This is a genomic window from Pseudomonas sp. KH_024_B2 (genome assembly GCF_057839965.1).
Genome location: NZ_JBYQPS010000002.1, coordinates 228,475 through 343,817, shown reverse-complemented (window position 1 = coordinate 343,817; position 115,343 = coordinate 228,475). Strand labels below are relative to the sequence as shown.

Annotated in this window: 89 protein-coding genes, 3 tRNA genes, 3 rRNA genes and 9 pseudogenes (2 of these 104 only partly in view); 45 read left to right on the top strand and 59 right to left on the bottom strand. The window is 54.8% G+C overall.

Annotated elements, in window-relative coordinates; translation table 11 throughout:
- The 6 genes from ltrA to AC3I0A_RS28810 all read right to left on the bottom strand — a co-directional run.
- Positions 1 to 502 carry the beginning of a group II intron reverse transcriptase/maturase gene (gene ltrA / locus AC3I0A_RS28835; RefSeq protein ID WP_489378664.1) on the bottom strand. 920 nt of this gene lie to the left of the window's left edge, so only the first 502 of its 1,422 coding nucleotides appear in the window; its start codon is at positions 500 to 502; its stop codon lies off the left edge, out of view.
- 499 nt (positions 503 to 1,001) lie between these two features.
- Complete coding sequence (locus AC3I0A_RS28830) at positions 1,002 to 2,174, bottom strand: hypothetical protein (RefSeq protein WP_489378824.1); 1,173 nt, start codon at positions 2,172 to 2,174, stop codon at positions 1,002 to 1,004.
- 153 nt (positions 2,175 to 2,327) lie between these two features.
- Positions 2,328 to 3,689 carry a purine-cytosine permease family protein gene (locus tag AC3I0A_RS28825; protein WP_286977709.1) on the bottom strand — a complete coding sequence of 454 codons (1,362 nt, stop codon included), beginning with the start codon at positions 3,687 to 3,689 and terminating at the stop codon, positions 2,328 to 2,330.
- A gap of 632 nt (positions 3,690 to 4,321) precedes the next feature.
- Positions 4,322 to 4,555, bottom strand: coding sequence for a hypothetical protein (locus tag AC3I0A_RS28820; RefSeq protein WP_102615261.1), 234 nt, complete (start codon positions 4,553 to 4,555; stop codon positions 4,322 to 4,324).
- Positions 4,556 to 4,559: 4 nt separating this feature from the next.
- A complete protein-coding gene (locus tag AC3I0A_RS28815) occupies positions 4,560 to 4,739 on the bottom strand; it encodes a hypothetical protein (RefSeq protein ID WP_074880266.1) in 180 nt (59 codons plus the stop codon).
- Between the two features lie 80 nt (positions 4,740 to 4,819).
- The gene (locus AC3I0A_RS28810; protein WP_074880269.1) at positions 4,820 to 6,037 is read right to left on the bottom strand and encodes an MFS transporter; all 1,218 of its coding nucleotides are present in this window, start codon (positions 6,035 to 6,037) and stop codon (positions 4,820 to 4,822) included.
- Between the two features lie 331 nt (positions 6,038 to 6,368).
- On the opposite strand from AC3I0A_RS28810, the gene AC3I0A_RS28805 reads away from it, so the two are divergent.
- The 3 genes and pseudogenes from AC3I0A_RS28805 to AC3I0A_RS28795 form a co-directional block, all read left to right on the top strand.
- Positions 6,369 to 8,426 (top strand): methyl-accepting chemotaxis protein, encoded by a 2,058-nt coding sequence (locus AC3I0A_RS28805; protein ID WP_074880273.1) that lies wholly within the window; start codon positions 6,369 to 6,371, stop codon positions 8,424 to 8,426.
- 116 nt (positions 8,427 to 8,542) lie between these two features.
- Positions 8,543 to 8,619: transfer RNA gene (locus AC3I0A_RS28800), tRNA-Met, on the top strand.
- Between the two features lie 143 nt (positions 8,620 to 8,762).
- A pseudogene (locus AC3I0A_RS28795) lies at positions 8,763 to 9,491 on the top strand (bestrophin-like domain); the annotation flags it as partial.
- Between the two features lie 83 nt (positions 9,492 to 9,574).
- Here the strand turns inward: AC3I0A_RS28795 and AC3I0A_RS28790 are convergent.
- Positions 9,575 to 9,697: pseudogene (locus tag AC3I0A_RS28790) on the bottom strand (DUF2817 domain-containing protein); the annotation flags it as partial.
- Positions 9,698 to 9,817: 120 nt separating this feature from the next.
- Here AC3I0A_RS28790 and ggt point away from each other — a divergent pair.
- Positions 9,818 to 11,650, top strand: coding sequence for a gamma-glutamyltransferase (ggt, locus tag AC3I0A_RS28785; protein ID WP_489378663.1), 1,833 nt, complete (start codon positions 9,818 to 9,820; stop codon positions 11,648 to 11,650).
- Between the two features lie 72 nt (positions 11,651 to 11,722).
- On the opposite strand, the gene ddlA is transcribed toward ggt, so the two are convergent.
- On the bottom strand, positions 11,723 to 12,817 hold the full coding sequence (gene ddlA, locus AC3I0A_RS28780; protein ID WP_489378661.1) for a D-alanine--D-alanine ligase: 1,095 nt from the start codon (positions 12,815 to 12,817) through the stop codon (positions 11,723 to 11,725).
- A 10-nt stretch (positions 12,818 to 12,827) separates the two neighbouring features.
- Positions 12,828 to 13,469, bottom strand: a complete 642-nt coding sequence (locus AC3I0A_RS28775; RefSeq protein ID WP_076029765.1) for a LysE family translocator — start codon at positions 13,467 to 13,469, stop codon at positions 12,828 to 12,830.
- 149 nt (positions 13,470 to 13,618) lie between these two features.
- On the opposite strand from AC3I0A_RS28775, the gene AC3I0A_RS28770 reads away from it, so the two are divergent.
- Positions 13,619 to 14,428, top strand: coding sequence for an AraC family transcriptional regulator (locus AC3I0A_RS28770; RefSeq protein WP_074880285.1), 810 nt, complete (start codon positions 13,619 to 13,621; stop codon positions 14,426 to 14,428).
- 77 nt (positions 14,429 to 14,505) lie between these two features.
- Positions 14,506 to 14,874 carry a cupin domain-containing protein gene (locus AC3I0A_RS28765; protein ID WP_074880288.1) on the top strand — a complete coding sequence of 123 codons (369 nt, stop codon included), beginning with the start codon at positions 14,506 to 14,508 and terminating at the stop codon, positions 14,872 to 14,874.
- 12 nt (positions 14,875 to 14,886) lie between these two features.
- On the opposite strand, the pseudogene AC3I0A_RS28760 reads toward AC3I0A_RS28765, so the two are convergent.
- The 3 pseudogenes from AC3I0A_RS28760 to AC3I0A_RS28750 all read right to left on the bottom strand — a co-directional run.
- Positions 14,887 to 15,076, bottom strand: a pseudogene (locus AC3I0A_RS28760) (flavin reductase); the annotation flags it as partial.
- Positions 15,077 to 15,097: 21 nt separating this feature from the next.
- Positions 15,098 to 15,535, bottom strand: a pseudogene (locus AC3I0A_RS28755) (methyl-accepting chemotaxis protein); the annotation flags it as partial.
- Between the two features lie 150 nt (positions 15,536 to 15,685).
- A pseudogene (locus AC3I0A_RS28750) lies at positions 15,686 to 16,324 on the bottom strand (PAS domain-containing protein); the annotation flags it as partial.
- 627 nt (positions 16,325 to 16,951) lie between these two features.
- On the opposite strand from AC3I0A_RS28750, the gene AC3I0A_RS28745 reads away from it, so the two are divergent.
- Positions 16,952 to 17,347 (top strand): DUF6124 family protein, encoded by a 396-nt coding sequence (locus AC3I0A_RS28745; protein WP_489378660.1) that lies wholly within the window; start codon positions 16,952 to 16,954, stop codon positions 17,345 to 17,347.
- 90 nt (positions 17,348 to 17,437) lie between these two features.
- On the opposite strand, the gene AC3I0A_RS28740 is transcribed toward AC3I0A_RS28745, so the two are convergent.
- Positions 17,438 to 18,754 carry an MFS transporter gene (locus AC3I0A_RS28740; protein WP_430955021.1) on the bottom strand — a complete coding sequence of 439 codons (1,317 nt, stop codon included), beginning with the start codon at positions 18,752 to 18,754 and terminating at the stop codon, positions 17,438 to 17,440.
- 255 nt (positions 18,755 to 19,009) lie between these two features.
- On the opposite strand from AC3I0A_RS28740, the gene AC3I0A_RS28735 reads away from it, so the two are divergent.
- The 3 genes from AC3I0A_RS28735 to AC3I0A_RS28725 all read left to right on the top strand — a co-directional run bounded on the left by AC3I0A_RS28735 (position 19,010) and on the right by AC3I0A_RS28725 (position 21,358).
- A complete protein-coding gene (locus tag AC3I0A_RS28735; protein ID WP_074880302.1) occupies positions 19,010 to 19,330 on the top strand; it encodes a hypothetical protein in 321 nt (106 codons plus the stop codon).
- A 184-nt stretch (positions 19,331 to 19,514) separates the two neighbouring features.
- A complete protein-coding gene (locus tag AC3I0A_RS28730; RefSeq protein WP_489378658.1) occupies positions 19,515 to 20,687 on the top strand; it encodes a hypothetical protein in 1,173 nt (390 codons plus the stop codon).
- A 146-nt stretch (positions 20,688 to 20,833) separates the two neighbouring features.
- Positions 20,834 to 21,358 (top strand): SET domain-containing protein-lysine N-methyltransferase, encoded by a 525-nt coding sequence (locus AC3I0A_RS28725; protein WP_074880308.1) that lies wholly within the window; start codon positions 20,834 to 20,836, stop codon positions 21,356 to 21,358.
- A 7-nt stretch (positions 21,359 to 21,365) separates the two neighbouring features.
- On the opposite strand, the gene can is transcribed toward AC3I0A_RS28725, so the two are convergent.
- A complete protein-coding gene (gene can / locus AC3I0A_RS28720) occupies positions 21,366 to 22,010 on the bottom strand; it encodes a carbonate dehydratase (RefSeq protein ID WP_074880312.1) in 645 nt (214 codons plus the stop codon).
- Between the two features lie 152 nt (positions 22,011 to 22,162).
- Between can and AC3I0A_RS28715 the strand changes: the two genes are divergently transcribed.
- Positions 22,163 to 22,567 (top strand): serine kinase/phosphatase, encoded by a 405-nt coding sequence (locus tag AC3I0A_RS28715; RefSeq protein WP_102615255.1) that lies wholly within the window; start codon positions 22,163 to 22,165, stop codon positions 22,565 to 22,567.
- A 107-nt stretch (positions 22,568 to 22,674) separates the two neighbouring features.
- Here the strand turns inward: AC3I0A_RS28715 and rimI are convergent, their stop codons facing one another.
- Both rimI and AC3I0A_RS28705 read right to left on the bottom strand, forming a co-directional pair.
- Positions 22,675 to 23,127, bottom strand: coding sequence for a ribosomal protein S18-alanine N-acetyltransferase (gene rimI / locus AC3I0A_RS28710; protein ID WP_074880319.1), 453 nt, complete (start codon positions 23,125 to 23,127; stop codon positions 22,675 to 22,677).
- Positions 23,120 to 23,887 carry an energy transducer TonB gene (locus AC3I0A_RS28705; protein WP_489378823.1) on the bottom strand — a complete coding sequence of 256 codons (768 nt, stop codon included), beginning with the start codon at positions 23,885 to 23,887 and terminating at the stop codon, positions 23,120 to 23,122. Before AC3I0A_RS28705 ends, rimI begins: the two co-directional genes overlap by 8 nt.
- Positions 23,888 to 24,093: 206 nt before the next feature.
- On the opposite strand from AC3I0A_RS28705, the gene mksB reads away from it, so the two are divergent.
- From mksB to mksF, 3 genes are read left to right on the top strand one after another with little or no spacing between them, the layout of a single operon-like run.
- Complete coding sequence (mksB, locus tag AC3I0A_RS28700) at positions 24,094 to 25,371, top strand: Mks condensin complex protein MksB (RefSeq protein WP_162556247.1); 1,278 nt, start codon at positions 24,094 to 24,096, stop codon at positions 25,369 to 25,371.
- Entirely contained in the window at positions 25,361 to 26,062 is a 702-nt protein-coding gene (mksE, locus tag AC3I0A_RS28695) for an Mks condensin complex protein MksE (protein ID WP_038981553.1), read from the top strand. The genes mksB and mksE overlap by 11 nt, the downstream gene beginning before the upstream one ends.
- A complete protein-coding gene (gene mksF / locus AC3I0A_RS28690) occupies positions 26,059 to 28,899 on the top strand; it encodes an Mks condensin complex protein MksF (protein WP_430955023.1) in 2,841 nt (946 codons plus the stop codon). The genes mksE and mksF overlap by 4 nt, the downstream gene beginning before the upstream one ends.
- A gap of 212 nt (positions 28,900 to 29,111) precedes the next feature.
- Here mksF and AC3I0A_RS28685 read toward each other — a convergent pair whose 3' ends face one another.
- From AC3I0A_RS28685 to AC3I0A_RS28645, 9 genes and pseudogenes are all read right to left on the bottom strand, one after another.
- Positions 29,112 to 31,415, bottom strand: coding sequence for a PqiB family protein (locus AC3I0A_RS28685; RefSeq protein ID WP_489378655.1), 2,304 nt, complete (start codon positions 31,413 to 31,415; stop codon positions 29,112 to 29,114).
- Complete coding sequence (locus AC3I0A_RS28680) at positions 31,408 to 32,031, bottom strand: paraquat-inducible protein A (RefSeq protein WP_076029751.1); 624 nt, start codon at positions 32,029 to 32,031, stop codon at positions 31,408 to 31,410. The genes AC3I0A_RS28685 and AC3I0A_RS28680 overlap by 8 nt, the downstream gene beginning before the upstream one ends.
- Entirely contained in the window at positions 32,018 to 32,677 is a 660-nt protein-coding gene (locus tag AC3I0A_RS28675; RefSeq protein ID WP_076029750.1) for a paraquat-inducible protein A, read from the bottom strand. Before AC3I0A_RS28675 ends, AC3I0A_RS28680 begins: the two co-directional genes overlap by 14 nt.
- A 148-nt stretch (positions 32,678 to 32,825) precedes the next feature.
- Positions 32,826 to 32,941 (bottom strand): 5S ribosomal RNA (rrf, locus tag AC3I0A_RS28670).
- Positions 32,942 to 33,113: 172 nt separating this feature from the next.
- Positions 33,114 to 36,005 (bottom strand): 23S ribosomal RNA (locus AC3I0A_RS28665).
- A 248-nt stretch (positions 36,006 to 36,253) separates the two neighbouring features.
- Positions 36,254 to 36,329 (bottom strand) — tRNA-Ala (locus AC3I0A_RS28660).
- Positions 36,330 to 36,359: 30 nt separating this feature from the next.
- Positions 36,360 to 36,436: transfer RNA gene (locus tag AC3I0A_RS28655), tRNA-Ile, on the bottom strand.
- A gap of 82 nt (positions 36,437 to 36,518) precedes the next feature.
- A 16S ribosomal RNA gene (locus AC3I0A_RS28650) occupies positions 36,519 to 38,057 on the bottom strand.
- The 16S, 23S and 5S rRNA genes sit together here with 2 tRNA genes alongside, the layout of an rRNA operon.
- A gap of 544 nt (positions 38,058 to 38,601) precedes the next feature.
- Positions 38,602 to 38,682 (bottom strand): annotated as a pseudogene (locus AC3I0A_RS28645) (protein-methionine-sulfoxide reductase heme-binding subunit MsrQ); the annotation flags it as partial.
- 180 nt (positions 38,683 to 38,862) lie between these two features.
- On the opposite strand from AC3I0A_RS28645, the gene istA (AC3I0A_RS28640) reads away from it, so the two are divergent.
- Together istA (AC3I0A_RS28640) and istB (AC3I0A_RS28635) are read left to right on the top strand one after the other, a co-directional pair.
- Positions 38,863 to 40,377, top strand: coding sequence for an IS21-like element ISPre4 family transposase (istA, locus tag AC3I0A_RS28640; protein WP_041771204.1), 1,515 nt, complete (start codon positions 38,863 to 38,865; stop codon positions 40,375 to 40,377).
- Between the two features lie 20 nt (positions 40,378 to 40,397).
- Positions 40,398 to 41,153: an IS21-like element ISPre4 family helper ATPase IstB gene (istB, locus tag AC3I0A_RS28635; protein ID WP_011077977.1), complete on the top strand. Its 756-nt coding sequence runs from the start codon at positions 40,398 to 40,400 to the stop codon at positions 41,151 to 41,153.
- Here istB (AC3I0A_RS28635) and AC3I0A_RS28630 read toward each other — a convergent pair.
- Both AC3I0A_RS28630 and mobI read right to left on the bottom strand, forming a co-directional pair.
- Positions 41,145 to 41,330, bottom strand: coding sequence for a hypothetical protein (locus AC3I0A_RS28630; RefSeq protein WP_489378654.1), 186 nt, complete (start codon positions 41,328 to 41,330; stop codon positions 41,145 to 41,147). The genes istB (AC3I0A_RS28635) and AC3I0A_RS28630 overlap by 9 nt on opposite strands.
- Positions 41,331 to 41,391: 61 nt before the next feature.
- Complete coding sequence (gene mobI, locus AC3I0A_RS28625) at positions 41,392 to 41,859, bottom strand: conjugative transfer protein MobI(A/C) (RefSeq protein WP_050682272.1); 468 nt, start codon at positions 41,857 to 41,859, stop codon at positions 41,392 to 41,394.
- Between the two features lie 607 nt (positions 41,860 to 42,466).
- On the opposite strand from mobI, the gene AC3I0A_RS28620 reads away from it, so the two are divergent.
- The 4 genes from AC3I0A_RS28620 (at position 42,467) to istB (AC3I0A_RS28605) (ending at position 46,406) form a co-directional block, all read left to right on the top strand.
- Positions 42,467 to 43,477, top strand: coding sequence for a ParM/StbA family protein (locus AC3I0A_RS28620; RefSeq protein WP_050682273.1), 1,011 nt, complete (start codon positions 42,467 to 42,469; stop codon positions 43,475 to 43,477).
- Positions 43,478 to 43,487: 10 nt separating this feature from the next.
- Positions 43,488 to 44,018 carry a hypothetical protein gene (locus tag AC3I0A_RS28615; RefSeq protein WP_489378653.1) on the top strand — a complete coding sequence of 177 codons (531 nt, stop codon included), beginning with the start codon at positions 43,488 to 43,490 and terminating at the stop codon, positions 44,016 to 44,018.
- 92 nt (positions 44,019 to 44,110) lie between these two features.
- The gene (gene istA, locus AC3I0A_RS28610; protein WP_191637083.1) at positions 44,111 to 45,610 is read left to right on the top strand and encodes an IS21 family transposase; all 1,500 of its coding nucleotides are present in this window, start codon (positions 44,111 to 44,113) and stop codon (positions 45,608 to 45,610) included.
- Positions 45,603 to 46,406 (top strand): IS21-like element helper ATPase IstB, encoded by an 804-nt coding sequence (gene istB / locus AC3I0A_RS28605; protein ID WP_150747169.1) that lies wholly within the window; start codon positions 45,603 to 45,605, stop codon positions 46,404 to 46,406. Before istA (AC3I0A_RS28610) ends, istB (AC3I0A_RS28605) begins: the two co-directional genes overlap by 8 nt.
- A gap of 216 nt (positions 46,407 to 46,622) precedes the next feature.
- Here the strand turns inward: istB (AC3I0A_RS28605) and AC3I0A_RS28600 are convergent, their stop codons facing one another.
- The gene (locus tag AC3I0A_RS28600) at positions 46,623 to 47,318 is read right to left on the bottom strand and encodes a LexA family transcriptional regulator (protein WP_050682275.1); all 696 of its coding nucleotides are present in this window, start codon (positions 47,316 to 47,318) and stop codon (positions 46,623 to 46,625) included.
- Positions 47,319 to 47,765: 447 nt separating this feature from the next.
- On the opposite strand from AC3I0A_RS28600, the gene AC3I0A_RS28595 reads away from it, so the two are divergent.
- The 8 genes from AC3I0A_RS28595 to trfA all read left to right on the top strand — a co-directional run bounded on the left by AC3I0A_RS28595 (position 47,766) and on the right by trfA (position 56,575).
- Positions 47,766 to 48,323 carry a transglycosylase SLT domain-containing protein gene (locus AC3I0A_RS28595; RefSeq protein WP_050682412.1) on the top strand — a complete coding sequence of 186 codons (558 nt, stop codon included), beginning with the start codon at positions 47,766 to 47,768 and terminating at the stop codon, positions 48,321 to 48,323.
- Between the two features lie 2 nt (positions 48,324 to 48,325).
- On the top strand, positions 48,326 to 48,835 hold the full coding sequence (locus AC3I0A_RS28590; RefSeq protein WP_050682276.1) for a hypothetical protein: 510 nt from the start codon (positions 48,326 to 48,328) through the stop codon (positions 48,833 to 48,835).
- Positions 48,828 to 49,259 carry a hypothetical protein gene (locus tag AC3I0A_RS28585; RefSeq protein WP_156320487.1) on the top strand — a complete coding sequence of 144 codons (432 nt, stop codon included), beginning with the start codon at positions 48,828 to 48,830 and terminating at the stop codon, positions 49,257 to 49,259. The genes AC3I0A_RS28590 and AC3I0A_RS28585 overlap by 8 nt, the downstream gene beginning before the upstream one ends.
- Position 49,260: 1 nt before the next feature.
- Positions 49,261 to 50,034, top strand: coding sequence for a FlhC family transcriptional regulator (locus AC3I0A_RS28580; RefSeq protein WP_050682278.1), 774 nt, complete (start codon positions 49,261 to 49,263; stop codon positions 50,032 to 50,034).
- Position 50,035: 1 nt separating this feature from the next.
- Positions 50,036 to 51,472 carry a 3'-5' exonuclease gene (locus AC3I0A_RS28575; protein ID WP_050682279.1) on the top strand — a complete coding sequence of 479 codons (1,437 nt, stop codon included), beginning with the start codon at positions 50,036 to 50,038 and terminating at the stop codon, positions 51,470 to 51,472.
- Between the two features lie 2,198 nt (positions 51,473 to 53,670).
- Complete coding sequence (locus AC3I0A_RS28570; protein ID WP_050682280.1) at positions 53,671 to 54,477, top strand: ParA family protein; 807 nt, start codon at positions 53,671 to 53,673, stop codon at positions 54,475 to 54,477.
- On the top strand, positions 54,477 to 55,448 hold the full coding sequence (locus AC3I0A_RS28565) for a ParB/RepB/Spo0J family partition protein (protein WP_050682281.1): 972 nt from the start codon (positions 54,477 to 54,479) through the stop codon (positions 55,446 to 55,448). The genes AC3I0A_RS28570 and AC3I0A_RS28565 overlap by 1 nt, the downstream gene beginning before the upstream one ends.
- 11 nt (positions 55,449 to 55,459) lie before the next feature.
- On the top strand, positions 55,460 to 56,575 hold the full coding sequence (trfA, locus tag AC3I0A_RS28560; RefSeq protein WP_050682282.1) for a plasmid replication initiator TrfA: 1,116 nt from the start codon (positions 55,460 to 55,462) through the stop codon (positions 56,573 to 56,575).
- Positions 56,576 to 57,567: 992 nt separating this feature from the next.
- On the opposite strand, the gene AC3I0A_RS28555 is transcribed toward trfA, so the two are convergent.
- Together AC3I0A_RS28555 and AC3I0A_RS28550 are read right to left on the bottom strand one after the other, a co-directional pair.
- Entirely contained in the window at positions 57,568 to 57,972 is a 405-nt protein-coding gene (locus AC3I0A_RS28555; protein ID WP_489378651.1) for a hypothetical protein, read from the bottom strand.
- On the bottom strand, positions 57,965 to 58,891 hold the full coding sequence (locus AC3I0A_RS28550) for a coiled-coil domain-containing protein (RefSeq protein ID WP_273878466.1): 927 nt from the start codon (positions 58,889 to 58,891) through the stop codon (positions 57,965 to 57,967). The genes AC3I0A_RS28555 and AC3I0A_RS28550 overlap by 8 nt, the downstream gene beginning before the upstream one ends.
- Before the next feature lie 841 nt (positions 58,892 to 59,732).
- On the opposite strand from AC3I0A_RS28550, the gene AC3I0A_RS28545 reads away from it, so the two are divergent.
- Together AC3I0A_RS28545 and AC3I0A_RS28540 are read left to right on the top strand one after the other, a co-directional pair.
- Complete coding sequence (locus AC3I0A_RS28545) at positions 59,733 to 60,710, top strand: DNA replication terminus site-binding protein (RefSeq protein ID WP_273878465.1); 978 nt, start codon at positions 59,733 to 59,735, stop codon at positions 60,708 to 60,710.
- A 59-nt stretch (positions 60,711 to 60,769) separates the two neighbouring features.
- The gene (locus AC3I0A_RS28540; RefSeq protein ID WP_050682285.1) at positions 60,770 to 61,522 is read left to right on the top strand and encodes a hypothetical protein; all 753 of its coding nucleotides are present in this window, start codon (positions 60,770 to 60,772) and stop codon (positions 61,520 to 61,522) included.
- A 75-nt stretch (positions 61,523 to 61,597) separates the two neighbouring features.
- On the opposite strand, the gene AC3I0A_RS28535 is transcribed toward AC3I0A_RS28540, so the two are convergent.
- The 5 genes from AC3I0A_RS28535 to AC3I0A_RS28515 form a co-directional block, all read right to left on the bottom strand.
- Positions 61,598 to 64,618: a conjugal transfer protein TraG N-terminal domain-containing protein gene (locus AC3I0A_RS28535; protein WP_489378650.1), complete on the bottom strand. Its 3,021-nt coding sequence runs from the start codon at positions 64,616 to 64,618 to the stop codon at positions 61,598 to 61,600.
- The gene (locus AC3I0A_RS28530; RefSeq protein ID WP_050682287.1) at positions 64,618 to 66,045 is read right to left on the bottom strand and encodes a conjugal transfer protein TraH; all 1,428 of its coding nucleotides are present in this window, start codon (positions 66,043 to 66,045) and stop codon (positions 64,618 to 64,620) included. The genes AC3I0A_RS28535 and AC3I0A_RS28530 overlap by 1 nt, the downstream gene beginning before the upstream one ends.
- On the bottom strand, positions 66,029 to 67,069 hold the full coding sequence (traF, locus tag AC3I0A_RS28525) for a conjugal transfer protein TraF (RefSeq protein WP_231669715.1): 1,041 nt from the start codon (positions 67,067 to 67,069) through the stop codon (positions 66,029 to 66,031). Before traF ends, AC3I0A_RS28530 begins: the two co-directional genes overlap by 17 nt.
- A gap of 1 nt (position 67,070) precedes the next feature.
- Positions 67,071 to 67,364 carry a hypothetical protein gene (locus AC3I0A_RS28520; protein ID WP_050682288.1) on the bottom strand — a complete coding sequence of 98 codons (294 nt, stop codon included), beginning with the start codon at positions 67,362 to 67,364 and terminating at the stop codon, positions 67,071 to 67,073.
- Positions 67,365 to 67,841: 477 nt separating this feature from the next.
- Positions 67,842 to 69,197: a site-specific integrase gene (locus AC3I0A_RS28515; RefSeq protein WP_156320488.1), complete on the bottom strand. Its 1,356-nt coding sequence runs from the start codon at positions 69,195 to 69,197 to the stop codon at positions 67,842 to 67,844.
- 1,473 nt (positions 69,198 to 70,670) lie between these two features.
- Between AC3I0A_RS28515 and AC3I0A_RS28510 the strand changes: the two genes are divergently transcribed.
- The 3 genes from AC3I0A_RS28510 (at position 70,671) to AC3I0A_RS28500 (ending at position 76,720) form a co-directional block, all read left to right on the top strand.
- On the top strand, positions 70,671 to 71,984 hold the full coding sequence (locus tag AC3I0A_RS28510; RefSeq protein ID WP_082344496.1) for a site-specific integrase: 1,314 nt from the start codon (positions 70,671 to 70,673) through the stop codon (positions 71,982 to 71,984).
- Positions 71,985 to 72,013: 29 nt separating this feature from the next.
- A complete protein-coding gene (locus AC3I0A_RS28505) occupies positions 72,014 to 73,216 on the top strand; it encodes a hypothetical protein (protein WP_489378822.1) in 1,203 nt (400 codons plus the stop codon).
- 564 nt (positions 73,217 to 73,780) lie between these two features.
- The gene (locus tag AC3I0A_RS28500) at positions 73,781 to 76,720 is read left to right on the top strand and encodes a DEAD/DEAH box helicase (RefSeq protein ID WP_489378821.1); all 2,940 of its coding nucleotides are present in this window, start codon (positions 73,781 to 73,783) and stop codon (positions 76,718 to 76,720) included.
- 713 nt (positions 76,721 to 77,433) lie between these two features.
- Here AC3I0A_RS28500 and AC3I0A_RS28495 read toward each other — a convergent pair.
- Together AC3I0A_RS28495 and AC3I0A_RS28490 are read right to left on the bottom strand one after the other, a co-directional pair.
- Positions 77,434 to 78,294: an HNH endonuclease gene (locus AC3I0A_RS28495; RefSeq protein ID WP_256220691.1), complete on the bottom strand. Its 861-nt coding sequence runs from the start codon at positions 78,292 to 78,294 to the stop codon at positions 77,434 to 77,436.
- Positions 78,291 to 79,832 carry an AAA family ATPase gene (locus AC3I0A_RS28490; protein WP_053160624.1) on the bottom strand — a complete coding sequence of 514 codons (1,542 nt, stop codon included), beginning with the start codon at positions 79,830 to 79,832 and terminating at the stop codon, positions 78,291 to 78,293. Before AC3I0A_RS28490 ends, AC3I0A_RS28495 begins: the two co-directional genes overlap by 4 nt.
- A gap of 673 nt (positions 79,833 to 80,505) precedes the next feature.
- Here AC3I0A_RS28490 and AC3I0A_RS28485 point away from each other — a divergent pair.
- The gene (locus AC3I0A_RS28485; protein WP_177330208.1) at positions 80,506 to 81,306 is read left to right on the top strand and encodes a hypothetical protein; all 801 of its coding nucleotides are present in this window, start codon (positions 80,506 to 80,508) and stop codon (positions 81,304 to 81,306) included.
- Between the two features lie 1,281 nt (positions 81,307 to 82,587).
- On the opposite strand, the gene AC3I0A_RS28480 is transcribed toward AC3I0A_RS28485, so the two are convergent.
- The 5 genes from AC3I0A_RS28480 to AC3I0A_RS28460 all read right to left on the bottom strand — a co-directional run bounded on the left by AC3I0A_RS28480 (position 82,588) and on the right by AC3I0A_RS28460 (position 87,909).
- Entirely contained in the window at positions 82,588 to 83,061 is a 474-nt protein-coding gene (locus AC3I0A_RS28480; protein WP_489378820.1) for a hypothetical protein, read from the bottom strand.
- A 63-nt stretch (positions 83,062 to 83,124) separates the two neighbouring features.
- The gene (gene qatD / locus AC3I0A_RS28475; RefSeq protein ID WP_053160622.1) at positions 83,125 to 83,859 is read right to left on the bottom strand and encodes a Qat anti-phage system TatD family nuclease QatD; all 735 of its coding nucleotides are present in this window, start codon (positions 83,857 to 83,859) and stop codon (positions 83,125 to 83,127) included.
- Positions 83,859 to 85,124, bottom strand: coding sequence for a Qat anti-phage system QueC-like protein QatC (gene qatC, locus AC3I0A_RS28470; RefSeq protein WP_053160621.1), 1,266 nt, complete (start codon positions 85,122 to 85,124; stop codon positions 83,859 to 83,861). The genes qatD and qatC overlap by 1 nt, the downstream gene beginning before the upstream one ends.
- Positions 85,121 to 85,960, bottom strand: coding sequence for a hypothetical protein (locus AC3I0A_RS28465; RefSeq protein ID WP_053160620.1), 840 nt, complete (start codon positions 85,958 to 85,960; stop codon positions 85,121 to 85,123). The genes qatC and AC3I0A_RS28465 overlap by 4 nt, the downstream gene beginning before the upstream one ends.
- Positions 85,960 to 87,909: a KAP family P-loop NTPase fold protein gene (locus AC3I0A_RS28460; RefSeq protein WP_053160619.1), complete on the bottom strand. Its 1,950-nt coding sequence runs from the start codon at positions 87,907 to 87,909 to the stop codon at positions 85,960 to 85,962. Before AC3I0A_RS28460 ends, AC3I0A_RS28465 begins: the two co-directional genes overlap by 1 nt.
- Positions 87,910 to 88,257: 348 nt before the next feature.
- On the opposite strand from AC3I0A_RS28460, the gene AC3I0A_RS28455 reads away from it, so the two are divergent.
- Positions 88,258 to 88,551, top strand: coding sequence for a hypothetical protein (locus tag AC3I0A_RS28455; RefSeq protein WP_053160618.1), 294 nt, complete (start codon positions 88,258 to 88,260; stop codon positions 88,549 to 88,551).
- Between the two features lie 137 nt (positions 88,552 to 88,688).
- Here the strand turns inward: AC3I0A_RS28455 and AC3I0A_RS28450 are convergent, their stop codons facing one another.
- On the bottom strand, positions 88,689 to 90,677 hold the full coding sequence (locus AC3I0A_RS28450; protein WP_489378819.1) for a UvrD-helicase domain-containing protein: 1,989 nt from the start codon (positions 90,675 to 90,677) through the stop codon (positions 88,689 to 88,691).
- The gene (locus AC3I0A_RS28445; RefSeq protein ID WP_053160616.1) at positions 90,677 to 92,770 is read right to left on the bottom strand and encodes an ATP-dependent nuclease; all 2,094 of its coding nucleotides are present in this window, start codon (positions 92,768 to 92,770) and stop codon (positions 90,677 to 90,679) included. The genes AC3I0A_RS28450 and AC3I0A_RS28445 overlap by 1 nt, the downstream gene beginning before the upstream one ends.
- Positions 92,771 to 92,931: 161 nt before the next feature.
- Between AC3I0A_RS28445 and AC3I0A_RS28440 the strand changes: the two genes are divergently transcribed.
- Entirely contained in the window at positions 92,932 to 93,000 is a 69-nt protein-coding gene (locus tag AC3I0A_RS28440) for a hypothetical protein (protein WP_371259809.1), read from the top strand.
- A gap of 472 nt (positions 93,001 to 93,472) precedes the next feature.
- Here AC3I0A_RS28440 and AC3I0A_RS28435 read toward each other — a convergent pair whose 3' ends face one another.
- Positions 93,473 to 94,108 carry a hypothetical protein gene (locus AC3I0A_RS28435; protein ID WP_489378818.1) on the bottom strand — a complete coding sequence of 212 codons (636 nt, stop codon included), beginning with the start codon at positions 94,106 to 94,108 and terminating at the stop codon, positions 93,473 to 93,475.
- Positions 94,109 to 94,211: 103 nt separating this feature from the next.
- On the opposite strand from AC3I0A_RS28435, the gene AC3I0A_RS28430 reads away from it, so the two are divergent.
- The 4 genes from AC3I0A_RS28430 to AC3I0A_RS28415 all read left to right on the top strand — a co-directional run bounded on the left by AC3I0A_RS28430 (position 94,212) and on the right by AC3I0A_RS28415 (position 95,961).
- Positions 94,212 to 94,484, top strand: a complete 273-nt coding sequence (locus AC3I0A_RS28430) for a hypothetical protein (protein WP_489378817.1) — start codon at positions 94,212 to 94,214, stop codon at positions 94,482 to 94,484.
- Positions 94,485 to 94,631: 147 nt separating this feature from the next.
- On the top strand, positions 94,632 to 94,952 hold the full coding sequence (locus tag AC3I0A_RS28425; RefSeq protein ID WP_053160614.1) for a hypothetical protein: 321 nt from the start codon (positions 94,632 to 94,634) through the stop codon (positions 94,950 to 94,952).
- Positions 94,949 to 95,548 (top strand): hypothetical protein, encoded by a 600-nt coding sequence (locus AC3I0A_RS28420; protein ID WP_489378816.1) that lies wholly within the window; start codon positions 94,949 to 94,951, stop codon positions 95,546 to 95,548. The genes AC3I0A_RS28425 and AC3I0A_RS28420 overlap by 4 nt, the downstream gene beginning before the upstream one ends.
- A 221-nt stretch (positions 95,549 to 95,769) precedes the next feature.
- On the top strand, positions 95,770 to 95,961 hold the full coding sequence (locus tag AC3I0A_RS28415; protein WP_489378815.1) for a hypothetical protein: 192 nt from the start codon (positions 95,770 to 95,772) through the stop codon (positions 95,959 to 95,961).
- A gap of 87 nt (positions 95,962 to 96,048) precedes the next feature.
- On the opposite strand, the gene AC3I0A_RS28410 is transcribed toward AC3I0A_RS28415, so the two are convergent.
- Both AC3I0A_RS28410 and AC3I0A_RS28405 read right to left on the bottom strand, forming a co-directional pair.
- Positions 96,049 to 96,258, bottom strand: a complete 210-nt coding sequence (locus AC3I0A_RS28410; protein WP_053160611.1) for a hypothetical protein — start codon at positions 96,256 to 96,258, stop codon at positions 96,049 to 96,051.
- Between the two features lie 194 nt (positions 96,259 to 96,452).
- Positions 96,453 to 96,857, bottom strand: a complete 405-nt coding sequence (locus tag AC3I0A_RS28405; RefSeq protein WP_489378814.1) for a hypothetical protein — start codon at positions 96,855 to 96,857, stop codon at positions 96,453 to 96,455.
- A 510-nt stretch (positions 96,858 to 97,367) separates the two neighbouring features.
- On the opposite strand from AC3I0A_RS28405, the pseudogene AC3I0A_RS28400 reads away from it, so the two are divergent.
- Positions 97,368 to 97,976 (top strand): annotated as a pseudogene (locus AC3I0A_RS28400) (histidine phosphatase family protein); the annotation flags it as partial.
- 27 nt (positions 97,977 to 98,003) lie between these two features.
- Positions 98,004 to 98,519: a DUF7693 family protein gene (locus tag AC3I0A_RS28395; RefSeq protein WP_489378832.1), complete on the top strand. Its 516-nt coding sequence runs from the start codon at positions 98,004 to 98,006 to the stop codon at positions 98,517 to 98,519.
- A 1,126-nt stretch (positions 98,520 to 99,645) separates the two neighbouring features.
- On the opposite strand, the gene AC3I0A_RS28390 is transcribed toward AC3I0A_RS28395, so the two are convergent.
- The 6 genes and pseudogenes from AC3I0A_RS28390 to AC3I0A_RS28365 all read right to left on the bottom strand — a co-directional run.
- A complete protein-coding gene (locus AC3I0A_RS28390; protein ID WP_053160591.1) occupies positions 99,646 to 100,167 on the bottom strand; it encodes a hypothetical protein in 522 nt (173 codons plus the stop codon).
- Positions 100,168 to 100,347: 180 nt separating this feature from the next.
- Positions 100,348 to 100,509 carry a DUF1652 domain-containing protein gene (locus AC3I0A_RS28385; RefSeq protein WP_082344494.1) on the bottom strand — a complete coding sequence of 54 codons (162 nt, stop codon included), beginning with the start codon at positions 100,507 to 100,509 and terminating at the stop codon, positions 100,348 to 100,350.
- A 1,374-nt stretch (positions 100,510 to 101,883) separates the two neighbouring features.
- Positions 101,884 to 102,369, bottom strand: coding sequence for a substrate binding domain-containing protein (locus AC3I0A_RS28380; RefSeq protein WP_489378813.1), 486 nt, complete (start codon positions 102,367 to 102,369; stop codon positions 101,884 to 101,886).
- A 41-nt stretch (positions 102,370 to 102,410) separates the two neighbouring features.
- Complete coding sequence (gene istB / locus AC3I0A_RS28375) at positions 102,411 to 103,166, bottom strand: IS21-like element ISPre4 family helper ATPase IstB (protein WP_011077977.1); 756 nt, start codon at positions 103,164 to 103,166, stop codon at positions 102,411 to 102,413.
- Between the two features lie 20 nt (positions 103,167 to 103,186).
- On the bottom strand, positions 103,187 to 104,701 hold the full coding sequence (istA, locus tag AC3I0A_RS28370; protein WP_041771204.1) for an IS21-like element ISPre4 family transposase: 1,515 nt from the start codon (positions 104,699 to 104,701) through the stop codon (positions 103,187 to 103,189).
- Between the two features lie 163 nt (positions 104,702 to 104,864).
- Positions 104,865 to 105,398 (bottom strand): annotated as a pseudogene (locus AC3I0A_RS28365) (LysR family transcriptional regulator); the annotation flags it as partial.
- 109 nt (positions 105,399 to 105,507) lie between these two features.
- On the opposite strand from AC3I0A_RS28365, the gene AC3I0A_RS28360 reads away from it, so the two are divergent.
- A complete protein-coding gene (locus AC3I0A_RS28360) occupies positions 105,508 to 105,759 on the top strand; it encodes a DUF2790 domain-containing protein (protein WP_053160587.1) in 252 nt (83 codons plus the stop codon).
- A 12-nt stretch (positions 105,760 to 105,771) separates the two neighbouring features.
- On the opposite strand, the gene AC3I0A_RS28355 is transcribed toward AC3I0A_RS28360, so the two are convergent.
- Both AC3I0A_RS28355 and AC3I0A_RS28350 read right to left on the bottom strand, forming a co-directional pair.
- Positions 105,772 to 107,028: an OprD family porin gene (locus tag AC3I0A_RS28355; RefSeq protein ID WP_489378812.1), complete on the bottom strand. Its 1,257-nt coding sequence runs from the start codon at positions 107,026 to 107,028 to the stop codon at positions 105,772 to 105,774.
- Positions 107,029 to 107,297: 269 nt separating this feature from the next.
- A complete protein-coding gene (locus AC3I0A_RS28350) occupies positions 107,298 to 108,638 on the bottom strand; it encodes an MFS transporter (RefSeq protein WP_489378811.1) in 1,341 nt (446 codons plus the stop codon).
- A 618-nt stretch (positions 108,639 to 109,256) separates the two neighbouring features.
- Here AC3I0A_RS28350 and AC3I0A_RS28345 point away from each other — a divergent pair.
- Positions 109,257 to 109,964: pseudogene (locus AC3I0A_RS28345) on the top strand (thiamine pyrophosphate-dependent enzyme); the annotation flags it as partial.
- A 209-nt stretch (positions 109,965 to 110,173) separates the two neighbouring features.
- On the opposite strand, the gene AC3I0A_RS28340 reads toward AC3I0A_RS28345, so the two are convergent.
- Entirely contained in the window at positions 110,174 to 110,686 is a 513-nt protein-coding gene (locus tag AC3I0A_RS28340; RefSeq protein ID WP_489378831.1) for a methyl-accepting chemotaxis protein, read from the bottom strand.
- 1,055 nt (positions 110,687 to 111,741) lie between these two features.
- Here AC3I0A_RS28340 and AC3I0A_RS28335 point away from each other — a divergent pair.
- Positions 111,742 to 112,533 (top strand): IclR family transcriptional regulator, encoded by a 792-nt coding sequence (locus AC3I0A_RS28335; protein WP_053160581.1) that lies wholly within the window; start codon positions 111,742 to 111,744, stop codon positions 112,531 to 112,533.
- Positions 112,534 to 112,577: 44 nt separating this feature from the next.
- On the opposite strand, the gene AC3I0A_RS28330 is transcribed toward AC3I0A_RS28335, so the two are convergent.
- From AC3I0A_RS28330 to AC3I0A_RS28320, 3 genes are all read right to left on the bottom strand, one after another.
- On the bottom strand, positions 112,578 to 113,924 hold the full coding sequence (locus AC3I0A_RS28330; protein WP_489378830.1) for an OprD family outer membrane porin: 1,347 nt from the start codon (positions 113,922 to 113,924) through the stop codon (positions 112,578 to 112,580).
- A gap of 132 nt (positions 113,925 to 114,056) precedes the next feature.
- Positions 114,057 to 114,827, bottom strand: coding sequence for an SDR family NAD(P)-dependent oxidoreductase (locus AC3I0A_RS28325; protein ID WP_489378810.1), 771 nt, complete (start codon positions 114,825 to 114,827; stop codon positions 114,057 to 114,059).
- Between the two features lie 33 nt (positions 114,828 to 114,860).
- Positions 114,861 to 115,343 carry the end of an MFS transporter gene (locus AC3I0A_RS28320; RefSeq protein ID WP_489378809.1) on the bottom strand. It continues 831 nt past the right edge of the window, so only the last 483 of its 1,314 coding nucleotides appear in the window; the start codon falls outside the window, past its right edge — the gene reads right to left on this strand; it ends in the stop codon at positions 114,861 to 114,863.

The window sequence follows — 115,343 nt, the reverse complement described above, 5'->3', positions numbered from 1 at the left end:
CGCTTCTGCCCGGACGGAAGCCGTAGCTATAGTCCGAGAACAGCGGATCGAAGATCGGCGTGAGCTGTTGCAGCAGGGCTTGCTGGATCAGGCGATCCACGACACTGGGAATGCCCAGTTGCCGCATACCGCCCTGCGGTTTGGGAATTTCGACCGCCCGCACTGCCTGGGGATGGTATTCACCTGCCAGCAGCCTGACCTTCAGGATGGGCCAATACTGTTTCACGTAGCCTGCCAAGTCGGCGACCGTCATGCCATCGGCACCCGGCGCCCCCTTGTTGCTGACCACGCGCTGATACGCACGCTTGAGATTCGCCGGTGCAAGCACCCGCTCCATCAGCGTGTCCGGCTCCGCGTTCATCCACGTCACCGACGCCGCCGATACCTCTGCGCTGTCAGGCGTCATCCTCGGCCTCTGGCCGGGACTCGGGGTGACAGTCTTCTCTTGGAGAAATTTCTGCATTTCGGTTATCGACGAGACGCTGACGCCTACTGGCGGCATGACCTGTTCGGCCCTTGATGGCGTGGTTGACCGCCACTTACTACGGCCTCGGCTGACTTCTGCACGCCCATCCCGTCGCCTCTCGACAATCGGTAGCACAATGGCAAGCGTACAGATCTCCCAGGGTAATTCGCGCGACCTTCCTGCTTATGCCTGTCGGATCTACGTCGCAGCGTTCCGTGCAAGTATCGGGCTTTGGCGATTATGGCCACCTCACCCCGCTGCGCCGCCTCATCCGCTTCCTGTTCGTCAGGCCAGCATTTTGCCTCGGGCGTCCTTCAGATTCGCAGTCACCCGCGACACCCTTGCCTTCAGCTAACACTTCCCCTTGCCGGGTGTGTAGAGGACTTTCACCTCCAAGTCGCCAGGCTCACCACCACAGTGAACCCGACAGCGCCAGTCACGGCGCTACGCGCCATGCCTGGCGCACCATAAAAAAACGCCAGCACATGGCTGGCGAAAATAGGAGCGTGAGTGGTTGCTAGGGGCGCTTATTGCCTCAGAAGTAGTAACCGATATTGGTATACAACTGGTTTTCCCAGCGTTCGCTACCGCCGGCGCCCAGGCTCTGGGTGTAGCTACCGCCACCGATGTAGGGATCGTGCTTGCCGTGCAACCACTCGACGGCGATCCATAGGTCTTTCAGCGAGAAAGATGTGCCAAGGATGAAGCGCTGGGAATCCTCGAAGCTGGACTCATCCTTGTCGAACAGGCTGTAGTTACCGTAAACCTTGACACCAGAGAACCACCCGAGTGAGCCAGGAATGTCATAGCTGAGGTCGGCTACATAGAGGTTACCCTTGGCGGCAACGTTAAAGGTGCCGTCGAAGCTGCCGAAGCTAACCAGCTTGTCTCTGCCGGGATTCTCCGGGCTCATGTCCTGGCGAGTGGCTTGCAGTTGCACGCCCCAGGGGCCATTCTTGCCCGAGTAGTGGACTGCTAGGGCATTTCGGCGGCCGCTATCACGACTGTCCTGGTTCTGCAGCGTCGAGGTCAATGCCGAGGCGCCGATCTCCGACTGCCAGCTCCCAAGCTTTAGGTTGCGGGCCAGACGCCCGACTAAGATGTCGCGCTCGTGGTTATCGCTGCCGTCGACGACGTAGTCATCTGCCGTAGCAACACTGGTTGCATAGGTCCGCCCGCCGCGGCTTGTACCTTGACCCTGATCAGCCGGGCTTAGGTAGTAAGCGAGTTGGAAGTTCCAGTCATCCTGCTGCTGGATGTATTTAACACCAAGGTTCGCAATGTCTTCCAGGCCGATCACGCTGCCCAAGGTCTCGAAGAAAGTGCTGCCGGCATAGGGCAGCAGGCCGAACGGAATCTTGTTTAGTCCCACCTGAATCTGACGCGACTCATCGAACTTGTAGCCGATCCATGCATATTCGGCGAAGGCGATGTCACCGATCTTGTCGGTATAGTCGAAAGGGTAAGCGTCGCCATAGAAACGGTATTTAGCCGCGCCGATCCAACTATCGGAGTTGTAGGTAGCGGTGAGAAAGGCAGTATCGAAACTCAGCTTCTCGATATCCCGGTCGGGGTCGTAGTCGATACGCGCACGCACGGCGCCGCCAATGTCCAAGTTGTCATTGATAGCCACCGCACCTGCGGGTAGCGCGAGCGATGCCAACAATGGAAGTAATATGAGAGTTGCTTGTGGGTGCAGGTTGATCATTTTCATGGATTGGCTCTTAGCATTGTTAGTCTTTTTTTCAGCTACGCAGCACTAAGCCGCTGCGGTGTTGCGGCTTAGTTTTGGATCGGGTTTGGTAGCTGCAGCAAGTTGCCGGAGCCGAATACATCGGCCCGGTGGGCGCCGATATTGGTTTCAGCTGCAGCTGGTGCGGACAAACCAGCTGCGTTTGGCGCTGTTGAGTAGCAGCCAGTAGCTGGCGAACGCGCAGACAAAGGTCACCGGCGCTGAGAAGGTCGCCAGCGTTGCTCCGCCGAAATTCAGCAGCACTATCCCCAGGCCAGCGGCAAAGAACCAGGCGATCAAGCCGCACGGGTTGAAGGCGTTGACTCGTTCGAGAGCGAATTCAATATTGGCCTCGAACAGCTGGGTATATTTCGGCGAGAAAATATGCGCCAAAGCGATCGCTACCCAAGCCACTACAAAGATGCTCTGGTATGCCAGGGCTTGCAGAATGTAGCTGAACACATTGAGCAACATCATTGTGTAGACCACGATGCCAACTACTACGGCCCATGCCATATAAGGCACAGCCGCCAAGCCAAAACGGCCGAAGAACGCATGCATGTTGCTAGCGGCCATGAAGAAATTTGCGGTATTGATACGGGTCTGGCTGACCCAAACGAACAACAACCCCCAGATACCCATCAGCTCGACAATGGCCAGCACCACCGAGACCTCAGACAGGCCGCCCTCTGTGGGAATGGTGGCGGCGAGAAAGATGCCGACCAGACCGTTAATAAGAAAGGTGAAGATATAGAATGGTAGGCCGAAGTTAAATTTAGCGTGGTAGCTGGCGTCCTGCTTACGACCGAAGCGTGCGTAGTCCCAGGTGTACATCATGAGAATCCACACTCCCATGAAATAGGTGAAACAGTCCCACCAGCCATTACTTACTGGCCCGCTCTCAGGCCCCATTTCCAACCAGGCAGAACTGTAGCCGTATTCACCGACGGCCATCGCTACTACGGCAATCAGACCAATCAGGTAGAGCGGCAGCAGCACGCCATTGAACTTATCCAGCCAGGTCTGCACGCTACCGAACACCAGTGGCACGCTGTATAGCACCACTATTAGGTAGGCTTGATTGAGCGTGATGTCGGACACGTAGTGTTGGATAGCAATGGCGATCACCGAGCCTTCAAACACGCTGTAGTAGATCGCCGTGGCGAAGAAAATCAGGGTGGCCAGTGCTGCGCCGGCGCGTCCGAATAGCACCCGGGAGAAGAGTGCGACCGATAATCCGGTCTTAATGGCGTAGCGGGCAATGACCCCGTTGATGGCCGCATAAGTTACGACCGACAAGAGTAAGCCGATTATGGCATTCATCGTACCAAAGCTCATTGCCAGGGTGGCGGACACCACCAGCCAAAACATAGCACTGCAGATGGCCCACCAAGCCATCGTCAGTGAGCCTTTGCTCATGCGGTGTTCTTCCGGAACCGCGACGGTGCTGTAGTCGATACTATCGACCTGTTTTTTGATGTTTCCGGCCATGGCTCTTCTCTTGTTTTTGTAATGAGTGGAGTCATGATCATAAGTACTTCAGGCGGGCGACCACTTGCTGCTGAGCGCACTCTCTTTTGTCATACCTGAAGCTTCTTGCTCTCTGGGAGATGGCCCACCCAGACGAAACTCCTCCAGCGGAAAGCGATGAGAAAATCTCTCAGGCTGTCCAAGTCAGAATAAAAGACCTCAATGACGCTATGGCTTACATCTCTTTCCGAGAGAGCGTTATTAGCGAGCGAGTCACCTAACAACACCTACACTCAGCGTGATAGCCAGACAGACAACATAGCGCTTAAACGTTTCAAGCCAGTAGGACTACAAGCAAAGCACTCAATGACGGGCTCGAGGCCGATTCAATCTCGGCACAACCACCCTAAGCCAGCAACCAGCACTACATGCTACAAGAAGTCAAAACCGGGTACAAAACCGGGTACAAAGAATAACGAAAACAACCAGAATGCCTAAGCTCAAACGCTCAAGCATCAGACTTACCGCATAACGTGTAACTTTATTCAGAACAAAGCACTACCCAAGAAAAAGCCGCGTTTAGACGCGGCTTTTTTGTGCCTTTTTTTTCATGGATTAAACCAGCACAACACATGCTACGGCGGCTCGTTACCTCACACCCGATACTTGCGCCGATTGAAGAACATCGAAGCCCCCGCCCCCACTACCGCGATTGCAAAGATCCCGACATCAATGCTGCCAATATAGAGCGGCAGCACAAACATCACGCAAAAGCCCAAACCGACCAGAGCAATACCCAGCCATTTCCTGAGTACATAGCTCCTTACGCAACTGTATAGCAGCAGCATCCCCACGCCTGCCAACGCATATTGAATGTAGAGACTCATGGGCCTATGCCCCTTGTGACTTGATGATCATGGAGGACACGGAACGCTGCGGCCCGATGCCGCCACTGACTTGAGCGTCCAGACTGACGATCACATCGCCAGCGTGATAGGCCTGACACTGAAACGGATGAGCGCTGAGGACAATGCCGTGATTGGCGGTAAATTGATTCCTGTCAAACTCCACTGTGCGCATCCTTAACGAATCCAGAAAGGCGCGAAGTGTCCATCAGGATTTGGGTTATCGCAAATCCGGATCGGTCCGCGTCAGACTTTTTTGCTCCGCGGCAGAAAGATCGCCAACACCCCAAGCAGCGGCAAGAACGAACACAAGAAATACACGTACTCAATGCCGTGAATGTCCGCCAGATGCCCAAGCAACGCAGCACCAATCCCGCCAAAACCGAACATCAATCCGAAGAACACCCCGGCAATCATCCCGACATTTCCCGGCACCAGTTCCTGGGCATACACCACGATCGCCGAGAAAGCCGAGGCCAGGATGAAGCCGATCACGACGCTGAGGATGCTGGTCCAGAACAGGTCGACATGCGGCAGGATCAGAGTGAACGGCGCTACGCCGAGGATCGAGAACCAGATCACCGCCTTGCGCCCGATCTTGTCGCCGATCGGCCCGCCGAAGAAAGTCCCCGCCGCTACCGCGCCGAGAAACAGGAACAAGTGCAACTGTGAACTCGCTACCGACAGGTCGAATTTCTCGATGAGGTAGAAGGTGAAGTAACTGGTGAGGCTGGCCATGTAGAAATACTTGGAAAACACCAGCAGCCCGAGTACCACCAGCGCACTGATCACACGGTTTTTCGACAAACCATGTGTCGCCGCCTGGCCTTGTTTGAGTTTGAACAGGCTCAAGTGATTGGCGTACCAGCGGCTGATCCGATAAAGCACGAACAGCGCAAACACCGCGAACAGCCCGAACCAGGCGACATGGCCCTGACCGAACGGAATGATGATCGCCGCAGCCAGCAAAGGACCGAAGGCTGAGCCAGCATTGCCGCCGACCTGAAACGTCGACTGCGCCAAACCAAACCGCCCGCCCGAAGCCAGCCGCGCCACGCGAGAAGCTTCCGGGTGAAAGGTCGAGGAGCCGATACCGATCAACCCTGCCGCCAGCAAAATCATCGGAAAGGTGCCGACCACCGACATCATCAAAATGCCGATCAATGTGCAGATCGTCCCGGCCGGTAATAGCCAGGGTTTGGGGTGCCGATCGGTGTAGTAACCGACCCACGGCTGCAACAGCGAAGCCGTCAGCTGGAACGTCAAGGTGATCAGGCCAACCTGGGTGAAGGTCAGGCCGTAGCTGGCCTTGAGCATCGGATAGATCGACGGCAGCACCGACTGGATCAAGTCGTTGATCAAATGCGCCAGCGCCACGGCGCCGATGATGCGCATGACCAAAGGGCTGCTTTGTGAAGTCGCGGATGCCGGCTGCGCGCCGGTCTGGACATTGCTGATAGCCATAAGAGTTTCCATACAACAGATGGGTGCACACGGGCAGGTGCGCCAATGTGCCATTTTTCGGTGCAACCGCGCCATCCCCTTAGCCTGCTAACGACCTCGTTTTCATTGTTGAAAAGGTGATAGCGCAACGCCATGGTCTGAATCTTGCCTTGGTAATCCGCTTCAACGCGGCCCCTTACAAAGGAGACCGAGAATGGGAAGTTTCGCTACAGAGCCGGCCTACAGAGCGGGCAAGGGTGAACTTTCGAGGCCTTTTAGAAGGGCACAGGTCGCGACCGCAACGGTTGCGACGCACGCCAATGGTGCGTGGTGTCCAGAGGAGTCATGGGGCATGCAGGCTTTTTTATCACCGGGGATCGGGTTGCTGGGGCGTTTTGGCTTCGCACGCAAATTTCAGCTGTTGTTTCTGCTGTTTATCCTGCCGTTGACGGGCAGCCTGTGGATGATCGGTCAAGACTATCGCGACAAACTGAACCTGATCTCCGGCGAACGTGCCGGGGTTCGGCAACTGCTCGCCCTGGACGCTCTGGATAATCTGCTCGCCGCTCAGCGTGATCGCGCGGCTCGCTGGCGCGCCACGGAAACCAATCGTCAGCCGACACCCGCGACGATCGCGGCGATGGCGGCTTTCGATACGGTTCAGCCCGCCGTCGCCCAAGCCACCATGGACCTCGGTAACGCACTGCAAACCGAAGGCGCCGAGGGCGAAACCCTGGCCCGTTTTCAAGCGCTGCAAAGCGCCCTCAACGGCCTGGACTCGAAAAGCCTGAGCAGCGTCGGTTGGTGGCCGGACGGTTACGATCGTTTCACCAATGCCTTGAGCGCTCTGCAAGCCTTGCGCGAACAGATTGCCATGGACAATCGCCTGACGCTGGCGCCGTGGCTGGAAACCTATCTGCTGACGCAGATCTCCACGCAGCACGCGCCGGACCTGATCGAACGCGTCGGCCGTCTCGCCAGCGTTGGTCAGGCCTCTGTAGTGTCCGGGCAGTTCACCCTGCAAAGTCGTCTGCAACTGCGGGACTTGCGCAGCCGCATCGGTGACGCCCGGGAGCAACTGGTCAAAACCGCCAGCCTGCTCGAAGCGCGACTACCCAGCGCATTGCAGGCCTGGGCCGGGCAATACCATGACAGCCTCAAGCACCTGGATGCCGAGTTGAAAGTCCTCGATGACGGTGTGTTCGGCGGCAGCATCAAGCTCAAGCCGGACGAGTTCGAACGCAGCCTCGACACCCTGCTCGCCGACCTCGCTTCGCTGCGTCAGCAATCGTTGGTGTCGCTGGATCAACGTCTGGACTATTACCACGGCTCTGCCATCCGCCAGTTCATCCTGGTCGCGAGCATTTTTGGCTGCCTGCTGCTGGCCGCACTGTACCTGTTCATCTGCTTGCAGGCCTCGATCCGTCGTAGCGCCAGCGGCATTACCCTGCTGGCCGAAGCCTTGCGCGACGGCAATCTGAGCCTGCAAGTACCGGTAGAAGGCCGCGACGAGCTGGCCGCCATCAGCACCGCCCTCAACGTCGCGGTGGTGCAACTGCGCAACAGCCTGCTGGGGGTTGATCATGAAACCTTGCAGCTGAGCAACGCGGTGCGCACCCTTAACCATCACTCCAGCGGCGCCTTGGGGGAAGTCGAAGCCCAGCAGTTGCAGATCAGCCAGATCGCCGCGGCAGCCACGCAATTGGCGGCGACCTCTCAAGGCGTCGCCCAGAGTTGCGAACAGGCCTCCGGCAGCGCTCAGCATACCCAGCGCATTGCCGCCGACAGCAGCCGTGACAGCCTGCGCACGACGGCGAGTATTCAGCAACTCAATCAGCGTTTGAACGATACCGCGGCAGCATTGGGCCGGGTCAGTGAGCAAGGACAGCAGATTCAGTTGGTGGTGGACACCATCCGCGGGGTTGCCGAGCAGACGAACTTGTTGGCACTTAATGCCGCCATCGAGGCCGCTCGCGCCGGTGAGCAAGGTCGTGGCTTTGCGGTGGTGGCCGATGAAGTGCGCAGCCTGTCGCAACGCACCCAGTCCTCCACCGCGCAGATTGCCGGGACTGTCGACAGCCTGCGCAACACCGTAAACGAAGCGGTGAGCCTGATGGAAGCCGCTTGCGGCCAGGCTCAGTCCGACGCCCAGGCCGTCACTGGCCTCGGCGAACGCCTGGGGGAAATCGCCAGTGCCGTGCAGAGCGTCACCGATACCCTGGCGCAGATCGCCACAGCGGTCGACGAGCAAGCGACCACCGCCGACGAGGTCAGCGGCAATATCCAGCAAGTCGATCAGGCGGCAGTACGCTTGCTCGAAGGCGCACGGGCGGTGAACCTGGCAGCGGACACCTTGAGCCAGGGCAGCAAGGCCTTGAGTGCCAATACCGGGAGATTTCAGCTCAGTTGACGCCCTCCCCTGGCCCGTTTTTTCGGGTCAGGCGGATAAGCGGTTGAAAGCGTAGAGAAATATTTTAGATTTACGCTTGACACATCTCCGTTACGAGCCAATAATGCGCGCCACTTGGCTACATAGCTCAGTTGGTTAGAGCATAGCATTCATAATGCTGGGGTCCGGGGTTCAAGTCCCTGTGTAGCCACCAAGTACTAAAAACGGCTTACCGAAAGGTAGGCCGTTTTTTTATGCCTCGAGAAAAGTGCTCCCTGTCCACAGGGCGGTTAGTCCCCACACTTCGCGGTTCTCTCCTACAGTTAACGCCAAAGCTAAACGCAGAGAGACCACCCTATGTACTGGGGCCTGGACGAGATCATTGTGTTTTTCATCGCGGTCGCCATTTTCTGCGTGGTGCTGGAACTCGCTTTTCGTCTCGGCCGTCATCACCGAACCCACAGCAGTGATTCGGCCCGATCCCACCTCACCGTTTTGCAAACCGCCCTCCTCGTTTTGCTCGCGTTGTTGCTGGGTTTCAACTTCGCCATGGCCACTTCACGTTTCGAAGCGCGCAAGACACTGATTCAAGATGAAGTCACGGTAATCGGCTCGACCTATCTGCGAGCGAAGTTGCTGCCACCTGAACTGCGCGGGAAGGTGACAGCGCTGCTCAAGGAGTATGTCTCGGCGCGGATTGAGTACCTGCGCGCCGGCACGGACGAGAAACTGCTGAAGGCGGCCAGCGCATCGTCGCGGACGATCGAGGACCAGTTATGGAATCTGGCCACCGCCGCCGAGGCCCAGGGCGAAGCGACAGCCGCCATGAACCTGATGATCCAGTCGTTGACCGACGTCTACAGTGTCAATGAAAAGCGTCGCGCCGAGCAGGACAATCATGTCCCGGCAACCGTCATCAATCTGCTGTTCGTGGTGGCCATCGGCGCGTTGGGTTTGATCGCTTACAGCTATGGCCTGGGCCACCGTCGACGGCACGGCTCGACGGCCATCTTCGCGGTGCTGATTGCCATGGTCTTCACCCTCATCCTCGACCTGGATCAGCCCCGCAGCGGCTTCATCCGCGTAGGCGAAGAAAGCCTGCTGCGGTTGCAAGAGAATTTGAACCGCACGAGTTCGGGCAAAGAGAGGCCACGTCCGCGCCAATCCCGTCAGGAACGCATTGCCGACAATGCTGGCAACGCCCGCCCCCAGATCTGCCAGGTCCGCAGCCAGACCATCGCCTGCCAGTCACTGTCGGCGGGATAGAACTGCTCAATCAGATTCAATTTGATACGTCCCGCACTCGATCACAAAGTGGCATCGACCGCACCTGCGGCAGCGCGCGTGGTTTGCGTCGCTTCCGTTCGGCCGATAAAGTCCCCTGATCTTTCCCACGGACGGAGTGCCCCCACGTGTTCTCAGCCTTTCACTTGAGCCGCTATCGCCTGTCAGCCTTTTCGCTGATCGCCGCAGCTTTAACCCTCGCAGCCTGTAGCGCCCCGACCACTTCAACGTTGCCTGTCGCGCCCGAAGCCGCGTCAGGTTATCGCGCCGACCTGCAGACCCAATACGCCTCGAAACACATGGCAGCCGCGGCCAATCCGCTGGCGGCCGAGGCTGGGCGGGAGATGTTGCGTCAGGGTGGTTCGGCAATCGATGCCGCGATTGCGATGCAAGCCGTGCTGACCCTGGTCGAGCCACAATCTTCAGGCATTGGCGGTGGTGCATTTATCGTGCTTTGGGATGGCAAGGCGGTGCGCACTTATGACGGTCGCGAAACCGCTCCGGCCGGCGCCACCGAGAAGCTATTCCTGCAAGTCGACGGCAAGCCGATGCCGTTCACCCAGGCGCAGATTGGCGGTCGTTCAGTCGGGACACCGGGCGTGATGCGGGCCCTTGAGTTGGCCCATCAGAAACACGGTCGTCTGCCCTGGGCACAGCTGTTCGAACCGGCGATCAGACTCGCGGATCAAGGTTTCGCCATCTCGCCACGCCTACACCAGTTGATCGCTTCGGATTCGTCCATTCGACGCTCGCCGGACATGGCCGCCTACTTCCTGAATGCCGATGGCAGCCCGAAAGCAGCAGGCACGCAATTGAAAAACCCGGCGCTGGCGGCTGTGTTCAAACGCATTGCCAAGGAAGGACCGGATGCGTTGTACAAAGGCCCCGTTGCACAGGAAATCGTCGCCAAGGTTCAGGGCCACGCCAACCCGGGCAGCCTGTCGCTGAACGACCTCAACGGCTACAGCGCCAAGGAGCGCGCGCCGCTGTGCACCGACTACAAACGCTGGCAGGTCTGCGGCATGCCGCCACCGTCGTCGGGCGGAATTGCCGTGGCGCAGATCCTCGGCACCTTGCAGGCCCTGGAAACCCGTGACCCGCGTTTTGCCCTGGCGCCGCTCAAACCGGTCAAGACCAACAAACCTGCGGGCATCGAACCAGCGCCTGAAGCCGTGCACCTGATCTCCGAGGCCGAGCGCCTGGCTTACGCCGACCGCGCGCTGTACGTGGCCGACGCAGACTTCGTGCCTGTGCCCGTCAAAGGTCTGGTGGCCCCTGCGTATCTGGCCGACCGCGCGGCCCTGATCGGCGATCGCAGCATGGGCACCGCCAAACCCGGCACCCCGCCAGGCATTCAGGTCGCCTACGCACCGGACCGCTCGCCGCTGCGCATCTCCACCTCGCAAGTGGTGGCGGTGGATGACGAAGGCGGCGCCGTGTCCATGACCACCACCGTGGAATCCGCGTTTGGCTCGCACCTGATGGTTCAGGGTTTCCTGCTCAACAACCAGATGACCGACTTCTCGTTCATCCCCGAAGAGAATGGCCAAAAGGTTGCCAACCGCGTCGAACCCGGCAAACGCCCCCGCTCCTCCATGGCTCCGACCCTGATTTTCGACCGCCAGAGCGGCGAATTCCTCGCCACCATTGGCTCCCCCGGCGGCTCGCAGATCATCGAATACGTCGCCAAATCCACCATCGGCCTGCTCGACTGGAACCTCGACCCACAAACCGCCATCAGCCTGCCCAACTTCGGCAGCCGCAACGGCCCGACCGAACTGGAACAGGGGCAGTTCAGCCCGGCGCTGATTCAGACGCTGAAAGACAAAGGCCACAACGTGAACGAGATCGACATGACCAGCGGGACCCAGGCGATTGTGCGGGTCAAGGATGCGCAAGGGAAAACGTCGTTGGCGGGCGGGGCCGATCCGCGGCGTGAGGGGGCGGCGTTGGGGGATTGAGTCTTACGTGGTAAATGAGCAAGGGCTTACCGGGAGGTAGGCCCTTTTTACGCCTGATAAACCTGATTCAGCCTAGCGAGAGATCTTCACCGCCTGTCGCGCCTGATGCTTCTCCAGCGCCAGGTCGATCAAACGGCTGACCAACTCGCTGTACATCATACCGGCGGCCTGCCATAGCTTGGGGTACATGCTGATGCGGGTGAAGCCGGGCAACGAGTTGATCTCGTTGATCAGCACTTCGCCGCTGTCGGTCAGGAACACGTCGACCCGCGCCAGCCCGGAACAACCCAACACCTGGAATGCCTCGACGGCCAGGGCACGGATGCGTTCACTGGCTTCGATGCTGATGTTTGCCGGCACCACCACTTCCGCCGCTTGAGCGTCAATGTATTTGCTGTCGTAGGAATAGAATCCGCTGCGCACCACGATTTCGCCGCAACCGCTGGCGATGGCGTCTTCGTTGCCGAGCACCGCGCACTCAATCTCGCGGCCACGGACGGCGGACTCGACCAGAACTTTCTCATCGAACCCCAAGGCCAGCTCCACCGCTGCCGCGTACTCGGTTTCATCATTCACCTTGCTGACGCCCACGGAAGATCCCTGGTTCGCCGGTTTGACGAACAGCGGCAAGCCGAGTTTGCCTTGCACCTCGGCGAACCCGGTGCGGGGCGCGGTGGCGCGGGTCAGGGTGACGAACGGCGTGACCGCCAACCCGGCGTCACGCAGCAGGCGCTTGCTGATGTCCTTGTCCATGCAGACGGCCGAACCAAGCACATCGGAGCCGACAAACGGCAGGTCGGCCATGCGCAGCAAACCTTGCAGGCAACCGTCTTCGCCCAAGGTGCCGTGGACGATCGGGAAGATCACATCGACGTGTCCCAGCATTTCCTGACTGGAGGTTTCCACCAATTGTTGACTGGCCTTGCCCGGCACGACGGCCAGTTCACGGTTGGATTGGTTAAGGGCAATCAACGCCGGGTTTTCCTGGTTGAGCAGGAAGTTCGAAGGGTCATTCAGGTGCCAGTGGCCTTGCTTGTCGATGCCGATCAGCACCGGCTCGAAGCGCGAACGGTCCAGGGCATCGACGATGTTTTTCGCCGATTGCAGTGACACTTCGTGTTCAGCCGAACGGCCGCCAAAAATAATACCTACCCGCAGTTTGCTCATTCAGAACTCCTCAACGATTGGCCACCAGATGCGCGCCGAACAGCAGATAGCAACTGCCGGCGAAGCGATCCAGCCATTTACGCGAACGATCATAAGCACCCGCCACCCGCCGGCTGGCGAACAGCAGCGCCACGCTGCAATACCAACTGAATGACAAGGTCGCCATGGTCAGCACGGCCAGCGCCAGCAACATCGGTGGCGGCGAGGCCGGCATGGCCGTAGCGAAAATTGTCGCAACGAACAGCGCGGCCTTGGGATTGGTCATGTTGCCCACAAAGCCCCGGCCATAAGCCGAGAGCAGCGTGCGACCGGCGACATTCAGCGAGCCGTTATCGCCCGGCACACTCGGTGGTTTGCGTTTGAACTGCTTCAAACCCAGATAGATCAGGTAACAACCGCCGGCAATCTTGAAGCTCAGGTAGAGCGTCGGCGCTGCGCTGAACAGCGACTTGATGCCCAGACCACCCGCCAACCCCCAAAGCACCGTGCCCGTGGCCACGCCGAGTGCGGCGACGACCCCGTGGCGCCGGGAGCAACTGGCAGCCAGTTGCGCGGTGTTGAAGAAGTTCGGCCCCGGCGTCACCACCGCAACCGTCCACAACAGCGCCAATGACAACAACGGGGCAGCGTAGCTCAGGTGGGATATTTCCATGATGTGGAGCGCCTTCGTGGCTTAAAAACATGCAACACCTTGCAACATTAGTCGGGTTATTTCTACCGGCCGGGTGATTCGATCGGCAGCAGACAGGCGGTTGGTCAGTGGGGTAACGTGTTCAGCATTGAGTTCAAGGCAACACCACCATGGCCAAGCACACGCCTCCCATCGATTGGTTCCACCGCGCGCCCGACGTTGGCGGGCTTCAGCGTTTCGAGGCGTTTTTTGCCGGACACGGCTACGACCTTCACCGTCACGATACCTACGCCATCGGCCATACCCTGGCCGGCGTGCAGAGTTTTCAGTACCGCGGCGGCTGGCGCCACAGTCTGCCGGGCGGGACCATGGTGCTGCACCCGGACGAAGTTCACGATGGCGAAGCCGGCACCGAGACCGGGTTCCAATATCGAATGATGTACATCGAGCCGGCGCTGATCCAGCAGATGCTCGGCGGCCAGCCGTTGCCGTTTATCAAGACCGGCCTGTCGGCCGATCCACGTTTGTTCGCCGCCACCGCCGTGCTGCTGCGAAGCCTCGATTGTCCCCTCGATCCTCTGGAAGAGCAGGATGCGCTGTTCGATCTGGCCCAAGCCTTGAACAGTGTTTCCGGCGTGCCTGCCACACGCCAGAGCTTCGACTACGTGGCCGCCGAACGCGCGCGCGAATTCATCCACAGCGCACTGGATCGCACCGTGACGCTGGAAGAACTGGCGCAACACAGTGGTCGCGATCGCTGGAGCCTGTCGCGGGATTTTCGCCTGTTGTTCGGCACCAGCCCTTATCGATACCTGACCATGCGCCGCCTCGACCTGGTCCGCTCGCTGTTGATCCAGGGCCAGTCACTGGTCAGCGCCGCGCTGATCGCCGGCTTCACCGATCAGAGCCACATGACCCGGCAATTCAGCAAAACCTACGGCTTGTCGCCGGCACGCTGGATGAAAATGCACCGCCGCTGAGCCACGCACAATCGTTCAAGAAGCTCACCGATACGCCGGCTATCGTGGATGCACGATCAAACCACGAGAGCTGCTGCATGAACGCTTACGAAAGCCTTAATTTCGCTGAGAAAATTTCCAGGATCGGGCCGTACTGGACGCCCAGGGTCATCGCCGAAATGAACGACTACCAGTTCAAGGTGGTGAAGCTGCTGGGGGATTTCATCTGGCACGATCACCAGGATACCGACGAAACCTTCATCGTCCTCGAAGGACAACTACGGATCGACTTTCGCGATGGCCACGTGCTGGTGAACGCCGGCGAAATGTATGTGGTGTCAAAAGGTGTCGAGCACAAACCGTTCGCCGAGCAGGAGGTGAAACTCCTGCTGATCGAACCCAAGGGTGTGCTGAACACCGGGAGCGAAGGTGGCGAGCGCACTGCGCAAAATGACGTTTGGGTGTGAAAGGCAGGCGGCTTACGGCGGCAAGGTTTTGCCGTCCGCTGGATCGCCGATTTTCAGGAAGTGCCGGCCCGCCCCATGGTGCAAGGTGCAAGGTGCGCAATGCATCTTGCCCTTCGAAGCGCCAGCGACCGTCACTGAACACTCGCTCGTCTGCCTGTGCGGGAATCACCTCAGCCAGAAACAGATCGTATTGCTGGTGCGATTCACGCCGCGATGGCAGGCATCAAGTCGCTAGCTGATTGGCAAACTGCCCGACCGCGTTCACCACTTTCTGAGCACCGTCCTGAATCTCGACAATCACCGTCCCCGCCTCTGCCGCCAGCGCCAGCCCCTGTTCAGCCTGGAGTTTGCCCTCGGTCATCAGCGCCACGGCGTTGCGCGCCATGTCCTGGTTCTGCCGCACCACGCCGACAATCTCATCGGTTGCCTGGCTGGTGCGCGAAGCCAATTGCCGGACCTCATCCGCCACCACCGCGAAACCACGCCCCTGTTCCCCGGCCCGAGCCGCTTCGATGGCCGCGTTGAGCGCCAGCAGGTTGGTCTGTTCGGCAATCCCGCTGATGGTTTTGACAATGGTGCCGATCACCAGCGACTGCTCGTTCAGCGCTTCGATGCCTTCCCCGGCGGTTTGCATGTGCGAAGCAAGGTCACGCATCACGTTGACCGCCTGAGTCACCACCGCACTCCCGCGCTGCGCGCTGCTGTCGGTTTGCTGCGAGGTGCTATAGGCAATGTTGGCGGCGTCGGCGACGGCTTGCTCCTGATTGACTTGATCGGTAATCACCGTGGCGAATTTCACCACTTTGTAGAGTTTGTTATTGGCATCGACCACCGGGTTGTAGGAAGCCTCCAGCCAGACCACGCGACCGTGGCTGTCGATGCGCTTGAAACGGGCAGCGACGAACTCCCCTGCGTTCAAGCGGCGCCAGAAATCCTGGTACGCGGTGCTGTTGTAATCCTCGGGTTCGCAGAACATGCGGTGATGTTTGCCCTGGATTTGCGCCAGGCTGTAACCCATGCCGCTGAGGAACCGTTCGTTGGCCGCCAGCACGTTGCCATTGAGGTCAAACTCAATCACTGCCGTGGAGCGCACAAGCGCGCCGATCAGGTTCTCATGCTCACGAGACGCCTCGATGGTGCGGGTCAGGTCACTGGAGTAAATCGAGAAGTGCTTGATCCGGCCGTCCGCGGACCGAACCGGCTGCACGATTGAGCGCAGCCAGGCTTCCTGGCCATTGCCGCGCAACAAACGCACCGTGCCGGCAAAGTGCTCGCCACGGGTCAACGCGACCTTGAAGCGCTTGTGGAATTCGTCCGACTTCACATGGGCCGGGACGATGTCTTCAATGTGTCGCCCTATCAGGTCGCTGCTTTTGTAGAGCATCTCGCCGATGAAGTTCTGGTTGACCGATTGAATCCGCCCATCGGCATCGAGGGTCAGGACCAGCATCTCGCTTTCCAGGCTTTCCTTCACTTGTTGAAGGCTGGAGAGTTCTTCGCGAAGAGCCGACAGCTCCTGCTTCAAGCGTTTGTTGAACATGGGATACACCGATGGACAGGGAAGAAAGCGGCATGCAGCCTAGCCATCGGCCTAAAGGATATTTTCTGAAGAGTGTTTCAGAGTTGTCCTACAAAAATAGTTAGGCATGTTGATGTGCGTCTTGTCGCCAGAAGCCTAATGGTTGTCGAACATCGTTTCTTCACAACATTTCCGGACATTAAACACCGCTCGACAGCACTTGTTGAAAACGGCTCAAGGTTACTTCCTGCAAGCTACAACACCTTGCGTCATTGCCTACGGCTACGCCAGAATCCGCCGGCTTGTGCGCCTTGGGGGCGGTCGGTAACTTGGTTCCTGTCACTGCCCATCAGTGATCGGGTTTAGTCGCCCGGCTAGTCATCAACGGTTGCACAAGTGTTATCCAGTCAGGTTCGCCTGCACTTGATGGTGGCTGTGCGCATGGCGCTTTCGGGCGCGCCGGGTTTTGGTGGCTTTACCGGTCGACTAACTTGCGCACAGCCGCCTCCTTTTCGTTTAGTCGCGAGATGGTCACGGCCCTACTATAGGAAAGTTACCATGTTCAAGGTCACACCCAATCCACCGGACACCGATCCGGCATCGCCCTACGAATCCCTCGATTCGAACAAGCTTCACGAAGCCGCCGAGCGCGCCCTCGACCATCACTTCCCGCCACCCGACCCCAAACCACCCAAACGTAGCGGCCAGCTCTTCAGCGTCAGCCCGGGCATCAACCCTGAAACCCTTCTCGCCAATGCCTCGGAAGATTTGCTGTCCATCAGCGCCATCGCCGCCAACCTCGCCGACGATGTGGACGGTTCCCGCCGCTCCGTAGCCCTGGCGCTCAGCCGAATGGCCGACGGTGTGCATTTGTTGGTGGAGAGAATGCTGGATCATCTGGATGACCCCGAGATAGCGGCGATTTTCGCCAAGCAACAAAGCCGCGTCATCTAATCCGCCACCCCATAAAAAAATGGGCACCCAACCTGGTTGGCGTGCCCATTCTTTTTTCCGCTCCCCCGCTACGCCGAAATGCGCCGACTGTCACTGAGCGCAGGGAGCCACGCGGCGGCTCCCGACATTAGGCATCCGCGCCCCGAAATACGCGGCACAGCTCACACCCACTGTCCCCATCACCGCGCAGAAGATCACGCAGATCCATGGGCTCCACGGCATCAGACCGATCAGCAACAACGGTGTGATACTCGCCCAGACGGCGTAGGCAATGTTGTAGGTGAAGGAAATCCCCGAGACGCGAATCCGTGCGGGGAACAGGCTAACCATCACCGACGGCACTGCGCCGACCACCCCGCAACCGAGGCCGGCCACCGCGTACGCCAGACCGACCCAGCTGCCTCCGATGATCAGGCAGGTATAAAGCACGCCAATACCCAAAGGCAGCAGCAAGCTATAGAACATCACCGTGCGCCAGGCGCCAATGCGGTCGACCAGCAGCCCGGCGAGCACACAGCCGATATTCAGAAAAACAATGCCCAAGGCACTCAGGGCGAAGGTGTGGCTGGCGGTCATGCCGAAGGTTTTCTGCATCATGGTCGGGGTGATCACCACGAACACCACCACCGCCGAGGTCAGTACGCAAGTGAGGATCATCGCTGGCAGCATGGCCAAGCGGTGTTCACGCAAGACCGTGCGCAGCGGCAGTTCGACGGCCGCATCACGTTGGGCCTGCATGGCCATGAACACCGGGGTTTCGCTGAGCCAGCGGCGTAGCCAGACGCCGATCACGCCAAACACGCCGCCCAGCAGGAACGGATAGCGCCAGGCGTAATCAAGGATTTCCGCCGGGGTGAATGCCTGCGCCAGAAAGGTCGCCGTCAGTGCACCGATCAGGTAGCCAAACGTCAACCCGGCCTGCAGGAAACCGAGGGCATAACCGCGATGCCCGACCGGTGCATGCTCGGCGACGAACACCCAGGCGCTCGGCACTTCGCCACCCACCGCCGCGCCCTGGAGGATTCGCAGCGCCAACAGCAGCAGCGGGGCGAAATAACCGATTTGCGCGTAGGTCGGCATGATGCCGATCAGCAGGCACGGCAGCGCCATCATCAGGATGCTCAGGCTGAAGACCTTCTTGCGGCCCAGTCGGTCGGCGAAATGCGCCATCAGAATCCCGCCCAACGGCCGCGCCAGATAACCGGTCGCGAAGATCCCGAAGCTTTGCAGCAGTCGCAGCCACTCAGGCATTTCCGGTGGGAAGAACAGCTGGCTGAGGGTCAGGGCGAAAAATACGAAAATGATGAAATCGTAGATTTCCAGCGCACCGCCAAGGGCCGCAAGGCCGAGGGTCTTGTAATCCGAGCGGGTGAACGGCGCCGGATGCGAGTGAGTGTTGGCAGTCATGAAAAGGACTCTGGCATAGGCAAAAACCAAGGCGTCCATGGTCTACGCAAACGCGCCAACGGACAACCCGTTAGACCAAAGTCCTAGACGCGTAAAATTTCGAAAAACGCCTGGATTTATCCTACGGACAGGTTCGATTGCGCCTGACATGAAACCCGGAGAGGTCTTATCTCCAACCTATAAATTGCTGAGTAAACTCCGACAGCTCACACACTTTTTAAAGCAAGACAGCACTGACCAAGGATGAACAAACACATGTCTTTAATTTCGAAAACGCTGGAAGAGATGATTAACGAGATTTACCAGGACGGTAGGGTTTCAGTCGTTGAGTATAAAAAGCTGCGTGATGACGCAGATCGCCGTATGGACGCTGTCGTCCGCGAGTTCGGCCAGCACAACAATTTGACCGCCCTTCAAAAAGCGATGGATGTAGTCATGCAATTGACGCAAACGTCCATCATCGATGCCAAAAAAGCCAAACTGACCGATACAGGAGAGGCCATCGTCAAGGATGCCGTATTGGCCCAGGTCGAGTACTTGCGCGCCGGTACTCACCTGGCACTAAAGCTGTTGTAACGCATCAATCTCCATCCGGCCCATAGACATCAAGCCCGGGCCGGACTCCATAACCGAGGGTTCCTGGCATCCAACTGCAGGTCTTACGCAAAAAAACTACTCGCAACCACTATTCTGTGTAACGCCGCTGATCCAGTATGGCGCGTACCCCAATCAACGGGACCACGCTGAAAAGGATCTGAGCATGTTCAAATTCGCAGCACTCACCCTCGCGGCCCTCACCCTGAGTGCCGCCGCCCATGCCGATATCGGCCTGAAGCTGGGCAGTACCGAACGCGTCACCCGCCTCTTCGCTTACCCCAACAACTGCAACGTGATCTGCTTTCGCAACTGGACGCTGGAGCAAACGGTCGAGCATTACCTGACCCAAAGCGTGCAGCGCGATGGTTACAGCGCGGCGAAAGTGCTGGTCAAAACCGATAATAATCAGCTCTACGCCGAAATCACCGGGGTACCCCGCAGCTACGAAAAACCGCTGGCGGCGTTACTCAATGCCGGTGATCTGGCCTATACCGGCGCCAGCAAGCTGAATGCCGATGGCAAGTGGGCATACAGCTGGTATCTGTTCCTGCCACTGGGCATGGCCCTGGAAAACCGCAAAAGCATTGAACTGCTGCACTTCCCACCCGACTATTCGCTGACCCAGGCTCAGGATTACCTGCGATCCGCCACCACCGATCGCTGGGCCACACTGTTGACTGTCAACGGAATTCCGGCCGACCAGACGCCGGGCTACCAGACCATCATCGACATTGCACCGATTGCCGCGCCATCCAACGCCGGCAAGGATCTGGAAGGCGTCTACGACTACTTCAAGGACTACCAGACCACCATGGTCAAGCAACTCAGTCAGAACGCCAGTGGTGCGGCGTTGCCGATGGTCGCCTTCGGCGCGCCGGTGCGTAACTGGATCAAGCAGCAATACGGGCCGACCGTGAACGTGCTGGGCCTGGTCAGTATCAGTCCGAGCGACGGGGTGAAAGTGCCCGTTCTGGGTTCCAACCACCCAAGCTACATTTGGTACGCCGCCGACCCGGAAAGCTATACCGGCAAAGATGCACAGGCCAAGGCCGACACGGCGGGCCTTAAAGTCATGGGCCAGGATTTGAGTGCCGCGTGCTGGCAGGCCGCGATGGGCCGCCAACCGGACACTAATCCCGACATTGAACTGAGAAGTTGCACCCAAACCTGGCAAGTGGCCCAGGCAGAAAAAACCTGCGAGCTTTTCTACACCTCGATTCGCAACCTGTCGCCCGACAAAGCCGTGGCCAAGTGCGCAACGGCGCCGATCAAATCTCAGCTCAAACAGCTGAAAGCACCGGTCCCCGAGACCGCGATCCCTACCCCGGCGCTATAAAACGATGAACGGCGGTTCTACTGTCAGTTATGACAGTAGAACCGCCGTTTCATTTGCGAGAGGCTTGAATCGCACCCATGTGCTGCAGGGCTGACAGGATCGTCAGCTGATGGAGAGTTCGCAGCACCCAGCCGACAAGGATCGTTATGAAAACCCACGCCGCGCACGACACGCTTGCACAACCACCCGATGGGATTTATCCATTTGCGGAGCTGCCCGTTCGCCTTGGATTCCCCTCCAGGGCCGACTTCGAGATTATCGACAACACCCACGGATCGGCGGCAGCCGTCGCAGTGCTTCGGGACTTTCCACGCATCAGCCGAATTTGTCGGGCGTCGGGGCACCTGCTGCCGTATCGCTGTCGGCATACCCGGCAACTGGCTCATGGCATCCATGTCTATGACCCGCGCTTCTGCGGGCTGCTGCGACACTCCTGCGACCCAAACGTATTTCTCGACATGAGCGAGCTATGGTTGTGGGCGCTGAAGGACATCAAAAAAGGCGATCGACTGACGATGGACTACGCCTCTACCGAAGACAAACTCATGCGTCAGTTCGCCTGCCAGTGCGGCTCATTCGACTGCCGTGGCTGGATCACCGGCTACGATGAATCGCCGAACGCCGACGGCCAGTTGTTTCTTCAACACTGGCGCCGGCGAAGTCCATGCTGAAGGGTCGTTACAACGCCTCGACCGGACGCAGACGGTATTGCGGCGGCAATTGCTCGAAACCGCTGATGGTGGCGTTCAGGCTTTTCCAGCGACCGTCCTTGATGCCATAGATGCAGCCGTGAATCGACAGGCTCTGCCCGCGATGCCAGGCATTTTGCACAATGCTGGTGTGCCCGACGTTGGCCACTTGCTGGATGACGTTGTATTCGCAGAGGCGGTCGACCCGCTCTTCTTCAGTGGGCAACTTGGCGAGCTCCTCGCGTTTCTCATAATAGAGATCGCGAATCGAGCGCAGCCAGCCGTCGATCAGGCCCAGCTGACGGTCCTGCATTGAGGCGCGCACACCGCCGCAGCCATAGTGGCCGGTCACGAGGATGTGTTTGACCTTCAGCACATCGACTGCGTACTGAATCACCGACAGGCAATTGAGGTCGGTGTGCAGCACTACGTTGGCCACATTACGGTGTACAAACAGATCGCCGGGCAGCATGCCGACGATCTCGTTCGCCGGCACCCGGGCGTCGGAGCAACCGATCCACAGGTATTCCGGGGTTTGCTGACGGGCCAGCTTGGCGAAGAAATCAGGATCTTCTTTGGTGATCGCGTCAGCCCAACGCTCGTTGTTATCAATCAGATCTTGTAATTCGTTCATGCAATGAAGCCTCGAGAATGATGCGCTTCTATGACAGACAACCCTCTGTCGGGGTCACGCGCCAGATGCAGATACCCGGTTTTCCATGCCGGAGGAATTCTCAGCAGCCCAGAGGGTCCACCCTAGTAAGGCCTACAGTATGAGGAATTGCCATGACTGATTCACGACGTCCGTTCGATGCGACTCAACCCGAGCCCATCGATGACAACGAAGACCGCATGGGCTCGATGCATGAGCTGGATTTCGACGAGGAAGAACCCAGCGCCAAAATCGGCGACGAGCTGACGCAAACGGAGCGTGAACGCCTGATGCCTCGCGAACGCGTACGTGAAGCCGGCATGACCGGGGCCTCGACCGATGACCATGAGTCTACCGACGACGACATGAGCCCGGAAACCCTGATCCGTGAAGACGGCGCACGGGACGCCCACGAAGCGGGTGAAGGGGGCCAGGCCGATTGGGATTTGAGCATTGTCGATGCAGACGACATTGGCGGAGGGAACGGGCTGGATGAAGAGGAACTGGCGCGGCGGGATCCGATGGACGGTAATCGTTGATCTGTGGCGAGGGAGCTTGCTCCCGCTCGGCTGCGAAGCAGTCGTAAAATTTCAGGACCGCTTCGCGGCCCAGCGGGAGCAAGCTCCCTCGCCACATTCGCTGTAGCTCAATCGACCAAAGTGCAGGCCATCACCACGGCATCTTCACGCCCACCCACCGCCGGGTAGTAATCGCGCCGCCGACCAATCTCGTTAAACCCATAACGCTCATACAACTTGAACGCGCCACGGTTGCTGTCGCGCACTTCCAGAAAACATTCCCGCGCCTTGGCGTCATACGCCCGGGACATCAAATGCTCCAGCAGCGTCAAGCCCAGGCCACGGCCCTGGTTCTCCGGCTTGACGGTGATGTTCAGCAGATGCGCTTCATCAAGGATGATCTGCACCACCCCGTGGCCGACCTGCTGCTCGCCTTCAAACATCAGCCATATCTGATATTTACCCAGCCCATCGAGAAAAATCCCGCGCGTCCAGGGATGGCTGTAAGCCGCGTATTCGATTTTCAGTACAGCGTCCAGGTCCGCCTCGGTCATCGGGCGGAACGATACAGCGTCACTCATTCGATTCTTTCCAACGCGCCATCAGCCGACGCATGGCTTGCCAGACATCAGCCTTACGCTGTGGCTCTTCCATTAATAATTCCAGACCCGGCAGGGCCCAGACCGAGCCCAGGCCGTCGACCTGGAGTTCACGGTTGAAGGATTCGGCGTTCGCCTCACCGGCGAAACGCACCGCCGGCAGGCCGATCAGCCACACGCAGACGCACGGTGCGTCTTCCAGCCGGGCCGAGAGAAAACCTTGCACGAAGTCGCGAGCCGCTTCCGGGCCTTGATCCATGGTGCCCCGAGACAACAGCGGCCAACGCACCGGCTCGCCGACGATCTGCGGGCTGTCCGGCAGGCCGGCGGCGCGCAGCATGTCTTTGAGCAACAGATAGGCAGGGTCGCGGGTCTGGAACGATTCGCCTGTGGGTAACTCCACAAGCAGCAGGCAACGCCCGGCCCGCAACAATTGCAGGGCGAAACGCGGTGGCGGCACGACGGGCGCCCTGGCCACGACCGGAGCGGCCTCTTCTTCAACCTTGGCGTTCGTGCGCGTGCTGGCCAACGATGGCCGCGGCACCTCGATTTTCACCCGCTCGGCCGGTTTGACCAGCGGTTCCACGGGCGAATCAGCCACAGGTGCGGGCGCAACCGGAGCAACCGGAGCAACCGGAGCAACCGGCGCGACGACCAACGGCTCGGGCATCTCCAGCAACTCAGGGCGCGAGGGCGCAGCAAAGGGCAATTCGGTGCGCGGCAGCCAGTTGACCACCTGCATGGCGGTCAAATAAGCGCGACGACGGGACTCGATAAGCAAAGGTCGGCCACTTGTGGATAACTAAAGTGCGGTGATTCTACCGCCCTTCGCTCAAGATCGCCCACGCTTGATCGATAGAAAGCCAACTGTCCGTCCCGAGAGTGAATCGCAACGGGCTTGATGCAGTACAATCGCGACTTTTAATCGCCAACCAGCCGGCCATTCCGATGATCGAACCCAAGCGCGTCTTGCGCGCCCTCGCTGAACACTGGGCACTTCTGGAGCCACTGTGCGAGCACTTCGACCAAGGCACCTTGAGCCTCAACGAATTGCGTTCACAGTTGGCCGCCCAGCAACTGGACAGTACGCCGCAGGACATCACCAGCCTGCTGGACGTGTGGATCCGCCTCGACATTCTGGTTCCCGTGGCGAAAAGCCCGAACCGTTTCGAGCTCAACGCGCAGATCCACGACTTCCTCGCCTACCTGCGCCGTGAGCACCGTCTGGGCCTGTGCCTGGAAATCGAAGCCTATTTGCGCCACCTCGAACGCCTGGCCGGTTATATCCAGGACGCCTTCGACATCCGCGACGGCCACGACCTGGCGCGCCAGTTGCGCCTGCTCGACATGCGCGTACGGGATGTATTGAAAAAACTCGCCAACGACGAACAGGCCCTGGTGGCCGTCGCCGAGCGCGCCAAGACCAGCGACCGGCAGATTCCCCTGCGTCAGCGTTACGCTGAAGTACTGGCGACCTGGGACGAATACGTCGAGCCGATGATTCAGTTGGTAAACGCCGACGGCGCCTTCGAACAAGGCGTGCGCAAGGTCGAGAACGTGTTGCTGAAAATGCTCACCGAGCAGCAACGCCTCGGCCATCTGGTCGATGACGACATGCTGCTGCGCACCCACGCGCGCATCCTCGAAATGCAGACCAGCGCCCAGCTGACGTTGCGTCATGCCCGCGAGCTGTTGCTGCCGCTGCGTGAAGAAGCCCGTCGACACAACGCCGTGACCCGTGGCGCGGCGCTGGCCTTGTCGGCCATTCGTCGCAAAGGTATCGATGCGGTGCCACAAGCGGCGATGCCGATGTTCACCCGCCCGCAAAGCACCTTCCTTGGCAGTGCCAGTCAGGTCGAAGCCTACGTTTATGCGCTGGCCCGTTTCGAGCCGAAACCGGCGCGCTTCCCCAAGGCCCACAAGACTCAGAAAGGCGAAGCGCCGCGCGCGCCACGCACGGTTCGGGAAATGCTCGAACGTTGCGAAGACGCCCTGCCGATGCCGGACCTGATGACCTGGCTACTGGAGCAGGAACCGGACGGCGCCACCGACGAATTGCTTTATTGGTTCTCGCGCCTGTCGCGGGAAAAACGCTTCACACGCGAGCGTCTGGAACGCCGCGATTACCACACTCACGAGCATCAGGTCAGCCTGCGCTCCTTCGCCCTGCTCTCGGCCCGCGACACCGCCGCCGAGGATTCTGCGAGCACCCCACATGCATCTTGATCTAAACGAACTGTCCCAGCTGGCGCCGATCTTTCGCGAGCTGTTCAAGGGCTACCACGTCAGCCGCCGTGACCCGGAGCTGTACGCGCAACTGTCGAATTTCCAGGACCAGTACCGCACGCTGTTCAAGGCACTAGGCTTTGAACTGGTCTGCGACACCCGTGGTTTCTACTACTTCGTCCCGGATCTCGCCGCGGCGGCGGTGAACAAGACCGCGCAACGCCTGGCGCTGTTCACCTTCATCCTCGTCGAACATCTGGCCGATCAGGGCCGTGACCCGGTCGCCGTCCTCGACGGTGGCAGCCTCGGCCGCGATGAGTTGCCATCGTTGCTGGAAAAGTACCGCGACCTGTTTATCCAGGCCGAAGTGCAGACCGTCGAAGAACTCGAAGAAAAAATCATGCGCCGCATGACCCAACTCGGTTTTGCCGGTGAAGAAAACGGCATCTACCGTTTCCTGCCGCCGATGCACCGTTTCCTCGATGTCTGCCTGTCGGTCCAGCAGGATCGTGATCTGGCGGCCAGCCTGCACAGCGTGTTGCCTCTGCCGGTGCCGGTTCTGATCGACGACGACAGCGATGAAAAGCTGCTGCAAACCGATGATCCGCTAGACCTCAGTGACTTCGAAGAAGAAAGCGAAGAAGACGCCATGGCCCGCGCCATCGCCGAAGAACAGGAGACCGACGCATGAGCAAGGAACGCTACGGCATTCGCCGCTTTGCCCTTTTGAATACCGCTGGTTACAGCCTCGGCCTGTTCCCGCTGGAAGAACCGTTGTCGGTTTACGGCGCGAACAACCTCGGTAAATCCGCGTCGATCAACGCCTTGCAGTTCCCGATCCTGGCGCGCATGTCGGACATGAGTTTCGGCAAGTACAGCCTGGAACAATCCCGTCGTTTCTACTTCGCCTCGGACACCAGTTACATCCTGGTCGAAGTCTCGCTGCCCCACGGTCCGCATGTGATTGGTGTGGTCGGTCGCGGCCCGGGCGGTGGTTTCGGTCACCAGTTCTTTGCCTACGCCGGCAAACTGGACCTGGCCCATTACCAGAAAAACGACACCTGCCTGCGTCAGAAAGAATTGTTCACCAACCTTGAGCGCGAAGGCCTGAAAGCCTACGAACTCAAACCTGATGAATTGCGTCGCTTGCTGGTCGGCGGTCACACCTCGATCCCGCTGGACCTGACGCTTATTCCGCTGCGTTCCACCAGCGAGCAGAGCCTGAAGACCTTCCGCGCACTGTTCATCAACCTGCTGCACATGCGCGAAATCACCGCGGCCAAGCTCAAGCAATTGTTCCTCGATGCGTTCGAACACAGCCTGCGTTCCGGTAGCGTCGACTACATCGCCGCGTGCGAAGAAGCGTTCCGCGATGTACGACGCATGGAGCAGGACTACAACTCTCTGGTCACCGCCGGCCCGTTGGTCGAAGCCCTTGCTGCAGGCGTGACCCAGCGCAATATCCTGCGCGGCAAACTGCACCGGATCTCGCCACTGCTCGATTCTCTGCTCGGCACCTGGTCGGACTACGCCAGTGCGCGCAAGGAAGAACTGACGATTCAGGCCGAGCACTACCGCAACGAGCAGGACGCACTGCAAAACGATCAACGCGGCGGCACTCAAGAGCTGATGCGTCTGGAGCGGGAAATCACCGGCATCCAGCGCTGGCTCGGCGAATTGTCGGTGCTCAAGCATCGCTTCGCGCTGGTCGATGACGTCAAAGTCCTGGAGCAGCAACTGCTCGCGGCCAAGGACGCGCACGATGAACTCGCCGGTGCGCTGGCGCAGTCGCGACAGTTCTCTGCCGAAGACCTGGAAGAGCGTCTGCGGGATCTGGAAAAACGCCTGAAGTCGGTCAAGCAGCAACTCGATCACGCCGACAACAACAGCTACGCCCGTCTGCGCGAGGAATTCTCGCAACAGGATGTCGAGCGCCTGATGCGTCTGTTCAACAGCGCACTGTTCAGCCTTCCGCTGGGCGAACACGGTATTACGCTGGACGAGGACGGTCAGTGGGTCAAATCCATGGAGCTGATTCTTGATGGCTTCAAAGGCGAGCGCTTCGAAGTACCGGGCCTGTCCATCGACATCTCGCACATCGAGCCGCCGGCGCTGCAAGCCTTGGCTGACCGCGCCGCGTTGCGCGATCAGAAAGAGCGCCTGGACAAAGAACTCAAGCAACTGAAAACTCAAGCTGCCGTGGCCGCCGACCGCGCCGCGAGCAAGACCCAGACCGAAGCGCTGTACCAGCAAGTGCTGGATGCGCAGAAAGCCCTGGAAGACTTCCGCCGCGCGCAAACCCTGAGCGCCGAGGAAGGCGACAAGCTTGAGCAATTGGCACAGATGGAAGCCGCTCAGGAGGAATTGAAACGCTCCAGCGACGCCTTCACCGAACGCGTCCAGCAACTGTCGGCCAAGCTGCAATTGGTCGGCCGGCAGATCGGTGACATGGAGGCCAAGCAACGCACCCTCGACGATGCACTGCGCCGCCGTCAGTTGTTGCCCGCGGACCTGCCGTTCGGTACGCCGTTCATGGACCCGATCGACGATTCCATGGACAACCTGCTGCCGCTGCTCAACGACTATCAGGACAGCTGGCAGGGTTTGCAGCGCAGCGATGGTCAGATCGAGGCGCTGTACGCTCAGGTCCGTCTCAAGGGTGTGGCCAAGTTCGACAGCGAAGACGACATGGAGCGACGCCTGCAACTGCTGATCAATGCGTACGCGCACCGCACCGACGAAGCCCTGACCCTTGGCAAGGCCCGTCGCGCGGCCGTTACCGATATCGCCCGGACCCTGCGCAACATCCGCAGCGACTACGACAGCCTTGAGCATCAACTGGCGTTGTTCAACCGCGAGATCAACAAGCGTCAGGTCTCGAACCTGCAAAGCTTCCGCATCGTGCTCGCGCCGAACAAGGAAGCGCTCAAGCACATCGACCAGATCATTCACAGCGCCGGCCAGTACGAAGAAGGTGAAACCCTTTCGGTCTTCGACCTGAGCCAAAGCGCCGATCAGGACAACAAGAACGAAGAAGCCAAGGAATACCTGGCGCGGCTGGTGGCGGCGAATCACAACCAGCTCGGCCTCAAGGACCTGTTCGAGCTGGCGTTCGAGATCACCAAGGTCAACGGCCAGCCGGTGATTCACACCGACATCGACGGCGCGGCATCCAACGGCACCACCATGACCATCAAGGCGCTGACCAACATGTACTTGTTGCTGCACTTGATGGACCGCGACCAGGCCGGTCGCGTGCGCCTGCCGTACTACCTCGACGAGGCAGCGGACATCGACGAGAAGAACCAGGCAGCGCTGCTGGAAACCAGTCTGCAACTGGGTTTCGTGCCGATCCTGGCGAGTGTGAAGCCGCAGGTCTGCGCCAGTGTCGCCATCGACCTGGAAGGTGGCAGCGGGCCGAACGGGATCTACATCGACGAGGCGGACTGGAAGTACATCCGTCGTCACGATGAGGTGAAGGCTGCCGTTATTGTTGAAGCGGATGAGCCGGAGCTGGATGCCGTCTGATTTGCATTAATCGAAGGCATTAAAAAAGGCCGCGATCCAATGGATCGCGGCCTTTTTCATGGGTGCCTTTCAGTGAGTTTCAAGGCCTCTTCGCGAGCAGGCTCGCTCCCACATTGTATAAGTGCCAGACACACATTCTGCGCTCACAGCACATCTCTGTAGGAGCGAGCCTGCTCGCGAAGCGCCATCACAGACACCCAAATAATTTCCCGTTATTTACCGATTGAGATCTTCGGCGCCCAGGTCAGCCATTCGTCTTCGAACTTATCGAACAGCGGGAACGTTTGCTCAGGTCGCGCCGGGCTGCCCATCCGCTCGCCGTCCGGCGTGGCGAAAGCGATACCGCCCTGAATCAGGGTCTCCAGCGATTCGGTACGCATCGTCGCACCTTTGAACAAGCCGTAATCAAAACCAAAACCACTGGAGTTCCAGAAACGCGTGCCGCTGCGCACCAACGGCGCGTACTTCGGCTCGATCAGGATGTGCACCAACACACGGTCCGCCGTCTGGCCGAGTTCATAGCCTGTCACCTTGCCCACGGTGATTTCGCGATAAGTGACCGGCACACCTGTTTTCAGCGAACCACGGCGAGCTGCGCTCAACACCAGACTCAAACCGGCCTCCTGTTTAGCGGTTTCCGGCGGATTGCTCAGGGCCACGAAGTTCTTCTGTGGGCCGAGATTTTTCGCGGCCGGTTCCACTTCGATGTATTGGCCAGTGACCAGCGTTTCCAGGTTGGATGTCTTGATCAGACCGAGTTCAGGTTTGACAACCCAGAACTGACTGCCAACCCGGGCGATACGCTCCGGCACTTCGGTGATTCGTGCAGTCAGCAACACTGATTGCAGGTCATCGCTGAGGTCGACGTCTTCAATCTTGCCAACATCCAGGCCTTTGAAGCGAATCGGTGTGCCGCTGTGCAAGCCATCGGCGCGATCAACCCTGATCGTCACCACGGCGCCTTTTTGCGTCGCCTCATCATGACTGGTGAACAAACGGAAACGTGGAATCCGCTTCTGCAACGGCGCCTTGGCTTCCGGGGTTTCAAAGGCAATGCCGCCAGCCATCAGGCTTTGCAGCGACTCACTTTTGACCTGGATTCCACCGGTCAACCCGCCGGTGAGCGTGATGCCGCTGGCATTCCAGAACCGTGTCGAGGCGTTGACCAGCCCTTCGTATTCCTTCTCGATGTGAACACCAATCACCAACTGTTTTTTGGTGCGGGAAAACTGATAACTCTGGACCGAACCGACCTTGACCTGCTTATAGAGAATCGGGCTGCCGACTTCCAGCGAGCCGAGGTTTTCGGTGAACAGCACCAGGTGCAATCCTGGCGCACGCAAGTCGAGCGGGGGTGCCTTCGGCCGTGCGACAAACTCGCGCTGCGGTGCGGCGCCTTTGTCCCCGGGACGCACGGCAATGTAATTACCTTTGACCAACGCTTCGAGACCGGTGATACCGGCAAGCGAAATCGACGGTTTGACCACCCAGAACTGGGTGCCTTCGACCAGGTAATCTTCGGCCAGAGGATCGAGGGTCAATTCGGCGGTGGCACTTGATAGATCAGGATCGACCTTGAGCGCTTTCAGATTGCCGACCTGGATGCCTTTGTACATCACCGGTGTGCGACCCGCCTGCATGCCTTCGAAGTCGCTGAGTTTGACCTTGACCCGAATACCGGCCGCCGCCGCATCAAAATCTTCGTAGAGACGAAACGGCAGGCTCGGATCGGTGGGCGGACTGTCCTTGCGGTTCTCCGGCGTGGCAAACGCGATACCGCCGGCAACGATGCTGGCCAGGGACTCGCTGCGCACCTTCACACCCGACAGGTTGGCGTCGATGCTGATGCCGCTGGCATTCCAGAAACGCGTGTGTTTGCGCACCAGCTTGGCGTAGGTGGGCTCGATGAAAACCTTGAGTTCGACGGTGCTCTGGTCTTCGGACAGCAGATAACTTTTGATCTGGCCGACCTTGATCTGCTTGTAAAACACCGGGCTACCGCGATTGAGTGAACCGAGACGATCAGCCTTGATGGTCAAGTGGAGACCGGGCTGGGCGTCCGACAGTGGTGGTTCTTCAGCCAGGGCTTTGAACTTGCGGGTCGGCTCACCTTCGCCCGGACTGATCGCCACGTAGTTCCCCGAGACCAGTGTCTCCAGGCCAGTGATGCCGGCCAGCGTCACACTCGGCTTGATCAGCCAGAAACGGGTGCTGGTCCGCAAGTATGGCTCCACGTCCTTGTTCATATCGATGGTAGCGATTACGCCTTTGGAGGCACCTTCGTCATCGAGTTTGAGGGTCTTTACCTTCCCGACCGACATACCTTTATAGACGACTTCAGTCTTGTTGGCCTGAATGCCTTCACCGCTTTCGAATCGCACCTGAATCTCGATGCCGGTCTCGTTATAGGCTCGCCAGCCAAGCCAGCCGCCGATGATCAGGGCAATAAGGGGCAACACCCAAATAGCTGACCAGTTCGAGGCCGGTCGGGTTTTTGCTGTAGGCAAATCAGTCATGGTCGTCGTCCGACTCCGTGTTATCCCAAATCAGTCGGGGATCAAAAGTTACTGCGGCAAGCATCGTCAGAATCACCACACTGGCGAAAGCGATGGCGCCAAGATTGGCTTCGATGCTGGCAAGCCGTCCGAAATTCACAACCGCCACCAGGATGGCGATTACAAAGATATCGAGCATCGACCAGCGGCCAATGAACTCAATAAAGCGGTACATCCAAATACGTTGGCGAGCCGACAGGGGTTGGCGGCGCTGCACGGAAAACAGCAGCAGTGCGATGCCCACCAATTTGAATGTTGGCACCAGAATACTGGCGATAAAAACCACGGCGGCGATGGGGATCATGCCGTGCTGAACGAGTTGGATCACACCGGACATGATGGTGCTGGGATCGCCCTGCCCCAGTGAACTGACGGTCATGATCGGCAACACGTTGGCCGGGATGTAGAGAACCGCAGCGGTCACCAGCAGCGCCCAGGTACGCATCACACTGTTCGGACGACGGGCGTGAACCAGCGCACCACAACGGGTGCAGACCTGCTCGTCGGTATCGGCTTCCTGCTTGTTCAATTCATGGCATTCGACGCAAATCAGAATGCCTGCATCAATCGCCCGCATGGGCATCCTCTCCTGATAAAGCCTGCCAGATCTGATGGGGCGACATCACAACCTCCAACCAGACCTGAACCAACAACAAACCGATGAAGCACACCAGGCCAAACCCGACGGTAATTGCTGCCATATCTGCCAATTTGACGATCGCCACCAGTACGCCCATGAGGTAGACCTCGAGCATCCCCCAATCGCGTAAGTGGTGATAAATGCGGTAGAGCAACAGGCCGTAACTGCGTCCGATATCAAAACGAATACTCAGCAGTACAACCAGTTGGCAAAGTAACTTGAGCAGCGGGATTCCCATGCTGCAGAGAAACACCACGACTGCAACGCCCTGCATTCCGGTATCGAAAAGGCCAACAACGCCGCTCCAGACGGTGTCGTGCGATGACTGCCCGAGTAGATGGAGCTCCATGATGGGTAAAAAGTTCGCCGGGATGTACAACAACAGAGCGGCGAGAACCAACGCGAGACTGCGCTGTACGACGTTATGCCGATGGGCGTAGAGCTCGTAGCCGCAGCGCGGACAGAGGGCTTTCTCGCCATGGGCGAGTTCGGGCTTGCGCATCAACAAATCGCACTCATGACACGCTACCAAGTCGTCCAGCGGTAATTCTGACAGCCCTGGGGCGTCAACCGGTTCTGGCATAAAGGCTCTGGCTCCGAAAAAGTTGGACCTATTCTAGTGTCATGGATCGAAAATAACTGTGCAAATTTGTGCTTTAACTGAAAGGCACTTTCCTGCGGACAAAACAAAACCCCTACCTGCATACGCAGATAGGGGTTTCGGAATTTAATCTTGACGATGACCTACTCTCACATGGGGAAACCCCACACTACCATCGGCGATGCATCGTTTCACTGCTGAGTTCGGGATGGGATCAGGTGGTTCCAATGCTCTATGGTCGTCAAGAAATTCGGTAGCCAGGTCGTGGGCCTTTGCAGGTTCACGCTCCAGCGAATGGGTATGTGATAGCCAGGTGTTTTGTGAGTATCTCGAACTTTCGGTTCGTTTCGTCTTCACACACCGCAATCTGGTGCCCTTTGCCTTTCAGCTCGAAGCATACAAATTGCTTGGGTGTTATATGGTCAAGCCTCACGGGCAATTAGTATTGGTTAGCTCAACGCCTCACAGCGCTTACACACCCAACCTATCAACGTCGTAGTCTTCGACGGCCCTTCAGGGGACTCAAGGTCCCAGTGAGATCTCATCTTGAGGCTAGTTTCCCGCTTAGATGCTTTCAGCGGTTATCTATTCCGAACATAGCTACCCGGCAATGCCACTGGCGTGACAACCGGAACACCAGAGGTTCGTCCACTCCGGTCCTCTCGTACTAGGAGCAGCCCCTCTCAAATCTCAAACGTCCACGGCAGATAGGGACCGAACTGTCTCACGACGTTCTAAACCCAGCTCGCGTACCACTTTAAATGGCGAACAGCCATACCCTTGGGACCGGCTTCAGCCCCAGGATGTGATGAGCCGACATCGAGGTGCCAAACACCGCCGTCGATATGAACTCTTGGGCGGTATCAGCCTGTTATCCCCGGAGTACCTTTTATCCGTTGAGCGATGGCCCTTCCATACAGAACCACCGGATCACTAAGACCTACTTTCGTACCTGCTCGACGTGTCTGTCTCGCAGTCAAGCGCGCTTTTGCCTTTATACTCTACGACCGATTTCCGACCGGTCTGAGCGCACCTTCGTACTCCTCCGTTACTCTTTAGGAGGAGACCGCCCCAGTCAAACTACCCACCATACACTGTCCTCGATCCGGATAACGGACCTGAGTTAGAACCTCAAAGTTGCCAGGGTGGTATTTCAAGGTTGGCTCCACGCGAACTGGCGTCCACGCTTCAAAGCCTCCCACCTATCCTACACAAGCAAATTCAAAGTCCAGTGCAAAGCTATAGTAAAGGTTCACGGGGTCTTTCCGTCTAGCCGCGGATACACTGCATCTTCACAGCGATTTCAATTTCACTGAGTCTCGGGTGGAGACAGCGCCGCCATCGTTACGCCATTCGTGCAGGTCGGAACTTACCCGACAAGGAATTTCGCTACCTTAGGACCGTTATAGTTACGGCCGCCGTTTACCGGGGCTTCGATCAAGAGCTTCGCGTTAGCTAACCCCATCAATTAACCTTCCGGCACCGGGCAGGCGTCACACCCTATACGTCCACTTTCGTGTTTGCAGAGTGCTGTGTTTTTAATAAACAGTCGCAGCGGCCTGGTATCTTCGACCGGCATGGGCTTACGCAGTAAATGCTTCACCCTCACCGGCGCACCTTCTCCCGAAGTTACGGTGCCATTTTGCCTAGTTCCTTCACCCGAGTTCTCTCAAGCGCCTTGGTATTCTCTACCCAACCACCTGTGTCGGTTTGGGGTACGGTTCCTGGTTACCTGAAGCTTAGAAGCTTTTCTTGGAAGCATGGCATCAACCACTTCGTGTTCTAAAAGAACACTCGTCATCAGCTCTCGGCCTTAGAATCCCGGATTTACCTAAGATTCCAGCCTACCACCTTAAACTTGGACAACCAACGCCAAGCTGGCCTAGCCTTCTCCGTCCCTCCATCGCAATAACCAGAAGTACAGGAATATTAACCTGTTTTCCATCGACTACGCTTTTCAGCCTCGCCTTAGGGACCGACTAACCCTGCGTCGATTAACGTTGCGCAGGAAACCTTGGTCTTTCGGCGTGGGTGTTTTTCACACCCATTGTCGTTACTCATGTCAGCATTCGCACTTCTGATACCTCCAGCAAGCTTCTCAACTCACCTTCACAGGCTTACAGAACGCTCCTCTACCGCATCACCTAAGTGATACCCGTAGCTTCGGTGTATGGTTTGAGCCCCGTTACATCTTCCGCGCAGGCCGACTCGACTAGTGAGCTATTACGCTTTCTTTAAAGGGTGGCTGCTTCTAAGCCAACCTCCTAGCTGTCTAAGCCTTCCCACATCGTTTCCCACTTAACCATAACTTTGGGACCTTAGCTGACGGTCTGGGTTGTTTCCCTTTTCACGACGGACGTTAGCACCCGCCGTGTGTCTCCCATGCTCGGCACTTGTAGGTATTCGGAGTTTGCATCGGTTTGGTAAGTCGGGATGACCCCCTAGCCGAAACAGTGCTCTACCCCCTACAGTGATACATGAGGCGCTACCTAAATAGCTTTCGAGGAGAACCAGCTATCTCCGAGCTTGATTAGCCTTTCACTCCGATCCACAGGTCATCCGCTAACTTTTCAACGGTAGTCGGTTCGGTCCTCCAGTTAGTGTTACCCAACCTTCAACCTGCCCATGGATAGATCGCCCGGTTTCGGGTCTATTCCCAGCGACTAGACGCCCTATTAAGACTCGCTTTCGCTACGCCTCCCCTATTCGGTTAAGCTCGCCACTGAAAATAAGTCGCTGACCCATTATACAAAAGGTACGCAGTCACCCAACAAAGTGGGCTCCCACTGCTTGTACGCATACGGTTTCAGGATCTATTTCACTCCCCTCTCCGGGGTTCTTTTCGCCTTTCCCTCACGGTACTAGTTCACTATCGGTCAGTCAGTAGTATTTAGCCTTGGAGGATGGTCCCCCCATATTCAGACAAAGTTTCTCGTGCTCCGTCCTACTCGATTTCATGACTAAGAGATTTTCGCGTACAGGGCTATCACCCACTATGGCCGTACTTTCCAGAACGTTCCGCTAATCTCAAAGCCACTTAAGGGCTAGTCCCCGTTCGCTCGCCACTACTAAGGGAATCTCGGTTGATTTCTTTTCCTCAGGGTACTTAGATGTTTCAGTTCCCCTGGTTCGCCTCTTAAGCCTATGTATTCAGCTTAAGATAACCATCTTATGATGGCTGGGTTCCCCCATTCAGACATCTCCGGATCAAAGTCTGTTTGCCGACTCCCCGAAGCTTTTCGCAGGCTACCACGTCTTTCATCGCCTCTGACTGCCAAGGCATCCACCGTATGCGCTTCTTCACTTGACCATATAACCCCAAGCAATCTGGTTATACTGTGAAGACGACATTCGCCGAAAATTCGATTCTTGCTCCAAAGAGCAACTCACAAATTTTACCTTAGCCTGATCCGTTACCAGTGAAAGTAACGTCCAGTCTATCTTTCTATCACATACCCAAATTTTTAAAGAACGATCTAATCAAAGACTAGAAATCAACATTCATCACCATCTTGGTGGAATGCTCATTTCTAAGCTTTCAACAAACAGAAGCAGTAGTGGTGGAGCCAAACGGGATCGAACCGTTGACCTCCTGCGTGCAAGGCAGGCGCTCTCCCAGCTGAGCTATGGCCCCGTATTTCTACAGGTGTTTCCCACACAAAATTGGTGGGTCTGGGCAGATTCGAACTGCCGACCTCACCCTTATCAGGGGTGCGCTCTAACCAACTGAGCTACAGACCCAATTTCGGGCTGCTTCTTATCGTCTTCTTCAATGAATCAAGCAATTCGTGTGGGAACTTATGGAGCAGCTGATGTCGTCGATTAAGGAGGTGATCCAGCCGCAGGTTCCCCTACGGCTACCTTGTTACGACTTCACCCCAGTCATGAATCACACCGTGGTAACCGTCCTCCCGAAGGTTAGACTAGCTACTTCTGGTGCAACCCACTCCCATGGTGTGACGGGCGGTGTGTACAAGGCCCGGGAACGTATTCACCGCGACATTCTGATTCGCGATTACTAGCGATTCCGACTTCACGCAGTCGAGTTGCAGACTGCGATCCGGACTACGATCGGTTTTCTGGGATTAGCTCCACCTCGCGGCTTGGCAACCCTCTGTACCGACCATTGTAGCACGTGTGTAGCCCAGGCCGTAAGGGCCATGATGACTTGACGTCATCCCCACCTTCCTCCGGTTTGTCACCGGCAGTCTCCTTAGAGTGCCCACCATTACGTGCTGGTAACTAAGGACAAGGGTTGCGCTCGTTACGGGACTTAACCCAACATCTCACGACACGAGCTGACGACAGCCATGCAGCACCTGTCTCAATGTTCCCGAAGGCACCAATCCATCTCTGGAAAGTTCATTGGATGTCAAGGCCTGGTAAGGTTCTTCGCGTTGCTTCGAATTAAACCACATGCTCCACCGCTTGTGCGGGCCCCCGTCAATTCATTTGAGTTTTAACCTTGCGGCCGTACTCCCCAGGCGGTCAACTTAATGCGTTAGCTGCGCCACTAAGAGCTCAAGGCTCCCAACGGCTAGTTGACATCGTTTACGGCGTGGACTACCAGGGTATCTAATCCTGTTTGCTCCCCACGCTTTCGCACCTCAGTGTCAGTATCAGTCCAGGTGGTCGCCTTCGCCACTGGTGTTCCTTCCTATATCTACGCATTTCACCGCTACACAGGAAATTCCACCACCCTCTACCATACTCTAGCTCGACAGTTTTGAATGCAGTTCCCAGGTTGAGCCCGGGGATTTCACATCCAACTTAACGAACCACCTACGCGCGCTTTACGCCCAGTAATTCCGATTAACGCTTGCACCCTCTGTATTACCGCGGCTGCTGGCACAGAGTTAGCCGGTGCTTATTCTGTCGGTAACGTCAAAACACTTACGTATTAGGTAAATGCCCTTCCTCCCAACTTAAAGTGCTTTACAATCCGAAGACCTTCTTCACACACGCGGCATGGCTGGATCAGGCTTTCGCCCATTGTCCAATATTCCCCACTGCTGCCTCCCGTAGGAGTCTGGACCGTGTCTCAGTTCCAGTGTGACTGATCATCCTCTCAGACCAGTTACGGATCGTCGCCTTGGTGAGCCATTACCTCACCAACTAGCTAATCCGACCTAGGCTCATCTGATAGCGCAAGGCCCGAAGGTCCCCTGCTTTCTCCCGTAGGACGTATGCGGTATTAGCGTCCGTTTCCGAGCGTTATCCCCCACTACCAGGCAGATTCCTAGGCATTACTCACCCGTCCGCCGCTCGCCACCAGGTACAAGTACCCGTGCTGCCGCTCGACTTGCATGTGTTAGGCCTGCCGCCAGCGTTCAATCTGAGCCATGATCAAACTCTTCAGTTCAAACATCTTTGGGTTTTTAAGAAACCCTAAACTTGGCTCAGCAATCGTTGGTTACATCTTTGATTTCTCGCGGAGTAACTTGTGATGCTGATAATCTTGTTGACTATCAGTCTGACTCCACAAGCACCCACACGAATTGCTTGATTCAGTTGTTAAAGAGCGGTTGGTTAAGATCTTTCATCTCAACCGAGGCGCGCATTCTACAGCAGCCTCTGTTGCTGTCAAGCGGTTATTTTTCGAAGTTTTCAAAGTTTCCTTTGCAACTTCAACCACTTGCGCTTGCGATCTCTCGTTAGCGGGAGGCGAATTCTACAGCGTTACTCGCTGCTGTCAACACCTCTTTTACACCGCTGTCGACCGAGAAGATCGAACCGTCAAAAGAGCCAAACAACCCTGCTCTTTCAACTCCTTCTGGGCTTCGATGACCTGAAGCAACTCGCTGTCGAAAACTGCATAACTCATTGTTTACCAAGGAGTTTTCCGTTTCGACTGCGCCGGAAGTGGGGCGAATTATAGACTTCCAGAATCTGCCGTCAACCTTTAATTACGCCTTTCGTGCCGAAGGTGTCTTTTTGGCTTTTAATCGTGGAATTCGGCGGGCTACAGGGGGGACTCGCAACACTAATGCGGATTCCACGGCCATCCGGCCACCTATTCCATAAACATCCGGCCACTGATTCCACGATGATCCGGCCACCCATTCCACGCTCATCCGGCCACCCTTAAGGCAGGCAGCAACGCAGGATTATTCACTACCATCGACCTCTTTTATCGAAGCAGAGAGGTCGTCGTGGAGCGTTTATCCATGCGTAAAATTCGAGAAGTGCTACGTCTCAAATTCGAGGTCGGCCTATCTGCCCGCCAGGTCGCTGGCAGCTTGCAAGTAGGCCGAGCCAGCGTCGGTGAGTACCTCAATCGCTTTGCTGCCAGCGGCCTGACCTGGCCCTCTGCGCTGACTGACGCCGAGTTACAACGGCATCTTTTTCCGCCGCCGCCCACCGTTCCCAGCGATCAAAGGCCGGTGCCAGACTGGGCTCATGTACACGGGGAGTTACGCCGCCCCGGCGTAACTCTGGCCCTGCTTTGGCAGGAATACCGACTCGCCCACCCGCAAGGCTTCCAATACAGCTGGTTCTGCGAGCACTACCGCCTCTGGGCCGCCAAGGTCGACGTGGTCATGCGCCAGGAGCACCGTGCCGGCGAAAAGCTGTTCGTCGATTACGCCGGCCAGACCGTACCGGTCATTGATCGGCGAACCGGCGAGATCCGCCAAACGCAGATCTTCGTCGCCGTTCTCGGCGCGTCCAGCTACACCTTTGCCGAGGCCACCTGGTCGCAGAAGCTGCCTGACTGGCTGGGCTCGCACGCCCGCTGTTTTGCTTTTTTCGGTGGCACATCGCAGATCCTGGTGCCCGATAATCTGCGCAGCGGCGTCACCAAGGCGCATCGCTACGAGCCCGACATCAACCCCAGTTACCGCGATCTCGCCGAGCATTACGGCATCGCCGTATTACCTGCTCGCTCGCGCAAACCCAAGGACAAAGCCAAGGTCGAAGTCGGCGTGCAAGTCGTCGAGCGCTGGATCCTCGCCGCGCTGCGCAACCGCCAGTTCTTCTCGCTGGGCGAACTCAACACGGCAATCAGCCTGCTGCTCGAACGCCTCAATCAAAAGCCCTTCAAGAAGCTGCCCGGCTCACGCCGCTCGGCCTTTGAGACCATCGACCAACCCGCACTGCAACCGCTACCAGAACATCCGTACATCTACGCCGAATGGAAAAAGGTGCGGGTGCACATCGACTACCACGTCGAGGTCGAGGGCCATTACTACTCGGTGCCGTACCAGTTGGTGAAGCACCAACTCGAAGTGCGGCTAACCGCTAAGACCGTCGAGTGCTTCCACGCCAACCAGCGGGTGGCCAGTCACCTGCGCTCGCTGCACAAAGGCCGCCACACCACCCAAACCGAGCACATGCCCAAGAGCCACCGGGAGCACGCCGAATGGACACCGCAACGGCTGATCCGCTGGGCCGAGCAGACCGGGCCTAACACCGCTGGCGTTATCGCCTACATCCTTGAGCGCCGAATCCATCCTCAGCACGGCTTCCGCGCCTGCCTGGGCATCCTGCGCCTGAGCAAGCAGCACGGCGAAGAGCGGCTGGAAGCCGCTTGCCAGCGAGCGCTGGCACTGGGCGCGTGCAGCTACAAAAGCCTTGAATCGATCCTGCGCCAAGGGCTGGAAAAGCTACCGCTGTCCCAGCAAAACCTGCCGCTACTGCCCGACGAACACATCAACCTGCGCGGCCCTGGCTACTACCACTGACCTGAAAAAGGAGCACCAAAATGCTGCCCAATCCGACACTCGACAAGCTGCAAACCCTGCGCCTGCACGGCATGATCAAGGCGCTGAGCGAGCAACACGCCACGCCCGATATCAATGATCTGAGCTTCGACGAACGCCTCGGCCTGATGATCGACCGCGAGCTGACCGAACGTGAAAACACGCGTCTGAGCAGCCGGCTGAAACTGGCACGACTGCGCCACAACGCTTGCCTGGAAGACATCGATTACCGCAGCCCACGCGGCCTGGACAAGTCCCTGATCCTGCAACTGGGCAGCGGCCAATGGCTGCGCGATGGCTTGAACCTGATCATCGGCGGCCCGACCGGTGTAGGCAAAACCTGGCTCGCCTGCGCGCTGGCCCACAAGGCCTGCCGTGACGGCTACAGCGTGCGCTACTTGCGTCTGCCGCGCCTGATGGAGGAACTGGGCCTGGCCCACGGAGACGGTCGATTCGCGAAACTGATGGCGGGCTATGCCAAGACCGACTTGCTGATCCTGGACGACTGGGGCCTGGCGCCGTTTACCGCACCGCAACGGCGCGACATGCTTGAGCTATTGGACGACCGCTACGGCAACCGCTCGACGCTGGTCACCAGCCAGATGCCCGTGGACAAATGGCATGCACTGATCGGCGATCCGACCTTGGGCGACGCGATCCTCGACCGGCTGGTGCACAACGCTTATCGGATCGAACTGAAGGGCGAATCGATGCGCAGACGCGCAACGAAATTGACGACGACAGGGACTTCAGACTAACAATGCAAACCTGCGTCGCTGCGCTCCGACTGCCTGGCCGGATGAGCGTGGAACGGGTGGCCGGATGTTGGTGGACTGGGTGGCCGGATGGCGTGGAATGCGCAAGTAGATGTCGGCCCAAAGGTCCAGCTCTACCTTATCAATGGTGATCAAGGTCTCGTGAGGCGTATTGCTCATGGTCAATCCTGCTCGTTAATTGGATATCCCGACTCTATACCCTCTCGCCAATGTGCAACCCTCACTCAATCGGAGGATTAGCATTCACCCGACGCTGTAGCTCCAATAGCGTCTTCCGGGCCTTCATGTTCGACACGAGACTTTCTCGGATGATTGCGAATTTGGGCTCATAGGTGTGAAACAGTTGCTGCAACCAGTAGTCCGCTTTCTTCACAACCGCGTCCTCCCTGTAGCTGTGTCCCTTCCCTTTTGGAATCGCCGTCGTTCTCTGTTTCTTCTTACCGCCAGGCAAGTCGACAAAGCTCACTCGCTTCCAAATGATCGACACAGACTCCTGCTTATTCACCTTCACCTGCACCGTCCGGTAGAGGATTTTCCCCTCTCGTTTTGCGTCCGCAAAGAATGCGTCCCTAAGCTCGATTGCCTGATCCCTCAACATGAAGTGAATCGTGTCGAGCTCGCGAATCATCTCGAGGTACTTGGCGCTCAGCTTGCCACGCACTGAAGGGTGCTCTATCGGATCAATCATTACCCTACCCTTATAATAGGAATACAGAAATCTAGATTTCCCCTAGAAAAGCGAACAGTTCCGAAGGGGCAAAAATTCATGGCCCAATTGCCAATTTCGGCAAAACTCTACACGAATGCGAAATTCCCTTATAGGGGGAATCTAGCCCTACTTTTGGGCTGAAAGTTATGGAGGGAATGTAGTGCGACAAAATCCCCTATAGGGGGAATCTACCTTCCTAGATTACTTTTCTTGTCATATCTACTCGGATTGATGGCTGCATTACCCCTATAAGGGAATTTATCGAGAATTGAGCTCTATATCGCTGCGGAGTCGCTCGGAAGCGCTCGGAAGCGCTCGGAAGCGCAAAACACCATTTTCGCGCCCTTTGCCGGGACTGAAAATTGGGTCGAATTGGAGGGTTGCATATTGGAAATCGATGGCAGGATTTGAGCGTGAAGTGCGTTTGTCGTCCGATTGTGCTGCGAAGAAAGTTCGAGCAAAGGGACGGCACCACTGAAGACAGAATCTCCATTCCGCCAGCTGGTTTCGATTGTCGATCGATTGTCGACCGAATGAAAACAGCTTCGGACCAATAGAAAACCCAAGCGAGAGCTTAAGGAGCAACATGGCCAGCAAAAACAAACCCACCGGCGACTTCGTTGTAGGTCTGGACATCGGATATTCGAACGTGAAGATGGCGTACGGTCATGCCGACCAGGATCAACCTGGCCTGATGGTTCGACCTGCCCAAGCGGCACCTGTGACCAGCCTCAATGGCAACATTGACCTGAAGGATGGAGAGCACTACGTCTATTTGAACAACGAACAGTGGGTCGGCTTCGTGAACCCGGGCCGCTCGGGAGTTAAACGTGAACTCCACGCCGACTATCCATCGACCGATACCTATCGCGCCCTCTTCAATGCGTCGATCAGCGAAGTGTGCGCAGACGGCCGCTCTGTAATTGACCACCTGATCACCGGCCTGCCCGTGAAGCAAGCTCGTAATGTGGAGCTGGTCGAGCGGTTAACCGCACAACTGACAGGTACCCACCAGGTATCCCCCAAACGCGAGATCACCGTGAAGAAGGTCACGGTGCTCCCTCAACCTGTCGGCACCCTGAACTACATCTACGCAACCCATCCAAACCCAGAGATCCTTGAGGAGTCAGTCCTTCTCGTGCTCGACCCTGGGTTCTTCTCTGTTGACTGGGTTGTCTTTCGCCGGGGTGACATTGTCCGCGATTCATCGGACTCCTCCATGGAGGCCATGAGTGCCCTTCTGGATGCAATCAATGTAGAAATCGCCAAGGATTTTGGGGGCAATGGACCTGGCCGCGACAAGATTGAAATCGCGATGCAGAACGGTCGCAACCACGTCTTTCTGTTTGGTGACGAAGTCGATCTGGGCCCATTCATCGAGCAGGCGTCCAACATCGTGGCACCCAAAGCCCTCCTGAACATGAAGCAACAGATGCGCTTCCTAGACGGGGAAGCAGTCGATTTCGTGCTGCTTGGGGGTGGTGGAGGCAACTGCTACAAATCTGCAGCTCAACAGGTTTTCCCCCGCTCCAAGACGTTAACCTCGGACCGACCAGTAATCTCGAATGCCTTCGGGTATTGGCTGAACCACGGTTAAGGGAATGAACATGGGCAAGTTAGACGACGACGACACTCTGAAAATGCTGGTCAAGCTGACATCGGAGTCAAAACTTCTCTATAAGGATCTAGAGAGCACGCCCAAAATGCGTCGAGCCAGGCGTCTTCTCTACCTTGCTCAGCTGGGCCTGATGACAGAGAAAACGCTTGAGGGGGAACAATCCACAGGCGTAAGGATGCCAATGCCGGCCCCCATGCCTGGCAATGAGGTGAAGGCAGCTAATGCGCAGGATGAGGTACCTAAGGATGCAGTACACAGCGGGGTGTTAGTGGGAGATGCGGTTACAGCGGTTACAGCTGTTACGCCTTCTCCCCTGCCGATCGAAAAGCCCACGAAGGACCAATTGAATGGCAACCGGCAGCAGCCAAATCAGCCAACTGCGGTTGGACGAGCCCAGGTCGATGAGGTCGTATCGGCAGTTGTGAGTCCGGGCCCTGAAACTAGCCCACCGGCCCAACTGCTGAACCGAAATAGGCCTGCTTTCAAATCGTCACTCGTGTTGCCGCTGACCGAAAACTGACCCAGTAAAGGCTGTTCTGCCGACTGAAAATTGACCCAGGTGTTCAACTGCTTCTGCTCAATTTCCGGGCAGGAGAACACAGGGTGATCAGCATGGAAATGATGGGGAAAATTCGGCGGATGTACTTCCGCGACAAGCTGTCGTTGCATCAGATAGCCAAGCGTACTGGGCTATCGAGAAACACCATCCGAAAATGGGTCAGAGCGCCCGAAGCCACTCAGCCGGCCTATCAACGGTGCGCAATCTTCAACAAACTCAGTCCATTTCACGAGACGCTGGAGCAGGCGCTCAAGGCCGATTCGTTTAGGGCAAAGCACAACCGCAGAAGTGCTAAAGCACTCTTCGAACAGATCAAGGCCGAAGGGTACGACGGAGGCTACAGCCAGCTCACCGCCTTCATACGCTCTTGGCGCGGCGAGCAAGGCAAGTCTTTACGGGCCTTCGTACCGCTGACCTTTGCACTCGGCGAGGCCTTTCAATTCGACTGGAGCGAAGAAGGTTTGCTGATCGGCGGCCTGTTCCGACGCATCCAGGTCTCCCATATGAAGCTGTGCGCCAGTCGCGCATTTTGGTTGGTTGCGTATCCCAGCCAAGGCCACGAGATGTTGTTCGATGCCCATACTCGCTCGTTTGGCGCGTTAGGTGGGGTGCCGCGTCGCGGCATCTACGACAACATGAAGACCGCTGTCGACAAGGTCAACAAGGGTAAGGGTCGCACGGTCAATGCTCGGTTTGCCGTTATGTGTGCGCACTACCTGTTCGACCCGGACTTCTGCAACGTGGCCTCTGGCTGGGAAAAAGGCATTGTCGAAAAGAATGTACAGGACAGCCGGCGGCGCATCTGGCTCGATGCTCAAAACTGCATGTTCCACACCTTTGAAGAACTGAATGTCTGGCTCGGCCAACGCTGTCGTGCGCTCTGGAGCGAGCTGGTGCACCCGCAGTACAACGGGCTGACGGTGGCCGACGTCCTGGAGTTGGAGCGGGTCGAAATGATGCCGATGCCCACGGTTTTTGATGGCTACGTCGAGCGCACCGTACGGGTCTCCAGCACCTGTCTGATCAGCGTGGCGCGAAATCGCTATTCGGTGCCGTGTGAGCGGGTTGGCCAGTGGGTCAGCAGCCGTCTGTATCCTTCCCGGATTGTAGTCATCGCCGATGAAACGACGATTGCCAGTCATGAGCGCCTGTTTGATCGAGATCAGGTCAGTTTTGACTGGCAGCATTACATCCCGCTTATCGAGCGCAAGCCTGGAGCGCTGCGTAATGGCGCTCCGTTTGCTGATCTGCCGAAGCCTTTGCAACTGCTAAAACGCGGTCTCAGGCGTCACAGCAACGGTGATCGAATCATGACGCAGGTACTGGCGGCTGTTCCCATCGCCGGGCTCGATGCCGTGTTGGTGGCTGTGGAGTTGGTACTTGAATCAGGCAGCTTGAGTGCTGACCACATCCTGAATGTCCTGGCTCGACTGACATCGACAGCAGCCCCTCCGTCCGCCGAAACCAGCCTTCAACTCAAGATAGTGCCTGTCGCCAATACGGCACGCTACGACCGGCTCCGTACCACCGATGAGGAGACTCGCAATGCGTGATCTTAAGGCGGAACTCAAAGAACTGCGTCTGCATGGTATGGCCAGCGCCTGGGAAGAACTGACCTCGCAAGGCGAAGCCTCAACAACCTCGTCGAAATGGCTGCTTGAGCATCTTCTCCAACAAGAACATGCGGATCGAGCGGTGCGCTCGGTGAACCACCAGATGAATATGGCCAAACTCCCCATGCATCGTGATTTGGCCGGCTTCGACTTTAGCGCTTCCAGCGCAGACGCCCGCCTGGTCAGGGATCTGTCCAACCTGGAGTTCACCGATACCGCGCAGAATGTCGTATTCATCGGCGGGCCTGGAACAGGCAAAACACACCTCGCCACCGCCTTGGCCGTGTCCGGGATCACGACGCATCACAAACGCGTGCGCTTCTACTCCACGGTGGATCTGGTCAATCTGCTGGAGCGCGAAAAGTACGATGGCAAGACGGGCCGCATAGCTCAAGGGCTGTTACGAACAGACCTGGTGATACTCGATGAACTGGGGTATTTGCCCTTCAGCCAGAGCGGTGGTGCCCTGTTATTTCACTTGCTGTCCAAGCTGTACGAGCACACCAGCGTGGTGATCACCACCAACCTCAGCTTCTCGGAATGGTCGAGTGTGTTTGGTGACGCCAAGATGACCACGGCGTTGCTGGATCGGCTGACACACCACTGCCACATCGTCGAAACGGGCAACGAGTCCTACCGCCTCCAACACAGCAGCTTGGTCGCCCAGACCAAGATCAAATCACGTGAACGAAAGCGCAAAGACGATGATGGTGCCGAGGACGATGAGCTGTTTTGATCCGCACCGAAAATACCCTGCCGCATGCCCACATGCGGTAGGGCTTAATGCCTCTTCCACCGGGACACGACTGCTAAGCTTATCCACAATTGCTGATGCCAAATCAGCAATCCGCCCTGGGTCAATTTTCAATCGGCAGGGTGGGTCAGTTTTCAATCAGCGCCGACACGTCACTCGCCTGAAAATACAAAGCCCGCTCATCAGCGGGCTTTTATTTTAAAGTGCACTCAACGACATTCTACAAACGACCTTGGCAATTACCCGTGTATCTGCGTTTTTAGGAAAACCTGTTTCAGGGTCAATTGGAACTGTGGTACCCAGGATATTGGGATTTGTCGACGTCAAGGCAAAACCAGTGATAACTGGCGACACTTGGCGGAGGACTACGGAATCTCGGATAGAAATCAGATAAACACCCTCGTGAAGTGTTTTCTGGGAAATATCGACAAGAATGATGTCATTTCGGGAAACGACAGATTTTAAAGCATCAGTATTCACTAGTACTGCCCTGGTGCTTTCCGGCGTTAATCCGTACTCACTCAAAAGCCTGAGAGGCATCGGCAAGGTCCGAAGCACTGATTCGACGACTATCGCAGGGGGCTCCTTAACCAGGATGCCTAAGGTGAAAGCTAATTGTTCAGGACTTTGAACCATCAAAGAAACTGAGTCGTCAACTTTCGTGGTATCGGATCCAGTTGCTAGGTACTCAACTGTGGTTTCAAGGACACGGGCCAACTGGACAAGACGCTCACGTGTGCACGAGGTTCCCTTGTACAGCATGTTCTTGACCGTAGACTCAGATTCTTCCAATAGCTGAGCCAACTTCGTTGCGGAAATTTCTCGAACCTTCATCAGCTCAGTCACGCGTGTGACAAAAGCTGGATGACTGGTCGCTTCAGCGGCGTACTGCATGTAGTGCGATCCTCGGCTCTTCCACCTTGGTTTCTGTTCAATTGCGACCATCGCGCTACCCTCGGCGAAACCTCACCCGGCAGCTTATAGGCGTTAATTTTGACGTCGTTTATACCGTGTCAATTTACACCCATTCATTGGTGTAAATCAAAACCTTGAAATGTGACCCTTTTAGAGTAGATAAATGAGCTAGCAGTGTAGATTTTAGTAATATCACTTTGAGGTCAAAGTAGTGTCAATAACATGGCATTAAGCCACTTTTTGCCCGTTTCGAGAGAAATCTAGTCAAAATTGTGACAATGTGAATACCGCTCGTCCGATAAGCACAATAAATTTACACTGTAGAAGGGTCATATTGTGGTGAACCATCTTGAAACATCCTGAACCATGGGTAGAATGCGCCCCGAACGAAAGGCCATTTATGCACTAGGACAGGGTCATATTTCGATGGATTCCACACTCAAACTCATACTGACGGCGGCAGTTGCCATAGCACTGCAACCGCTCTCGTCAGCGGCATTCAGCCTTAAAGGGACAGTGTGGGAGGAAGAATCTAATCGAGCCTGCAAGGTCGACCCCAAACTTCTCTATGCGATCGCCCTCGTCGAGTCGAAAAACTACGATGGCCCTTTGGTCAAGCCGAACCCTTATGCGCTAAACATCGACAACAAGGCCTATCACCCCTCCACCAAGGCAAAGGCAGCCGATCAGCTCAATAAGGCCCTGACCAAAACGAAAACAATCGCAGTAGGTGCCATGCAGGTGAGCATGCGGTGGAACGGACATCGTGTTTCAAATGCCGCGGATTTGCTTGATCTCAATACGAACGTGCGTGTTGGCACGCAGATATTTTGCGAGTTCATAAAAGAAGGTAAAGGCGATTTAGCTCTTGCCCTAGGCCGGTACCACACGCCAAACCCAGATCTTGAGCAAGTGGCACGTGATTATGGGGTAAATGTTCTGCGCGTTTGGCGCCGACTCATTGTTCTTGAGCAGGAGGGGTGATCATGATGGATTCATTCGCGTTGAACCTTGCACTACGAGTTGCTCAGGATTGGGCGACAAACAATGATCCAGCCTATGGTCGGTATTTCGATCTGGCTCCTGTAGATCGGCAATGGCTTGTCCAAGCCACGGAAAGCGATTTGGCCGAACTTGCATCGCTCCCATCCTCAATTCTACTGGTCAACATCGGTACGTTGAGTGAAGAAAACTTCACCGGATTTCAAACCCCCTCCCCTGCCGTCTCAACCATCAGCCAGCTCCTCGGCGCGATTGCAGATGATCTTCGCATCAGGGGGCGCGTAGCGATGATTGATTGGGGCATCACCTGCGCGGACAAGGCTAACTGGCTTGCAACAAGCAAAATGAAAGATCGAGTCCGGCTTGCTGCGCAGGGGCGAGTAACATTCGCCGCTCGAACCTCCTTTAGCAAAATCATCGTTGGCGCACCTGATAGCACCGTACGCATTGCCAACCTGATGCGGATACTCTCCGGAGGGCGTCGTGGTGAGTAATCAACGACAAGCCATACAGTTGCTCAAAGCTGGACTGAGTCCAATTCTGGTCAACATTCAAACCGGGCTTTCCGCAGAGCAAATCCTGTTACCAGCTGACGTTAAGGCAAAAGTGCGCAGCCTGGTCGCTTCGAACATTCCCTCGCTGAATGACATTTTGAGCGTCCCTAACAAAGCGTCTGATGCCGCAGCACTTCTGCTTCTCTACACCGCTTTGGCAGACCGTGCCGAGCTCCAGGTCGACATCGATAAGCTTGTTGCCGCGTATGAGGACTACCTCCGCGAATACCGGCTTGTTCAACGGACTGGACTCCCCTCCCCTCTTTCACTGGATGAGGCCTGGGTTCTCGCAAGAGAACTTCGCAGCTCAGACCAGATAACACTCTTAAACAAAATAATATCTAGCGTCGTAAAGGGGCATTGAAATGGACGAATCACTTGCCAGTGTCTTGGTTAAAGCCGGCTTCCGATCGGCGATCATCCGGCTGCATACCGGTCTGACCCGGAAACAGGTGACTAGCCTGCGGAAAAAATTGGGGGTCTGTGGCCCCTCCGAATCCGGCCCCCTGCCCAACGCAGAAAGCCTTCTGGTCAAACGCGCGGTTTCTCTGGAAGCGAGCCTATTCATGCTGGCGTATTTAATTACTGCCGAGAAACCACGTGAAGCGGTTGATATCTATGCGGTAATGGCTGCCCACACTCAGTACCTTGATAGCCACTCAGCGTTGCGCGGTGGAAATCTGGACCTTGAGAACATCCTGGAGCTCGATGACGCGTGGCTGATTGCACGTGATTACCGGAGCCAGGAGGTCACCATGCGATCCTGCAGCACTTGTCACATCGAGTTTGTAGCGAGCATCAATCATCGGCGTCATGCATGCCCACTGTGCGAGGGTGTCCAAGTACGTGACCCATTCCATTGTGACGTTGCAGACCGCGCTGTATCGGCCCGTAGCGTTGGTGAGCTCATTGAGGTTTCGGTGAAGGTCAGTCAATGGGAGAACTGGGGGTACAAGTCCGAAGAAATCAGGGGCGAGTTTTCTCTTTCTGAGGGTGAGTTAGTCGCCTGTAGGAAACTGCTTTCCCTCTCAGACGATGAAATCCAACGTCTTTGCTTGAAATTTAAAACCGGCGATCGATTGGTTAAATACCTGATCAAGGCGACTGCAGCGCGTGGCCACGGCCTGCAGGCGGCTTAACATGCATGCGCCTACGGAAGAACAGGCGGCCTTTCGGAAAGCATCTGTAGCCTTATTGGAGGCACCTCGAGGAATAATTAAATCAACGGCCGGAGCGGGTTGCGGCAAGACCACAGCATTAAAGGGCGCAGTCCAGGACTGCAATCGAGCCGGCGCAAGCCGGCTTTTAGTTTTATCGTATACCAAACAACTTGTATCGGAGGTGCAAGGTCTCTTTGGAAATCTCGCTGTCGTCAGAACCTTCAACAGCTTGGCTCTAGAGGCTGTCGGAGCCCGCTCAGAAGGACGTACCATTGGGCAGCTCTACCCTTCCCACGTCCTACAAGCATTTGATCTACATAAGAAAAAGTTACCGATAGATGCTCAAGCCTTTGCCAAGGTCATCATTGGCACAGTCAGTAAATTTTGCTCGAGCGCCGACTCAACATTATCAGCTGCACATGTTCCAGCCTGGGTACGAGAACCGGTAGTAGCCGATCTTGCCGTGCGCTACGCAACAGTACTATTCGACGCTTTGCGCGTAACGTCGAGAACCAGGCTACCCCTCCCGCACGATCTGTATGTCAAAGATTGGCACCTGCAAGGATGTCCGGGCCTTGCACATTTCGACCAATTGTTCCTCGATGAAGCTCAGGACGCATCAGATGTCATGCTCTCCTGCCTGGCGTTCGCCAAGCGTGCCTCCTACGTTGGGGATGCCGGACAACAGATCTTTGCTTTTCGCGGCTCCCAGGACGCTATGTTGAAGGTTCCAGGCCGTGAGTTCCCTCTAACCTTATCCTTTCGGTTTGGCCCTCAAATTGCCGACTTGGCGAACCGTATACTGGAGTGCAAATCGACCCCTCCCCCTATCAAGCTCCGTGGGCTCGCTGGGAAATCCTCAAGGGTTGGGCCTATAGCTGCTAGCGATGAGCACACACGCATCTTTCGCACAAATACAGCGCTGATACGAGATGCAATAACGCTAAGGGATCTCGGCGAGTCATTTTCAATCGTCGGCGATACCGGAGATATTCGTGACAAAACTGAATCCGTTTTTGCATTGATGAGAAACTCGCCCAGAGAAGCAAAACACCCAGCGCTCTCCTCCTTTAAGACCCACGACGAACTCGCTGAATGGGCTTCAGACCATCGAGATTCAGAAACAGCTCAGATCTACTTTCTCGCACGAGATTACGAGCTACGGGAGGATGATCTCGTGCGTGTTTTGGCTGGCCGAGGGCAATCGAATAAAGGACGAATTACGCTCACAAACTGTCATAAGGCCAAAGGCAGGGAATTTGCGAATGTGATTGTCCGAGATGACTTCGACCATAGCCTGGCTATCGCTAAGCGCCGGGGGGATGCACAGTTAGATGAAGAGCTGAACCTGCTGTATGTCGCCGCTACCAGGGCAAAGCAAGCAGTTGAGCTTCAGGTCTCGGAATTCAGAGTCTGAGGCAGCCCTCCCCTCCCCTCCCTCTTAGGCCCGCTACTTGCGGGCTTTTTTATGACAGCGATCAGCGGATACCAAGCCTAAGGCGATAGTCCGTCGATCGTCGACCTATTGTCGACCGTTGAACTTTCAAAAATGTAGGTCAATAGACGTTCAAACCCAGCTTTCCGAATGTCGACCTTTTGTCGCCCTATCGTGGATCTATTGTGTGCCTAAATAAGTGAGTGAGTCTGAGATGAAAACCTACGTTCGAAGAATCCACAAACGCCTGCACACTTGCGTCACCAAACCTGTACCTTTATACAGTGCATCAAACTCGCTATTCGGCCGTTGCAGATTGCCCTACATGGAAGCGCCTTGTGCCGAGTATCGCCCACTCAATGAATGAGTCAGTCAGGGTCTAATCTCCCTTGAGGAATCAACTCCCCCCCTATTCAACTCAGATGCACTCAGAGCCGCGATTTCCATTCCCACAGTGGGAATGAGCACCGTCACGAAACAGCGCAGTCCACCAACGCTGCGCACACGTCACTCACAAGACGCCAGGCGACACATTCCAACAGTCGCAATTGCCACCATCCTGGTAGTGGAAGGAACGAGAGACAGCGATGCGAAACCTCATATAGGACTACGTACTGTTCCATTCCCACGGTGGGAATGAGCATGCTGTGACCCGCCCCCCCTCAATCCGGGATCCGCGTGAAGCTTTCTCAACCGTGGCAAACGCCGCCGTCTACGAACCGGCCAGCCCACGTGCCACGATCTGGTACCAACGGCCGGCGACGAGGCGTATCACTCCTACCGTGGGAATGTTCACTATCGCGAAGTCCGAAAACGCATGAGCCCAATAACGAAAAGGGCGCTTGTCCGCAGCATTCCCACGGTGGGAATAATCAAACTATGGGACATGCTCCAATTTACAAACCGGGTTCCGCGGGTGAGGTACCCCAACCCAGGTATTTACCGCCGTCTATGAACCAGCCCACAAGGCACCATCTGGTACCAAAGGCCGGCGTCGAGACGTTTCGCTCCTACCGTGGGGATTGTGCACCATCGCGAAGTCCCACAACGGATGAACCCAATTTATAGATCGTGAAAGGGCGCTTGGTCATGGCATTCCCACGGTGGGAATGACCAAGGTACGGAACACGCGTCAATCTACAAACCGGGGTCAGCGGAGTAAACCATCCCAACAAACAAATGCCGCCGTCTATGAACAGGCCAGCCCACTAGACGCCGATCTGCTACCAGCGTCGAACCGTTTCATTCCCACCGTGGGAATAAGCACCATCGCGGAGTCGCCCAATGCACGAACCAATTTAGAAGATCTCAGAAGGGCGCTTAGCCATACCATTCCTACAGTGGGAAATGAGCGTGCTGGGAGCTGCCGGCGCAAACCGAGCAACGCGGGGCGATACAGCCGTGGCAACTGCCACCGAGTAAGAAACCGCCAGTAGAAGGGGAGCGATCGTGGAACTGCGCACAGGGTATTGGACAAAACCATTCCCACGGTGGGAATGATGGACGCACCGAAGCAAGTCAACGCATGTATCAAGCTTTCAAAGTCGATGAAAGGTCGCTTGTCTATACCATTCCCACGGTGGGAATGAGCGGGGGTGTAGGGACTGACCAGTCAAGGACCCCGTCACCGGGCCGATCGATTCCCACCGTGGGAATAAGCGCCATACGGTGTAGCCCAGCGCGCGATGGCGAGGACATAATCCCAGGAAAGCGCGCAGGTCCTTTACATTCTTACGTTAGGAGAGATCAATGCACGGCACCGTCCGTCGCACGAATCAGCGAATACGATCAAAACGAATGCGTTTAACCGATCAATCCCCCAGCGAGAGAGGCATCAGGAAGGGGCGATTTAGCCCAGGGTATAAAACCGGGAATACCAAGGGAGCCTCGGTGAATCAAGGCCTTGAGCTGCGCCATTACCATTCCCACCGTGGGAATGAACGAGGAATTCTCGCAAACCAAGACCAGCTATAACGCTTAGGTTAGACAAAGAAGCGGGGGAGGGGAGGGCGAATGAATGGGAAAGGTGGTCTAAGATCATGTCACCGCAGACCATCTTTAAAAACGATACGGCAAAATAAATAGCGTTTTCCAAGAATTTTGGCGACGTAATGTTGCATAATGCTTTTCACGATGTATGAACAGGTAGTAAACCTGGGATCTTTCATTAGGAGTAGAAAATGGCAGAACGTGTCGTTAATACAAAGATCATTGCCATTGCTAACCACAAAGGCGGTGTAACCAAGACAACCACGTCGATAAACCTTGCGGACCATCTCGCCCAGCTCAACGGTTCCAATAACGTCGTACTCATCGACATGGATCCGCAAGCCAACGCATCGAAGCATATTGGTCCAGAGCATCCAGCAAAGGTCACACACAATCTCGCTGAACTGTTATTGAACCCATCTGCCAGCCTTAACGCGTTTATCTTTGAAACCACACAAATTGAAGGCGTGAGTCTGATTTATGGTTCTCTTAGCCTCGAAACTGTTCCTGACATTATTAAACAGGAAGACCCTCGACCCAACGAAGTTCTAAAGGCACGAATTGCCCCATTGATGGGTGTGGCCGACTACATCATTTTGGACTGCCCACCTAATCTTGGGCTTCTGACTATGAATGCACTCGCTGCCGCAACGCACTACATCATTCCTGTAGAGTCGGGCGCAGCGTATGGTCTTTACGGACTCGCTGACCTCCAGGAAAGAATCAATAGAATTAAGAAAATCAATCCAGATCTAAGCTTTCTTGGTGCACTGTTGGTTAAGCACGATTCGCGACTGACGCTATGTCAGGAGAATGAACGAGATGCGATTGAGATGTTCGGAACTGTTGTCCCAGTAAAGATTTCTCAAACAAGTAAAGTGAATCAGTCGATCGCGATAAGCAGAAGTTTACGAATGCTTGATCGCAACAACAAAGTTACGAAGCAATATGGGGAACTTGCTGTCTATGTTGCCGAAACAACAGGGGGCTCTAGATAATGAGCGCACAAAGCGAAACCACAAGTAAAGCCAACCGGAAGACAGGAAAGGCGGCAGACGACAAAGTTGCTAAACCGAGCCGTCCAGGGCTTTCCGCGCTACTTGCAGGATCCCTGACTCAAACCTTCGCGAACCACAAACAGATTATTGAAGATACCGGTGTTTCTGATACGGAATACTGGTCTGCGCGCCCCATAGACATATCGATAGTTGACCCCAACCCCTATCAGCCGCGGAAAGACTTCGAGGGTATTGATGAGCTGGTCAGACTGATAGATGAGCAAGGCTTATTGGTACCAATCGAAGTTCGAGCGAAGGGCAACCGTTATGAACTCGTATCTGGAGAGCGTAGGGTAAGAGCTCATAAGATTTTGGGTAAGACCCGGATCTTGGCCCACGTGGTCAATATCACTGACCAAGAAAGTTCGGCTAGAGCGCTCGTAGAAAACTTTGGTCGCAAGGACTTAAGTGACTACGAAAAATCACGAGCAATAATCCGGCACAAAAAGGAGTTTGGAAGCGTCAGTTCCACGCACCAGGAATTTGGACTGACACAAACCACGTACTATCGGATGATGGCATTCGAAAGTCTTCCGGTAGCGGTGAATACTCTTCTGGATAAAAAGCCCGCACTGATCACGGCTGCAAGTGCAGAGAAAACTGTAAAGTTTATTAAGGAGAAAGTGGAGTCCGGAACCTCACAAGAGGCTTTGGAAAAGGCCCTTATCTCCATCATACAGGCAGCACTTAGCACCGGTACGCCGATAAAGAATCTTGCTCGGTCACTGGAGAAGAAATTTCCGCAAGCCACGCAAACGACGGCAGGTATCGAGCTTAAAAGCGGTGAGGTTAAGCTCGGGCATGCGAAGAAAAGCAAAAATTTCTACGAGTTGAAACTGGTTCGCTCGCAGTTCTCAGACGAGCAGCTTGAAAAACTTGAAGAGTTTCTGAAAAGCCTTAAATCGGCATAGGGGGTCCGAGTGTGAACGACACCAAATCGGAAAAGCCCAGAAATGGTGATCTCTTCGCCACTCAGGGCGGTGCAGAGGGGGAGGGGGGTACACCTCAATCTAAGCCAGGTCATGGCATTAAAGCAGCAAGAGAGCGGGCTGAAGCAGCTCAGAACGCCGCACTCCTCAGAGATGATCCGCTAAGCGCACAAGAGCAGGGGACGGGTGACACGACCAACGAATCAGGTAAAGCCGCACAAACTCAGGCCGAAACCCAAAAGCCAGCAGCGGCCCCTGCCACGCGACGAGGCGATGGCCTAAAGGCCGCACAACAACGAGCCAAGGAAGCCAAGGAGAACGCGGAAAAGCGATTGGGCAAATGGGCAGAGGAACTTCGAGAAGCTCCAAATGAAGCGCTTCGATGCGCACTGTTCACTGCTCGGAATCGCAACGTACAACGTGATCAACTGAAATCAGTTGAAATTTCCAGCTACGGCAATTCCCGTGTGATCTATACAGGGGAGGAGCTACGCCAGGACGACTTGGACGTTTGGCTGCAAGTGCTTCATCTGGCACGGCTTCAGGAACTTGGGACGCCTATTCGTTTCAGCCCAGCTCAGATGAAAAAGGACCTCCAGTGGCCATACGGGGTAAAACACACCGTCCGGCTCATGACGATCCTGACCAGATTGAAAACAACTGGGGTTCAGTTTCACTCGGAACGTCTTGGCCGCGGTGTAGTTCTCTCGCTTGTCAGAAAGTTTGAATACAGTGATGACTTTGACGTCGCCGGCAAACGCGCTGATGACGAATGGATCGTAGAGCTGGAACCTGAGATCGCCACCTTGTTTGGTGGAGGCTTTTATAGCACCAGGATTGAATGGGAGCAGCGAATGGCATTGCCCGGAAACCTAGCCAAATGGCTGCATGGTTTCTATGCCTCGCACAGTGAGCCATATGCACTGAACGTTGATACCCTGATAAAGCACGCCGGATCGCGCGTCTCAACACAAGGCAAAGCGAGGCAAATGGTCAAAGAAGCCTTGAACGAACTCGTCGCCGTAGGCTTCTTAAAAGAGGCTAGTTGTGACAGATCAGGCAAGGTGACTGTCGTGAGAAACAAGGCAAATACCAAGACCCCCGCTTAGGGGGTTTTTTGTGCCTGTAGATTGAGCTGTAACGCTCTCCCTGAGAGCAGATGTAGGAGGGAAGGGAAACGTAATAATGCCGTCACAGGACCGCTGATCACCTAACCAAAAGGGGCTGGCCACGATTAAGCAGCGTCGACAAAGAATGCCGGCACTGCGGTTGATATTGGATCAATCCGCACACACAGGGCAGATTTCAACGGAAGAAAACAGCCAAAACCTTAAATCCTACTGAACCGGCTAATGCTGACTTAGGGGTAAAGAGGGCCTGAGCAGCACCTGATTAAGAGGTAGATAAAGAAAAATAGAGCGGGGCAGAAACTCACCAAGGAGTAAAAAACGGAGAAAAGGGTCAAAACACCGCTCAGAACGTCTTTACGGAAAATGAATGAAAAGCTCCGCAAGCCCTTGAAATAGGCCCTGGTGGCGCTTTAGACACCCTTCAATCGGGACAGATTGGCCACTCTGGACGGGAAGGAAGGCTTAGCATGGTGAACTTTTTTACCCCTAAATCAGGTGCCGTCATATGTCGGATCGAAGTCACCATCAACGTTGCACCACAGGTGCAAATATCTTTATATATCAACGACTTACGAAGATGTGAAGAAGCAGACAAAAAAGATACCCCATAGTCAGGCAGAATTACTCCATAGTCAGATAATCGCAAAAACTCGAATAATCCTTATATTTCAGATACTTATGAGCGTTATTTAAAGCTGAATAAAGGGTAAATGGCAGGATTACCTCATAGTGAGGTACGTTTACCTCATCGTGAGGTAGCTTTACCTCATAGTCAGGTAAAAAAACCTCATGGTGAGGTATTAGGTATTAAGCGAAAAGCCATACAGATCAAGGGCTTCAGGCCCATTTCTCAGACCCTTAACCGCTTCTAACAGGTTTCTAACCGCTCTTAACCAGGATCAGAACCTTTTGCTTTGTAATGATAAAAGCGGGCAGCAGTAGCGCGAAGCATTGAGAGGCAGGTACCGGGGTCAAGTCCGACCTGGGTGGAGAGCACCCGCATTGTCAAACAGCCCAATTCGAAGACCTTGTCTGGGGTAATTGGCACCAAGACCGATCGGCGAGGCGCCTGCATCTTCAACAGAAGAACCCCTTTGTCGAGCTGGTTCTGCAAAAGTCATAGATTTGGATCTGCTTTTACCATGGTTCGAAGCTTCGAACGTAGGTACCAAACCCATTACCGCGCAGAGGAACAAGGTGGTTTCTCTGGGTGTGACCTGAAAAATCAGCTTGTTGCCCCAATCGAATTCGGCGCCGGCTTTATTGGCGCCGTCGATACTCAGGACAGTCTCACCCCCTGCATTTGTAGCCATCTCAAATTTGAGAGCACAGGACGTAGCGTAAACGTTGAAACCTTGGTAGGTAACCTCATTCATGGGAACCACCGGGACCTGTTGTGGAGAGCAGTCCCCCAACTCGATCATTCAGTTGAGCCAGTTGCCCCTTGTACGCATTGGCCTCAGCCTCACTTTGGCTAACCCTAGTAGCCGCGGTACCTACTTCAAGCCGTAACCTGGTTATTAACTCGACATCGACATCGCGATCACGTTGAAGCTGCAAAATCTGTCCGTTAACCGTGGCTTCACGCTCCCTCGACGCCTGAGCATCCCGTCGCGCATCGAGCAACGCCGCGTCCTGTTGCTTCGATTTCTCCACTAAGCCGGCTACACGTTCCTCCAACCTCAGAACTTCATCCTGAGTGCGACCCAACACCATTTTCTCATCTTCAAGCGACTCATGAAGAGAGGAGGCCTGCTCTTGGGCCTCTTGAAGCTGACTGTTCAACACATCAAGGGCAGAAGAATCTTTCCGAGCCTGATCCTCCATTCTCGCTAGGGCAGTGCGCATCTGGTCAGAGTTGTCCCGTTCAACAACAAGTTGATTTTCAAGATCCTGGTTTGTCTGCTCGAGACGATCAATCAACAAATCTGCATCAAGCAAAGCATTGCGCTGTTGTTCAACCGAGGCTTTCAAGGAATCAATTTCCTCTAGAGCAGCGGACTGAGCCGCTTCGTTCAGCACAACTGCCAATTCCTGCAACAGCTGGTTGACCGATGCTTCTTGGCGTTTCACGTAGCTGGAAATCAATGATTGTGCGCGGACTGGAATGCTTATGGACCCAGCAGCAGACGAGCCGTTCAGCTCTACGTGTTCTGTCCAGATCCGGATCAGCCTATCGGCCCGGCCACTACCAATAGCGTTACGTAACGAATAGCCATTCACCGCGCGACCATCCGCGAGAATGGAATTGCCAGCGTCGACGATGTCTTGAGTTGAGATCGGGGATTCGCGCACAGCGAGACACCTTGCAAGGAATGTTAAGTTGATTGTAACTAGTAACAAACAAACAAACAAACAAACAAACATACAAACATACAAACAATCATTGCGACCTCACCGTTTCGTACCCCACGCCCGATGCAGTTGATATGGGTGACCGAAGAAGCGCCGCATCACCAGCTTTCGCCGGGCTGGTCCGACACTGATCGCCTGAGCGAGAACGGTGGCCACAATCCACCAGAACCGATCAGCGGCCTTAAAAGAACGGCGGCCGAGAATTCCGACCACCAGGTTGTCTCTAGTAGCGGACCGATCTCGAATAAGTGGCAGGGAAGAGGTAGAGGAAGGATTTGGAATAGCAGAAGGGAAGCCACTGTTTACGCCCAAGATCGGCTTTGGTAATGGCCGGCGGCAACGTCACCACGAACTCCGGAATACGCAGCATGCGGCCCAGCCGAGAGCGGCTTCCATAAGCGGACTCGACTATTCAAAACACGAAAACAATAGGTCGACAATAAGGCGACAAACAAGCGACTTTATACCACCCCTGCACATGGTTGGCGGGCCACTCCGCGACCTTCCTGACCCTACACCTAAACGCGAAGCTCGCTGCGCACCTCCCAGGAGCTCCGCTGAGCCTTGAAACCTCAAAAGCAGGGTGCAGGGCGCGACCCCTATCCTGATCGGCCCGCGCGTAGCGCGATGGAAGGTAAGAGGAAGGTAAAGGGAAGGGAGATGAAGGTGAGGGTAAGTCGGCGGTGAGGTAGTGGGGGAGGGACGCGGTAGAAGGGTTTGGCTTGCAAATGGAGGAAGACGTGCAGGGGTGGTATAATGTGGCTTCTTGTATAGGGGGCCTATGTACGAACGAATTCAGTCTGCCTACCAATCACTGACCGCTGCCATCGAGGCATTCAACCGAACGTGGCCAACACTGGTGGTCGACGGCGTGGTGTATGTACTGCCGTTGCTGAACGAGCAGAAAACGCCCGACATCTTGCTGGTGGAGAAGGTTACTGGTCCTGATGCCATCAAGATGGCCATCGATGCGATCGGGACTTTCGAACGCGACATAGGACAGGCCCCGGGCACAGTCATGCGCTTGCCTGGCTATTTCACGGTGGCCACCTCGGTGCTCGATCAGGTACTTGCGATCAACGCTTGCAAACAGAACCTGGTCGACGCCATTGAGATGGTGCGCGTTGAGCAGAACCTGACGCCGGAGATGCGGCCGCGAATTATGCGGCGTGCCCTGGGGGCGAGCTTCAATACCAACCAGCTGAAGCGATCCGTACACGCATTCGACGGAGCCCCACGGCAAATTACGTTCACGTGGGCTGGTCACTCACCCGGCAACGAGCGAGTGACCGTCAGCAAGATCCGCGCTCAGCTCGAGGCCAAGGCAGAAATCCGCGCCGGCGCCGAGGACATTCCGATGGAGCAAACCCCGGAGTATTTCGACCTCAACTCTATTGTTCATCTTTCGGACGCCGACATCCTTATCAAACACAAAATGGTCGCTCCCCACCCACGCTGCATGCTGTGGTTTTCCGAAAGCAGCAGATGGGACGCTATGATCAAAGCCAATCTTCCGGTGTTTGTGCTGGCTAGCGAACGAGCACCAACGATCAAGCCCCTGAAGTTATTCGACCGCAACGCAAGGCGTGCCAAGCGACACGACGAAAAGGCGCGTCAGGAGGTTCTGCAGGGGCGAGACATGTACTTACCTACCGCCAAGGGCAAGCCTGTCCAGGATAAGGACATTGATCGCCAGAGTCCGGAGGAGGAGGTCGCATCCACCTATCGCTTGGCCGGGCAGACTTACTCAAGCCAGTGACAGGACTTGCATCTACAGCAGGTGCGGTAGGATGTATTCAGTCGAAAGGAGAATTCGCAATGAAGATGATCATTGAGTCAGAAGTCAAACGTGCTGAAGCACTGGTTGAGCGCTACATGGGCCTGCCACCAGAAACGATCGATCTGTTCAGCTTCAACGTGGATGCATTGCGCAAGGCTCCTGCCGACTTTGGACGCGCTATCAGCGCATTGCGCCAGGTAGCTGACATAAGCAGCCCTTCGCAAGCTGATGCAGCCTACGCCGTGAACGTGGTTGATCTGATTGCAGAACTGGCGCAACGGCCACAACTGCCTGCACCCATCCAGAAATTGTGGGCGGTGGAGGAGGGCATTCGTACTGCTGGTGGACTGTGGACGCTCAAGCACCTGGTGACGATCGCACTGGCGTTCGCCGGCGTGCTGGTAGGTAGCACTAAAGTCATGACCTTGGGCTACGAGATGTTTGCCTATGTCGCCTTGGCCTTGATCGTTGCCTCGGGGGCATTGCACCTGACACACAGCAGCAATGCCGGCACGAGAGTTCCTGTCTACACGATTGGTGCTCTGGTAGCCTTCTGTGTGCTGAACACTCTGTTCGCACCTAATGTCGGGTTTCTTGTTCTGCTTGCAGGCGCAATCGCCTTCATGGCTGGGTCGTTTCTAAGTCTGTTCGATAGCAAAAACGGTCCTACCGGTGGCGAGTTGTATCCCGAGGAATACCAACCAGTGGAAGGATTACGCGCAGAAGAATTCAACTACTACAAGGTGACGACTGGCAACGATATGAGCGAGCCAATTGACAGATTGTCTTGACCAAAAAAAACCGGCTTTAAAAGCCGGTTTTTTCGTAACGAGGATTCAATTTACTGCCGGGGAACTGTGGACATGTCAGCGACCGACATTATCTCGCTGATTCACCGTCAGAATGTCTGCAAGGTGCCCACCAGATCCATTGTCGTGTAGCCCTGCCTCAACCAGCTGCTTATACATTCCATCGGACAAGTCCTTATCCATATGATTGGCAGCGGCGTAACTGTCCCAACGTTCCCTTGAATTATCAGTTAGGCCACCAACTCTTGCAGTTGCAAATACATCTGCCTGGGCCTCATTCAGACCCAGTTGTTCACCTTCGTGCATGTACTCCTCACGTGTTGCGCGGGTGCCCAAAGCCGCTCCGACGCCATTGGAGGCTGCAGAGAGTATGCCAAACGAGGACTCACCTCGATCGTTGAGTTCTGTCGCCGAACCGCGGATACGATCAGCAGCTCTATCCGCTGCAGGATCCAATGCCTTCTTCGCGTAAACCTCAGAGTCGTTATGCGCAATCCCATCATTGTGAGCATGTCTAGCTGCGATATTTTGGTGAGCATCCGCAACGGCAGCTGTCTTCTCCGTATTAAACCGAGAATCAAATGCTCCTGTGTCAACCATGTGGCCTGCGTTGCTTGTCTCCGCCTCCAGATTGCCAACCGCCGGTGAACGCAAATTCGCATTCTTGTCATAGTCGACGGTGGCTCCAGTCAAAGCCTCGAAATCATGGTGTTTTGCCAGGGTGTACAACGCTGCAGCTGTATTCGCACGGTTGGGATCCAGCATTGTTTGACTGAACATCTGCTGGTTCTCCTGAAACTCTTGGCCGTACTTGTTCATGGCGTCACCGACAACGGCCCGATCCCGGCCTTCGTTGATAACCTTGCCCGTCAACGAATCAAGCTTCATGTCCTCAGAGTACCCATAGGTATTCGCCAATCCGCTAACCTTCTGATAGGCCATCTGATCGTTGATGGTTTTCTGGGCCGATTGCGAAAGGCTGTCCTGGTCAGCTTTCGAAAGGCTCGAGCGGTCAGCGCTCTGGAAGTTCTTGGCCAGCGTAGTGCCATCGGTTTTTTGAAGTGCGCTTTTGACAGTCTCCCCAAGGCCCGATGATTTGACCGCCGACAACGTATCAGCATAGGCCTGGGAATCAGACCGCGTTGACTGATCAGTACTTGATGCTGTTGCCCCCGCACTAAGCCCAACGCCACCGCTGACGCCTGCTTTAACACCTGCCGGACCTCCATCAACGCCTGCAGCTGCAGTGGCACCGAGCTTGCCATCGACGCCACTGCTCAGCGCAGTGCTCGCAATAGCCGCGTCTATGTTGCTAGCGCTGTACCCTTGAGATCTGAGCGAATCGTACTTTGCCTGGAAACTCGCGCTTTTATCCAAGCCGAGAGATGTTTGAAGCGAATGCCCAACATCTGCAGCTTCACCGATCGTCTTCGAGTTATCGAGCGATCTGCCCATCGTGCTTGTGAATTGCTTAGAAAAGGCCTGAGAAGAGCCCTCTGAGGTCGCTCTTGAACTTTGAACGGATTCGCTCAGCATGGACCCGACTGAAATGTTGCCACGCTGATTTTCCGATCCGTTGATGCGTACGCCCTTGTCGAAGTCGCTTGTTGCATAGGGCGTAGTCTGCAATCCAGCTGCAGGGGTTACGACATCGGGGCTGGCAATCTTCTCGTTAATTTGGTCAGAGCCACTCATCCGTCCTGCAATCCCAGAGGCAGCAATCGCTGTACCGGAGACTAGGAACAAACATATCGCTGGGATGGAGGAGGCCATTAAACCGGCGACACCAATAGCCTGTTCAAGAGCAGGCCCCATCTGCTTGAGCATCTCGAACGACACCCCAGTTCCGCCAACATCGAACGATGACGTCTGGAGAATGGACTCCATAGCACTCGCGGTGGACGAGACCGTGTAAAGGTTCACAATTGCCAATGCCGGCATCCAGAGCATCATCCAGGCCAGCAACATCAAGTATTTGCTGATCAGACCAATACCAAAACCGCCCATGGTAATGAGGAACGCCATCAGCGGAGTGATGGCATAAATGAGGCCTTCAAAGAAGGTCATGAATGGGCGAACATACTTCGTAAATTGCGTTCCTTCGGCTGCCCACTGGGTGTTTTGCTGAGCCATGGCCTGGCCCATCATGACGCCATACGAGCCCTGCAAATCCTCTACTGCTTTCTGACCAGGTGCTTGAAGAAATATTGGATAGAGAACCGAGGCCATTGTGTAAGCCCGGGCGTCAGTCGCTGACATATTCAGCGCGTACAGCGAATCACCAATGCGAGAGGTCACCGCATCTGGATCGACCGTCTTTCCTGGACGCTTGAAACCCGCCGTTGCGATCTCGGACATGACGTTATCAGTTGCTGAGTCTGTCAGGTTTACAAGGGCTGTATGTGCGTCAGAACAATTGAGCGTTCTACCCCCAGCTGGACCATCGAAAATCTGAGTGTAATAAACGCTGCTGCTAAACCGAGCGGCGCCCATTGGGTCGTTCGCCCGGTATAGATCGGCATAATCTTGGAGATCAGTGCCAAGCATGGGCAACGTGCATTCACGAAAATAATTAGACCACGAGTTAACCAGGTTTTTATTGGGGCCCAATCCATTGGTGAACGATGGAATGGACATCAAATTTCCGGTCACTGAGCGAACTTTCATCAGGGTTTCAATCGGGTCAGCAAAACCGTACTTTGTCATCGCCGGCGTCGAGAACGCCTGCTCAAAGAGGTTCGTTAGATTGTACCCAATGTTTGAGATAATCGACCCAACAGCCAAGGGACCTAACGGGACGTTATCAACCACTGCCACATCGCCGTCATACACATCCTCAATGATCGCCCGCCCAGAAGGACCGTACATGGCCATGTACAACACCAGGCAAATAAGCAGTTTTTGGAATGGAATTGCGGTGTTGTTGAAAACCGCTTGAAAGCCCAAGATAAGGGCTCCGATCGCAAACCCGATTCTGGCCAGAGACTCAATATCACCGGTCCCACAGATCATGGCAACTGAGTTCAAAACCTCCTCGAGGTAGACTGCAGAGCCAACAGAATAAATTGTGAACTCCATCAGTTTGGCCTCACAGGATTTGCGCCCATCGTGGCAATAAAATTGGGTGGCGGCATGATCTGCATGCGCACCTGATAGTCCTTGGCCATATCATTTTCATTGCCATATTTTGACAGCAGTGATTGGTGCTCTGAGGTGAGACGAGAGCGAGATTCAGACAGGAAGTCCTTACTTGTTTCACCTAGCTGGTCAACCATTTTTCCTTTTTTAAGAACTTCTGAGGCTACGTTGATATACGACTCAGCAAGGGAGTGGGCACCCTCAAGAGCAAGCATTTTGGAGTGCGCGCTAACGAATCCCTTAGCCATGTACTCACTATGTTGGGCAAGCCGCTGAATCATCGCGGAAAATCCTGTTTTTTGTAGCGCCCCGATAATCGCTACTTCATCAGAATTGAACGGACCAGCGTTGTTGGCCCACTTAAACACAATGCCTGGAGAGCTCGCATTACCATTAAATAGCTTCACTATTTTTTCTGCCAGACCGTCAAATGCTATTTGCTGAGTTTTAATAGTCATGCAAGCATCTTCGTCGCTGGAGCAATCGTAAATTGGGACGGTGTCTGTTTTTTTGCCCTCAACTATGTCCTGCAAAGTAATTGACGTAGGACCATAGAACTTGGTTGTAGGGACTTTTCCTTTTCCATCATCGGCATTCTCAAGTGCGGTGATGAGTACAGTTCCCGTCAAGGACATAATCATCTCATCAGTTTGGCGTGATCCGTACTGGAAGAATCCCCTGGCATTATTTTGTGCCATAGCGCACCAGATAACGTTGCCAATGTCCTCACAGGATTTTGCTAACCCAGCGTCACTTTGCTGCTCCTTTGGAGACTTCGAGGTCAGGCTACCGGGCATGATCGAGGAAAAGGCATCGCCGATACCCCCAGTCACGTTGATATTGGCCGCTCTCATCGTTTCTTTAGATGTGAAGGAACTGAAAGCGTCTGTGACCAGGCCCTGGGCAAGTTGGCATGAATTGGACATCAGGCTATTAATGTCCTGCATAACCTCTTGAAGGTTCTGGATGACGTTATGGACAGTAGGCCCCATAGCGTTCAACGCGAGTTTAAACGCGTAGCCAGAGGCCACGCCGACAGCGTTCGATGCGACCGATCGCAATGCCTGGACGAATTGTTGGGCGTTAATAAATGAGAATGAACCTGCGAACATGTCAATCCCGCCACAGCCAGCCTGAAAGGAGGGCGGTCGGAAGTTGACAATCGGCGTATTGGATATTTTGTTTCTAACTCGCAATGAACCGCCAGTAATAACACCACGCGTCGCTGTTTCATACGCTCCGGGTTCTGTGCTGTTCGACATTGAATCGAACATGGAATCCAGTTGCGACTGAATGTCAGCATATGCTCCCGACGGAGCTATACCGATAGCCAAAGCCAGGATCATTGATTTACTGTTCAATCGCATTAGGGGTCTCCACGTCAATAGCCTTTCTTGCCAACTTGGCTTTCATGCTTTGCACGAATCTTTGAGGATCATTGAGAAGATCCTCATCAATACCGTCCGAGTCATCAATCGACAGAAGTCCGTTGTCGAAAAACGGCTGCGTGCTCGCAAATGTTTTATGGTCGATAATCCCAGCGTCTCGCGTGGCCATCAGAATTCGATTGAACAGCACGTCGAGCGTAATGGCGCCGTATCCAACGATTGCTGTGCCTTGAGGGGGCATGGCCAAGGCGAGAGCAGGGGTCTGAAAGATCTCGAGTTTCTTGGCCTGACCATCGTCCACCCGATAGTCCGGAAACGCGTTGTTATCCAACGGCCCGCCATCAAGCGAAACTGGAATGATGTTTATGCCAGTCGAAGTTGTGAGCGATTGCAGGACGTTTGCCTGTTCGGCACACAGCATGCAGTTTGATTTGAAGAAAAAGAAAACCCCAACCCTGTCAGCCAAGCTGCGCAGCACCTTGTCTTTGTTGGCCGTCACTTCGCGATTCATTGCATTTGCTGCATATGTCGCGACTGGACGCCGGCTATCTTCGTCGAGGAAAGGATCCTTCATGATTGCGCGCGACGAAGCCTCGGAGAACCGCGATGCTTTGTCCATCATCACGCGTTGAAGGTAGTAATAGGCCTGAACGTTCGCGTCCGTGGGATTGTCGATGGCTCGGTCACGGTACTTCGGTAGGTTCTTCTTGATCCAGGCAACACTGAACACCTCAGGACCTTTTGGGGCCGGAGGTTCGACTTTTTCTTCCGGAGGCGCCGGCTGGGGAGGAGGGGGAGGAGGCGGGGGAGGAGGCAACTCCTTCTTGGGCTCCTCTTCTTCCTTAGGTGGGTCTTTGTACCAGAACCACCCTTCGGCCTTTCCCTTGTAATAACTGCTGCCGCCGGCGGCGGGTAGGGAAGATTCTTCTGGCCTCTCACTTGCGTGTAAGCCGTGTGAAAGCGCAGCTATGACTGCTGCGCCGAAAAATATAGTCGGTCTCACGTCAAACCCCCTTATCAAGGAAGCTTGCGACCGACTCAGTACGGTATACCCAAAACCGTCCAGACTTTTTACGAGCAGGGTAAATCGCTTTTACCCAACCCAGGTGCTGATAGTTGGCTGCACCGATTTTTTTCCGGAAGTAGGTCACTGAATAGTTCAGCTCAGCGGCTACCTGAACAACGGACATATGTTCGCCATACATACGCATAAGACGCTGTAGGGTGGACTCGTTCTTTTTCTTGCTGCTAGCAGCAGCAGATGACTGTTGGCCACGACCTTGCGAGATCTGAAGCATCTCCACTCCACACATTGAAATCTGATGTTTCAATGCTAGGGAGTGAGATCTACGAAAGGCGGCCAATTGGGCCCAATCTGGGGGGCAGTAATTACAAAGGGCAAAGCGAGGAGCGGGTAGTGGATTGCTGCAGGCTCTTCGACCATGGAAAGGTCCTACGACGCAGAGCTCGACAAAGTAAGGAGGTCAGACCAGGGTAAGGCTCTGTCCGCCGATACGTCAGCGTCGCAGCTAAGGGACTTGTGGGGCTAAAAGTTTAACTGCTGAGCAGCCCGACGCCTCAAAGCTGTGGCCCAGTAGATGAAGGTGTGAGGCTGGCTCAAGGAGCGTGTTATCCCGGGCGCTAACTTTAGCCAATGGGAATGCTAGATCGAAGCCGAGAGCGAGTTCGGATCAAAACCGTTTGGTGAGCCGACGCCATTGGCGTAAGAGTTCTACTGTTAGCGTTTTCTTTGGTCACAGCGCCGTGACGCTGTTTTATCGATCCTCGATGCTGAGATTTTTGTTAGATCGATGTCGCTCCTCATCCCGGCTGTTGTAGTACGTATCAACCGTGGTTGCCAAGCTTTGGTGGCGCAGGTCAGCCTGGAGATCCTTGTGGTCCCGCACCTTGGCGTCAGCTGTTGCCGAGGTGTGACGGAGCCAGTGGAGTGATGCTGAACGGAGGTTTTTAATGTCGTCATCAGGAAAACCTTCCGCACGCATTCGTTCCAGTGCGTAATCGAAGACCTCCTGAACAAGGCTCCTGATATGACCCTCTGACAAACCTGCCCGGCCTTTGAGGGACTGTAGGAGCGGTGCAGAATCATTAGGGTAGGGCGCCGGTGTTAGTTTCAAGAACGTCCTATATCGAGCCATCCAAACGTTCATGTACTCGTCTTTAACACTGATCTTGGCAGACTTATTTCCTTTGCCTATGACATGGAACCACCAGTTGCCATGATCATCCTTACGAAAGTCGCTCATCATGGGTTGCCAGTTGTCCCGACCAACAATATCTGAAACGCGGAGATACATTGAATAGATGGTGGCGACGATGAAAAGCGTGCGCTCGTAAAATTTGCGTTTCGTCTTAAGTGCTTCTTTTTCCGCATCGTCCAATTCGTTGTCCGGATCGGCTGGTACTTGATCAGCCATTAATTTGGCTGTCTCTAATACAAAACTCCACTGCAACGCGGTCAAAGCCTTCGCTTTTTCGTCCGCCACAACCCTATGCTTGTAGTTTGATTTCTGTTTGATTGCGCGGATTGGATTGGCGTTATTTGAGAGACCTTCGTCAGCTGCCCATTGAAAGAAGCTACCGCATACAGCAAAGATCTGAGCGATTGAGTCCTGTTTCATCTTGTAAGGTTTAACCTCAGGCTCTCTGTTTTGCTCCATGGCGAGTTTGAGATCAGGTTTTTTTACTGTCAGGAAGAATGGCCGCCACTGAGTGTTGATTGTGTAGGTGTCAGTAGGTTTGGGGGTGCGTCCGCCAACACGGTGATAGCGAGCCTTTACCACCGGGCCGATCCAGTCTACAGGTGGCTTAATGCAAAACTCCATGAAACGTTCGCCATCCTGACGGGTCATTTCCAAAAGTGGCTTTTTGCAAACCAGAAGCGTCCAGAGCAGCAAACGCTCAACGTGAGTACGATAGGAATTGAAGGTTGCCGAATTGCGTTCATAAGAGCGCAGGAAGCTCCTGACAGCTCGATAGCCATCGATGGCACAGAGATCACTTGGGAAGGACTCCAGGTAGCTGATGACCACCGGCTGTTCTTGAGAAAGGTTGTTGTGGTTAAGCTCAAGGAATCGGTCGTGCGACTCGAACAACGGGATCAGGTTTGCCATGAAATTTCCATTCGCGGATGGTGGTCACGCCGATAATCTATCCGTGTTTCGCGAGGATTGCAAAATACGGTTCTACACATTATCGAATATTGCATTATCTAAGTACGCCCTTTTAGCGGATTTGCGGTTGGTTAGCTGCAATGCATATACAAACTGGAATCCTTTGCAAATCAACAAGATTGGCATCTCTGTGGCCCCCCCTTAAAGATGGCACCTTAAGTGGCGCCACTCATTTTCGTTTCGAAAGCCTTGTAAACCGAGCTTCTGCGAACATTCCACACCCTCGGAGATCACCATTCCAGCGCTTCTAAATCTGACGGAATTTGGCCCTAACACATGGACTGACTACTTTTTGTGAGTTCTGGACGCCGTATGCCGCGTAGAAATGCTTCCGGGTGTCCTCGTAAGCGTCCATTTCGAGCAGATTCCTCCAGTGCAAAAAAGAACCCGAATGCATGAATTCTCTTAAAAACGGCTGAAACCTTTAAAAATGACCCAGCCTTAGCCCAGTGAATACGATGGTTTGCGATTCTCTGATACCTAAAAAGCGCTCGAAATATATGCTTGGCTGCGTAGGTTCGATCTTTCTCCATGAGAGCGTTCCAATCTCATCGACCGGTAAGCGAAGATCGAGAAAGATCGGATATCAGGGCAGCAGTCCGGAAGCTACTCCTAGGTTGTCTAAACCTGGCGTGCGCCGTGAGGGCTAAGCTTGGTTGGGTGCGTGCAACACCGGCGTGCGTTGTGTAAATAAACATCAGAGCGAGCGCTCGATATGTAAGCTCAGAGAGGATTCAAACGCGGAGAATAGCGTTTTAGGGGCGAAAGGAGAGTATCTAAGGGAGCTTCCAGACTGAAGCTTCGAAGAAGCTTCATTATAAAATCACTAATAGTTCTGGATTTCAAGAGTCTTTCTTGTGGGCTGACAACTGGTTGTTCTCGATGCCCGCTCCCTCATTTAAAAGAAAACTTTTTAAAATGATCTAAATCTTTAAAACTGGTCAGACCCACTAATTATGGAGGTTGCTGTCGTGCAGCCCGTATTATTGGGGCTATGCAGCTAAAACACTTTTAAAGATGGCTGAATCTTTTAAAAGTGAACCCTAGATTATGGTTGTCGTGAAGACGAATTCCCCTATCTAAAGCGCTATTGGTTCCTCCCAATAGCTTCGTACTTTGAGTGCGAGACTCGCATAGGTTGGGGCTTGTGGCCGTGAATTCGGTGTTTCTCAGCCGGGGCCAGGTCAAAACTGTCAATATATAAATAATTAATTTCTAGTTGCCTGGTTATTAGCTAAGCCTTGAAAGAGAAAACTTGCAAAGCTATGTTGGCTGTGTATAACCTACATGCCATCGATCAATGGTTAGGGCTATGCGATGAGCGATTCATTTAGGCAGACGGACACGCTCGCCTCGAATAAACGAAAGGACAAGCCCCCTACTTCCGATAACTCCCAGAATCGGAAATCTGCAATGCAGCATCCCGTGAAGGATAACAAGATGCCGGCCCCGTATCCGTTGTTCAACACCTATAAAGAATTCGTCAATCACACTCGCGATGAACCTGACCCGTGTCTACCGCTGGTGATGAACTATTTGGCGAACTTTGATGCGCATCTGAAACCCGTGGACGGTTTCGAAGCTGTTCGTGGTTTTCTGCGTTCATACTCCAACGTCGAGGCGACATTCGTTTCATATCGCACCCATGCCGAGCGCCTGCTGCTTTGGGCATTGTTGATTAGAAAGAAGCCCCTGATGGAGCTGCGTCGCGCAGACGCCGAAGCCTTCTTGGAGTTCTGCATGGCCCCACCCATAGGTTGGCTTGGCCCCGTGACACGCAGCAGGTTTCTGATCGTGGCATCCGACAAAGATTTACAGCTTTGTCCAAATCCACGCTGGCACCCATTCACGGTGAAGACAGCGAATCGCATAGGTAATGCAGAAGATCTTGACGGCCCCGTTGCTGGTGTTCCGTACCAGCCATCTCGAGGGAGCATTTCCCAAGTTTTCTCGGTTTGCAGCAGTTTGTACGAATATGGTCTCGATGAGGGCCTGACGTCGACGAATCCCTTCAGGGCGATCAAACAGAAATCGCGATTCAAAGCGTCGCGTTCAATGGTGCAAACCGGACGTGCCCTTACGCCTCTTCAATGGGACTTCGTACTGACCACCGCCGAAAAAATGGCCGCATTGGTTCCTGAAAAACATGAACGCACCCTGTTCATCGCCGCGACGTTGTTTTCGATGTACCTACGCGTTTCGGATGTCTGTGGTCGGGTGAATTGGCAGCCCACAATGGGCTCCTTCAAGATGGATCATGAAGGCAATTGGTGGTTCCACCTCGTTGGTAAGGGCGACAAAGGCGCCAAGGTAGCTGTAAGACCCGAATACATTGATCGTTATTTAAAGCGCTACCGACGGTTCATGGGGCTTTCTGAACTGCCATTACCTAATGAGCAGACCCCTCTTATTGCGACTCTGAATGGTCGTCCAGGTTTATCAACTCGAATGGTTCATTTGATCATCCAAAAGCTATTCGACCGGGCTGTTAATGAAATGGTTAACGAAGATCGCCAACCTGGCGAAATCGAAGCTCTGCGGGTGGCCTCCACGCACTGGCTAAGGCATACAGCTGCGACACTTGATGCCCCTTGGCGAGACTCCAAGGACTTGCAGATGGATCTACGTCACAACAATTTGTCCACTACTCAGGATATCTACTACAGCAGTTATGAAAATAAGCGCTCGTACTCGCTTAAAAAACTGGGTTTGAAAAATCGTGAATAATTTTCAGAGACAACTGGTAGAAAAAAATCATGGAATCAATGCCCCGTCCTTGCTTTGAAGCGCTGGAAGAATTTTCACGGCTAGACCCAGACACCCTTGATGGTGAGCTGCCTGTAATTCAGCGTTTTCTCAACAGTTGCCCAGCCAGCAGTATGCCAACAAAAAGCTACGTGCTCGTTAAGCAGTTTTTGATTAAGCATGCCAAATCTACGCGCTATTCAAACTACCGAAGGTATATCGAGCGACTTTTACTCTGGAGTATTTTGGAGGCAAAAAAAACCATAACTGATTTGAATGAAGATGACATTCAAGAGTTTATGAGTTTCTGCACATCTCCCCCGGACTCCTGGGTGGCAGATAAGTCTTGTCGGCGATTCACTCTCGGCAAACTGAGACAGGTAATAGAATTTCGCCCCACATGGCGTCCGTTTAGCTTTGATCAGACGTCTATTGGGGAAGACGGTACTCGCTTAACGTACATAGCTGGTAGAGGCGCGCTCGCTAAACAGTGGTCTGTGGTCGCAACTTTTTTTCTGCATCTGCACGACAGTGGAATTATACCAGTCAACCCTGCGCGAAGGCTGCACGCTGCCGGCATCTACTCTATGAATCTTCCTATTCACAAAGGTGCGAATGTTTTCACTGACGAAGAGTTTGCGGTCTTGATGTTGACGCTCAGCGACATGGCAGATGAGGAAATCCAAAATGAACGTACGCTACTCATGATCGCGTCAGTTTATTATCTTAGGATGCAGCCATCTGAGATCGACAGTTTAGGGGGGCAACTAACGTTCAGTGCGCTGGGGCTCATGCGCGATGGGACTTACGATTTAGATGTGGACAGTTTCCCGAGCAATCGAGCATGGAAAATCCATCCTGAGTTTGTAGCTAAGTATGTGAATCGTTATCGTGAAAAACTTGGCCGAAAATCCCTTCCATTGGAGCGTGATCACACATTGTTGTTCGGGAAGATTCGTGGGAAAGGTTCGATAAGTTCAACTCATGCGAGACTTTTATTCCGGACTGTATGTCAGTTCGTCATTGATCGGCTTACCGAAAGCGGATATGAAGTCTCGCCTGACTCAGGGTTCCGTAAGGCGAGTCTATTCTGGTTGCGAGAAACAAGTATGCACCACAGCGCAAGGACGATGCGGATGGAGGACGTAATCAGGCTTGTGCGAAAATCAAACGCGGAAAGTGTCTACCGACGTTTCTTTGCGTGGCGTGGTTAGTATCTAGAATGTCTGCCCTACTTTTTTCGAGGGTATTCCTATGAAACCTTTTTAACTCAACTAAATAGTCATTTAGTTGAGTTGGTTGTACTACTTTGCTCGCGGGCTGAATCTATGCATCAGCCACGCGACATTATTGTGAACGCCATCTTCTCCAAGACATTGCTCCTCAGCGACTACTGGGGTAGGTCGTAAATCAAGCCATTCGCCAAGCGGGCACTTCGTCCCTGGAAGCACCTGCTCATCGGCCATGGAGGTTCAGAAAGCTCGAGCCACATCGTTGCATTACGATGGTGCGCACCCTACCGGGACGGCTGGCGTGAATCGTGCCCCCTCCGCGCGCGGTGTCTCGGCTCTGTGGGCGCTCATTCCCACGCCTGCGTGCTCCGCTTGCTCAAAGCAGTTCGATTGTTCAACGCCAGTCCGACACATTGAGGCGGATGGTTAGAACGCGAGGGCGATGCGGCTTGCCCTTGCGTTGGCCCGAGTCAAGTCATTGATACGATTACGGCGTGCTACCATATCGCCACCCTCCCCTGAGTTTATTTACCCCAGGTAATCGCCATGGACGATGTAGTCATAACGCATTCGGATGTGTACCAGAGCTGGCAAACCCACCTGTTCAACTTCAGTCTCGACGATCCCAAAACGAATGCACCTGGGTTGCGCAAACCGCAGTTGGCTGCGCTTTACGCCACCCTGGGGCATCTGGTGGTCGACCCCTCCTCCACCGCTACGGTGGTTATGCCCACAGGGACAGGGAAGACTGACACCATGCTCGGGCTTATCATCGCTGCTAGAATGGCAAGAACATTGATCCTGGTTCCATCAGACGCTCTCCGTACGCAATTGGTGGGCAAGTGCACGGAGATGAAGACGCTTCGCACCGTTGGGGCCGTATCGGACAAGGCGCGCAATCCTATCGTTGCAGCCATCGATTCAGTGCTGTCTGAAGCGCAGGTTGCTGCGTTGGCTAACGCCAATATCATTGTGGCCACTCCCCAGGCTCTGCTGTTATTTGAAGACGCCGCCTTGGGGGCGCTCGTGAACATGTGTAGCCATCTGATGATCGATGAGGCTCACCATGTCGTGGCAGCCAGTTGGAATCGAATCAGAACAGCCTTCAGGGGCAAACCATGTATTCAGTTCACAGCGACGCCGTTCCGGGAGGATGGTCTGGCTCTGGCCGGCAAGATCATCTACAACTACCCGCTCCGGGATGCGCAGCTTGACGGCTATTTCAAAGGTATCGAGTTCCATCCAGTACGAGAATACAACCTCAAGCTGTCCGATCAGGCCATCGCAGACAAAGCTGTTGAGCTGCTGAGGGCTGACCTCGAGGCTGGATATAACCATCTGATGATGGTGCGGGCCAAGTCGCACAAGCGGGCGACTGACCTGTTCGAGCTTTATAAGCAGCACGCCGACCTGACCCCCGTGCTGATCCATAGCAAGGTGCCAAACCAAGCCAAGGTGATGGCGGAGATCGTCAAAAAAAAGCACCGGATCATCGTCTGCGTTGACATGCTTGGGGAAGGCTTCGATCTGCCCGAACTCAAGATCGCGGCCATTCATGATCAGCACCAAAGTCCTGCTGTTACACTTCAATTCATTGGCCGGCTGACGAGGGTTGATGCCGCCCTTGGTGATGCTAAGTTCGTGGCGAACATCGCTAACCAGAAGACCGACCACCAGATGGCAGACCTCTATAAAGAGAGTGCTGATTGGGGTGCAGTCATCCGCAACGTGAGCGAGCAAAAGGTCGGCCGGGAAATTAAGAAGGCGGACTTTAATGAGCAATTCGCCGACGGGGACGACGCCCAAGTGATTTTTGGCCTGAATCCGAATCCCAAAATCAGCGCGGTGGCATACCACGTTTCTCCCTCAGACTGGAGACCACAGCGGGCGCAGGATCTTGATGGACGCAGGGAAACGCTGCAGTACATCTCGATCAACGATCAGGCCGATACAGTGATTGCCGTGACTCGGAGAGAGACACTGGTTGGGTGGGCTCAGACCGAAGAAATCGTCGATACCAATTGGAATCTGTACATCGCGTTCTATGACAAAGCGCAGAAAACCCTGTTCATTCACACCTCGGGTGACGACACCCAGACAACTCGCTTTCTGAACTTGGTGGCCAAGGACTCTCGTCGCATCAATGGTGAGCCGGCCTTCCGTACGCTCCATGACATCAAGCTGATGAAACTGCAGAACGTTGGCCTGTCACGCGCCAGGAAAGACCTGCGGTTCACGATGCACGTGGGGCGCGATATCAACCAAGTGATTAGTGACATTGAGAAAGGCAACGCTACGAAGTCCAACATCTTCGCCACCGGGTTTGAGGGTGGAGAACGAACCACCGTGGGCTGCTCGCACAAGGGCAAGATCTGGGAGATGAGTTCCTCTCCGATCGACTACTGGGTCGAGTGGTGCAAGCGCATGGCGGTCAAGCTGAACGACAACACCATTGACCCTGGTGACGTACTCAAAAACGTCATGCGTATGGAGCAGATCAAGGGCAAGTGGCCGGAAGGCCTATTTTACGCCGACTGGCCTGTGTCGATCGCAATAGAAAACGAACAAAGGATCTCGCTGTATTTTCAAGGGGAAACTTTCAACCTTCTCGACGTCGAGCTTGGTAAGCCTGAGTACAGTGACCCGCAGACGTTGGAGATCCCCCTTTTGGTCGCGGGCAACGATGGCGAGGAGCGTCGCCTCACTACCATCTCTGTCAGGCTGTTGGAGGACGCATACAAGACGTCCTGCCCAGGTGTGAAGATCCTCTACCCCCACGAAATGCCGCTCGACTCTTACCTGGATGGAGACCCGCTTGTACTGCTCAAGGTCGACGGATCCATGGTGCAGGGCAATTATCGTCAGTACTCGCTCAACAGTATGGATGTAAAACTGCCTGCCGGTTTGCTCGAACCCTGGGATTGGGGAGCGACGAAAATCCATCAAGAGTCTATGCGCGCAGAGCGACGTAAGGATTCAGTACAAGGTTTTACCTTTGACAAGATCGCTGATGACTACTCGATCGTATTCAATGATGACGGCAAAGGCGAAATCGCTGACTTGGTGGCAATTCGAGAAAGCAAGGACGCCATCTATGTAGACCTTTACCACTGCAAATTCTGCCCTATGACGAAGGGCGTGGCTGCTCCCGGGGCACGCGTTGAAGACGTCTATGAGGTATGCGGTCAGGCGTCGAGGTCGGTGAAATGGCTGTACACGGGAGATAAGTTCTTCAACCGACTGATGGATCGGTACCAGAAAGGATTGCTGAAGGATTTCGACAGAATCCTCAAAGGCACGCCTCAGCAGCTGGAGATACTCCGCAACAAGTGCCACGACCACGAGCTGATCTTCAAATTTGTGATCGTGCAGCCCGCGATATCAGCGAAGAAGGTGTCAAAGGAACAGCTTGCTGTATTGGGAACAAGCTACTCATACATCAAAAGCATCTCGGGATCGGACATCAAAGTCATCGTGAGCCCCTGATGCACCTACTCCGGCGGGACAGTGACCTGTTCCGCTGGTGTTGGTTTTAGCTGCAACGCCAGTGCCTTGGATTCATGGCGTTGACGCACGCATTATCAAGGCGTCCACTCCTCTGGGGAACGCTAAACTCCTTTCGGGCTTCCCAACTCCGCTTGTCCTGGACGGCGTTCGTGGGCAAGGGTATACCGGCTAGCTGTAATCCGCCCTACCCTTCAAATTCCAAGCTGATTTACCAGAACACGGAAGCTATGATGCTCTCTAGCATTCGCCGACGTAGAGCGTCGCCGGGCAAGAGCATGGAATTGTTCAATCCTGACAACCGCGCGGTATTATTCTCGTCAACTACATCTTGAAAGCAACGAACGATCGAGTCATCCGGCCACCGTTGTAGCTCGGTGTTTGTGCGTGTCAGTGCCCTGCTCAACCTGCAAAAAGGCTTCTGAACACTTGAAGCTCATCTCATCGGGTCGCGGGCTACTACCTTTTTTGAAAACGGTAGAGCACTCAATATCAACCTTCTGACCTAGATCGCTAGATATCTATCAGGCTCGCTTGAAAGACAACTGGTCGCCACTCAATGGACGAGCAACCAACCGCCTCATCGCTCTAACTTGTACTCGATCAGACCGATCCTTTGCAGGGCATCGTGACGAAGCGACATCCCAAGCGGTTCCTCACCTGCGTGCGCAGCGCTGGAGCTAGTTAGAAAACGTCTACCGATAACTGCGGTTGCAAAACCAGACGTCATCCGCTAGTGCTTCGTAAAGCACTTTTTTCCATCCATTGATCACCAAACCAGTCACCTGAGCGCCTGAACGAAGGAAGTCAGAGAAAGCTTCGGGGGGCTGCCTGCTGAAATAGTTCGCACCCATGTCCATCAGCATGCTGAGTTCTGATCCCGCTTGGATGCTGTACCGCTCGGCAATACCGAACAGGTCAAAATGATTAACTGCCCTTGCCTTGTCCTCATCATTCCAGTCATCAGGTGGACTGGCGCTGTAGATGATTGAGCAAGGGCTGGTGTGAGATACGGAAACACTGATCCACCTTTCCTCGAAAAATTGTCGTTTGTCCAGATATGGGTGAAGCGGTTGCCGATGCGGGTGGTCAATCAAGGGGTTGCGTTTGTCGGTATTGCAGTCACGGCAGGCAGGGATCAAGTTTTGGGGAACGATAGCCAGCTTCGGGTAGTTGGCTTTTGGCAAATAATGATCCAGGGTTCGCGGTCGTCCTATTCCTCCACATGTAGGACAATGGTCACCTGCAGCCACCAAAATAGAGTCGTAGAGTGCTCGGCCAGGTTCTCGCTGCACCATGTAGTATTCGTAGAGGTGAACGAGCTCGCTTTTTCGAATGTCATCGATCACGATGGGATCATCCCCCCTGGCCAACCTCAATGAGGGTAACTCCCACGTGGATCCGGCGGCGACTCTTTCGATAAATTCGGCGGCGTTGGCTGTGATACCTGGAAGAATACCCCTCATTCTATCTCTCTGATGATCATCAATTATCGCAGAGGTGCAGGCCATGTAGGCCTCCTCAGGAGTGCAACTCGGGGCTAACAATTGCTTCATGCCTGCACCTTTGAATCACGCTCAGCGATTAACGCCCGAAGAATTGCCTGCCCCTCAAGCCCCAATTTCCCACCGAATTTTCCAAGGATCACCTCAAAGGTATGTCCCTCGGCAGCTTCAGCTGCAAGAAGTGTATGAAAACCCGAGGATGCGACGTCCAATCCAAAAACTTCCCGGGTAAGAATCCCTACGTTCTCGCCGAACGTTTCAACTGTTGGCCGCTGCGCTGACGCCACCAAATTAGACCGATGAATTTTCCAGACACACGACGCAGGAATTTCCTGGAGCACCACCGGCGAATGCGTGGCCACGATCGCTACACCGTTGCGATCCAGAAGCAGCTCACTCAACGCCCTAATCAATGCCGATAGCAGTGGCGGATGCAAATGGCTTTCGGGCTCATCCATCAGGACGAGAGTTTTTTCCTCGACCCGCTCGACCAACTTGGTGATAGTCAGCAGCACGATCGAATGGCCTGAGCTAAGGTTCGAAAAGATTTCGTTGGCCGCCGTGCTCCATTCCTCGCCACTCAAAGACAAGAGCCTGTCGAATCCCAAACCTGCGAAATTCTCATCAGTTTGCAAAGTTTTGACGGCCTGTCGCCAACGGTTTCGCTTATGCGTTTCCCGCAGGCACCCTCTCATTCCGTCAATGAAGTCAGATTTGAGAGCGTCCCGGCGCTTTAACTCATGCCATGCGTCCTCGCCTTTTGACTTTAGCCCTACATAGAAAAAACAGGTGCCTTTGGCTGGATCGGGCTGCTCTGGAGGTGGATCAAAGGGGTCAAATGCGCTAAAGGATACGAGCACTACGCTGCTGAAAAAATCAGGGGCAATAATCGCTCGCTGTTGCCCCCAAAACTGAACTTGGTAGATGGCATCTGCACCAGCGTGGCGATTGTGGATGGCATTGGTGATGCCATTGAGGATGGTGGTCTTTCCGATGCCGTTTCGCCCGATTAGCGCGTGCACATTTGTCAGGGGCGTCGAATCAACATTCACATCAAAACTCAACTCAATGCCGGCGGTAGAGCTATCCGCTTGCTTCGTGTAGACGAAAGAAAAATTGGTTCTGACAGCACCACCAAGTAGGACTCGCGTAAATTGATTCTTGACGCTGGCCAAGCTGACATTGCGCAACAACGAGATTGACAGCACGGGCTCGTCTATTATCGCTTCCAGGATTTCAGGGTTGGCAACGATGTCATTCATCCCTCGGAGGAAGTCAAACCGCAAATCATCGGAGGATAGGCTCGCGATTTTTTGGTAGTACTCCACGCTGGTACCGAGTGAGAAGAAGCCCTCTGGGAGACTTTGAAAAGAATCTGGAAGTTTGGAGCGTGTGGTTGTTGCGGTATCCTGCCCTTTGAATCCAATCTTGACATTCTCAAGGTTGTGAGCCGTGCCAGATTCGTCGTACGCGATGACATAAAACATTGTGACAAAGCTGTGGTCGTTCCAGCGGTCATATTTCAGGTAAGCAGTACTGGGTTTGCCACTCGGGAATTTTTCTTCCCTTCCTACGATGTGAAATTCCATTCTTCCCTGTTCCTGATACAACGCGATGTTCAGCGGCCATCTTCGCCAGCTGGTTCTCATGGTGGCATTTCAGCTTCGGAACCACAACGCGTGACGCGCAGATCAGGCCTAACACAGCGCTTATCTTCAATGGATACAGGAACTTGGCCTCCTGAATCCTACATTTCACCGCCGGCACCGCATTATCGTTTCGAGATTTTCAGTGGTTTAACGGCGGTGTGCGCCCGCAGTGCTACCGCAGATTTTCGGGCCGCTTCTAGCGCTTTTCTGGCTTTGATGACATGCCATTGAGATGGCATCGAGTGACTGGTGGAGAGGGGCGCCCCGCTTTTGCGGCGTCGCCGCCACCTTTTCTTTGCCTCCAAAGAAAGCTCCTCACTTCCAAAAATTTGGACAAAGTGCACCTGCGGTGGTACTCGCACGTCTGGAGTTTATGGCTTGCCAGGCCCTGCCCACGTGGCCCCTCTGTTTAGGACGATTGATCGTGGGGCAATGCGGCCTGCGCTCTGAGATCTATGGCGCGCACTCGATGCGCAGAGGTCTGTGTGGGCGTCAGCTCAGGCTGGGATATGAAGACGCTGACGGATTATGTAGTCTGGAGCAGACCTCGAGTCTGCCCAGAAAATCGTGTGTCTTATCGTGTGTCTTCAAAATAAGCCTGCAGGGAGGCAATTTGGCCAAGCTTGACTTTATTTTCAGTGTCCATATGTGTGCCATCAGTGAGTCCATCTCTGTCATGAGAATGCTTGCAGAGCAGGCTGAAAAAAATGTGGTGCTCGCACTTAAAGAGGCGGACGAGCAAGGCGCAGTAAAAGAGCATGAGCACGAAGAAGAAGCTTATGATCAGTATGGTGAAAGCTACGTGCGGCAACGGACTTTCTACTCATGCGGCTCTTCTGTCGGTTATGACTATGACGAAGTGCTAATGACGCATAAGTTTATGATCACCCAACTCACGCGACGCTCAGCATTTCTTACGATGTTTGGGTTGTTCGAACACCGTATGAGTCAATGCTTGGGGTTTATGCTTGAACTCACTGGCTTTGAGGGAAAGCTCAAGGGTATGGGGCCAATAGAAAAGGCTCACTCGATGCTGAAAAAGGTCATTGGCGGCAAAGGCATCGCAGACCTGGATCATCTGACTGTTATCAGGAATGTAATGGCTCACAGCGACGGCACCGCTAAGGGCTATAGGGTAACAAGCACGCGCAAAGGCAGGAAGAACTCTTCGGAGAAAAGGATGTTGTCAGCCCTTCGCAAAACTAAGGGAATATCGGTCAACATTTTTGACGGTGTCTTGATGGACGAGGTTTTTTTGGAGTATGCCGTTTGCGAGTTTCATAGGTACGTGAATGAAATGGAGGCGGCGGTGCAGATGTATCATGCAGAAAATGAGTGTGCATCAAGTAAAATCCAGCGCAAGGGGTGGATAAGAAAGATCGTAGAGCTTTGGTTTTTCAGAATGTTCGCCTAGTACCTATCGAACCTGTCGAATGCTCAAGCCGAGTACTTGCTGTCTGACACTGATTGCCTATGGTGATGAACGACAGCGGCGGCCGCCTAAGACGCCGCTGAGGCGATTTCAAATCGTTGATGAAGCCATCGATCGCAAGGCGCGCCTCGACCCCAGTCTGAGGTGTTCATGGTCACGCCTCGATCAGACTTACTCTACGATTGATCTGATGCGAAACGCGAGAAGCGCTACTGCAACCACGCCTACCCATTGAGACCAAAAAGGCTCGAGCCAGCCGCAGGTATCCTCGTCAAGCCAAACGCTGAATGCGGGCATGAGTGCGATCCAGGATAGCCCGAGGCACCCTGGCCAGCTGTAGCTGAGGCCCACGCCTAGCAGCCCTTCGGCCCAGGCAGTACCCTAAGTGCCAGGCTAGACCCAGCCTTCCCAAGACAGCACCGGTAGTGGCGATGTCCAGATGTACCTGGTCAGCCAAGGTGACCACGGCGCAGAAACACAAAACCACGGCCAAACAGTCAAGATTCCGGCAGACGAGCTGCTGTAACTTCCACGCATTGTTGTACCTCACTGATGAACGGTGATGTATCAATGCCATTAGGCTGTTTCGATTTCAACTCAACCTCGTGCACCTTCTCTCAGACCTCCTGAAACTGCGTGATGCCGTTGCCAAGCCATTCCTCTGTGTGCGCCTATTTCCAATCCCGCTTGCGTGCACTCACCCTACCCTCTGTTTCTCATGACCTGCGATGACCTGATGCCGGGTGAGCCCTCGCGAGGGCTGGTTGTTACCCCAGAGGAGATGGAAACCATCAAGCTCGACTTGCCCGTGATTGTTCAACGAGAGCGGCGCATTGCGGACAGTTTCCAGAGCTTCGTTCGCCCTCGCCTAAACCGCCCAATCACACCGTCCTGCAGGCAGCTCATGACCATCGAACAATGCGAGGTCGATTCTGCTTCTGGGTTTATCGACGCCATGCAGCGGCTTAATTGTTTCGCGAGCGGCTACGCCGGCGCTGCTTGGCTGTCTTGGGGTAAGTACGATGCTACTCAGATACGCCGCGATGGAACCATCAATCAAACCAGCAGCCTGCTTGAAAGCATCCCCCGCTTCCACGTGAAGGACTGGTTCGAGCAGGTGTTTGGAGAGCAACCCGGTGGCCTGAAGCCTACTGTTGAGCGGCTTGGGTTAGCATGGGCCAGAACCTATCGGTCGCGGGATCGATGTTGCGAAGAACGTGGCAGCGGTATTGCTTCAATTTCTCGGCCAGCGAGCTGTTTGAATCAATCCATCGGCCTTGGGCCATTCAGGAACTGTTCCCACAAGGTGATGCACTCGCAGGCAAGCTCTCGAACGTCGAATGACTTGCCATTGCTCTCGACGCGGTAGCTACACTGCAGTACCTCTCCACCGCCACTACCTACAAACCATGTGGAGTAAAGTTTCTGTGGTTGTGAGATGGTTGGCTGGTGGCCGGAGCGTGGTGTGCGCATGAGCTTGCAGTGCTTGGAACCATTCGCGAGATCCGCACAAATCCTGAGCGCCTCATTCAGATTGATGAACGTGTCGATCTCTCGCGCTCGCACGGCTGCCCCGTCTTGGTGGAGTGCCCAGTCCCTGACGTGATAGCAGTGGATGAAGAACGATAAGACATCGTCAAAGTATTCTTCTTCATCATGTCCTATCGATGAAAATACCCCTGCATACAGGCTCTCGATCCTTTTCAGGTAACGTTTGGCTCGGTTCAGTTGCTCCATGATCCATCCTCAATTCACCGCCCACCTGGCTAGCCTGTACGGGCTTTCTGGCTCTGATCAACCCTACGCCCGAATCAGGTCAAGAAGCCGACGAGAATTCGCCTCTAGAATATGCATGGCGTCGGCAGGCGTGACGTCCCATGCCCTTCCCAGCATCTGTGCGGTCTGACCTGCACTCCACGGCATGACGCTGGCGCCATCTACTTGCGCAAATGGCCCATCGCTTTCAGGGACGACCCGATCGCGCGGGAGGCTCTTGGCCAAGGACTGCCCCGCTGCCGAGTTGAAGGCTGCTGGGCCAATGCTGAACCAGCAATCTTGTGCTGCCGCAGCCTTGAGTTCCGTGGCGGTTCCAGTGAACCAGTGCAGCACCGCAGTACCGTAGCCGGGATGATCGTGCAAAACCGCCAGCACATCCTTCACGGCCTGACGCGAATGGATGCTCAGTACGCGACCGCCGAGGGCTGTGCACTGCGCCACGACGGCAGCGAACACTTTGCGCTGCACGTCGTAACTCGCCTGGAAGCGCTTGGAGCCATCCAGGCCGACCTCGCCCACTGCCTTCACCTGTCTGATCTGTTCAAGCAGCATGTCGAGCTCAGCGTGACGGTCGCCAACGATCTCCGGGTGCAGTCCGGGAGTGATCAGCACCTTGTCGCTTCCACCCAGTACTCTGCTCGTCGCGCTGAATGCTCGGGGGCTGGTGGTGACAAGCCACGTGAACTCGTTCCTGTCCTGTGCCTGCGCATAAACGTCACGGGCATTGGGGTACAGGTCGAGGTGGCAATGGAAATCCATCAAAGTACGCCGTCTCCAGTTAGCAAGGCTTCAAGTTCTTGAATGCCATTCGTGAGCACTGAGCGATACTGCGTGCGCTCACCGACTGGAGCAAACGCGAGCGAGGCACCCAGGAATCTGTCGATACCCTTAGACCGGGTCGTCAAGACAGCCTGAGCCACAGCCATTGGATCATCCGGGCCACTGGACTTATCGCTTCCAACCAGGCTGGAATACACATACCGGGTGGCGTCATCCCCTCCCGTCCATGCAGTGAATGCGGCCCGACGAATCATACAAGGTACGCAGCGTCCGCAGTGCGTGCGGTTATAGGTGCGGAAACGCCCACAGCTGGTGGTCTGCCAGGCCAACTGCTGCAGGCGCACCGGATCGAGGCAGTCGTTCATCATTTCACCCTTGGTCTTGAACCGATAGGGTAATTCTAACTGCACATGCACTCCTACACCGTCCAGCACCTGCTGGAGCTTGGCTATGAACAGAGGGTGCGTCGTGCGGGTGCTCAAGCTCGATACGCGCCCGGGGACAAGCGGCGGGTTCACGCAGATGAACCCATTCTCAGGAATGAACAACGTGGGGCGAGGGTCGGCCAACCGCGACGCCGCTAGCACGGCGAACGCGTAGAACGCCAACGATCGGGCGCGCGTTGAAGGCTCTTTGGGGCCCTTGAAGCTGATGCCGTGACTCCACTGATAGTGGGCCCCATCCCCGCCTAGCAGGTGGGCGTAATCGCGCTGGCGCTGCGAGTCCTCATGCGCCAGTTGCGAGACAAACAAGGGGCGCCGCCCTTGAGCGACCAGATCGAGCCCTCCGATCAAGCTATCAAGGCCTCCCGACAGCAACGACACGGAGTCCTGAGGTTTGGCAACGAATTTTCCTTCAGGTGGTGACATGCCCGCGCCGGTAAAGATCAGTGTCCAGTAATCCCCGGTCAATACCTTGAGCAGTTGCTCCAACTCGGCTCTGTAAGGTTCCCATCGCAGTGGTTCATGCAGGCCAACGCTGAGCTCAATCGTCCGCGTCCAACCATCGGCGCTGGTCTTGCGCATGCTGCACAGATCCGTTGCACACACCGCTAGGCAAAACTGAACGAAATCCCAGGTCGCCGAGGTAGGCCGGAAGCCTTTGCGCTTGAGCGATCCATGCCAGCCCTTAGCGATGGTGCCAACACCCTCTCGCCGGGCGGACTTGAAGTACGAAAAGGCGCGTTCGCCCGGTTGAAGTTCAACAGGGAGCTGGTCAGCTCTGGCACAAATTACCTTGATCATTCTGCAAAGACCTCCAGTGCGCCCTGGAGGACGGTTTGCGCCAGGGTCTGGCAATCCAATCGTTGGCCTGCTAGTCCTTCCATAATCCGCTCTACCTCACCGTGTACCCATTCCTGAACATCGTTTCGAAGCTCTTGCACCTGAAGGGGCGAATACTTCAGTTTTTCGTAGGTCTGGCCTAGTTGCTCATCGAGTCGGTTGCACACAGCGTTACCGATTGTGAAGCCGATGACCGAGTTGATTTGGTCATCGGTGAGGACGAAAACATCGACATCTGGGTCTTTTTGGTACAGCAAGGCCATCGCGTCCGACCCTGCGTTGCGCAGCGATTCATCATCGATGCTCCCGGTGTCAGGCATGACTTCCTTGATGAGTTCAAGCACCAGGTCTTCTGCCGAAAGATTCTGGCTACGCACGCGCTGAAGCCAGTCGATCGCTTGCTGGGTGCTGCCATCCCGGACGGCTTCGAGGAACTCGCCCAAACGGCCGGCGCCCTGAGCAACTCCGCGCATTGTTCGCGCAGCTCGAGCCGAACCGCCCATCCCCTTATTGATCATGCTGCTGGCGGCACCACGGAGCGCATCCCTGCCACCACCCGAGAGGTACTTACCCAGCTTGGCGCGAGCCGGCATGAACCGGCGATCAGGCGCGACATCACACTCCTGTCCAGCCTCTGCATTATCGTCTTGGCCATCAGGCGTATCATCGGTGCCTTCGGTTTCGGCTGCGCCGTCGCCGTTCCCTGCTCCCGCTGCACCGCCCTCCCCTTGATCCAGCCACTCTGGATCGAAGGGTGAGCCAGCTTTACCACCACTGCTCGAAGTTGAGGTACCCATCAGCTTGCATCCCTTAGCGCCAGATCGATTGCTTTCTTCGTGTTGCCCGCGACTTCCGAATTTTCCTTCCAAGACTTGAGAACATCTGTGGCCCAGGACTGGTTGGCAAGAGAGGGAATGATCCCCGGCCCAACCGATTTCGCTGGCGCTTGAGACAGTAAGGCAGCGGCGCGTTTACCCAAGGAGGGGTGCACTCTGCTGGGCTCGATCAACATGACCATCTCGGTCTTATTTTTCCAGGTGCGAGAGGTGGCGGTGCCCTGCCACGCCTTGCCCATCGCGAGCTCGGCCTGCGTGGTATCCAAGGCCCGGATGGCCTTAGTCAGTGGGTCGTTACCGCTGGATGCTTTCTTCAGCATGTCCCGAAGCTGTCGCGAAGCAGGCGTCATGTTGTCATCGCCGAAATCTCTGGTAGCCGAGTCGCGACTGAGGTGAAGCAATGGGCGCAAGTCCCTGGATCCCAGCGCAGGGGCTAGCTGCAGCCACTCCCTCACAAAAAACTCATCCGGGAAATTCTCAGGCAGGTCTGCTTCGCCGGCGGCAAGAGATTCAGCCTCTAGAAGGATGGATACCTCGCCGTCATTGTCCGAAGTCACCAGTGAGGACAGCGTTTTGGCGAGGTCTTCGTTGCAGCGTTCAAGCAGGTGCCATTTGGCCAACGCAGGGACATCTAGCTTGATCCCCTGAGGCGCCGCCAGTGACTGACGCAGGAATACGGTGTTCAGGAAACGCTTCATCAGGCGCGGGTTAGCACTGATGGCGGTGGAATTGAACATGAGTGGCGCCAGCCCCTCGGCAAGCTGCATCAGCTCCTGAAGCCTGAGATCACCATCGACGAGCTCAAACAGGAATTCGGTGGTGATCGTTTCGCCCTGCCAACTTTGACTCAGCCTTTTGGGGATGAGCTGTTTGGCATCCTCAAACTTGGCTTGCGCGAACGCACCAGCTCTGGTCTCGCGCTCGAGCAAAAGGAGTACTAGGTAGGCCTTGGCCTCATTCACACCAAGACGAGGCACGTGCAAGGGGACTTGAATGAGCTTATCGAAGTAGTTGGTCGCGATGTCGTCGTTGATATCGGTTCCTTCGAAGTGCTTCTTGACCGCCCCGCGAATGAAGTCATTGTCGGCAGCGATCACGAATGCCGTACGCTTGAGGAACAGCAGAAGGCGGATCGACTCCAGCGTCGAGATGGCCGTTTCAGGTAGGCACCTGTCGAGGTCATCGACAAATACCACCAAGGTCACCCCGAGCTCACCGAGCAGCTGCTGCAGCGCATCGCGGAATGCCTGGATTTCGTTCGGCAGAGACATGGGATTGGCCGGGTTCAAGATGCCAAACGATTTGAGACCAAAGTAATCTGCAGCCCCTTCGGCATCACTGCCCTCGGCGTCGGCACCTTTTGCCCCGGCCGCCTGGTCTTCTCCAGCATCTCCTGTTGGGGATTTGAACCAGCCCATGGCTTTGACGACTGCTTTACCCACCGAGCCTATGGGCAGCCCGGTCTTGATGGTGAGCGCGGCCTCAGTGCTGACCTGTACTAGCTTCAGCAAATTGATCCTGCGCATCAGGTCGACAGCTTTGTTCCACAGTGTCTTATCACCCTTGGCTAGTTTGAGCACCTCATCACCAACGATCTGCAGTAACGCACTGCGAGCGCTCTCAAAATCTTGGTAAAGCCAGGGGTTGAATGTGATGACAACGTAACGGGAGTCCTGTGCGGCATCTGCAGAACCCGTTTGGGTGGTGGTAGAAGGTGTCGCGCTAACAGCGGGCAGGTCGGCCAGGCGTGAGGCAATCATCTTCACCAAGGAGGATTTACCCGCGCCCCAGCCACCTGACACGCCGATCGAGATGGGCTCGCCGGCACTTTGTTTCAGCAGGCTCGCGCACGCATCCGCGACCACTCCAAAATTCAGGTAGTCCGTCGTGGTTTCGTTATCATGCCACATGAGCTAAATCCTTTTTCTGAGGCGATCGAACCGTCGTCTACGCGGATCCATCGCGATAAGAGGCAAGGCCCGGATTGTAGGCAAGTAGATAGCCATGTGCCATCCAATTGCGACATCCAGTAAGGTCTTGCAATAAAAAAGCGAAAATGACGGATACCGTCACCAAGCCCCGGCTCGAAACAGAAACGAAGCTTTGGACTGGCTCGCGAGCCCCAAGAAGGTGAAACGAAAGTGCCATAGTGGTAACCGATTGTTTCTGCCACTTGAATACCGGCCAACAGCCACCACGTCTAATTGACCGGTAGCGATAAGGATTTCCCAGGATCGCCCGGCCCAGGAACGAAAGACATGGCCAAGGCTAAGACCATCAGCGATATCAACGACAAGTATGACTACAAGGATGAGAACCCGGGCGGCAAGCAGGACGCAAAACTGGTGTCGTGTGCCCAGTGCGGGGAATACAACGAGCTCAGCTACATCTACACCCAGAAGCTGAAGCCGCTAATCGACAAGAACAAGATCTCGCACGAGGAAGCCATTCAGGCCTTGGATGAAGCCTGCGCTAAACTTGAGAATCCACGCACTCGCGTGAAGTTTTACGAGTTCCTGACCGACAAACTCGGGCACACCATCGCAGCGTAACGCCTGCGGCAGTGCTTATTGGACTGGATGCTCACTGTCTGAGTCAGCATCCAGTCTTTATCGCTCGATATGCTTAAGGGATCTTTGTACAGCGATCACCGCAATCTTCCCGGGTGCCCCATATTCAGGAGCGCGGTTTAGCCATTCGCTCCCGCGCCGAGCTCATTGATCACCCACCCCTGCGCTTCCAGCGCTGCCCTTCGCTCACTTCTTGCCTCTCCTTCACCCAGTGCACTGGTTCGGATAGCCAGGCACAGCAAATGCTTAGGTCTGGTCATCCCGACGTACATGAGCATCCTGTTCTTCCGGTAAGTCACCTGATGTTCCTTCTTCACCAGCGGCTTACCCTCCAACCATGGCAACATCATCTCCAGGACATGCTGTCCACTGAACGTTTCCACGATCAGTGTCGCCGAATGAGTCTTGCCTTTGACGGCGTGCATGGATGACAGTTGGACGTCGACGGGGTCATGTTCATCTTCGTCGGATCGGTATGTGTTGATGGTTTCACGGGGTATCTCGTACTCGTCCGTATCACGCGGCTCCGTCCACGCCAGGTACGCCTCTACCTCGGGTTCGTTTGAAATTGTCTCGCCAGGATGCAGCTCTGCGATCAGCCGCTTGAGCAATACGGCATGCCTCTGAACCCAACGCTCCTCTCGCAGCGGATGGACATAGAACAAATAGAGGTAGATGCCTCGCTGGTAGGCTTTCAGAAGCGTTGTGTTCAATGCCAAGCTGCGCTCTATGAAGCGGTGAAGCCTTGTCCTGATCTGGACAGGTCTCCTCAAGCCTGCGCGCTCAGCCAGATGAAGAAAACACTTGGCGATCATTTCAACGCTTTCGTGTGCATGACCGCTAACAGCCAGATGCGCTCTCGCCCTGCGAATACCTTCAACGAATGTTTTGGGCGTATACCTCGAGCTGTTGGCATCTGAGCGGTAGGCGCTCCAGTAGTGCTCCAGAGCCTTCGGGAATTGATCCTCCTTGTAGTTCTTCAGCCGGTGAACAGCGCCGATTGCATGCACCCCATCCTTGCGTTCCGAGACAGGCAGGCACCGAGAGACCAGGTGCGCAAATGCACTGAGAACACCGCTTGTGTCGTCGTCAGGGAAGAAAAAGATCGTGTTTGGACAAGCGTCGCCCTCCCTGCTCCTACCGATCAATCCCCCGGTAATGGGAGCGACTGCAAAGTTATTCGCCAAAGAAGCAATCACCTGGTTGAATCGGAAGCTTGTGGAGATATCGATTGTCTCTCCATGAGGGAAAGCGCCATCTGACTCGCCATCACCCTCAAAGATCTGCTGATTGGGATCCCCAACTCTGACCACGGCTGTATTCATGGCATCGCGTGGAAACACGTGGTTCAAGAGCTGATTTTGCACGACATCCGTGTCCTGCATCTCGTCGATGAGCACACAGGGGAACCGCGCTTGCAGCGACTGAGCGACATTCGGCTCCTGCTCAATCATGGCCTGGCCGAGCGTGAAGACCTCGTCGTAGCAAAAGTAACCCTCCGAAGCGGCAGCGCCCATGGCGCTACCCAGTTTTCCGTATGAGGGAGCTTCAGGTGAGCAAATGTAGTGCACGCCCCCGAGCGGATCCGAAAAATCAGCTGTTTGAAGACGAAGATCAGCCAGCGTTTTTTCCTTTTTCCCAAGGAAAGTCACCATATTTCTCCGCTCGCGCCCCAACGCCCTACCCCTGGCACGCCCGGTCGCTTCGTCATCGACCATCACCAGCGGATGGCCATTCGATCGCAGCCAGGGCGACGCCAGAAACCGCATGACAAAACCGTGGATGGTGTCGATGAAGTGGGGGTATCGCAGCAGCCTCTGGCCAACCTCAGTGGCGCCCAGCCGACGCTCGATCTCCTCGCGCGCCGCATTGGTGTGCGAAAGTACACAAATCCCCTGAGTACGACTGTGCCAGTGACGACCAAGGATGGCGAGCTTGGCAACCACTAGGGTGGTCTTGCCGCTCCCTGGGCATGCCGCCACATCAAGCGTATCGAGACGTTTGAGAAACGCCCTTCGTGGCTCATCTAGATCGCGCAGCGACATAAGCGCGCTCACCCATTCGATGTCTGCATCCGTGACTGGCGGGACAAGATCCTGGAGCCGCATTACGCAGGTTCCTCCACTCCGGCTGCTTGTGCATCGGCCGTGGTTGCAGGAACCGCAGGTGGCTCTGGTGTTTGAGCCAGGATCTGGCCGCCTGTGGCGTAGTTGATCGCGTCAACGACATAGGTCGGTAGCGCTGTACGCAAGTTCGCCTGATCGAGGTCACCTTCATCAAAAGCCATCTGCAGCAGGTCGACCAGGTGCTGTGCGGTGATCGACTTGGAGCCGGAATCCACAAGGCGGTAAATCTCGGTGGCTCGCTCATCATCGGTGGAGTACCGAGCCTTGAGGGCCTCCAGCGCATTGCTTGCCCTCTCGAGGACTTTCTCCCGTGTCAACTTACGCTCGTTGATCTTCGCGTCATGTAAAGCCAGCATGGCGGCTCGATGTACCCAATCCATGAGTCCCCCGACAGCCAGGTCGTACTCAAGCGTCCAATGATTGGCCACGAAGGTTTTCACGTTCTGGCCATCGCCACGTGTCCGTTTTTGCCGATGAGCCGCTAGCTTGGGTTCTCGCTCCACATCAGTAGCGCCGAAGTCGCTCAGCATGCGCCACCGGCGAGGTGCCGGCTTACCATTGGATGTGCGCTTGTTCGGGTTCAGCCCCATGATGGCTGGCGCGCAATCAGGCATTACGTCCATGTCAGTGATGCAGGCTGTGGGGATTTGAATGACGCCTTCAGACTCGTCAGCGCGCTGCATGACGTGCGCATATCGACGCAAACCGACCCCACCGACGTTGACGATTGATACACCGTGCTCGGTCAGGTCACGTCCAAGCAACCTGGCCAGCGCCGGCAGAAGAATCGCCTCAGCATCCCCTTCAACGATGAGCAGCCCCTTGGCAAAGAAGAGGCTGGCTTTGGTGACATCCAGGAAACGACCCAGGAACCGATAGTCATCAACCGACAGTTTGGTTCGCCCCTGCGCCATGGAGAACGCACGCTGACCTTGAATGAGCACGAGGTTTTCCAAGGCGATCTTGGAGCTCAGGTTGGGACTGTGCGTTGTCAGAATCACCTGAACAGGTCGTGTCTGCGCTTGCTCTTGAACGTGTTCCTGAGCTTGAGCTTGAGCTTGAGGCTGGGAAGCTCGCTCCAGGAACTCCATCAGTCTGAGTTGGCGCTGCGGATGAAGGTGCGCCTCTGGCTCTTCGATCAGCAGCAGTGGCAGACCGTCTGGCTCTTTGCCCAGCAGGAGGAGCTCGCAGGCCATGAACAGCAGATTATTTGAACCCAGGCCGTAACTGCCCTTTACAAGCCTCGATCCCTTGTCCAATAGTCCCAATTCGAGCCGCTCGAGAATCTGTTTGAGCTTTGTGGTCTGACTGCCGCTGTCGCCGAAGCCGAGATGGCTATGAAGTGGCTGTCCCGCCAGTGAGAGAGGTTCCAGGTAGCGTTCGTTGATCGTCGCTTGGGCAACCCTGATTGCGCTATGCCCTCTGACGAGCTCACGCATGTAATCGCCCATGCCTGCAATGCTCAGGCCGGAGGCCTCGGCTGTTGACGCCGGCGGAGCCGTGCCGACATAGGACTCACCGGTTTCGATTCCCGGAAAGCTGTAAAGGACTTGGGACAAGCGCGAGTTACGACCCGGCGACATCTCACGTTCAGCATCGCGCAAGGGCTTCAAGTAGGCGGTCGCCAGTAATTGGCGTGCTCCAGCGTCCAGGGCCGGGCCCTCTCCGCGCGCTCCACAGCGGACTTGGATGTCGACCCAGCGACGTGACGCGGTCGGCAACGCGAGTCGACGTGCTGACCAATGCACATGAAGCAGGCCCTCGCCACCCGAAAAGGTTACGTACTCAGCAAAGGCTCCGAGTTCCAGCGTTGATAACCCGGATAGCGTGCAAACCAGGGTGATGTCCGTTGCAGATTCGCCATGCGCTGTGACATGGAAGTCCTCGAGTTCAAGGCGCAGGAAGTCGGAGTCACGGGTCTGCAGGACGTGCCGAATGGCGTCGATCACTGCGGTCTTGCCCGCATCATTCTCCCCTACAAGCGCAGTGACGCCCTCGTTGAAGTGAATGACAAAGCCTGGAGTCAGATCGCCAAACTGGCGGAAATTACGGATAGACAGCGCTGAAAGGTACATCCCCACTTCTCCTTAAGCCTGGCTTCTATCGGCCTTTGGGCTTCCAAGCCGAACGCAATGTTACTGGCTATATGCCACAGACTAAGGCAAGGCGCTATCTCGAGCAGCTGCTATCTGTAACGGAGAGTAATGGATAATAGGAATTGTAGAGCGGTGGGAGTTTGTCAGGACGGTCAGTGATCGAAACGAAGGGCGGCAACAACGAGCCCCTCAAGGAATGGAAAGGGTAGTATCGAGCTAAGGAAGTCGAGAGCTGGTTGGCTCATCAAGCGATCAGCCTGCAGTCCTCCAGCTGGATACCCTGGACTGGTCGAAGCCGGCTGTCGGTCTGAATTCCCGCCGGAACCTGAGCACGACCTTGTTGAGCAGATCTTCCGCAACCGATCTCTCAACGAGTTTACGAAACTCGCTGCAAACTCCTTGCGCCAGGGCCCGGTAGGCGTCGGCCCAATCGACATCACCGGCCCTCCTTGCTTACGTAAGGCGGGTAAGCAAAATGTTGTTCGCCTTCTTGGTCGACGCATTCCATACATCCTGGTCACACGGGTGGCCTTCCCTATGTGAGATTACATTCACCGCATCGGCTGCTACCTACCAACAAGCAGCACGCCATTAACTGGCGATTGTAACTACGCTATTCCATTCAGGGTTGAGTGGCTTCTGGCCATCCTCACTTATCCATGCAGAGGCAAGCTGTTCGTCTTAAGGTCTCTCAATCCGAGCTAGCAAGTATCCTCCCACGCACAGCTGCTCAACCAACCAGGAAGCGTCCTCCACGCCGAACGTGAATACCCTATCTTCGACGCCCAAGACCGGGACAAATAGCTCGTCGTTCACCCCTATGAAAAGCTGAAAATAGCTTTGCGAATCTGGATAGCGAAACGATCCAGATGCTCCAAAGAACATTCCGTCCAAGTCGTACCCGTGGTTGCACAACCTATCTTCCAGAGTGGACTGAGTACGAGACAGAATCAGTTGGTGAAATATCTTACAAAAATCCACTTTCTGCGGAAAAGGGTTACCAGTGAGGATTGCGCTCCGTTGATTGAGCATTTTTAACAAGGTCGACAGCCCATTAGCTAGCTCCCCGCATTGCTGAGCAGTGAAGTCATATTCAGACCCCTCTAGGACGAGCCTTATGTGGCTATTTGCGAGTTCAACAGATGCCTCGAACCACCTAGCTTCCTCACCTTCACCTTCAAGAGATAAAAATGCGCGCTCGGCCCTGAACTTAATAATTTCCGCAAAATTATGCTCTCTCATCATTTCCCACACAGCCTTTTCCGTGAAATACAAACTTAAACGGATTATTTCGAGCAAAACTTTAGCGCTGCGCAAAGTATTTTTCAGGCAGATTTATTTTTTAACCCACCACTCAAGTTTTGAATTTCGCCTCCGTTTAATTAGTTATGCGACTAATTTTTTGAGGAAAATGGAAGTCATGAGCACAAAACTGCCACCGAACAGGTTCTTCACTTTCAAGTATGATTCCCTGAAGAGTGACTCGCGCGAGTTCAGGCTTGCCATCTTCACTTGGCCAGGCACTTCAGAGGGGGCGGTCATAGACGATGACAACAGTTACGCAGTTCTCCTGGATACAGAATCCAACGGCGTAATTTCAATCAAAATCGATGAATGGCGCTTTAGGTTCACGCCTCAGCAGGTGACGGCGCTAGCCTCAGTACTCACCGAGCTATCAAGAGATGAAGGATGAATTCCGCTTTCTCTTGGCGGGAATGGCACCGTGAGGCAACAGACCTTCATCCAAGACAGGTGAGCTTCTGAAAAAAATTTCCGATCGGGCTCAAGGTTTCTCAAAACGAACCGTTTGTCATACCTATGACATCTTGAGAAACCAGTTTTGAACCTACCAACCATCGCATTTGCACGCTGCCTGAAAGGCGCCGTGTCGTTTGCCGAGACCATCCAGGGTCATCGTCAACGCAGGGCGTGGGAGCGTTTAGTCAGCTACATCGAGTCCTCTGACTCCCTTTCGGGCTTTGACAGGGATGCGGCCTTCGCTCAGGGCTATGCACAAGCGCTCGTCGACGGTGAGCAGATCGAAATTTCCACAGAGCGTGACTTACTGATCATTTCAATCGTTGACGAGTGGCAGCGGCATTTCATCCGCTCCAATTTCTCGGCTACCTGCAACACACCCCTTCCCCAAGGACATTCATGACTTCAAAATTTCAGCGCTACGCAGATGACGAAACTACAGATCCAAGCATCCGAATGCCTCGTCAAATTTTGGCAACCAGCACCAACCAATATTCGATTGATATCTTGGTTTCTCGCTGGGAAAAACACTTGGTCGAGCCATCTGTTGCTCACGAGAAGTATCCTTGGGCTGCTGGGTTGGTGATGGGAATACCTGTGCCGTCTTGGCATCGCCCAGTGGTGTGGAATGTAGGTCAAAAGACTCGGTTCATCGTTGCTGTGTGGTCTGGAGGGGATCTTGGAAGCTATCTCACTAATGATTGGTGCGGCTCGGCTGTCGGGCGAGCAACGGCGGAGAACAGCGATATTTTGATCGATGGCTTGCAGCGGTTGCATAGCCTTGAGGAGTACCTTCTTGATCGCTTGGCAGTCCCAGATGCTCAAGGGCAACCACGGGTTTGGTCTGAGATTGGCAACGGCGAACGCAAGCGGTTCTTGTCGACAGTCTTTACGCACGCACATGTATCGTCTGATGACGAAGGGTTGTTGCGAAAAACTTATGATCTTTACGCCATGGGTGTAGCTTCTCGTACGAACGATCAGCGCGCGGTTCGATAACCGTTAGATCCTATTTTTGGGGCATGCCCCTCTGGGGATGGCTGTCGTAAACCAAGCCCCGTCTATCGACGGGTCTTGGCCCTGCGGGCTTCCATCCTCATGCCTTCGACCTTCCTGGTCTGCGCGCTCCGCTTGCATCTTGACCGGGCGCATTCCTAGCTTGGACATTCCTTGCAGCTACCACATACTAGCCTCATCCATTTAGGAACGAGGCTCAGCAAATGGCATGGTCATTTTGGAAGGACAAACGTCCTGAATGGGTTCAGGCAGAAGAGCGAGCGTTCATCAAGGCAGCCAACAGCCTGAAGACACTGCAGACGACACCACGAGGTGGCGTTAGGATTGACCCTGAGGAGATCAGGGATCAGATCCTTGAGGCTCGAGAGTTATACAAAGACTTGGTTCAAAAATAACGGTATTGAGCGGAGAACCTGTTTGCAGCCACAGCTCTTAAACATGGTTTCAAAACTACAACACAAAGGTGTCCACAGAAGCTCGACTTACTGACACCATGGGCCCCAGGTAGGCGGATTCTCAACGATATCGATTGAGGTGCTGAGCTCATCCTGCATGCGCTCGAAGACCCTGTTCAGAGTCGGATGGGCATTTGACTCTCTCAATGTCTTCACCAATTGCAGTAGTTCCCTCCCCTGCGCCAAGGGCATTTGAATGTCGCAATAGACTGTGTCGTCATCGTCCGTCATTCCCATCGGATTTTCTCCACTCAACCTAATCGGTTCTGCATTCCACTGCAGCGATGTTGTGCGTGCCCCTACGGGAAAGGCTGTCGTAAGCCGAGCTTTGGCAAAGCCAGCGTCTCAGCCCTTCGGGCTTCCATCCCGCACGCCGCGCGCTCCGCTTGCCATGCCGACTCAACTGCATGATCTACCCACGCAGGACTCACTTAGTCATTCGATTTGTATCTAGCGGCCCTATGCTGCTCCAGATGCCGCATCTCTGCTTCCCACCTAGCTAGGAATTTATCCCAGTCCGAGGCGTAAGGCCCTTCGACCACCCGTGTCGAACCGATGCTCGCCTGCTGGAAACGCTCCCTCCATGGCTGTGGAATGGTCATTTCCAAGACGATATCGATGCCGCAGTTGTGATGCTGCACCGGGACAGAGGCACGAACTTCATTGAGCTCGAGTGACTCACCCATTGAGGGCGTGCCGCTTCGCTCCTGGTCGTCGAGGTCATCAAGGATGGCTAAGGCGTCAGCTGCCTCGGGGTCACCTGGAAGGAATCTGGCAATCTCCCATAGCGCTCTCCGCCTAGTGCGCTCAAGCTTTCGGAGTTCATCGTGGGTCATTTCAGTCTCTTTCAGGTCGGTTGAAGCTGGGCTGCGGTAGTGGCGTGCCGCCGCTGGCGGAGGGCTGTCGTGAACCGAACCGTGGCAAGCCACGTTTCGGCCCTACGGGCTTTCATCCCGCACGCCTGCGCGCTCCGCTTGCTTGGTGCTCGCCAGGAAAAGGTAGTCTGGCGCAGCGAACCTGAATTCTGGCTGCGCTTTCCAGCGGGCGAGGCAAGCGTTGCACTCAGCTCGCAGGAAACCCACTTTTGCTAAAACCTGAGGGGTTAGATCCAGTCTTCTTCACGTAAGTGACACATATGCTCTCTCCAGTGGACGTAGTCGTTTCCACTAACCTAGCGCAGGTATGTGTCCGAATCCAGCTCTGGAAGGCCTGCCAACACCGTAACTGATGTAGTGTCGTCCGACGAGACGCGGTTGACGATCACAGGAATCATTCTGACGCATTCGACCAGAGCGCGAAGGTATACTCGCTTTACGTGTGATAGCCACTGGGCAGGTATCTGATTAATGAAGCATGTCCGACTAATCCGTCATGGCGAAAGTGCCGCCAACGCAGGCGAAGCCAGTCGGGATCACGCAAGCATTCCTCTCACGATGAAGGGTGTTGAACAAGCGCACCTGGTGGCTCAGTCGTTCAACCATGCTCCTGCTCTCATAGTCATCTCCCCGTTCTCTCGAGCGCAGGCAACCGCGATGTCGACCGTCGCTGCCTTCCCTACTACCCCGTTTGAGATCTGGCCCATCCACGAATTCACCTACCTTGAACCAGCGCGGTGTGCCAACACTACAGTTGCCCAGAGGCGAGGTTGGGTGGAGGCATATTGGGCCAAGTCAGATCCCGCGTTTACGGATGGTGCTGGCGCCGAGTCGTTCTTTGACTTCATATGCAGAGCTCAGTCCTTCCTAGATCAGCTTGCAAAGCATCCCGCCCAAGACATCGCGGTATTTTCGCACGGGCAGTTCATTAACGCCGTAGCTTGGCTGATTGACCGTAAGTCGCTGGTCATTGATGGGCGAGCCATGGCGGACTGGCGTGAGTATGAAATTACCAATCACGTGCCTAACTGTTGCGGGTACATGTTATCGATGCATTCAGACGATTCAGCTTGGAGAATAAGCCCGTCAGCCCCTGAGGAGCTGCGAATGGACGTAATTCGACGCGTACCAGGCAGAGCCTACCAAGCCGCACGTGATCCTGTGCGCCTGCTCATTGAAGAGCGGGCGAAGACCCTTTCTGAAGCGGGCTACCCGCTGCCTGATGACGATTCTGCGATGTATGCTGAGCAAAGACTACAAGCTGCCAGAGAAGCTAGGCAGTCATCCGAGGTGGGCCGCGCGAACGGAAAAACCCAATCTGGGCTTTCGGCCAGAGAGGTATGCCAGCTACTGCGAGAGGTCATCTTCGGGCGACGAAGCATGACCAAGGTGGGCGAGGCGTCATGGGATGAGACTTATGCCGGCCACTTCGTAATAGATGTCGAGGGTTGGCTGATATCGATCTACAACGACTGCAATGAGCTCGACTACTGCGAGGAGTGCATGAGTCCAGATGGGAGAGACTGGTCGTTCGATTCAGGTGATAGATACGGGACAGATCCCATTGCGCTGTTATCGACATGGGAGCATCAGAACCTACATCAAATGTTGAAGGCCCTCTAGTCGGACAGGGCATCCTTGGGCGTGCCCCACTGGGGGCGGCTGTCGTGCACCGAGCCACGTAGTGTCTCGGCCCTGCCGGGCGTCCATCCTCACGCCTGCGCGCTCCGCTTGCCCATCGCCCACAGTATATCGACTTGAAGACTGAAGCTGCTTACATCATGTTCTTTCAACATTTCCAACACAGCCTAATCCTTGAAATACATACATATACGGATTTTTGCAGACAAAACGTAAATACCTTGCGATTTTTTATTACATTGAATTGGTCTGCCGCCCCCAAACTCGTCGAACGTCAACAAATTCAAGTGCAGCGACTAATTTGTCGCAGAAGTCTCTATAAAAAAGTTAAAAAATTTAGACTACCACTCAAGTTTCGAGTTTCGCCTCCGTTTGATTAGTCATGCGACTTATTTTTTGGGAAAATTGAAACTATGAGCACAAAGCTGCCACCAAACAAATTTTTTACTTTCAAGTATGGCTCGCTCGAGGGTAACTCGCACGAGTTCACGTTTGCTATCTTCACTTACCCGGACACTTCCGAAGGTGAAGTCGCAGACGATTAAAACAGTTACTGCTTTCTTATGGACACAGAGCCCAACGGCGTAATTTCAATCAAAATCGATGAGTTTCGCTTTAAGTTCACGCCTAAGCAGGCTGTGGCGCTGGCCTCAATACTCACTCCGCTATCAAGAGAAAAAGGATGAATTGCCTAATCAGCCAACGATATACTGCAACCGCGCTCGCTTGATTCCGTGGCCCCTGGTTTGGATCACTGAACGCTCAAAGAGGAGTGTGCATTTGATTGGCCAGTCCGTGCGTGAGTTGCCCTGGAGGGCAGGTTGGAACGGGTGGCTGAGATGTTGGGGCATCGCAATCAAAGTACTACACTGAACTACTTGCGCTTGCCAAAGCCAAGTTCGCAGAAGTAATTCGCTTATGGAAACTAAGCCTTGAGGGTGGTCTAGCGCTAGGGGACGGCTATGGTGAGCGATGCCGTTCCCGTATAGAAGATGTCTTGGCACTATCTAGTTCTCATCCTCCCGCCTGGGGGTTCCGCTTGCTCGCAGTTCGGCCACAACCAGCTTCGCCCGACTTCGCTTCTAGACATTACAGAAAACCCTTCAAATCAAGTTGTCGCGACCTCTTGCGAGGCGTTGAGCAAACCCTCACTTAGCCAGGTCGCATCATCTTGCGTGAACGAGTAACACATGAAGGGGAACACTAACTCGTAACCCCCGTCCTGGATTGTGCAGACCACAATTGACGTTGTGCCTGAAGATGAACCCTCAAAGAAGTCTCCGCTAGCGTCTTCAATCGCAATCTCGCCATTTGCCCAGTATTGGCGGGCGCTCATTCCAGCAAGGCTATGAGTTTTAAACAATCCATTCGGCCGGTTTCCGAATTCGGCTTCATAACTTCCTTCGCCTCCTGAAATAGCCAGTGCTTTTTTCAGGCACGCTGAAATCTCTTGGGCGACTTCAGAAGTGACGCTGAATTTTACGATGTCTAGCTCAATCATGATTCGCGCGGTCGGAAGCAGCTCGATAGCGCAAGTATACGTTTCATCAAATTCCAGTCCGCGCCACGAATCGAACTCTTTAAAAATACGGAAATCAGCGGATGCTTTTGAAGTCTGGAACATGCTCATGGGAATGCCTTATATGGTTGCTCTGATAGATACAAACGGATGCGTTTCGAGAAACTTGAGATGCTTTCTGAAATTATTTCGCGAAGGTTGAGCGGTGGGCATTCCAAATGCTGGTTCTCCTGCGACCAGAAATCAATGAATTTCTCAAATTGTGAAGGAAAGGGCCTACTTCAAGTCGAGTCAAGTCGATCCAAACACACCCGGGACAAACAGTTCGACACGGCCCGAGGATGGCTCAATCATCTTGATCAAAAGCGACCCTTTAAGGTTCACGGAGCAAGTGCAGGAGTGGGGTAACAAACCACTCTCAACGATATGTCGGAGCTCTAAAGCTGAAATCATTACTGTTCCTTGCCTATAAGTCCCAGGAGTCAAGGACGCGCCGAAGCAAAATTCACGACGAATTGTTTCAGCTGCTCTGACGGGACTTCGTTCTGACTGTCTACTTCCGCCGCTACCTGACAACCTCTGTACTGTGAGCCTGGCGGTATAAAAATAACGGTCAGATGCTTCACGCCCTTGATGGCGAGATGATCCACGAATGACACACAATGAGTCGTGCGGCCGCCGGACGAAGTTATCCCGCCGCTCAAAAGACCCAATAACTATATAAAAATTGTGTCTATTTAGATATTTTTTGACTACAAATAATAGCAGAGGGCCTAGCGGCCCCAACGGGCGAGCTATCACATGCAATCCCAGCCCCACCCGCTCTTTTGTATTTCGCGCTTGAAATCGAGACAAAAAAGACAGTCAAAGCAAGAGCATTAACGACGAAAATGCAAAATGAATAGTAATAGCTATTCAGCCCGAGCCTTGGGAGGCTGGGCCACCGCTGCTCTTTTTGTCCTCAAATAATAGATCTCCGTTTTTGAAAAATGATTTCAATGGTGGCCATTTGAAATTTTTATAAATTTTCCCCCAGCGGGTCATGAGCCCCAGCGCTTCATAGCGAGAGCAGAAGTACCTGGAGGTTCATGGGCAGGCTGTTATGTACCTGCTGGTTTTGCATGACCTTAAGTTTCAGCAATTGTGCGGCTGTTTTCATGAACGGCTCCGATGCTAATGACGGATAAAAAAATGCAAAAAAAGGGCCTGAAACCGTTTGGCTCCAGGCGCCTTTGCCTGTTCTTATGGGGTGCTAGTGCCTACTTCAACAGCTTGGCGCGCACTGAGCCAGATGGCCTATTAGCCCCATCGATCTTCGTTGAATGAGGGACTGTACAGAGGAATTCGTATCTAGTAACCCAATTCGAATCTCGCAGGCTTTGTGCCAGCCGCCTGCAGAGGATTCAACATCTGGTGAAGTCCGGCTCTCCAACGTAGCGATGTGGTCACGGCGACCTCGATCAAAGAGAATTTCAATGGGTTTTACCCGCATCCAAGAAGAGACGTGTTTACCCTCAAGTCGAATCGCTGAGCTAACTGAGACAAAAGTCCGCTCCACCGCTTCCGACTGGTGCACGTTGTCACGCAGGAAGCTTTACAACAGTGCATGTTCCAGTTACCTCATTGGATTGGAAAGCCGTTTACCAGCTGAGCCGAAAGCGGTAATGCGAGGATCGAATCCTTACAATGTCTTAGTTAAAACTCGGGCGATCAGACAACTGAATCGTGCAAGGAAATTGGACGTTGAACAGACCACGCGCTGCCGCTAAAGCGGCGCAGGTCGTCCCGATGAAGCACAGATGCTCTTGAGAGGCAGCTCATCGGAATTCAACGAGCCCAATACTCTGGGCTCTCGATAACGCTGACATGGCTGGCGAACAACGAAGGCAGATGAACCTGTAGGTATTCCACCCAAGTCCGTACCTTGGCGTCTAGGAAACGTCGAGAGGGATAGAGCGCAAAAATATTGCGTTCCCGCAATCTGCAGTCGGGAAGCACACGAACCAAGGTGCCGTCACGTAAACCCGGCGTCGCACTGAAGAATGGAAGGAGGCTTATACCCATCCCTTCTTCCGTAGCCTTAACCATCGCATCCGCTACGTTGGTACTGAACGGGCCTTCCGGTGAAATCGTTACATCTCCCTGTTCCAATTTGAAACGCCAAATGCCCTCTTGAAAATCCTGAAGGTGCAAACAGCGATGGTCGCTCAATTGGGCGGGTTGCTCGGGAATCCCCTTTTGTGCCAGATATGCGCATTCCACGCCATCCGGCCACCCAGTCCACCAACATCCGGCCACCCGTTCCACGCTCATCCGGCCAGGCAGTCGGAGCGCAGCGACGCAGGTTTGCATTGTTAGTCTGAAGTCCCTGTCGTCGTCAATTTCGTTGCGCGTCTGCGCATCGATTCGCCCTTCAGTTCGATCCGATAAGCGTTGTGCACCAGCCGGTCGAGGATCGCGTCGCCCAAGGTCGGATCGCCGATCAGTGCATGCCATTTGTCCACGGGCATCTGGCTGGTGACCAGCGTCGAGCGGTTGCCGTAGCGGTCGTCCAATAGCTCAAGCATGTCGCGCCGTTGCGGTGCGGTAAACGGCGCCAGGCCCCAGTCGTCCAGGATCAGCAAGTCGGTCTTGGCATAGCCCGCCATCAGTTTCGCGAATCGACCGTCTCCGTGGGCCAGGCCCAGTTCCTCCATCAGGCGCGGCAGACGCAAGTAGCGCACGCTGTAGCCGTCACGGCAGGCCTTGTGGGCCAGCGCGCAGGCGAGCCAGGTTTTGCCTACACCGGTCGGGCCGCCGATGATCAGGTTCAAGCCATCGCGCAGCCATTGGCCGCTGCCCAGTTGCAGGATCAGGGACTTGTCCAGGCCGCGTGGGCTGCGGTAATCGATGTCTTCCAGGCAAGCGTTGTGGCGCAGTCGTGCCAGTTTCAGCCGGCTGCTCAGACGCGTGTTTTCACGTTCGGTCAGCTCGCGGTCGATCATCAGGCCGAGGCGTTCGTCGAAGCTCAGATCATTGATATCGGGCGTGGCGTGTTGCTCGCTCAGCGCCTTGATCATGCCGTGCAGGCGCAGGGTTTGCAGCTTGTCGAGTGTCGGATTGGGCAGCATTTTGGTGCTCCTTTTTCAGGTCAGTGGTAGTAGCCAGGGCCGCGCAGGTTGATGTGTTCGTCGGGCAGTAGCGGCAGGTTTTGCTGGGACAGCGGTAGCTTTTCCAGCCCTTGGCGCAGGATCGATTCAAGGCTTTTGTAGCTGCACGCGCCCAGTGCCAGCGCTCGCTGGCAAGCGGCTTCCAGCCGCTCTTCGCCGTGCTGCTTGCTCAGGCGCAGGATGCCCAGGCAGGCGCGGAAGCCGTGCTGAGGATGGATTCGGCGCTCAAGGATGTAGGCGATAACGCCAGCGGTGTTAGGCCCGGTCTGCTCGGCCCAGCGGATCAGCCGTTGCGGTGTCCATTCGGCGTGCTCCCGGTGGCTCTTGGGCATGTGCTCGGTTTGGGTGGTGTGGCGGCCTTTGTGCAGCGAGCGCAGGTGACTGGCCACCCGCTGGTTGGCGTGGAAGCACTCGACGGTCTTAGCGGTTAGCCGCACTTCGAGTTGGTGCTTCACCAACTGGTACGGCACCGAGTAGTAATGGCCCTCGACCTCGACGTGGTAGTCGATGTGCACCCGCACCTTTTTCCATTCGGCGTAGATGTACGGATGTTCTGGTAGCGGTTGCAGTGCGGGTTGGTCGATGGTCTCAAAGGCCGAGCGGCGTGAGCCGGGCAGCTTCTTGAAGGGCTTTTGATTGAGGCGTTCGAGCAGCAGGCTGATTGCCGTGTTGAGTTCGCCCAGCGAGAAGAACTGGCGGTTGCGCAGCGCGGCGAGGATCCAGCGCTCGACGACTTGCACGCCGACTTCGACCTTGGCTTTGTCCTTGGGTTTGCGCGAGCGAGCAGGTAATACGGCGATGCCGTAATGCTCGGCGAGATCGCGGTAACTGGGGTTGATGTCGGGCTCGTAGCGATGCGCCTTGGTGACGCCGCTGCGCAGATTATCGGGCACCAGGATCTGCGATGTGCCACCGAAAAAAGCAAAACAGCGGGCGTGCGAGCCCAGCCAGTCAGGCAGCTTCTGCGACCAGGTGGCCTCGGCAAAGGTGTAGCTGGACGCGCCGAGAACGGCGACGAAGATCTGCGTTTGGCGGATCTCGCCGGTTCGCCGATCAATGACCGGTACGGTCTGGCCGGCGTAATCGACGAACAGCTTTTCGCCGGCACGGTGCTCCTGGCGCATGACCACGTCGACCTTGGCGGCCCAGAGGCGGTAGTGCTCGCAGAACCAGCTGTATTGGAAGCCTTGCGGGTGGGCGAGTCGGTATTCCTGCCAAAGCAGGGCCAGAGTTACGCCGGGGCGGCGTAACTCCCCGTGTACATGAGCCCAGTCTGGCACCGGCCTTTGATCGCTGGGAACGGTGGGCGGCGGCGGAAAAAGATGCCGTTGTAACTCGGCGTCAGTCAGCGCAGAGGGCCAGGTCAGGCCGCTGGCAGCAAAGCGATTGAGGTACTCACCGACGCTGGCTCGGCCTACTTGCAAGCTGCCAGCGACCTGGCGGGCAGATAGGCCGACCTCGAATTTGAGACGTAGCACTTCTCGAATTTTACGCATGGATAAACGCTCCACGACGACCTCTCTGCTTCGATAAAAGAGGTCGATGGTAGTGAATAATCCTGCGTTGCTGCCTGCCTTAAGGGTGGCCGGATGAGCGTGGAATGGGTGGCCGGATCATCGTGGAATCAGTGGCCGGATGTTTATGGAATAGGTGGCCGGATGGCCGTGGAATCCGCACCAGATATCCTGGAGCGGCACAGACCACACTAAATATCTGCCCAACTGTCTGACAAACCAGTGCAGAGTCCGGTAGGGAGTGGGCAATCGAAATAACAATATCGTGCCCTTCCTCAAGGGGGTCGGGATTATGCTGAGAGAGCGTTAGCGTGATTGAGACATCAGGGTATCGCTCGCTATACCCAGCAATTAATGGCGTGATCAGGACACCGAGACCGCTCATGCAATGTACACGTAGTCGTCCTCTAGGATTGAGATGCGCACCGCGTGCCTCTACCGTCGCTTCCATCACATCTTCCAGGATGTCGCGACAACGCACGAGAAAACGGTCGCCGGATTCTGTGAGGCTTAGCCGCCGAGTTGTGCGGTGTAGTAGCCGGGTTTCCAAATGCTGCTCCAGATCGGCAATCAAGCGGGAAACCTGCGCGCCTGACAGATCTAACGCGTCGGCAGCGGCTGAAAAACTGCCACTGTCTACCACCTTTGCAAACACCGTCATGTTGTTCAGCAAGTCCATTACTTCACGTCCCGATTACTACGTTATGTGTACAGGTCAATCTCTCTGTGTTGCATTTATCTGATTCTCAGCCCTGATAAAATTGGCAGCACATCCAGAGGGTTAAATCATGAACAGCAAACTCATCAAACACATCAGCCTCTCGTTTTTTTTCATCACCACTGGCGCCACTGCGGCAGACAGTATTTCGAGCGCTGCATCCGCTGATACCAAAAGTCTTGATATGCAACGCGTCGTTTCAATCTCTTCGGTACCCGTCAGTTGTCAGGTGGAACCGGTAACCATGGTGTATATCGACAACCAAGGCCTCAGCCATACCATATCTTACAAAGTGATGGGTACCTGCCAAGGTGGCGTCTGACCGGCTCTCCGATCAGAAAAGTTTCCAGGTGTAACTCAATATCAAACGATTCTCGTCAACGTCGGTGCGATAATTAGAGCGCGCCATGACATTGCGAACCCGCACGCCCAGTCCGCTCAACAAGCCATTTTGAAACGCATATCCAATATCGAGGTCACGCTCCCGATCCTTCCCTTCAAAACCACCGCCGGTCTCGACGTTATTACCTTTGATGTAGCGTACAGTAGTAGTGAGACCTGGTATTCCCATGGCTACAAAATCGTAGTCGTATCGGGCCTGCCAAGAACGCTCATCCGTCGACGCAAACTCATACGTAGGTACCTCGTTACCTAACGGGGAAATATTGGCAAACACTCTGGGGAATGCGCTCTCTCCAAACATTGCCTGGTATCCAATGTAAAAAGTATGGCCACCGCGCTTTGCAGATAACAGAGAAAATGCCGCCTTGTTATCGATATTCCCCAGCAGCTCGCTGCCGTCCTCCTTCGCATTGTAATAGCCGAGATTGGCACCTAAAACCCAGTCACCCACAGGCTGACTGTGCTTGAGACCAAGGAAATTTTGGGCGTAAATGTCTTTCAGTTGGCCGTGCCACAAACTGACACTGGATCGATTGGAATTAAAACTGTAATCGCCACCGAAGTAGTTGAATGCATCACTCTCGGCCTGACGTTGAGGCACAAACCCCAACATGGCTATCATCTTCTCATCGCCCGCTTCATTGCGAAGGCTGGTGCTGGTCAAGTGACCGGCTTGTAAGCTAAGGCCACCAATCTCACTGGAAGTGATACTCACACCCTGATAACTCGGGGGTAGCAAACGTATGTCGCTGAACGCGAGCACTGGAAGATTGGGCTGCAGTTCCCCGACCTTCAATTCAGTGTTTGAGATTTTTGTCTTAAAGGTTAATCCGAGGCGACTGTAATCATCCGCCGCTCGCCCGTCGCCCTGTACAGGCAGCAAACCAGTATTGACCCGATCAGGGCTACTATCGAGCTTCAGACCCAAAGTGCCTAAAGCATCGACGCCAAAACCTATCGGGCCTGTTGTGTACCCGGATTTGAACGTCAAGATAAAACCCTGTGCCCACTCCTCGGCTTTAGACTGTTGATTGGCACCGACAATATCAGAATAGTCGCGGCTAAAATAATAGTTACGTGCCTGCACGGTAGCGGTAGAACCCCCGATAAACCCCTGATCCGCCGCCGATGCGGCGAGGGGCATAATAATAAGTGAAAGCAAGATACGCTGGTTGGTCGGTTGGTTCATGTCGTCGCTCTTATTTATTGTTATCGACTGCTATCAGCAGCGTGTTATCACGATCGGTTCATATGCTGGGCATTAGACTTTCGCGACTGGTGCTGTAATCGCACGCGGCATCCAGGCCTTTCTTAGGTGAATACTTTCAGACAGCGCAATACGCAGTCGCCGCTGAAACTTTTATTTTTCGTTTGAATATTTGAAACAACATGCTCTACAAGCAGCACTTTCCTGGGCAAACGAGCCCTCCCTGGACTCGTCTTTCTGCTGACTCAACCTTACGGCGAAACGACTTGCTTGGGAGATAAGATCCGACGGCTCATGGCGTTTTGTATCAGGAAAACCAGTACAGCTATCGCTCCTACCAATCCTGGTATGGCGAAGATCAGGAAGTTCGCCTGAAGCGGCAATGACGAAGCTTGCAATACACCGCCCAGCAACGGGCCAATGATTGCGCCGGTGCGACCCACGCCCATCGCCCAGCCGAGGCCTGTAGCCCGTACCTCGGGAGGATAAAATTGGACGGTACAGGCGTTGGCCAATATTTGCGTGCCGATGGTGCAAGCACCCGCAATGGCGATGAGCAAATAGAGCACTGGTAATGGTGCTTTAAGGGCGAGCAGGCTGAGGGCCAGAGCCCCGCAACTGAAGTAGGCGAACAAGACTTTAGCTATGCCTATTCGATCACCCAACCATCCACCGGCTACTGCGCCGATGATCGCGCCCACGTTCAGCACCACTAGAAACGCCAAACTGGAGTTCAAGCCGTATCCCGCAGCGGTCATGAGTTTCGGTAACCAAGAGCTCAACGCATAGACCATCAGCAGGCAACAGAAAAACGCCAACCACAACATAAAGGTGCTTAGTTTGCGACCATCCCGGAACAGCTTCGCAATCGACACGCTAGTGCCTTTAGTGACTGCCTGGCTTAACTGATCGCTTTCGCTGGGTGCATAACTCGGTGCGACTTGCGTCAGCAACCCTTGGGCTTTCACGGTCTGTCCAGTGCGCAGGAGGAAATCCATCGATTCAGGCAACTGCCGAATCAAAAATGGCAGTACCAGAAGTGGAATCAAAGCCACATAGAACACGGCTTGCCAACCCCACTGAGGTATCAGCACCATACCCAGTCCGGCAGACAACATACCGCCTAAGGAGTAGCCACTGAACATAAGCGCGACTAAGGTGCTGCGCGATTTCTTTGGAGCGTACTCGTTCATCAACGCGACAACGTTTGGCATTACCCCGCCGATTCCTAGACCCGCGATAAAACGACATAACGCAAAAGCCTCCGGGCTTTGCGCCATGCCATTGAGGGCCGTGACGCCGCTGAAAAGCGTCACGCAGATCATGATGGTTTTACGTCGGCCGATCCGGTCAGACAATGACCCAAAAAACAGAGCACCCAACATCATACCGACCAGTGCACAACTACCTAGTGCCCCGGCCTGTATCGAGCTCAGTCCCCACTCGGCCATCAATGACGGCAGCACGACGCCGTAGATCACCAGATCGTAGCCGTCGAAGATGATGATCAGCGCGCACCAGAATAGTACGCGCGCATGGAAGGCGTTGAAGCGTGCCCCGTCAAGCAGGGCTGTTACATCGATTGTACGCATGGCATCGCTCTTTTTGTCATTGTTATAGAGCCGGAGCTTTAAACGCCTCCGGGCTTTGCGCGGTGCCCAATTAGCTGGTTAACCTGCGCGTTGCGCTTGAGTGACACCAGCTATTCAGGATTAGGCATGCGCAGATTATGGCCAACGTGTCGACGGTGATAAATGCAGTGATTCGTATACCCACTATTTCGAGCGTGAATGAGCATAGGGGCGGAGCTGAGTAAGGCGATCTTGCAAACGTTCTGAAGGTGAAGCATTTGAGACGACTGCAACTCAATGTGGCCGATTACTCGCCTGCGAACACAGTCTCACAGGGTCATGGATAAAGCTCTTGCATCAGTGAGTGCTGAGTTCGTTTGATTGGGGTATCGAGATCCGTCCAGGCCAAACCGAGTGCAGTCTGATGACCTTCCAACTTATGGGGGGCTGGAAATGACATTGGGTGGCAAAGTCTTCGCGGCACCTGATGGAACGATACCCACCCACAGCCCTGCCGAAACCAGCGCCTGCATCGTCGTGTATTGCCCTAGCTCAGCAGCAGTGTTTAGATTCGTTTCGAATCCTGCGCGCGCAGCAATCAGTTCGTCATGCATACGCGGCGAAAATCGTCGTGATCGCGACATAGCCGATGCTGTGTGGCAGATCGGCAAAGCGCTGAACGGTACCTACATTGGGGTTTCACCCGCCTGCTGGAGATCCGCGAAGCTAACGAAATCCTGATCACCGACGGCGCCGACAGCAGCCGCTTCCGGTGTATCCACGCCGCCTGGTCGCTGACATCCGTCGCGTGTTGCCGTAAAAAGGTATCGTCGCCCTGGACAACGGCATCTTCAAGATCTGGTTCGCTCGCAACTACAAGGCGCACAAGCCGAACACTGTGCTGCTGGATAACGCCTTAGCGACCATGGGCGCCGGCTTGCCTTCGGCGATGGCAGCACACCTTGTGCATCCGCATCGTTCGGTAATTTCGGTTTGTGGTGACGGTGGTTTCATGATGAACAGTCAGGAACTGGAAACCGCTGTGCGCCTGGCATGCACATCACTGTGGTGATCCTGCGGGACGACGGCTACGGGATGATCCGCTGGAAACAGGCGAATATGGGGTTCACCGATTTCGGCCTGAATTACGGTAACCCGGATTTCGTCAAATACGCCGAAGCCTATGGTGCCAACGGCCATCGTGTGGAAAGCGCTGCAGGCCTGCTACGACTGCTAGAACACTGCATCAACACCCCGGGCGTGCACGTGATCGACTGCCAAGTCGACTACAGCGAGAACGACCGCATTCTCAATCATGAGTTATCTGAACGCTCGCTGAGCGCCTGAAGGAAGATGCCGCCGAGTAACTTTGATTCGGTGGAACACGATGTCTGCTAAAGAGGCACAAAAGCAAAGCCCCGGAGGTTCGCGGCTCCAGGGCTTCTATTTTCGCCCCCATCCCTTAATGTTGGCGAACGTGGCCGGCACAATACCAGTAGCTATTGGATTTATCTCTACGACCATGGATAAAAGCTTTCGGCAAGCAAAGCGTCGGTTTATCGAACAAGAGTCTGACGCCGACTTCCCCGACCGGGAGAGGACACGGGCACTTGCACCAACTCAGGCACCAACGACTCCACCTGACCTGCCAGCAATCGTTGTTCGGCTAGTCGCGACATGACCCTTTCTACAATCTCCATTCGCGCCACGGCAGCGTCACGCAATCCTTGCATCGACTGCAGGGCCTCGTCGGACTGCGCTAAGCCGTTGCGCGCCGATACGCTGAGGTGGTCGATCCCGCCACGGGCGTCTTCGGCCGTACGCTCCAGACTTTGGGCAATCTGGTGAATCTGGGCACTGGAATCGGCGACGCGCCTAGAAAGGTTTCGCACTTCATCTGCCACCACGGCGAAGCCGCGACCATGCTCGCCCGCACGAGCTGCTTCGATTGCGGCATTGAGGGCCAACAGATTTGTTTGCCGAGCGATGTCCTGGATGCTTCCGACCAACCCGCTGATTTGCACGGACTGCCCACCTAGTTCGCCGAAGGCAAGAGCCAGGTGTTCCATGGACTGATCGAGCTCGCAAAAGATAGCGGCTGAGGCTTGGATACTCTGCGTACTAGCGCTGACTTTACTTCCTGCGTCGCGGGCTAATTGGTTAGCAAAACGCATATCTTGCTCGGTCTCCTCGATTGCCTGGCTCAATTCGCTGAGATTATTGCGTAGACGGGGATCTAGCATCGGAGGCTCGGGCTTTGAAACTGCATTGACAGAAATCTCTTGTGGCAATACGCGGGTTTCTACCGGCACCTCAACCTTCACCTCGACTACTTGCACTTTTACGAAGTGATATAGCCAGCCTGCAGTCACCATTGCCAGAACGATGAGCGACAAACTGGCGAAAATGTACTCGGGATAAAATCCTGCGACAAGGCAGGTTATGACTGCCCCGCCCTGCACCAGAGCTGCAAAGCGGGTGCGCGTTGTGAATTTCGACATTATGATTCCCCTGCCCGCATGGCCATAAAGGCTTGCCGAGCTAGATTCGTTATTGTTTTTGGTATGACCCGCGGTGACCTGTCCGGATGCGTAGGGCAACCGCCGAGGATTGCTCTTCCAGCATGCAAGCAAGCTTTGGGCAATTAATGTTAGCCGGGGGTTGAAGGTCGGGACTATCCGATCTGTGTAGACCTCTATCCGTTTTAAAATCTGTTTACTTTTTTTCCTTCATTCCGCATCGACTATCCAGAGGTGTCTCGAGATATAACTCGTGAATCAAAATCAGCTAAATGCCGTATTACATTTAGGTTCATCGCCTTGAACCGGCACTGCCCGAGTGCTCGCAAGGAAGTCACACGTTTTATATTTGCTTGACCAAATGCATAGGTGAATGTAGTGTAGGCTTCATTAATGATTGGGCGGGGTCAACTGGTGGTAAATCCTTACAGGCCCCACAGCGTGGGACTATGTTGAAGTCCACCCAGACTCTCGCTTAGCACCGAGTGCCATCAATGCACCTCTAATCGGGTACCGTCAGGGTCGGTACGGCGTTACTAAAAGTGGTGTATGGCCCCCATGCTGCTCCCAGAATTTACTTTCGACGTTTTGAATGGAACAGGAATATGAGTGAAGAACTCGTAGCTAAAACAACAGACTCTGAAACCAAAGCTTATGCAGCGCCAGCGCTTGAAAAAGGACTCGATATCCTTGAGATGCTGTGCGCGACTGAGCAACCACTTACGCAACGTGAAATTGCTCAACGACTCGGGCGTAGCGTAGGAGAAGTTTATCGAATGATAAACTGCCTTGTAGGCAGAAACTACGTCAGTTTGCTAGATGACTCCTACAGCATTACAACTAAGTTATTTGAACTTGCTCATATGAATCCGCCTACGCAGCGTCTCTTGAATGAGGCGAGGCCTATTATGCATAAGCTTTCGAACGACCTGGAACAATCTTGCCATCTGACGCTGTACGGTCAAGGGAAGCAAATGGTGATCGCGAAAGTTGATGTTCCTAGCGGAATGGGATTTAGCGTGCGCGTAGGTGCTGAGCTTGACGTTATTGTATCGGCGTCTGGTAGGGTGCTACTAGCTTTCCAGGATAAGGGTGTGAGGGAGATTCGAATCGAAGAATCTCTCGCGAGAACTCCGGAATACCAAGATCCGCAGTTAGACATGGTGCTTGAACGAATTAGGTCTGACGGCTTTGAATCTGCACACAGTATTCAAGTCAGGGGGCTGCATGCCATCAGTTTTCCGATCCTTGATGTCAATAACCACGCTATTGCAGCATTAACAGTGCCTTACTCCGAAAGGATCGATCAGCGAGGACGCAAATCGATATCCGATGCTCAGATATCGCTGGGCAATGCGGCTAAGCTGCTATCAAGTAGAGTGGGCGGAAAACAGTAACCAAGCAGGGCTGGCAAGCCAAGTTGCGGCTTGCCACCACATGTTTATTTGAATGAATATGTATAATTCAGATAGAGACGCGTTTGGTCTACGTCAGCCCCACCTTGACTGCCCGGAACTTCAGTTCTGAAATTCCCTCGCATGAGAGAAGCGCCAAAATCCTTCAAAGGCCCGGACTGAATGACATAGTCAAGTCTCATATCCCTCTCCCACTCGCTGTACTCTCGCCCATTTCCCGTTCTGTCCTTAATATTTTCGCCTTTGAGGTAAATAAGAGACGCCTTCAAACCAGGAATACCGTTCGCAACGAAATCATATGAATACTGGCCAAAAGTGGTGTTTTCACCAGCTCGTATGAATGTGTTCGCCATTACATCGGTAAAAAGATAAACAGAGGCCCCGCCCTGCCCTTCGAGACTATTTTTTCCGTCTCGCACGCTTCCGGAATTAACATAGACCATGCTTCCATCATCGCTGACGCTTTGGTAGCCCAGCAAAAGTGCATGCCCCCCAAAACTATAGGTCAACATAGCTGCCCATGTTTGGTTGTCCACTTCTCCGGGTTTACTTGCGAAGCCGCCAGCATTGTTGAATACATATCCGTTCGACCCCGACTTACCATCTGAGCCATTGTCGAAATACCGGAGATCCCCTTTCAGTGTATGCCCTGGCATAATTTGATAGGTGTACACCAAGCCTGCAAAATCCTGCACGTAATAATCTTTAAGCTCAGCGTGATAGTATTGGAGAAGAAGATCTTTAGTGGGTGACCAGTCACCACCGATAAACGTGAAGCTGTTTGAGCCTCGCGCGCCACCGTTGACGGCTAGTGCCGAATAATTACTAGAGGCTCGGCTACTCCCATCTGTGATTTTTCCGCCAACCAGGTTGAGCCCATTCAATTCCTTTACGCTGAGGATTCCTCCTTCAAACGCCTGAGGCATGACCCTAGAGTTGTTGGAGACAAGGATGGGTAGGTTCGGCATCAGCGCATTGCCTATTTTCAGCTCAGTCTGCGATACCTTGAATTTTGCGTTACCGCCTAGCCTAGCCCAGGTATCGACTGGAGAGCCGTCAGACGTAACAGGAGTAACTGTGTTAACCGTCGACGCTGATTGGTTGTCGATTCCACCACCCAAATTGAAAGCAGTGAGCGCTTGAACATCAAGCCCAAAACCCACAGTCCCCTCAGTAAACCCAGAAGCAAAATCTGCCCTAAGGCCAAGGGCGGTCTGACGTTGGTCAGCCCCACCAGCTTCCCTTACATCATTCTCAAAATAAAGAGACCGGGCCCCGACTGAAGTTTTGGCATCCTCTAAGAAACCAGCACTCAGACAATTGGCGCTCAAGATGGTGAGCGAAGTAGCTATCGCGACCTTTGTAACTTTCACTTTAATGCCTCTTGTATTTATTATTTTAATTTTGGCAGCATGCGTCAACGCCGGTGACATATCGCCTCCAGTTGCACACTGCCAAATTTTTGATTAAAGCTTTAGCGGGAACCTAAAGAAATACGGTAAATATTAATGAATATGGCTACCCCCATTAACGTCTACCGTCGACCCGGTAATGTAAGATGAGTAGTCAGACGCCAAGAACATACACGCGCCGGCAATATCTACTGCGCGTCCGGCTCGCTGCAACGGAATGGACGCGACAATCTCCTTGTATTTATCGGCGCTCATACCATCGATCATTCCAGTCTCCGTCATCGAAGGGCAGACAGTGTTCGCCCTTATACCGTGAACTCCAAACTCTCTCGCGATGGTCTTGGTCAGACTAATCACTCCACCCTTAGATGCCGCATAATGAGCCCCACCAACCAAGCCGCCTCCACGCTGAGCAGCGACAGAGGCAACATTGATAATAGAACCGTAACCCTGGGTTTTCATTATTCGAAGCGACTCCTTCGACAAGTTGAAAGCCCCTTTCAAGTTTATGTTTATCATCCTGTCAAAGTCTGGCTCTTCAATTGATAAGATCGAAAGTGATTGTACGATTCCGGCGCAGTTCACCAGAGCGTCAATTTTGCCAAACTCTCTGACTACCTCATCAAAAAGACCTGCACAATCCAAGGAGCTTGAAATATCACACTTTCGGCCGATGAGCACCGAGTTGATTTGGTTTTTCTCATCGATAGTGTGTTTGATGGTGGCTGCAACGTCTTCATCCATGGCAACGTCGACAGCAATTACTTTTGCACCTTGACTTGCAAAGAGATCAGCAACCGCAAAACCAATCCCTCTAAGGGAAGCTGCCCCAACCACAACACATACTTTATCTTTCAAAATCATTATGACTCTCCGAATTTTATACGGCAGTTAAGTTCAGCGTGACATTTCTAAGTGACGAGTTTCTGGGCTGAAGATGATTGCGATCATTGCCACGCTGATAATCACAGCACAAAAAATTGTGACGGGCAGCGTTGATCCACCACTGTTTTGAAGCAACCAGGCGACGACAAACGGAGTTGGGCCACCTGCGACTAGGTTCGCGCCGGTGTACGCTGCCGCAGATCCGGAGTAACGGACTTTAGTTGGGAATGGCTCAGCAAAAAACGCAGGCTGCACCCCAGATTGAATTTGCAAAAAGCCTACAAATGCGGCCATTGCGGCGAATATGACGTACCAGTTTTTGGTATCGAGTAGCGAGAAGTAGATCAGTGAGACCAACAGCATCATCACCGAAGCGAATAACATGACCGGTTTTCTGCCCAAGCGATCACTCATGGCGCCGCCACCGATAACCATCAGTACCGCCAACAGGTTTGCGCCAGCCAAGCAAAGGAAAGCCATCTGGCTGTCCATTCC

Excerpts from the sequence above, each read along its gene's own strand:
- AC3I0A_RS28830 (WP_489378824.1), bottom strand. The coding sequence starts at position 2,174 with ATGATCAACCTGCACCCACAAGCAACTCTCATATTACTTCCATTGTTG.
- AC3I0A_RS28825 (WP_286977709.1), bottom strand. The coding sequence starts at position 3,689 with ATGGCCGGAAACATCAAAAAACAGGTCGATAGTATCGACTACAGCACC.
- AC3I0A_RS28820 (WP_102615261.1), bottom strand. The coding sequence starts at position 4,555 with ATGAGTCTCTACATTCAATATGCGTTGGCAGGCGTGGGGATGCTGCTG.
- AC3I0A_RS28810 (WP_074880269.1), bottom strand. The coding sequence starts at position 6,037 with ATGGCTATCAGCAATGTCCAGACCGGCGCGCAGCCGGCATCCGCGACT.
- AC3I0A_RS28805 (WP_074880273.1), top strand. The coding sequence starts at position 6,369 with ATGCAGGCTTTTTTATCACCGGGGATCGGGTTGCTGGGGCGTTTTGGC.
- ddlA (WP_489378661.1), bottom strand. The coding sequence starts at position 12,817 with ATGAGCAAACTGCGGGTAGGTATTATTTTTGGCGGCCGTTCGGCTGAA.
- AC3I0A_RS28775 (WP_076029765.1), bottom strand. The coding sequence starts at position 13,469 with ATGGAAATATCCCACCTGAGCTACGCTGCCCCGTTGTTGTCATTGGCG.
- AC3I0A_RS28770 (WP_074880285.1), top strand. The coding sequence starts at position 13,619 with ATGGCCAAGCACACGCCTCCCATCGATTGGTTCCACCGCGCGCCCGAC.
- AC3I0A_RS28765 (WP_074880288.1), top strand. The coding sequence starts at position 14,506 with ATGAACGCTTACGAAAGCCTTAATTTCGCTGAGAAAATTTCCAGGATC.
- AC3I0A_RS28745 (WP_489378660.1), top strand. The coding sequence starts at position 16,952 with ATGTTCAAGGTCACACCCAATCCACCGGACACCGATCCGGCATCGCCC.
- AC3I0A_RS28740 (WP_430955021.1), bottom strand. The coding sequence starts at position 18,754 with ATGACTGCCAACACTCACTCGCATCCGGCGCCGTTCACCCGCTCGGAT.
- AC3I0A_RS28735 (WP_074880302.1), top strand. The coding sequence starts at position 19,010 with ATGTCTTTAATTTCGAAAACGCTGGAAGAGATGATTAACGAGATTTAC.
- AC3I0A_RS28730 (WP_489378658.1), top strand. The coding sequence starts at position 19,515 with ATGTTCAAATTCGCAGCACTCACCCTCGCGGCCCTCACCCTGAGTGCC.
- AC3I0A_RS28725 (WP_074880308.1), top strand. The coding sequence starts at position 20,834 with ATGAAAACCCACGCCGCGCACGACACGCTTGCACAACCACCCGATGGG.
- can (WP_074880312.1), bottom strand. The coding sequence starts at position 22,010 with ATGAACGAATTACAAGATCTGATTGATAACAACGAGCGTTGGGCTGAC.
- AC3I0A_RS28715 (WP_102615255.1), top strand. The coding sequence starts at position 22,163 with ATGACTGATTCACGACGTCCGTTCGATGCGACTCAACCCGAGCCCATC.
- rimI (WP_074880319.1), bottom strand. The coding sequence starts at position 23,127 with ATGAGTGACGCTGTATCGTTCCGCCCGATGACCGAGGCGGACCTGGAC.
- AC3I0A_RS28705 (WP_489378823.1), bottom strand. The coding sequence starts at position 23,887 with ATGCAGGTGGTCAACTGGCTGCCGCGCACCGAATTGCCCTTTGCTGCG.
- mksB (WP_162556247.1), top strand. The coding sequence starts at position 24,094 with ATGATCGAACCCAAGCGCGTCTTGCGCGCCCTCGCTGAACACTGGGCA.
- mksE (WP_038981553.1), top strand. The coding sequence starts at position 25,361 with ATGCATCTTGATCTAAACGAACTGTCCCAGCTGGCGCCGATCTTTCGC.
- mksF (WP_430955023.1), top strand. The coding sequence starts at position 26,059 with ATGAGCAAGGAACGCTACGGCATTCGCCGCTTTGCCCTTTTGAATACC.
- AC3I0A_RS28685 (WP_489378655.1), bottom strand. The coding sequence starts at position 31,415 with ATGACTGATTTGCCTACAGCAAAAACCCGACCGGCCTCGAACTGGTCA.
- AC3I0A_RS28680 (WP_076029751.1), bottom strand. The coding sequence starts at position 32,031 with ATGCGGGCGATTGATGCAGGCATTCTGATTTGCGTCGAATGCCATGAA.
- AC3I0A_RS28675 (WP_076029750.1), bottom strand. The coding sequence starts at position 32,677 with ATGCCAGAACCGGTTGACGCCCCAGGGCTGTCAGAATTACCGCTGGAC.
- istA (WP_041771204.1), top strand. The coding sequence starts at position 38,863 with ATGCGTAAAATTCGAGAAGTGCTACGTCTCAAATTCGAGGTCGGCCTA.
- istB (WP_011077977.1), top strand. The coding sequence starts at position 40,398 with ATGCTGCCCAATCCGACACTCGACAAGCTGCAAACCCTGCGCCTGCAC.
- AC3I0A_RS28630 (WP_489378654.1), bottom strand. The coding sequence starts at position 41,330 with ATGAGCAATACGCCTCACGAGACCTTGATCACCATTGATAAGGTAGAG.
- mobI (WP_050682272.1), bottom strand. The coding sequence starts at position 41,859 with ATGATTGATCCGATAGAGCACCCTTCAGTGCGTGGCAAGCTGAGCGCC.
- AC3I0A_RS28620 (WP_050682273.1), top strand. The coding sequence starts at position 42,467 with ATGGCCAGCAAAAACAAACCCACCGGCGACTTCGTTGTAGGTCTGGAC.
- AC3I0A_RS28615 (WP_489378653.1), top strand. The coding sequence starts at position 43,488 with ATGGGCAAGTTAGACGACGACGACACTCTGAAAATGCTGGTCAAGCTG.
- istA (WP_191637083.1), top strand. The coding sequence starts at position 44,111 with ATGGAAATGATGGGGAAAATTCGGCGGATGTACTTCCGCGACAAGCTG.
- istB (WP_150747169.1), top strand. The coding sequence starts at position 45,603 with ATGCGTGATCTTAAGGCGGAACTCAAAGAACTGCGTCTGCATGGTATG.
- AC3I0A_RS28600 (WP_050682275.1), bottom strand. The coding sequence starts at position 47,318 with ATGCAGTACGCCGCTGAAGCGACCAGTCATCCAGCTTTTGTCACACGC.
- AC3I0A_RS28595 (WP_050682412.1), top strand. The coding sequence starts at position 47,766 with ATGGATTCCACACTCAAACTCATACTGACGGCGGCAGTTGCCATAGCA.
- AC3I0A_RS28590 (WP_050682276.1), top strand. The coding sequence starts at position 48,326 with ATGATGGATTCATTCGCGTTGAACCTTGCACTACGAGTTGCTCAGGAT.
- AC3I0A_RS28580 (WP_050682278.1), top strand. The coding sequence starts at position 49,261 with ATGGACGAATCACTTGCCAGTGTCTTGGTTAAAGCCGGCTTCCGATCG.
- AC3I0A_RS28575 (WP_050682279.1), top strand. The coding sequence starts at position 50,036 with ATGCATGCGCCTACGGAAGAACAGGCGGCCTTTCGGAAAGCATCTGTA.
- AC3I0A_RS28570 (WP_050682280.1), top strand. The coding sequence starts at position 53,671 with ATGGCAGAACGTGTCGTTAATACAAAGATCATTGCCATTGCTAACCAC.
- AC3I0A_RS28565 (WP_050682281.1), top strand. The coding sequence starts at position 54,477 with ATGAGCGCACAAAGCGAAACCACAAGTAAAGCCAACCGGAAGACAGGA.
- AC3I0A_RS28555 (WP_489378651.1), bottom strand. The coding sequence starts at position 57,972 with ATGAATGAGGTTACCTACCAAGGTTTCAACGTTTACGCTACGTCCTGT.
- AC3I0A_RS28545 (WP_273878465.1), top strand. The coding sequence starts at position 59,733 with ATGTACGAACGAATTCAGTCTGCCTACCAATCACTGACCGCTGCCATC.
- AC3I0A_RS28540 (WP_050682285.1), top strand. The coding sequence starts at position 60,770 with ATGAAGATGATCATTGAGTCAGAAGTCAAACGTGCTGAAGCACTGGTT.
- AC3I0A_RS28535 (WP_489378650.1), bottom strand. The coding sequence starts at position 64,618 with ATGGAGTTCACAATTTATTCTGTTGGCTCTGCAGTCTACCTCGAGGAG.
- AC3I0A_RS28530 (WP_050682287.1), bottom strand. The coding sequence starts at position 66,045 with ATGCGATTGAACAGTAAATCAATGATCCTGGCTTTGGCTATCGGTATA.
- AC3I0A_RS28520 (WP_050682288.1), bottom strand. The coding sequence starts at position 67,364 with ATGCTTCAGATCTCGCAAGGTCGTGGCCAACAGTCATCTGCTGCTGCT.
- AC3I0A_RS28515 (WP_156320488.1), bottom strand. The coding sequence starts at position 69,197 with ATGGCAAACCTGATCCCGTTGTTCGAGTCGCACGACCGATTCCTTGAG.
- AC3I0A_RS28510 (WP_082344496.1), top strand. The coding sequence starts at position 70,671 with ATGCAGCATCCCGTGAAGGATAACAAGATGCCGGCCCCGTATCCGTTG.
- AC3I0A_RS28505 (WP_489378822.1), top strand. The coding sequence starts at position 72,014 with ATGGAATCAATGCCCCGTCCTTGCTTTGAAGCGCTGGAAGAATTTTCA.
- AC3I0A_RS28500 (WP_489378821.1), top strand. The coding sequence starts at position 73,781 with ATGGACGATGTAGTCATAACGCATTCGGATGTGTACCAGAGCTGGCAA.
- AC3I0A_RS28495 (WP_256220691.1), bottom strand. The coding sequence starts at position 78,294 with ATGAAGCAATTGTTAGCCCCGAGTTGCACTCCTGAGGAGGCCTACATG.
- AC3I0A_RS28490 (WP_053160624.1), bottom strand. The coding sequence starts at position 79,832 with ATGGAATTTCACATCGTAGGAAGGGAAGAAAAATTCCCGAGTGGCAAA.
- AC3I0A_RS28480 (WP_489378820.1), bottom strand. The coding sequence starts at position 83,061 with ATGGAGCAACTGAACCGAGCCAAACGTTACCTGAAAAGGATCGAGAGC.
- qatD (WP_053160622.1), bottom strand. The coding sequence starts at position 83,859 with ATGGATTTCCATTGCCACCTCGACCTGTACCCCAATGCCCGTGACGTT.
- qatC (WP_053160621.1), bottom strand. The coding sequence starts at position 85,124 with ATGATCAAGGTAATTTGTGCCAGAGCTGACCAGCTCCCTGTTGAACTT.
- AC3I0A_RS28465 (WP_053160620.1), bottom strand. The coding sequence starts at position 85,960 with ATGGGTACCTCAACTTCGAGCAGTGGTGGTAAAGCTGGCTCACCCTTC.
- AC3I0A_RS28460 (WP_053160619.1), bottom strand. The coding sequence starts at position 87,909 with ATGTGGCATGATAACGAAACCACGACGGACTACCTGAATTTTGGAGTG.
- AC3I0A_RS28455 (WP_053160618.1), top strand. The coding sequence starts at position 88,258 with ATGGCCAAGGCTAAGACCATCAGCGATATCAACGACAAGTATGACTAC.
- AC3I0A_RS28450 (WP_489378819.1), bottom strand. The coding sequence starts at position 90,677 with ATGCGGCTCCAGGATCTTGTCCCGCCAGTCACGGATGCAGACATCGAA.
- AC3I0A_RS28445 (WP_053160616.1), bottom strand. The coding sequence starts at position 92,770 with ATGTACCTTTCAGCGCTGTCTATCCGTAATTTCCGCCAGTTTGGCGAT.
- AC3I0A_RS28430 (WP_489378817.1), top strand. The coding sequence starts at position 94,212 with ATGAGCACAAAACTGCCACCGAACAGGTTCTTCACTTTCAAGTATGAT.
- AC3I0A_RS28420 (WP_489378816.1), top strand. The coding sequence starts at position 94,949 with ATGACTTCAAAATTTCAGCGCTACGCAGATGACGAAACTACAGATCCA.
- AC3I0A_RS28415 (WP_489378815.1), top strand. The coding sequence starts at position 95,770 with ATGGCATGGTCATTTTGGAAGGACAAACGTCCTGAATGGGTTCAGGCA.
- AC3I0A_RS28410 (WP_053160611.1), bottom strand. The coding sequence starts at position 96,258 with ATGGGAATGACGGACGATGACGACACAGTCTATTGCGACATTCAAATG.
- AC3I0A_RS28405 (WP_489378814.1), bottom strand. The coding sequence starts at position 96,857 with ATGACCCACGATGAACTCCGAAAGCTTGAGCGCACTAGGCGGAGAGCG.
- AC3I0A_RS28395 (WP_489378832.1), top strand. The coding sequence starts at position 98,004 with ATGGACGTAATTCGACGCGTACCAGGCAGAGCCTACCAAGCCGCACGT.
- AC3I0A_RS28390 (WP_053160591.1), bottom strand. The coding sequence starts at position 100,167 with ATGAGCATGTTCCAGACTTCAAAAGCATCCGCTGATTTCCGTATTTTT.
- AC3I0A_RS28385 (WP_082344494.1), bottom strand. The coding sequence starts at position 100,509 with ATGATTTCAGCTTTAGAGCTCCGACATATCGTTGAGAGTGGTTTGTTA.
- AC3I0A_RS28380 (WP_489378813.1), bottom strand. The coding sequence starts at position 102,369 with ATGAGCGTGGAACGGGTGGCCGGATGTTGGTGGACTGGGTGGCCGGAT.
- istB (WP_011077977.1), bottom strand. The coding sequence starts at position 103,166 with ATGCTGCCCAATCCGACACTCGACAAGCTGCAAACCCTGCGCCTGCAC.
- istA (WP_041771204.1), bottom strand. The coding sequence starts at position 104,701 with ATGCGTAAAATTCGAGAAGTGCTACGTCTCAAATTCGAGGTCGGCCTA.
- AC3I0A_RS28360 (WP_053160587.1), top strand. The coding sequence starts at position 105,508 with ATGAACAGCAAACTCATCAAACACATCAGCCTCTCGTTTTTTTTCATC.
- AC3I0A_RS28355 (WP_489378812.1), bottom strand. The coding sequence starts at position 107,028 with ATGAACCAACCGACCAACCAGCGTATCTTGCTTTCACTTATTATTATG.
- AC3I0A_RS28350 (WP_489378811.1), bottom strand. The coding sequence starts at position 108,638 with ATGCGTACAATCGATGTAACAGCCCTGCTTGACGGGGCACGCTTCAAC.
- AC3I0A_RS28340 (WP_489378831.1), bottom strand. The coding sequence starts at position 110,686 with ATGGAACACCTGGCTCTTGCCTTCGGCGAACTAGGTGGGCAGTCCGTG.
- AC3I0A_RS28335 (WP_053160581.1), top strand. The coding sequence starts at position 111,742 with ATGAGTGAAGAACTCGTAGCTAAAACAACAGACTCTGAAACCAAAGCT.
- AC3I0A_RS28325 (WP_489378810.1), bottom strand. The coding sequence starts at position 114,827 with ATGATTTTGAAAGATAAAGTATGTGTTGTGGTTGGGGCAGCTTCCCTT.